Source organism: Marinobacter shengliensis (genome assembly GCF_030297115.1).
Lineage (GTDB): Bacteria > Pseudomonadota > Gammaproteobacteria > Pseudomonadales > Oleiphilaceae > Marinobacter > Marinobacter shengliensis.
This window is the reverse complement of the sequence record NZ_AP028062.1, coordinates 4,129,806-4,242,349: the sequence shown is the minus strand read 5'-3', so window position 1 is coordinate 4,242,349 and position 112,544 is coordinate 4,129,806. Positions and strand designations below refer to the sequence as shown.

The 112,544-nt window shown below is 57.9% G+C and carries 114 protein-coding genes (2 of these 114 cut by a window edge); 58 read left to right on the top strand and 56 right to left on the bottom strand.

Annotated features, from left to right (window positions below):
* The 12 genes from QUE75_RS19420 to QUE75_RS20625 form a co-directional block, all read left to right on the top strand.
* A protein-coding gene (locus tag QUE75_RS19420; protein WP_286252682.1) for a 2-hydroxyacid dehydrogenase crosses the window boundary here: on the top strand, positions 1-672 show its 3' portion. It extends 333 nt beyond the left edge of the window; 672 of the gene's 1,005 nt are visible here — the last part of the coding sequence; its start codon lies off the left edge, out of view; its stop codon occupies positions 670-672.
* Between the two features lie 44 nt (positions 673-716).
* On the top strand, positions 717-1,490 hold the full coding sequence (locus tag QUE75_RS19415; RefSeq protein ID WP_286252680.1) for a CLCA_X family protein: 774 nt from the start codon (positions 717-719) through the stop codon (positions 1,488-1,490).
* A 337-nt stretch (positions 1,491-1,827) separates the two neighbouring features.
* Entirely contained in the window at positions 1,828-2,142 is a 315-nt protein-coding gene (locus QUE75_RS19410; protein WP_286252678.1) for a transcriptional regulator, read from the top strand.
* Positions 2,135-2,434 (top strand): helix-turn-helix domain-containing protein, encoded by a 300-nt coding sequence (locus tag QUE75_RS19405; RefSeq protein ID WP_286252675.1) that lies wholly within the window; start codon positions 2,135-2,137, stop codon positions 2,432-2,434. The genes QUE75_RS19410 and QUE75_RS19405 overlap by 8 nt, the downstream gene beginning before the upstream one ends.
* 91 nt (positions 2,435-2,525) lie before the next feature.
* Positions 2,526-2,831: a hypothetical protein gene (locus tag QUE75_RS19400; protein WP_286252673.1), complete on the top strand. Its 306-nt coding sequence runs from the start codon at positions 2,526-2,528 to the stop codon at positions 2,829-2,831.
* A 119-nt stretch (positions 2,832-2,950) separates the two neighbouring features.
* A complete protein-coding gene (locus tag QUE75_RS19395; protein WP_091640469.1) occupies positions 2,951-3,181 on the top strand; it encodes a DUF6429 family protein in 231 nt (76 codons plus the stop codon).
* A gap of 480 nt (positions 3,182-3,661) precedes the next feature.
* The gene (locus QUE75_RS19390) at positions 3,662-4,255 is read left to right on the top strand and encodes a hypothetical protein (protein ID WP_286252665.1); all 594 of its coding nucleotides are present in this window, start codon (positions 3,662-3,664) and stop codon (positions 4,253-4,255) included.
* A gap of 114 nt (positions 4,256-4,369) precedes the next feature.
* Entirely contained in the window at positions 4,370-5,245 is an 876-nt protein-coding gene (locus tag QUE75_RS19385) for a toll/interleukin-1 receptor domain-containing protein (protein ID WP_286252663.1), read from the top strand.
* An 88-nt stretch (positions 5,246-5,333) separates the two neighbouring features.
* The gene (locus QUE75_RS19380) at positions 5,334-5,999 is read left to right on the top strand and encodes a hypothetical protein (RefSeq protein WP_286252660.1); all 666 of its coding nucleotides are present in this window, start codon (positions 5,334-5,336) and stop codon (positions 5,997-5,999) included.
* Positions 6,000-6,082: 83 nt separating this feature from the next.
* Positions 6,083-6,625 carry a tropomyosin gene (locus QUE75_RS19375; protein ID WP_286252658.1) on the top strand — a complete coding sequence of 181 codons (543 nt, stop codon included), beginning with the start codon at positions 6,083-6,085 and terminating at the stop codon, positions 6,623-6,625.
* A 111-nt stretch (positions 6,626-6,736) separates the two neighbouring features.
* Entirely contained in the window at positions 6,737-7,003 is a 267-nt protein-coding gene (locus tag QUE75_RS19370; protein WP_286252655.1) for a hypothetical protein, read from the top strand.
* A gap of 112 nt (positions 7,004-7,115) precedes the next feature.
* Positions 7,116-7,535, top strand: a complete 420-nt coding sequence (locus QUE75_RS20625; protein ID WP_396631675.1) for a GFA family protein — start codon at positions 7,116-7,118, stop codon at positions 7,533-7,535.
* Between the two features lie 335 nt (positions 7,536-7,870).
* Here the strand turns inward: QUE75_RS20625 and QUE75_RS19365 are convergent, their stop codons facing one another.
* Complete coding sequence (locus QUE75_RS19365; RefSeq protein WP_286252653.1) at positions 7,871-8,896, bottom strand: IS110 family RNA-guided transposase; 1,026 nt, start codon at positions 8,894-8,896, stop codon at positions 7,871-7,873.
* 107 nt (positions 8,897-9,003) lie between these two features.
* Here QUE75_RS19365 and QUE75_RS19360 point away from each other — a divergent pair, with 107 nt between their 5' ends.
* The 6 genes from QUE75_RS19360 (at position 9,004) to QUE75_RS19335 (ending at position 13,346) form a co-directional block, all read left to right on the top strand.
* A complete protein-coding gene (locus tag QUE75_RS19360; RefSeq protein WP_286252651.1) occupies positions 9,004-9,309 on the top strand; it encodes a hypothetical protein in 306 nt (101 codons plus the stop codon).
* A 162-nt stretch (positions 9,310-9,471) separates the two neighbouring features.
* Complete coding sequence (locus QUE75_RS19355) at positions 9,472-11,043, top strand: transposase (RefSeq protein WP_286250329.1); 1,572 nt, start codon at positions 9,472-9,474, stop codon at positions 11,041-11,043.
* Between the two features lie 221 nt (positions 11,044-11,264).
* Positions 11,265-12,170 carry a toll/interleukin-1 receptor domain-containing protein gene (locus QUE75_RS19350; protein WP_286252650.1) on the top strand — a complete coding sequence of 302 codons (906 nt, stop codon included), beginning with the start codon at positions 11,265-11,267 and terminating at the stop codon, positions 12,168-12,170.
* A gap of 218 nt (positions 12,171-12,388) precedes the next feature.
* Positions 12,389-12,625 (top strand): hypothetical protein, encoded by a 237-nt coding sequence (locus QUE75_RS19345; RefSeq protein ID WP_286252648.1) that lies wholly within the window; start codon positions 12,389-12,391, stop codon positions 12,623-12,625.
* 129 nt (positions 12,626-12,754) lie between these two features.
* Positions 12,755-13,066, top strand: a complete 312-nt coding sequence (locus QUE75_RS19340; RefSeq protein WP_286252646.1) for a type II toxin-antitoxin system RelE/ParE family toxin — start codon at positions 12,755-12,757, stop codon at positions 13,064-13,066.
* Entirely contained in the window at positions 13,059-13,346 is a 288-nt protein-coding gene (locus QUE75_RS19335) for a helix-turn-helix domain-containing protein (protein WP_286252644.1), read from the top strand. The genes QUE75_RS19340 and QUE75_RS19335 overlap by 8 nt, the downstream gene beginning before the upstream one ends.
* An 81-nt stretch (positions 13,347-13,427) precedes the next feature.
* On the opposite strand, the gene QUE75_RS19330 is transcribed toward QUE75_RS19335, so the two are convergent.
* From QUE75_RS19330 to QUE75_RS19310, 5 genes are all read right to left on the bottom strand, one after another.
* The gene (locus QUE75_RS19330; RefSeq protein WP_203301045.1) at positions 13,428-13,745 is read right to left on the bottom strand and encodes a CcdB family protein; all 318 of its coding nucleotides are present in this window, start codon (positions 13,743-13,745) and stop codon (positions 13,428-13,430) included.
* Positions 13,745-13,990, bottom strand: a complete 246-nt coding sequence (locus QUE75_RS19325; protein ID WP_286252640.1) for a type II toxin-antitoxin system CcdA family antitoxin — start codon at positions 13,988-13,990, stop codon at positions 13,745-13,747. Before QUE75_RS19325 ends, QUE75_RS19330 begins: the two co-directional genes overlap by 1 nt.
* 137 nt (positions 13,991-14,127) lie before the next feature.
* Positions 14,128-14,382, bottom strand: a complete 255-nt coding sequence (locus QUE75_RS19320) for a Txe/YoeB family addiction module toxin (protein ID WP_286252638.1) — start codon at positions 14,380-14,382, stop codon at positions 14,128-14,130.
* Positions 14,379-14,630 (bottom strand): type II toxin-antitoxin system Phd/YefM family antitoxin, encoded by a 252-nt coding sequence (locus QUE75_RS19315; protein ID WP_106693233.1) that lies wholly within the window; start codon positions 14,628-14,630, stop codon positions 14,379-14,381. Before QUE75_RS19315 ends, QUE75_RS19320 begins: the two co-directional genes overlap by 4 nt.
* Before the next feature lie 353 nt (positions 14,631-14,983).
* Positions 14,984-15,484 carry a lactoylglutathione lyase family protein gene (locus tag QUE75_RS19310; protein ID WP_106693235.1) on the bottom strand — a complete coding sequence of 167 codons (501 nt, stop codon included), beginning with the start codon at positions 15,482-15,484 and terminating at the stop codon, positions 14,984-14,986.
* Positions 15,485-15,578: 94 nt separating this feature from the next.
* Between QUE75_RS19310 and QUE75_RS19305 the strand changes: the two genes are divergently transcribed.
* From QUE75_RS19305 to QUE75_RS19290, 4 genes are all read left to right on the top strand, one after another.
* Positions 15,579-16,448: a LysR family transcriptional regulator gene (locus QUE75_RS19305; protein ID WP_286252635.1), complete on the top strand. Its 870-nt coding sequence runs from the start codon at positions 15,579-15,581 to the stop codon at positions 16,446-16,448.
* Between the two features lie 42 nt (positions 16,449-16,490).
* Complete coding sequence (locus QUE75_RS19300) at positions 16,491-17,267, top strand: substrate-binding periplasmic protein (protein WP_286252632.1); 777 nt, start codon at positions 16,491-16,493, stop codon at positions 17,265-17,267.
* 187 nt (positions 17,268-17,454) lie between these two features.
* Positions 17,455-19,224, top strand: coding sequence for a DUF4394 domain-containing protein (locus tag QUE75_RS19295; RefSeq protein WP_286252630.1), 1,770 nt, complete (start codon positions 17,455-17,457; stop codon positions 19,222-19,224).
* A 215-nt stretch (positions 19,225-19,439) separates the two neighbouring features.
* Positions 19,440-22,016, top strand: coding sequence for an EAL domain-containing protein (locus QUE75_RS19290; protein WP_286252629.1), 2,577 nt, complete (start codon positions 19,440-19,442; stop codon positions 22,014-22,016).
* Here QUE75_RS19290 and corA read toward each other — a convergent pair.
* The gene (corA, locus tag QUE75_RS19285) at positions 21,994-23,064 is read right to left on the bottom strand and encodes a magnesium/cobalt transporter CorA (RefSeq protein ID WP_061332060.1); all 1,071 of its coding nucleotides are present in this window, start codon (positions 23,062-23,064) and stop codon (positions 21,994-21,996) included. The genes QUE75_RS19290 and corA overlap by 23 nt on opposite strands.
* Positions 23,065-23,249: 185 nt before the next feature.
* On the opposite strand from corA, the gene QUE75_RS19280 reads away from it, so the two are divergent.
* Together QUE75_RS19280 and QUE75_RS19275 are read left to right on the top strand one after the other, a co-directional pair.
* Positions 23,250-23,756 carry a hypothetical protein gene (locus tag QUE75_RS19280; RefSeq protein WP_061332058.1) on the top strand — a complete coding sequence of 169 codons (507 nt, stop codon included), beginning with the start codon at positions 23,250-23,252 and terminating at the stop codon, positions 23,754-23,756.
* Between the two features lie 65 nt (positions 23,757-23,821).
* On the top strand, positions 23,822-24,778 hold the full coding sequence (locus QUE75_RS19275; protein ID WP_286252628.1) for a hypothetical protein: 957 nt from the start codon (positions 23,822-23,824) through the stop codon (positions 24,776-24,778).
* On the opposite strand, the gene QUE75_RS19270 is transcribed toward QUE75_RS19275, so the two are convergent.
* Positions 24,775-26,115, bottom strand: coding sequence for a S8 family serine peptidase (locus QUE75_RS19270; protein ID WP_286252626.1), 1,341 nt, complete (start codon positions 26,113-26,115; stop codon positions 24,775-24,777). The genes QUE75_RS19275 and QUE75_RS19270 overlap by 4 nt on opposite strands.
* A 136-nt stretch (positions 26,116-26,251) precedes the next feature.
* Between QUE75_RS19270 and QUE75_RS19265 the strand changes: the two genes are divergently transcribed.
* The 10 genes from QUE75_RS19265 (at position 26,252) to QUE75_RS19220 (ending at position 36,579) form a co-directional block, all read left to right on the top strand.
* Positions 26,252-26,746: an RNA polymerase sigma factor gene (locus QUE75_RS19265; protein ID WP_286252624.1), complete on the top strand. Its 495-nt coding sequence runs from the start codon at positions 26,252-26,254 to the stop codon at positions 26,744-26,746.
* Entirely contained in the window at positions 26,743-27,459 is a 717-nt protein-coding gene (locus QUE75_RS19260) for an anti-sigma factor (RefSeq protein ID WP_286252622.1), read from the top strand. Before QUE75_RS19265 ends, QUE75_RS19260 begins: the two co-directional genes overlap by 4 nt.
* Before the next feature lie 45 nt (positions 27,460-27,504).
* Positions 27,505-27,717, top strand: coding sequence for an acetyltransferase (locus QUE75_RS19255; RefSeq protein WP_106693243.1), 213 nt, complete (start codon positions 27,505-27,507; stop codon positions 27,715-27,717).
* Between the two features lie 99 nt (positions 27,718-27,816).
* Positions 27,817-28,410: a transcriptional regulator BetI gene (betI, locus tag QUE75_RS19250; RefSeq protein ID WP_061332048.1), complete on the top strand. Its 594-nt coding sequence runs from the start codon at positions 27,817-27,819 to the stop codon at positions 28,408-28,410.
* A gap of 62 nt (positions 28,411-28,472) precedes the next feature.
* Positions 28,473-29,942 (top strand): betaine-aldehyde dehydrogenase, encoded by a 1,470-nt coding sequence (gene betB, locus QUE75_RS19245; RefSeq protein ID WP_286252618.1) that lies wholly within the window; start codon positions 28,473-28,475, stop codon positions 29,940-29,942.
* Positions 29,943-29,969: 27 nt separating this feature from the next.
* On the top strand, positions 29,970-31,664 hold the full coding sequence (betA, locus tag QUE75_RS19240; RefSeq protein WP_286252616.1) for a choline dehydrogenase: 1,695 nt from the start codon (positions 29,970-29,972) through the stop codon (positions 31,662-31,664).
* A gap of 241 nt (positions 31,665-31,905) precedes the next feature.
* Entirely contained in the window at positions 31,906-33,123 is a 1,218-nt protein-coding gene (locus tag QUE75_RS19235) for a BCCT family transporter (protein ID WP_106693247.1), read from the top strand.
* Positions 33,124-33,251: 128 nt separating this feature from the next.
* Positions 33,252-33,815: an alkyl hydroperoxide reductase subunit C gene (gene ahpC, locus QUE75_RS19230; RefSeq protein WP_082780548.1), complete on the top strand. Its 564-nt coding sequence runs from the start codon at positions 33,252-33,254 to the stop codon at positions 33,813-33,815.
* Between the two features lie 222 nt (positions 33,816-34,037).
* The gene (ahpF, locus tag QUE75_RS19225; protein WP_286252611.1) at positions 34,038-35,603 is read left to right on the top strand and encodes an alkyl hydroperoxide reductase subunit F; all 1,566 of its coding nucleotides are present in this window, start codon (positions 34,038-34,040) and stop codon (positions 35,601-35,603) included.
* Positions 35,604-35,769: 166 nt separating this feature from the next.
* Positions 35,770-36,579: an alpha/beta fold hydrolase gene (locus QUE75_RS19220; RefSeq protein ID WP_286252609.1), complete on the top strand. Its 810-nt coding sequence runs from the start codon at positions 35,770-35,772 to the stop codon at positions 36,577-36,579.
* On the opposite strand, the gene QUE75_RS19215 is transcribed toward QUE75_RS19220, so the two are convergent.
* Positions 36,576-37,244: a transglutaminase-like domain-containing protein gene (locus QUE75_RS19215; protein ID WP_286252607.1), complete on the bottom strand. Its 669-nt coding sequence runs from the start codon at positions 37,242-37,244 to the stop codon at positions 36,576-36,578. The genes QUE75_RS19220 and QUE75_RS19215 overlap by 4 nt on opposite strands.
* Positions 37,245-37,433: 189 nt before the next feature.
* Between QUE75_RS19215 and QUE75_RS19210 the strand changes: the two genes are divergently transcribed.
* Both QUE75_RS19210 and QUE75_RS19205 read left to right on the top strand, forming a co-directional pair.
* Positions 37,434-38,588, top strand: a complete 1,155-nt coding sequence (locus tag QUE75_RS19210; RefSeq protein ID WP_286252606.1) for an ABC transporter substrate-binding protein — start codon at positions 37,434-37,436, stop codon at positions 38,586-38,588.
* A 37-nt stretch (positions 38,589-38,625) separates the two neighbouring features.
* Complete coding sequence (locus QUE75_RS19205) at positions 38,626-39,174, top strand: YgjV family protein (protein ID WP_072675926.1); 549 nt, start codon at positions 38,626-38,628, stop codon at positions 39,172-39,174.
* Positions 39,175-39,186: 12 nt separating this feature from the next.
* Here the strand turns inward: QUE75_RS19205 and QUE75_RS19200 are convergent, their stop codons facing one another.
* Entirely contained in the window at positions 39,187-40,056 is an 870-nt protein-coding gene (locus QUE75_RS19200; protein ID WP_286252602.1) for a carbohydrate kinase family protein, read from the bottom strand.
* Positions 40,057-40,290: 234 nt separating this feature from the next.
* Between QUE75_RS19200 and QUE75_RS19195 the strand changes: the two genes are divergently transcribed.
* Positions 40,291-41,817 (top strand): flavin-containing monooxygenase, encoded by a 1,527-nt coding sequence (locus QUE75_RS19195; protein WP_286252600.1) that lies wholly within the window; start codon positions 40,291-40,293, stop codon positions 41,815-41,817.
* Between the two features lie 113 nt (positions 41,818-41,930).
* Positions 41,931-43,232, top strand: a complete 1,302-nt coding sequence (locus QUE75_RS19190) for a hypothetical protein (RefSeq protein WP_286252598.1) — start codon at positions 41,931-41,933, stop codon at positions 43,230-43,232.
* 22 nt (positions 43,233-43,254) lie between these two features.
* On the opposite strand, the gene QUE75_RS19185 is transcribed toward QUE75_RS19190, so the two are convergent.
* Positions 43,255-44,106, bottom strand: a complete 852-nt coding sequence (locus QUE75_RS19185) for a TlpA disulfide reductase family protein (protein ID WP_286252596.1) — start codon at positions 44,104-44,106, stop codon at positions 43,255-43,257.
* Positions 44,107-44,456: 350 nt separating this feature from the next.
* Here QUE75_RS19185 and QUE75_RS19180 point away from each other — a divergent pair, with 350 nt between their 5' ends.
* Positions 44,457-45,788, top strand: coding sequence for a DEAD/DEAH box helicase (locus tag QUE75_RS19180; protein ID WP_061332020.1), 1,332 nt, complete (start codon positions 44,457-44,459; stop codon positions 45,786-45,788).
* 108 nt (positions 45,789-45,896) lie between these two features.
* Here the strand turns inward: QUE75_RS19180 and QUE75_RS19175 are convergent, their stop codons facing one another.
* Positions 45,897-46,625 (bottom strand): OmpW/AlkL family protein, encoded by a 729-nt coding sequence (locus tag QUE75_RS19175; RefSeq protein ID WP_106693256.1) that lies wholly within the window; start codon positions 46,623-46,625, stop codon positions 45,897-45,899.
* 168 nt (positions 46,626-46,793) lie between these two features.
* Positions 46,794-47,258 carry a winged helix-turn-helix transcriptional regulator gene (locus QUE75_RS19170; protein WP_061332016.1) on the bottom strand — a complete coding sequence of 155 codons (465 nt, stop codon included), beginning with the start codon at positions 47,256-47,258 and terminating at the stop codon, positions 46,794-46,796.
* A gap of 89 nt (positions 47,259-47,347) precedes the next feature.
* Here QUE75_RS19170 and QUE75_RS19165 point away from each other — a divergent pair, with 89 nt between their 5' ends.
* Positions 47,348-48,460 (top strand): NADH:flavin oxidoreductase, encoded by a 1,113-nt coding sequence (locus QUE75_RS19165; RefSeq protein WP_286252590.1) that lies wholly within the window; start codon positions 47,348-47,350, stop codon positions 48,458-48,460.
* A 153-nt stretch (positions 48,461-48,613) separates the two neighbouring features.
* On the top strand, positions 48,614-48,925 hold the full coding sequence (gene bamE / locus QUE75_RS19160; RefSeq protein WP_052009733.1) for an outer membrane protein assembly factor BamE domain-containing protein: 312 nt from the start codon (positions 48,614-48,616) through the stop codon (positions 48,923-48,925).
* Positions 48,926-48,949: 24 nt separating this feature from the next.
* Here bamE and QUE75_RS19155 read toward each other — a convergent pair whose 3' ends face one another.
* Complete coding sequence (locus tag QUE75_RS19155; RefSeq protein ID WP_286252585.1) at positions 48,950-49,588, bottom strand: TetR family transcriptional regulator; 639 nt, start codon at positions 49,586-49,588, stop codon at positions 48,950-48,952.
* A gap of 547 nt (positions 49,589-50,135) precedes the next feature.
* On the opposite strand from QUE75_RS19155, the gene QUE75_RS19150 reads away from it, so the two are divergent.
* The 8 genes from QUE75_RS19150 to QUE75_RS19115 all read left to right on the top strand — a co-directional run bounded on the left by QUE75_RS19150 (position 50,136) and on the right by QUE75_RS19115 (position 58,140).
* A complete protein-coding gene (locus QUE75_RS19150) occupies positions 50,136-51,719 on the top strand; it encodes a flavin-containing monooxygenase (protein ID WP_286252583.1) in 1,584 nt (527 codons plus the stop codon).
* A gap of 310 nt (positions 51,720-52,029) precedes the next feature.
* Positions 52,030-53,490, top strand: coding sequence for an S-type pyocin domain-containing protein (locus QUE75_RS19145; RefSeq protein ID WP_286252581.1), 1,461 nt, complete (start codon positions 52,030-52,032; stop codon positions 53,488-53,490).
* On the top strand, positions 53,487-53,894 hold the full coding sequence (locus tag QUE75_RS19140) for a hypothetical protein (RefSeq protein ID WP_286252579.1): 408 nt from the start codon (positions 53,487-53,489) through the stop codon (positions 53,892-53,894). Before QUE75_RS19145 ends, QUE75_RS19140 begins: the two co-directional genes overlap by 4 nt.
* A gap of 124 nt (positions 53,895-54,018) precedes the next feature.
* Positions 54,019-55,161, top strand: coding sequence for a sterol desaturase family protein (locus tag QUE75_RS19135; protein WP_286252577.1), 1,143 nt, complete (start codon positions 54,019-54,021; stop codon positions 55,159-55,161).
* A 92-nt stretch (positions 55,162-55,253) separates the two neighbouring features.
* The gene (gene rluF, locus QUE75_RS19130; protein WP_286252575.1) at positions 55,254-56,243 is read left to right on the top strand and encodes a 23S rRNA pseudouridine(2604) synthase RluF; all 990 of its coding nucleotides are present in this window, start codon (positions 55,254-55,256) and stop codon (positions 56,241-56,243) included.
* A 95-nt stretch (positions 56,244-56,338) separates the two neighbouring features.
* Positions 56,339-56,971 (top strand): MarC family protein, encoded by a 633-nt coding sequence (locus QUE75_RS19125; RefSeq protein ID WP_061332004.1) that lies wholly within the window; start codon positions 56,339-56,341, stop codon positions 56,969-56,971.
* Positions 56,972-57,006: 35 nt separating this feature from the next.
* Entirely contained in the window at positions 57,007-57,591 is a 585-nt protein-coding gene (locus QUE75_RS19120) for a gamma-glutamylcyclotransferase (protein ID WP_058090829.1), read from the top strand.
* Positions 57,592-57,726: 135 nt separating this feature from the next.
* Positions 57,727-58,140, top strand: coding sequence for a hypothetical protein (locus tag QUE75_RS19115; RefSeq protein ID WP_146136838.1), 414 nt, complete (start codon positions 57,727-57,729; stop codon positions 58,138-58,140).
* Here QUE75_RS19115 and QUE75_RS19110 read toward each other — a convergent pair.
* The gene (locus QUE75_RS19110; protein ID WP_286252571.1) at positions 58,118-59,047 is read right to left on the bottom strand and encodes a DMT family transporter; all 930 of its coding nucleotides are present in this window, start codon (positions 59,045-59,047) and stop codon (positions 58,118-58,120) included. The two genes, QUE75_RS19115 and QUE75_RS19110, sit on opposite strands and share 23 nt — an antisense overlap.
* 243 nt (positions 59,048-59,290) lie before the next feature.
* On the opposite strand from QUE75_RS19110, the gene QUE75_RS19105 reads away from it, so the two are divergent.
* On the top strand, positions 59,291-60,238 hold the full coding sequence (locus QUE75_RS19105) for a LysR family transcriptional regulator (protein WP_286252569.1): 948 nt from the start codon (positions 59,291-59,293) through the stop codon (positions 60,236-60,238).
* Between the two features lie 178 nt (positions 60,239-60,416).
* Here QUE75_RS19105 and QUE75_RS19100 read toward each other — a convergent pair whose 3' ends face one another.
* Complete coding sequence (locus QUE75_RS19100; protein ID WP_286252567.1) at positions 60,417-62,921, bottom strand: acyl-CoA dehydrogenase; 2,505 nt, start codon at positions 62,919-62,921, stop codon at positions 60,417-60,419.
* 207 nt (positions 62,922-63,128) lie between these two features.
* Between QUE75_RS19100 and QUE75_RS19095 the strand changes: the two genes are divergently transcribed.
* Positions 63,129-64,772, top strand: coding sequence for a methyl-accepting chemotaxis protein (locus tag QUE75_RS19095; RefSeq protein WP_286252565.1), 1,644 nt, complete (start codon positions 63,129-63,131; stop codon positions 64,770-64,772).
* On the opposite strand, the gene QUE75_RS19090 is transcribed toward QUE75_RS19095, so the two are convergent.
* Together QUE75_RS19090 and QUE75_RS19085 are read right to left on the bottom strand one after the other, a co-directional pair.
* Complete coding sequence (locus QUE75_RS19090) at positions 64,762-65,652, bottom strand: prenyltransferase (protein WP_286252564.1); 891 nt, start codon at positions 65,650-65,652, stop codon at positions 64,762-64,764. The genes QUE75_RS19095 and QUE75_RS19090 overlap by 11 nt on opposite strands.
* Positions 65,653-65,683: 31 nt before the next feature.
* A complete protein-coding gene (locus QUE75_RS19085; RefSeq protein WP_061331998.1) occupies positions 65,684-66,571 on the bottom strand; it encodes an AEC family transporter in 888 nt (295 codons plus the stop codon).
* Positions 66,572-66,768: 197 nt separating this feature from the next.
* Between QUE75_RS19085 and QUE75_RS19080 the strand changes: the two genes are divergently transcribed.
* Positions 66,769-67,950 carry a MalY/PatB family protein gene (locus QUE75_RS19080; RefSeq protein ID WP_286252559.1) on the top strand — a complete coding sequence of 394 codons (1,182 nt, stop codon included), beginning with the start codon at positions 66,769-66,771 and terminating at the stop codon, positions 67,948-67,950.
* On the opposite strand, the gene QUE75_RS19075 is transcribed toward QUE75_RS19080, so the two are convergent.
* From QUE75_RS19075 to QUE75_RS19065, 3 genes are read right to left on the bottom strand one after another with little or no spacing between them, the layout of a single operon-like run.
* Positions 67,945-68,472: a carbohydrate-binding protein gene (locus tag QUE75_RS19075; RefSeq protein ID WP_138436072.1), complete on the bottom strand. Its 528-nt coding sequence runs from the start codon at positions 68,470-68,472 to the stop codon at positions 67,945-67,947. The genes QUE75_RS19080 and QUE75_RS19075 overlap by 6 nt on opposite strands.
* A complete protein-coding gene (locus tag QUE75_RS19070; protein ID WP_286252557.1) occupies positions 68,469-69,437 on the bottom strand; it encodes a DMT family transporter in 969 nt (322 codons plus the stop codon). The genes QUE75_RS19075 and QUE75_RS19070 overlap by 4 nt, the downstream gene beginning before the upstream one ends.
* A gap of 46 nt (positions 69,438-69,483) precedes the next feature.
* Positions 69,484-70,902 (bottom strand): succinylglutamate desuccinylase/aspartoacylase family protein, encoded by a 1,419-nt coding sequence (locus QUE75_RS19065; RefSeq protein ID WP_286252556.1) that lies wholly within the window; start codon positions 70,900-70,902, stop codon positions 69,484-69,486.
* Between the two features lie 191 nt (positions 70,903-71,093).
* On the opposite strand from QUE75_RS19065, the gene QUE75_RS19060 reads away from it, so the two are divergent.
* Positions 71,094-71,252 (top strand): YqaE/Pmp3 family membrane protein, encoded by a 159-nt coding sequence (locus tag QUE75_RS19060; RefSeq protein ID WP_068351496.1) that lies wholly within the window; start codon positions 71,094-71,096, stop codon positions 71,250-71,252.
* Between the two features lie 13 nt (positions 71,253-71,265).
* On the opposite strand, the gene QUE75_RS19055 is transcribed toward QUE75_RS19060, so the two are convergent.
* Positions 71,266-72,894: an MBL fold metallo-hydrolase gene (locus QUE75_RS19055; protein WP_286252550.1), complete on the bottom strand. Its 1,629-nt coding sequence runs from the start codon at positions 72,892-72,894 to the stop codon at positions 71,266-71,268.
* A 288-nt stretch (positions 72,895-73,182) separates the two neighbouring features.
* On the opposite strand from QUE75_RS19055, the gene QUE75_RS19050 reads away from it, so the two are divergent.
* Entirely contained in the window at positions 73,183-73,611 is a 429-nt protein-coding gene (locus tag QUE75_RS19050; protein ID WP_058090816.1) for a thioesterase family protein, read from the top strand.
* Here QUE75_RS19050 and QUE75_RS19045 read toward each other — a convergent pair.
* The 10 genes from QUE75_RS19045 to QUE75_RS19000 form a co-directional block, all read right to left on the bottom strand.
* On the bottom strand, positions 73,608-73,937 hold the full coding sequence (locus tag QUE75_RS19045; RefSeq protein ID WP_058090949.1) for a Na+/H+ antiporter subunit G: 330 nt from the start codon (positions 73,935-73,937) through the stop codon (positions 73,608-73,610). The genes QUE75_RS19050 and QUE75_RS19045 overlap by 4 nt on opposite strands.
* 11 nt (positions 73,938-73,948) lie before the next feature.
* Positions 73,949-74,218, bottom strand: a complete 270-nt coding sequence (locus tag QUE75_RS19040; protein WP_058090815.1) for a K+/H+ antiporter subunit F — start codon at positions 74,216-74,218, stop codon at positions 73,949-73,951.
* Positions 74,211-74,705 (bottom strand): Na+/H+ antiporter subunit E, encoded by a 495-nt coding sequence (locus tag QUE75_RS19035; protein ID WP_286252544.1) that lies wholly within the window; start codon positions 74,703-74,705, stop codon positions 74,211-74,213. The genes QUE75_RS19040 and QUE75_RS19035 overlap by 8 nt, the downstream gene beginning before the upstream one ends.
* On the bottom strand, positions 74,702-76,231 hold the full coding sequence (locus QUE75_RS19030) for a monovalent cation/H+ antiporter subunit D (protein ID WP_058090813.1): 1,530 nt from the start codon (positions 76,229-76,231) through the stop codon (positions 74,702-74,704). Before QUE75_RS19030 ends, QUE75_RS19035 begins: the two co-directional genes overlap by 4 nt.
* Positions 76,228-76,566 carry a Na+/H+ antiporter subunit C gene (locus QUE75_RS19025; protein WP_058090812.1) on the bottom strand — a complete coding sequence of 113 codons (339 nt, stop codon included), beginning with the start codon at positions 76,564-76,566 and terminating at the stop codon, positions 76,228-76,230. Before QUE75_RS19025 ends, QUE75_RS19030 begins: the two co-directional genes overlap by 4 nt.
* Positions 76,566-79,373 carry a monovalent cation/H+ antiporter subunit A gene (locus tag QUE75_RS19020; RefSeq protein WP_286252539.1) on the bottom strand — a complete coding sequence of 936 codons (2,808 nt, stop codon included), beginning with the start codon at positions 79,371-79,373 and terminating at the stop codon, positions 76,566-76,568. Before QUE75_RS19020 ends, QUE75_RS19025 begins: the two co-directional genes overlap by 1 nt.
* Positions 79,374-79,496: 123 nt before the next feature.
* Positions 79,497-80,780 carry an MATE family efflux transporter gene (locus QUE75_RS19015; protein WP_396631718.1) on the bottom strand — a complete coding sequence of 428 codons (1,284 nt, stop codon included), beginning with the start codon at positions 80,778-80,780 and terminating at the stop codon, positions 79,497-79,499.
* A gap of 319 nt (positions 80,781-81,099) precedes the next feature.
* On the bottom strand, positions 81,100-81,597 hold the full coding sequence (gene tpx / locus QUE75_RS19010) for a thiol peroxidase (protein WP_138436066.1): 498 nt from the start codon (positions 81,595-81,597) through the stop codon (positions 81,100-81,102).
* 289 nt (positions 81,598-81,886) lie between these two features.
* Positions 81,887-83,107: a multidrug effflux MFS transporter gene (locus QUE75_RS19005; RefSeq protein ID WP_286252532.1), complete on the bottom strand. Its 1,221-nt coding sequence runs from the start codon at positions 83,105-83,107 to the stop codon at positions 81,887-81,889.
* Positions 83,108-83,335: 228 nt separating this feature from the next.
* Entirely contained in the window at positions 83,336-84,247 is a 912-nt protein-coding gene (locus QUE75_RS19000; RefSeq protein WP_286252530.1) for a LysR family transcriptional regulator, read from the bottom strand.
* A 139-nt stretch (positions 84,248-84,386) separates the two neighbouring features.
* Between QUE75_RS19000 and QUE75_RS18995 the strand changes: the two genes are divergently transcribed.
* Positions 84,387-85,064, top strand: coding sequence for a haloacid dehalogenase type II (locus QUE75_RS18995; RefSeq protein WP_286252529.1), 678 nt, complete (start codon positions 84,387-84,389; stop codon positions 85,062-85,064).
* Between the two features lie 136 nt (positions 85,065-85,200).
* Here QUE75_RS18995 and QUE75_RS18990 read toward each other — a convergent pair whose 3' ends face one another.
* Entirely contained in the window at positions 85,201-86,352 is a 1,152-nt protein-coding gene (locus QUE75_RS18990; protein WP_286252528.1) for an alpha/beta fold hydrolase, read from the bottom strand.
* Positions 86,353-86,532: 180 nt separating this feature from the next.
* Between QUE75_RS18990 and QUE75_RS18985 the strand changes: the two genes are divergently transcribed.
* The gene (locus QUE75_RS18985) at positions 86,533-87,432 is read left to right on the top strand and encodes an acyltransferase (protein WP_286252526.1); all 900 of its coding nucleotides are present in this window, start codon (positions 86,533-86,535) and stop codon (positions 87,430-87,432) included.
* A 10-nt stretch (positions 87,433-87,442) separates the two neighbouring features.
* Here QUE75_RS18985 and QUE75_RS18980 read toward each other — a convergent pair whose 3' ends face one another.
* The 16 genes from QUE75_RS18980 to folE all read right to left on the bottom strand — a co-directional run bounded on the left by QUE75_RS18980 (position 87,443) and on the right by folE (position 104,769).
* A complete protein-coding gene (locus tag QUE75_RS18980) occupies positions 87,443-87,646 on the bottom strand; it encodes a hypothetical protein (RefSeq protein WP_286252524.1) in 204 nt (67 codons plus the stop codon).
* Positions 87,647-87,704: 58 nt separating this feature from the next.
* Positions 87,705-88,514 carry a hypothetical protein gene (locus tag QUE75_RS18975; protein WP_286252522.1) on the bottom strand — a complete coding sequence of 270 codons (810 nt, stop codon included), beginning with the start codon at positions 88,512-88,514 and terminating at the stop codon, positions 87,705-87,707.
* The gene (locus tag QUE75_RS18970; protein WP_286252521.1) at positions 88,514-88,960 is read right to left on the bottom strand and encodes a YcfL family protein; all 447 of its coding nucleotides are present in this window, start codon (positions 88,958-88,960) and stop codon (positions 88,514-88,516) included. The genes QUE75_RS18975 and QUE75_RS18970 overlap by 1 nt, the downstream gene beginning before the upstream one ends.
* A 25-nt stretch (positions 88,961-88,985) precedes the next feature.
* Positions 88,986-90,212, bottom strand: coding sequence for a hypothetical protein (locus QUE75_RS18965; protein ID WP_286252519.1), 1,227 nt, complete (start codon positions 90,210-90,212; stop codon positions 88,986-88,988).
* Complete coding sequence (locus QUE75_RS18960; RefSeq protein ID WP_106696089.1) at positions 90,196-90,837, bottom strand: CsgG/HfaB family protein; 642 nt, start codon at positions 90,835-90,837, stop codon at positions 90,196-90,198. Before QUE75_RS18960 ends, QUE75_RS18965 begins: the two co-directional genes overlap by 17 nt.
* A 13-nt stretch (positions 90,838-90,850) precedes the next feature.
* Entirely contained in the window at positions 90,851-92,419 is a 1,569-nt protein-coding gene (locus tag QUE75_RS18955; RefSeq protein WP_286252517.1) for a carboxyl-terminal protease-like protein, read from the bottom strand.
* A 346-nt stretch (positions 92,420-92,765) separates the two neighbouring features.
* On the bottom strand, positions 92,766-94,751 hold the full coding sequence (locus tag QUE75_RS18950; RefSeq protein ID WP_286252515.1) for a ribonuclease R family protein: 1,986 nt from the start codon (positions 94,749-94,751) through the stop codon (positions 92,766-92,768).
* Between the two features lie 72 nt (positions 94,752-94,823).
* Entirely contained in the window at positions 94,824-96,542 is a 1,719-nt protein-coding gene (locus QUE75_RS18945; RefSeq protein ID WP_286252513.1) for a sensor domain-containing diguanylate cyclase, read from the bottom strand.
* 157 nt (positions 96,543-96,699) lie between these two features.
* The gene (locus QUE75_RS18940) at positions 96,700-97,149 is read right to left on the bottom strand and encodes a DUF411 domain-containing protein (protein WP_286252511.1); all 450 of its coding nucleotides are present in this window, start codon (positions 97,147-97,149) and stop codon (positions 96,700-96,702) included.
* A 132-nt stretch (positions 97,150-97,281) separates the two neighbouring features.
* Positions 97,282-99,870, bottom strand: coding sequence for a heavy metal translocating P-type ATPase (locus QUE75_RS18935; protein ID WP_286252509.1), 2,589 nt, complete (start codon positions 99,868-99,870; stop codon positions 97,282-97,284).
* Positions 99,863-100,306 (bottom strand): MerR family transcriptional regulator, encoded by a 444-nt coding sequence (locus QUE75_RS18930; protein WP_286252507.1) that lies wholly within the window; start codon positions 100,304-100,306, stop codon positions 99,863-99,865. Before QUE75_RS18930 ends, QUE75_RS18935 begins: the two co-directional genes overlap by 8 nt.
* 243 nt (positions 100,307-100,549) lie before the next feature.
* Positions 100,550-100,870, bottom strand: a complete 321-nt coding sequence (locus tag QUE75_RS18925; protein ID WP_106696083.1) for a hypothetical protein — start codon at positions 100,868-100,870, stop codon at positions 100,550-100,552.
* A 53-nt stretch (positions 100,871-100,923) separates the two neighbouring features.
* Positions 100,924-103,146 carry a bifunctional diguanylate cyclase/phosphodiesterase gene (locus tag QUE75_RS18920; RefSeq protein WP_106696119.1) on the bottom strand — a complete coding sequence of 741 codons (2,223 nt, stop codon included), beginning with the start codon at positions 103,144-103,146 and terminating at the stop codon, positions 100,924-100,926.
* A gap of 196 nt (positions 103,147-103,342) precedes the next feature.
* Positions 103,343-103,780: a CoA-binding protein gene (locus tag QUE75_RS18915; RefSeq protein WP_058090793.1), complete on the bottom strand. Its 438-nt coding sequence runs from the start codon at positions 103,778-103,780 to the stop codon at positions 103,343-103,345.
* A 19-nt stretch (positions 103,781-103,799) separates the two neighbouring features.
* Positions 103,800-104,174, bottom strand: a complete 375-nt coding sequence (gene folX / locus QUE75_RS18910) for a dihydroneopterin triphosphate 2'-epimerase (RefSeq protein WP_072675972.1) — start codon at positions 104,172-104,174, stop codon at positions 103,800-103,802.
* Between the two features lie 25 nt (positions 104,175-104,199).
* Positions 104,200-104,769, bottom strand: coding sequence for a GTP cyclohydrolase I FolE (gene folE, locus QUE75_RS18905; protein WP_286252503.1), 570 nt, complete (start codon positions 104,767-104,769; stop codon positions 104,200-104,202).
* Between the two features lie 178 nt (positions 104,770-104,947).
* On the opposite strand from folE, the gene QUE75_RS18900 reads away from it, so the two are divergent.
* Entirely contained in the window at positions 104,948-105,868 is a 921-nt protein-coding gene (locus QUE75_RS18900) for an alpha/beta fold hydrolase (RefSeq protein WP_106696081.1), read from the top strand.
* A 6-nt stretch (positions 105,869-105,874) separates the two neighbouring features.
* Here the strand turns inward: QUE75_RS18900 and QUE75_RS18895 are convergent, their stop codons facing one another.
* Positions 105,875-106,954 (bottom strand): GGDEF domain-containing protein, encoded by a 1,080-nt coding sequence (locus QUE75_RS18895; RefSeq protein WP_227513146.1) that lies wholly within the window; start codon positions 106,952-106,954, stop codon positions 105,875-105,877.
* Between the two features lie 139 nt (positions 106,955-107,093).
* Here QUE75_RS18895 and QUE75_RS18890 point away from each other — a divergent pair, with 139 nt between their 5' ends.
* Positions 107,094-108,176, top strand: a complete 1,083-nt coding sequence (locus QUE75_RS18890) for a patatin-like phospholipase family protein (RefSeq protein ID WP_286252497.1) — start codon at positions 107,094-107,096, stop codon at positions 108,174-108,176.
* Here the strand turns inward: QUE75_RS18890 and QUE75_RS18885 are convergent.
* From QUE75_RS18885 to QUE75_RS18860, 6 genes are all read right to left on the bottom strand, one after another.
* Complete coding sequence (locus QUE75_RS18885; RefSeq protein WP_286252495.1) at positions 108,164-109,180, bottom strand: PAS domain-containing protein; 1,017 nt, start codon at positions 109,178-109,180, stop codon at positions 108,164-108,166. The two genes, QUE75_RS18890 and QUE75_RS18885, sit on opposite strands and share 13 nt — an antisense overlap.
* Positions 109,181-109,262: 82 nt before the next feature.
* Positions 109,263-110,075: a zinc ABC transporter permease subunit ZnuB gene (gene znuB, locus QUE75_RS18880; protein WP_286252494.1), complete on the bottom strand. Its 813-nt coding sequence runs from the start codon at positions 110,073-110,075 to the stop codon at positions 109,263-109,265.
* A complete protein-coding gene (znuC, locus tag QUE75_RS18875) occupies positions 110,062-110,835 on the bottom strand; it encodes a zinc ABC transporter ATP-binding protein ZnuC (protein WP_058090788.1) in 774 nt (257 codons plus the stop codon). Before znuC ends, znuB begins: the two co-directional genes overlap by 14 nt.
* Positions 110,828-111,319: a Fur family transcriptional regulator gene (locus tag QUE75_RS18870; protein ID WP_058090787.1), complete on the bottom strand. Its 492-nt coding sequence runs from the start codon at positions 111,317-111,319 to the stop codon at positions 110,828-110,830. Before QUE75_RS18870 ends, znuC begins: the two co-directional genes overlap by 8 nt.
* 74 nt (positions 111,320-111,393) lie before the next feature.
* On the bottom strand, positions 111,394-111,855 hold the full coding sequence (locus QUE75_RS18865; protein ID WP_058090786.1) for a chemotaxis protein CheW: 462 nt from the start codon (positions 111,853-111,855) through the stop codon (positions 111,394-111,396).
* 11 nt (positions 111,856-111,866) lie between these two features.
* On the bottom strand, positions 111,867-112,544 hold the 3' portion of the coding sequence (locus QUE75_RS18860) for a chemotaxis protein CheB (protein ID WP_058090785.1). Its footprint extends 375 nt past the window's final position; only the last 678 of its 1,053 coding nucleotides appear in the window; its start codon lies beyond the right edge, outside the window; the stop codon is at positions 111,867-111,869.

Sequence of the window (112,544 nt, the reverse complement as noted above, 5' to 3'; positions counted from 1 at the left end):
GCCCTGATTCTGACCCTTAACCGGCAGATTCACCGGGCGTACCACCGCATCCGCGATGGTAATTTTGCACTGGATGGTTTGCTGGGCTTCGACCTGCGAGGGCGAACCGTGGGCGTGGTGGGTACCGGCCAGATAGGCCTGGAGGTAGTGCGCATCATGCGCGGCTTTGGCTGCCGGGTGCTCTGCCATGACCTTCATACCAACCCGGAAGCTCAACAACTGGGTGGTGAATATGTGGCGCTGGACGACCTGTTCAGCCAGGCCGATATTGTCAGCCTGCATTGCCCGTTAACCCCCGACACCCACCACCTGATCAACGCGGATGCGGTGGCCAAGATGAAACAGGGCGTGATGCTGATCAACACCAGCCGGGGCGCCATGGTCGATACCGCCGCGATCATCGAGGGCCTTAAATCCGGACAGATTGGCTACCTGGGCCTCGATGTGTACGAGGAAGAAGGTGACCTGTTTTTCGAAGACCTGTCCAACATCGTTCTGAAAGACGATGTGTTTGCGCGCTTGCTGACCTTCCCCAACGTAGTGATCACCGGCCACCAGGCCTTTTTCACCCGCAACGCCCTGGAGAGCATTGCGCGCACCACCCTGGGAAATCTGACCGAGCTGGAATCGACCGGGCAATGCGCAAACCGGGTAACCGCCCCCACCGGTTAACGGCGCACTGAGACAAGCGGTCCGCGTACTCGTACAATCCGACCATGTCCAGACAGTTTTATCGAACGGGCCCCGACCATCGTGCCGGGGCGCCTGTTACCTTCCTTGATGTACGCCGCCGCTTCCAGTTCCGAACCGTGGAGATTGGCCGCTGGGTAACCGAACCGGAAAAGCAGCGCAGCGCCGCACTGTTTTACGACGCCCTGTGCGACTTGATGACCATCCTCGGCGGCACCGAAAGCCTGATCTCCCTGCGCGGCAGCCTGGCCCTGCAATACGGCATCGGCGGCCGGCCCGGCGTGTCCGCCCATTACACCCCCGCCACCCGCAGCTTCGCCCTGGCCAAGAATGCCGGGCCCGGCAGTATTGCCCATGAATGGTTTCATGCTTTCGACCACTACATAGCGGACAAATTGTTCCCAAACACTTCCAACGCGGAGTTTGGCTCCACACTCTGGCTAACCCGTGAAGATGCCATCGCACACCCCCTGAACGACCGACTGCAAACCTGCTACCGCACCATCCTGCTGGACAGCGCAGGCGAGCAGCCCAGCGACCTGTTCCGGCAATCAGCCAAGGCCGACAAAGCCGCCGGCGTGCATTACTACAGCCGGCCCGAAGAACTTTGCGCCCGAGCTTTCGAAGCCTTCGTTCAGGACGCCCCCGTTAAAAATGCCTTCCTGGTGAAAGGCACCAAAGAAAGCGAAGAGGCCCAGTTGGGGCTCTATCCACAGGGGCCACAGCGCGAAAGCATCAATCGGGCGTTTCTTGCTTACTTTCAATCCTTGGGCAGGGCCTTGCAGCGAACAGAAGCATGACAGCCGGAGTTATACGAACGCGTTCGCAAAACTCCGGAAAATTGCATGGGAAATATATGTAACCTTCTGATATGGTTGAAAAGTAGGATTTTGAGGGGCGGAGTTATACGCCCCGGGATAGGAGCAGGGGGTGGCTCGAAAGAGGGCGTATAACTCCGGCGGTAGCCGTGGTCACTTCTGTTAACCTTCTGTTCTTGTTAGAAAAAGAATGAAATTTTGGGCGCGTTTTGGGTGGAGTTATACGAACGCGGGATATACGAACGTGTTCGTATAATTCACTGTTAACCCTTCCACCCGCCACCTTGCAAAACTCCGTCAATGACGTATATTGATCATCATGTTTACCATCATCGAAACCCCTACATTCGAATCAGATGCCAGAAAGATCTGGACTGAGGAGGAACGGAATGCGTTCTTTGCCTGGCTGGCAGCCAATCCGGAAATTGGCGATCCCATTCCAGGTAGCGGTGGATGTAGAAAGGTTCGTTGGTCGGTGGCGGGTTCAGGGAAGCGTGGTGGAGTGCGAGTCATCTACTTCACCAGATTGGCAAATGGTGAGATCTGGTTGTTGATGATCTACAAGAAGGCCGTCAAGGAGAGCATACCCGCGCATATCCTGAAGTCGATTCGTGAGGTATTGGAAAATGAGTAATGGGACTCTGAGTGCTGAGGAGCTTGGTAACAAGCTGCTCCAATCTGTTAAAGAAATGAAAGCAGGCAAAGCCGCACGAGTCAGTCGTGTGGAGCCAAATGAGGTCGCAGAGGCGCGCGGCAAGACTGGCCTTACACAACGAGAGTTTGCCGAGGTGCTCCACATTTCCCCGCGCACGCTACAGGAATGGGAGCAGGGGCGACGTAAACCTTCCGGGCCGGCAAAAGCGCTCATCGAGATTGCGTTTCGCCATCCGGAGGTGATTCGGGAAGACCTCGAGCTCAGGGGTTAACAAGGCCAATCACGGCGACGCCTACTGCATTGCGGCTTCGCCTTCATTTCGTAGCCGCGCATGTTGGCGGGCGTTATGCAATGGCCATAGTATGAAGCACTACATCCCGTTAGAGATGAGATACCTGATTTTTTCAATTGGCGCAGGCTGGTTGATGCTCAATTTTCTGTCGCGGAAGGAAGTTCGATATTTGGCTGATTATCAGGAGCTTTTGACCAACAAGATGGCGGCGGTTGTGGCTGTGCTCTTATGTGTATTTGCATTTATGGCATCCGATGCAGCCTGGAAGAGAAGAAGCCGTAACGAAGGTGCAGGCGGTTACGATGGGGCCGACTATGATAAAACTAAACATTCCGTTGACCTGGGATCTACAGGTGATTCTGGTGGCGGCGACTGAATAATGCATAACCATACGGTCAACCGGACGCCAAAAGCGTGCCGCTTTTGGTTCCCTCCGCTGGCGCTCCGGCGCCGGTTACCTTCGCGTTAAAAGGGCACATCACCAGAGGATGAGCCATGGAGATTGATGAAGAGAAAATCGATGAGGCCGTATTGGCTTTGCTGTACCTGACTTTGCATGACGGTGGTCGGGCGTGGAAATCTTTTGATTGGGATGCCATGAATAGGCTTCATGAAAAGGGTCTCATTGAGAACCCGGTTGGTAAGGCCAAGTCTGTCCTGTTCACTGAGGACGGTCTAAAAGAGTCAGAGCGCCTGTTCCAGAAACTTTTCGCCAAGGACTCGTGAACTTGGATGCCAGGTCTTTTAACCAAGCGGTCAACCGGACGCCAAAAGCGTACCGCTTTTGGTTCCCTACGCTGCGCTCCGGCGCCGGTTACCATCAGCGTTAAAGGCCTTGCTTCGGTGTTCTTTGGTTGCGTGTTTGGCCGCACTTTTGGCCGTTGCCTGCAGGCAGAAAACAGCCCTCAGTTTGGCAACGGTTGTGGCCGGTAATTTGGTGTTCAGGTCGCGGGGCAATCCGGCGCCTTCATCGGGCAGTTTCTGCCCATTCGGTGTTCTGGTTCCTGGCGCAATGGGTCACGCTGGTACAAGCTATCGTGGAGTCGGCATTCTGAATTGGGTGCCAAAATAGAACACCGGGTAAGCGGCATTTAACCAGTCGCTGTAGTACGCGGCCGTTGGCCGCCGGACGCCCTTTTCATTGCGGCTTCGCCTCCATTACAAGGGCGCCGCTAAGCTCAGCGTTAAGAATATTAGGGAACGTATATGAAGCGGTTTTACCGATGGTTTATGGATGCTTGGCCCATTTGGGCAGCGGCATTGATCATTGGAGTGCACCGGTTGTCATTGCAGGCATTCCCACAAAAAATAGAAGAAACTAACTCGGTTTTTTCATTGGGGCTCCAAATTATCGGCGGACTGATGGTTCTCTACTCGATTGACAGCAACCTCGCTGCATTACGTGGCCAAAATATTTGGTTGCTAATTGGACAGTGGTTTCGAAACTGCCCTCTTTGGAGTAAGCCGAAAACCGTCCAAGTTTCCTTGAAAGCCGAGATTGGTATTTCTGCTTCAGCTAGCGGTCGAGTAAAGCGTAGAGCGATTACCTTGGAGGAGAGGGTCGAGGAGCTTGAGCGTCAAGTTGACGAAGCCTACAAGGAAATGCACCAGAGGGAAGAGGCTGTCAAAAGCCTAGTATCTGATGTGAAAAATGAGCTTTTATCTAAAGTAGCTGAAAATCAGGCTGGCATTCGAGGTGTCGAGGGTAAACTGGATAACACCACCCTTGGCGGATTAAAGCAGCAGGTGTTTGGCGTATTGATCGTCATTTACGGAGCGCTACTAGGGCATATTTCTTAACCAGTTGTTGTAGTTTGTTCCGGGCCTGCGGCCCTCCACCGGACGTCTACTACGCTACGCTTCGTAGTCGCCGCTAAACAAAAGCGTTATGTGTAGGGAGTTATGAGCTTAAAAATGAGAAACCAAGTTTTTGTCAGTTACAGTCATCGTGATAGTGACTATCTGGCGCGACTCAAAGTCCACCTGCGGCCGTTCGAGCGACAAGGTTTGGTCGAGCTTTGGTCCGATTCGAAAATAGGCCCAGGGGACAGATGGAAACGAGAGATCGCTGAAGCGATAGACAGAGCTGCCGCGGCGGTTCTTCTAATATCAGCAGATTTTCTTGCGTCTGATTTTGTCGCGGAGAATGAACTGCCGCCCCTGCTTTCTCGCGCCGAAGAGGAAGGCGTAAAAATACTTCCTGTGGTTCTAAAACCATGTGCGTTTACAGATATAGAAGAGATTAGTCAGTTTCAGAGCGTTAATGACCCCAAAAGAACGGTTGCAGAGCTGAGCGAGGCGGACAGCGAAAGTCTTTGGTACGGCGTAGCTGCAGCAGTCCGTGATGCGATTCAAAAAGTTGAGGCAGAACAACCTTCTGAGCAACCTGTGAAATCTCCTTACGATGAGCCATTCATCGAAAAGTTCGGGGGTAGTTATGTTGGCCTATTTACCGAAGAGTTGAGCAACCCTGAAGTTATTAATGATTTTGCAGTTTATGAATATTCGCATGTTGATGAGCTCTCATACATGCCGCGGGCTGACGACATGATTGGGCATGTTGAGGGGTTTGATGAAGCGCTGAAGAAAGTAAAAGAAAAATTCAGACGTGCTGGTTGGGAAGGCGACGGGGCTATCAGGTTGATGTGGCTTCCTCCATTCGTTGGTGCCGGAATAGAGGACACATGGGGCTTGGGAATTTGGTTCGTCAAGCAAAGTAACAATGGAACCGCATTCATGGCCTCGCCTGTTCCCCTGCCGTTCTCGAGACTTTTGGAACAAAACACATAACCAAACCATGCACCGGATGCCAAAACCTACGCTTTGCTCCGGTTTTGCCACCGGTGATGGTAAGCGTTAGAGCGCTCAAGAGAGTCTTATGAAAGTCGATGATCTGGTAAATCGAGTTGACGAACTTCTGAGTATGGGGCAAGAGGTTCTTGCTAGTCGCCGCAGATCGGACTGGGGTGAGTACGTTGATTCGGGATTAATGAGTGGCTTCCGCAGTGCGTCACTATCTTTCATAGAGCGGGTCTACGGATCAGTTCATCCCCATTTTTCAGAGATAAAGGAAGGGGCTGACGGATCTAGACCAAGTGACGCCGACAAGTGCATCGCAGTACTGCGGGCAGTAAGATCTGAAATAGGAGGTGGCTGGCTTTTTTCCATCAAAGGCCTGATCACCGCTGAAGTATTTGCAGACTTTATAGAAATGGCGGAACACCTGCTTGATGCGGGTTACAAGGATCCTGCGGCGGTAATGTGTGGAGGTGTGCTCGAAGAGCACCTTCGCCAACTCTGCTTGAAGAATGGAATGGAGGCGGTGATTTTCCGAGACGGGAAAGAGATTCCAAAAAAGGCCGACACTCTCAACGCGGACCTTGCCCGTGCTGAAATATATTCAAAACTAGATCAAAAGATGATCACAGGCTGGCTCGATTTACGTAATAAGGCTGCGCATGGGCATTACGATGAATACACGGCAGATCAAGTAAAGAACTTACTGTCTTCGGTGACTGAGTTTATGGCGCGGGTGAGCGTCTAACCAGTGTAGGCAAGGGACGCTCCTGACGTCGCGCCCCTGCTACAAACGTTGGGCTTTGATTATCTTTACCTGAGAGGTGCGGCTTGGAACATCAAATAACAAGCTTGAAGAATCGAACGCGATCCCTCGAAGAGCGGCTTGACCAGCATTGCGAAGATTTACGAGATGCAAAGTTTACAGGTGCAACAGCGGATCAGATCGCAGCGTTGGCAACCAGGGTAGAGGACGATAAAGCCGAGCTTCAAAGCATTGCTCAGGAAACTGATCAACTTGTTGGTACTGTCGATGAAGTAAAACGCGACAATCAAAGCTTGGAAGCGGTTATTCTGAGCACTGCCACCGCAGTCCTCGGGTTGACTGTAACCTTCAGTGGGAATCTTATTCCTGAGCAGCCAAATTCGATTATATGCCTGATTCTCGCCTGGATATTCCTTACAGCGACCATAATTTCGTTCCCAATCGGCTCGTTGATCAATATCTTTGCTCGTGTTGGCGTGCTTCATCCGAGACTCAACGGCTATAAAATCAGTGGGGCAATGTCAGGACTTGGGTTCTGTTGCTTCATCACGGGCATCATTTGGTTCCTGGCGTTTGCGATACTCAACATTCCTATACCTGCTGAGTAGCCCAACAAGGCCAGGTACGGCGACGCCTACTACATTGCGGCTTTGCCTCCATTCCGTAGCCGCGCATGCTGGCTGGCGTTATAGCCACAAACCAAAGGGACAGTTGGTAGCTTGAAATCGAAACTCCTCACAAGCCTTATTGTCGGTCTGGCCTTGCCCTGGACCTATTTTCTGTTTGTCACTGTCGGTCCGGTAATGGAGTACAGCGATTCCGGAGAGGTAATCGGAGAATCTGGAGTCGCTGGCTTCATCCAGTTTCACGGTTTTGCCGATGCGTTGATGATCTACGCCCAAGCGATCGCTGTGTGTGGTGTGTTAGCTTTCGGTATATGTTGGTTAAAAGAGGCTGTGGATCATGCCCTCAAGACCAAGCTATAACAAGGCGCATCAATACGCGGCCGGTGGCCGCCGGACGCCCTTTACATTGCGGCTGCGCCTCCATTCCAAGGGCGCCGTTGTGCGCTGGCGTTAAGTGTCAAAGGATTGATCGATGCAAGGTGAATGTCTTTGCGGAAGCGTGAAATTTGAAATTGATGGGGAGATACGGAATCTCTATCAGTGTCACTGCTCGCTGTGCCGCAAGGCCACAGGGGCTGCCGCTAACGCTGCCACGTTTGTGCAGGGTTCCAGTTTTCGTTGGGTCTCAGGTCAAAGCGAGATCCGGTCGTACCAAAAACCAAGTGGTTTCCGGAGCGATTTTTGTTCGAAATGTGGGAGTCCGGTTCCAAATAGCTTGCGGGGCACCGAGATGGTTTGGGTTCCAGCCGGTTTGCTCGATGAACTCGCTGTATCGAGAGTTTCTGTTCACCTCCACACAGAATCAGCTGCGCCATGGGAGCAAGAATCCGCTGAGTGCGTTCGACTGGAGGGCGGCCCTGAGAGCTTGGAATCACTTAACAAATTGTTGTAGTACGTTCCGGGCCTCCGGCCCTACACCGGACGCCCATTTCGCTGCGCTACATGTGCGCCGCTAAACCAAGGCTACATGGACTCCCCCTGCGGTCAAGCAACGCCATTTGATTTCGAAGCGGTTTGAGACTGCAGCTCTACATTCGGCCTCTTTGTGGGCACTGTTGCCCGGGCCAGGATGATGATGCGTGTGAGTGATGACCTCATTCGTTAGTCGGCTTATATCAGCCGCAAAGCTTAACAGGTTCAATCACTCTCGGTCTGACCGTTCCGTCATTGCTTGCCGTTGCTAGACTCGGCTGGCAGGCGTGTTCTGCCTGTCGTTGGTGCCCTTTATCAGCCTGCTACAGGCTGTGTTTTAAATTCGGTTTGGTTCATCAGTAACGCCCAGATAATCCGGGCATTCTTGGCGGCCAATGCTACGGCAGCTCGTTTGTAGCCGCGACGTTCCACCAACCCTTTGGCCCACTGGCTGAGTTGATCGTTTTTGTCGGCGAGTTTGGCAATCACCGCTCGGGTGCCATGGATCAGCAACATTCGCAGGTACTTGTCCCCGCGCTTGGTGATTCTACCCAGCCGGGGCTTGCCTCCGGTCGAGTACTGCCTGGGTACGAGCCCGAGCCAGGCGGCGAAGTGTCGTCCGCTTTTGAACTGTCTGGGATCGGGCGCACTGGCCAATATCGCAGTGGCTGTTTGTGGGCCGATGCCGGGAATGGCCATCAACCGTTTGGCCTGCTCGTCGCGCCGGGCCATGGCTTCGATTTCCCGGTCATAGGCCAGGATCTCTTCATCGAGCTGGAGAATGCGCTGGTTGATGTTGTTGAGTAAACGCCGGGCCAGCATGGGTAAACCGTTCTCAGCATCTTCCAGGATTTCGGGAATCCGGTGTCGGGCATGATAGCGCCCCTGGGGGATAATTAGTCCGAACTCGGCTAACAGCCCGCGAATCTGATTGATCTGGGCTGTGCGCTCTTTGGTTAACTCACGGCGAATACGGTGAAGGCACAGTACCGCTTGTTGGTCCTCAGTCTTGACTGGAACAAAGCGCATATTGGGCCGGCTGACGGCTTCGCAGATGGCCTCGGCATCGTTGTCGTCGTTCTTGCTGCTCTTGCGATACGGAGCGACAAAGCGGGGCGCAATGATCCGGGCATCGTGGCCGAGTTTGGTTAACTCCCGAGCCCAGTAATGGGCACCGGAACAGGCTTCCATGCCAATCAGGCACGGTGGCAGTTGTGCGAAGAACGCCAGCAGCTTAGGGCGATTGAGCCGTTTGCGAACCACGACCTTGCCGTATTGATTGGTGCCATGAATACTAAACACAGATTTCGCCAGATCGATACCGATGGTTGTAACATTCATGATGACTCCTCCTGCTTTCGCTTGAAGACTTCGACACCTTCAATGTGGCACATTGATGCCGAGGGAGCAGGGGGAGTCCATATCATTCGTTATGCAATGGCCATAATATGAAGCACTACATCCCGCTAGAGATGAGATACCTGATTTTTTCAATTGGCGCAGGCTGGTTGATGCTCAATTTTCTGTCACGGCAGGAAGTTCGATATTTGGCTGATTATCAGGTGCTTTTGACCAACAAGATGGCCGCGGTTGTGGCTGTGCTCTTATGTGTATTTGCATTTATGGCATCCGATGCTGCCTGGAAGAGAAGAAGCCGTAACGATGGTGCAGGCGGTTACGATGGGGCCGATTATGATAAAACTAAACATTCCGTTGACCTGGACGCCACAGGTGATTCTGGCGGCGGCGACTGAATAGTGCATAACCATACGGTCAACCGGGCGCCAAAAGCGTACCGCTTTTGGTTCCCTCCGCTGGCGCTCCGGCGCCGGTTACCTTCGCGTTGAGGCTGTAGAAAAACCCCGAAATCACCCTGTGTTTTGATAGGATCAGGCAAACGGACAAGGAGTGGTCAGATGCCCCGCTTCAAGCACTACAACTACGACCAGGACACCATGGTCGCCATCAACTACCAGGAACAGCTCCAGCCCGGCACCTTTGAACACGCGGTGCACTACCTGATCGAGCACAAACTGAACCTGGCGGTGTTTCATCCCAAGTACCGCAACGAAGACACTGGCCGGCTGGCCTACGATCCGGCCATCCTGCTGAAGATCATCCTGTTTGCCTACTCCAAGGGCATCACCTCCAGTCGCGAAATGCAGTGGTGTTGCGAGACCAACATCATCTTCAAAGCTCTCTCCTGCGATACCGTTCCGCATTTCACGACCCTGGCCAAGTTTGTCAGCAGCCACGCCGATGAGATCGAAGAGCTGTTCGAACAAGTTCTGCTGGTGTGCCACGAAGAAGGTCTGTTGGGTAACGAGCTGTTTGCCATCGACGGCTGCAAAATGTCCTCCAACGCGGCCAAGGAATGGTCCGGCACCTTTAAAGAGCTGGGCGAGAAGCGGGAGAAACTGCGACGACTGATCCGTCATCACCTCAGGGCGCATTACGAGCGGGACGAGGCAGACACCGAGGCCGAACTGGACCGCGACATCCGCCGAGCGAAGACCATTCTGTCGTTGGATGAGGCCGCTAAAAAGATTGATCGTTTCCTAAAGACGAGCCGCCCACGGATGGGCCGGGGGAAACGGAGCAAGGAAGTGAAGAGCAACGTCACCGATAACGAAAGCGCCAAGATGACCACCAGCAAAGGCACGATCCAGGGCTACAATGGGGTCGCCACGGTGGATAAGAAACACCAAATCATCATCGACGCCCAGGCCTTTGGCGAAGGCCAGGAACATCACACCCTGCAACCGGTACTGGAAACCGTCGAAGCCCGTTTCAAGAAACTGGGTATCGCTGACAACATCTACCAGTCTGGCGCTATTGTCACTGCCGACACCGGCTTCGCCAACGAGGCCAACATGCAGTACCTGCATGACCGTCAGATCAACGGCTATGTGCCAGACAACCAGTTCCGCAGCCGGGACCCGAAGTTCACAAACCAGAAAGACAAGTACGGCAAGCGGCATCAAAACCTGCCGGACAAGGGTTGGAAAGACATCATTCCGGCCAGTGAATTCCAGTTCGATCCCGTGAACCTGATCTGCGTCTGCCCGACTGGCGAAGAGCTTACCTATCGGGGTCAAAGGGAAGCCGAGAATGGCAAGGTCCGAGTTCACTTCGAAGGTCGATTGCTGCAATGTCGCCACTGTCCCAAGAAGCACCAATGCATGCAGAACCCTGCATCCGCTAACCACCGAAATGGGTCTGGCCGACAGGTGTCGTTCACCATTGAGAACAAGCGTCTGCCGAACTACACGGACTGGATGAAGCACCGGGTCGACAGCCAACAGGGCAAAGAGATATACAGCCACCGAATGTCGGTGGTGGAGCCGGTGTTCGGCAACATCGGCACGAACAAACGGCTGAATCGCTTCAGCTTGCGAGGCAAGAAGAAGGTGCAAGGCCAATGGCAGCTATACTGCCTGGTGCACAATATTGAGAAGTTGGCGAATTACGGGCGGTTAGCAGCGTGATGTCGGGATCAGGCGGTTACAAATGTGTCTGCTGGATGTCAGCTATACCGGCACTGACACCGTCAAAAGGGCTGAAACTCATGGCTGAACATCGGAACGATGATAATCGGCTAACTGATGGCCGCTAAGAAAATTTTAGGAACCAGGTGCTGGGGAAGGCTCGGAATCGGGTTTTTCTACAGCCTCGTTAAGCCTTTCCAGCAGATAAAAATGGAGCTTAAATGTCAATTGCAACAATAAGTAGTGCTATCTCAAGGGTCCAAAAGGAAATAGCGGACCTTCACCATAAAATCAGCTTGGAAACAAAAAAAGAGAGTGATTTAGGTAATCGAATTGGTCAAATAAACCGAAGCATTACCAAGAACACACCTGCGTCTACTTTGAAAAGCAAAGCAGCTGAAATTGATCGAAAGAATAATGAGATAGCGAAGAGTCAGGCTAAAAAATCTGATTTTCATAAAAAACTATCAGATAAGGAAGGTAAGTTGTTGAAGTTAAAGCAAGACCTTTTAAAAGAAGAAGAGAAGGAAAGAAAGAAGCAGGCCGCCATAGATGAGCGTGAAAGGAAAAAAATAGCAGATCTAGAGAAAAGGCAACAAAGAGAAAAGCTCGCCCATCAAAGGCAACTGCAAGCTGAGATTCGAAGAACTACTGAAATGGTTTCTGAGGCTCAGAGTAGTGTTAGTGATTTTAATGATTTACCCGATACAGAGTATGACCTATTTATATCCCATGCTTCGGAAGATAAAGAAGAATTTGTTCGACCTCTAGCTGAAACTCTCGAAAATATGGGAGTGAAAGTTTGGTATGACGAATTCACATTGAAAGTGGGTGATAGTCTAAGGAAAAGTATTGATCACGGTTTAGTTAAGTCTAAGTTTGGAACAGTGATCCTTTCCGCTGCTTTTTGTTCAAAAAACTGGACGCAGTATGAATTGGATTCAATGGTAGTTAGAGAGATGAATGGGCATAAGATGATATTACCCATATGGCATAAGATTTCCAAGGACGAAGTTATTCAATTCAGCCCAGCACTTGCTGACAAAGTCGCATTAAATACATCTATTAGTAGTATTCAAGAAATTGCAGGGGAGCTTTCTGAGGTTATCCTTGGAGTTGAGGTTTAACAAAGCATTCCAGCGGACAAGCCGCTGAATGCGGCGTTAAATTTAGGGTTGCTATGGATACAACAGATATAATTGCCGCCATATCTGCAATAGTCGCATGTATAGCAACGCTGATTTCATATCGGATCTATCGTAGCTCTTTAACCATCAGGAGAACTGACCGTGTATTGGGGCTTCGAGTAAGGACGCTAGAGTTGCGCTCTAGATTATCTGCCTTCATGAGCAAAAACGCGGAAGTGGTAAGGTTAGACCCGGACCCTCAGCAAGACTCGGTAATTAGCAACAAAGCTGAGTTGATCTTGGAGCGGCTTGAAAGACTCTCAGCGTTGATAAAATCCCGATCCACCAATCTGTCAGAAGATGAGCTGGACGAAATCGAATTGTCGCTGCGCGAATGCGAAGGTGAAATGATTCCACTCGAACAGAAAGTAGATCGGATATTGGGGAAAATTTAACCAGTCAATTAAGTTCGTTCCGGCCTGCGGCCTCCACCGGACGCCCCTGCCGGGCCGCCGCTTATTATCGGCGTTACACCTCACTGATCTTGCCTTGACGATCGTACGGCAATGCCGTATGTTTTGGCAATGCTATTCATCGAAACCTCAACGTTCACCAAGCTATTGCCGAACTACCTCACGGACGGGGAATACCGTGGGCTTCAAACCTACCTTTTGCAGAAGCCGGATGCCGGGGATCTAATCAAAGGCTCGGGTGGTGTTCGTATAGTTCGATGGGCACCAGCGGGTTCGGGAAAGAGCGGTGGTATCAGAGCTATCTACTACTGGAAGAAGTCTGACCACGAGATATGGATGCTCACGCTGTACAGTAAATCAGAGCGGGCCAGCATTCCTGGCCATGCGCTCAAGCAGATAGCGGAGGCAATCAAAAATGGGTGACAGGAACCTTGGGGCAGAGATTCTTGATGGCATCAATGAAATAAAGCAGTTCAAGAAGGGCAAATTGGCTCTACGAACCCATGAGCTATCAGAGCCCTCACCGCCTAAAGTGATCAGGCTGAAGTTGAACATGTCGCAATCTGCATTTGCCGGTCTTATGGGCGTGAGTGTACGAACGCTTCAGGATTGGGAGCAGGGTCGTCGTGAGCCGCAGGGGCCTGCAGTTGCGCTTCTGCGCATTGCTGAGCAACACCCGGAAGTTTTCAATCAGCTTTACTGACTAAATTGAGGTGTAACCAAGCCATGCACCGGATGCCATAACCTTCACTTCGCTATGGTTTTGCCACCGGTGCGCTCTGCGTTAAATGCCTGTGATAGCCAGGTCCAAAGCTCCAACAATCTGGTCTCTGAAATGTGAGAGGGAGCCAATCGGGCTCTTGAGATGTTTTTCAGGCACGGAGGAAATTTGTGGAGTTAACAGCAACAGCTCCTGATCGGCGAAGCTGATTTCCGGAGTGAGCCCTTGCATGGCTTCGCCACCGAAGGCAGAACGTTTGCCCAAAGGGATAACAATGCGAGTTGCCAAATCGCTCAGAAGGCTGCTTTGAATATCCACCAGGTAAGGGTAGTGAGCCTTGCTGATTTTGCTTGGGTTGGGGTACACATCGAACTGTGCCATCAGAACTCCCTGAATTCGTCGCCGAAGCATCCATGTTGTTCGACGAAATCGTTGTAGCTTTTTATCGCAGCGCGATTCTCTTCAACCCATTGAGCGGCTTTGCGTTTCGAGAGCTCTTCTTTCAGAGCTCGTTCCAGGGTGGCAGACAAGTTAATGTTCAGTTCCCGGGCTTTACGCAGAAGATCGCTATTGATTGAGAGGTTCGCTGCTTTTTTGGGGGCGGCTGAGTTATAGAGTTCGGCCATGGGGGCCTCCCAGAGGATATAGAATACAAAATCTGATCTTATGCGCATCGCTATGCGCATGCAAGCATTTAACCAATGGCTGTTATCGGACGTGCCTGCGCTGGCGCTCCGTCATGCCGCAAAGGCAAGGCGTTAAATCAGTAGTGATACCGGAGTTGGGCTATAAGCAAAGCGTCATCCGTGACTTTGTAAACTATTCGGTGTTCTTCGTTGGTTCGGCGAGACCAGTACCCGGCGAGGCTGTGTTTGAGGGGCTCTGGTTTGCCAACACCTTCGAACGGTTCTCGCTTGGTCTCTTTGATCAGCTTGTTGATTCGGTTAAGAATCCTTTTGTCGGTTTTCTGCCAGTACAGATAGTCTTCCCGGGCGTTCTCAGAGAAGATGAATTTCATTCAAGAAGTTCCTTTTCTTGACCACCGCTTTGCTCCAGCTCGGCAACGGATTCCAGCAAACGCCGTGCGTTTTTGGGTGCGCGCAGAAGGTATGCAGTTTCTTGCAGCGCCTCGTAGTCCTCCAGAGAGATCATAACCACTGACTGGGACTTGCTCCGGGTAATGATCACAGGGGAATGGTCTTCACAGACCTGCTCCATGGTTTTTGCTAGATTGGTTCTAGCGGCTGTGTAGCTGATGGCATCCATAAGGTTGCTCCTGTACAAGATGTTGAACATGGTCAGGATGCCGTACGTCAGAGGGTTTAACAATCGGCTGCACAGCATCGATTTTCCGCCGTTTCGCGGTTCCAAACCGGCGCATGAGCCAAGGCGTTAAGCGTTCGAAGCGGTCATGGAGTTTTAGACATTGGGAACAGCCTTGCTTGATGACGCTAAAAATAGGCGAGAAAGCTTGCAGTTCGAAATCGACGGGGAGATACCGAACCTCGATCAATGTCATTGTTCGCGGTGCCGAAAAGCCACCGGGGCGGCCGCACCACGGCATTGAACTCCGGGGGCTTTCCTTGGCAGAAAGCCCCCAAGAATGGGTTCGGCCAGTATTAGTAGGCACCCTCGCTGTATATCAACTCGTAGCTGTGGCTGTATATTTCCAGGATGTTCCCAAAAGGGTCTTCCATATAGATCATCCGGTACGGCTTTTCGCCGGGGTAATAGTAGCGTGGTTTCTCCATTCGTTTTTTCCCTCCAGCAGCCACGATACGTTCAGCCAGTGCCTCTACGTCCGGGTCTTGAACGCAGAAATGAAAGACCCCGGTTTTCCAATACTCGAAATTGTCTTGCGGGTTGGTCTGGTTTTTAAACTGGAAAAGCTCCACACCAATCCGATCGCCTGTCGATAAGTGAGCGATACGGAAGCTGCCCCAGCCCGCGCCAAATACATCTGTGCACATCTCTCCGATGGCGCTGTCGTCCTCCTCGATCTCGGTTGGTTCCATAATCAGATACCAACCCATAACCTCTGTGTAGAACTTAACGGCTTGCTCAAGGTCCGGCACGGATATGCCGATGTGTGAAAAATTTCTTGGGTACACGTTGCTCATTGGCTGTCCTCCTCTGTTAAGACTGAGAGCAGGTTACATGTGGCCGATAATTAGTTAAAATTATCATTTGTTCTCTAAAAGATTACGTAATGTGATGATAAATACGACCTGGTTACGCACCTTTTGCACACTGGTGGAAGTCGGTCATTTCACCCGTACAGCTGATCGCCTCCACATGACACAGTCGGGCGTTAGTCAGCATGTACGTAAGCTTGAAGAGCAGCTCGGTACCGAATTGCTTGTGAGGCAGGGTAAGCAGTTTTCTTTATCGGGCGCCGGCGAAAGGCTTTATACCGAGGCCCAGGGCATCCTCTTTGCGTTGTCGAATCTGGAGCAGACAGTCGGTGAGGATCCGCCCTTTGAAGGCAGTGTGCGCATCATGTCGCCGGGAAGTGTCGGGCTGAAGCTTTATCCGCATCTGTTGGAGCTACAAAGCAAGCACCCGAAGCTAGTTGTTGATTATCGGTTTGCGCCAAATCCCGATGTGGAAAACGCAATCGCGAAGTCGACTGTTGATCTCGGATTTATGACGTCGAAATCTACCCTGGCTGACGTAAGTTGTACGCCCGTTGCGCAAGAAGCGCTGCTGTTGGTAACACCTGCTACTGTCGAGGAACCGGACTGGGATACTCTGATGGCTCTCGGGTTTATCGATCACCCCGATGGGAATCATCACGCCAGCTTGCTTCTTGGTGCCAATTACCCTGAGTTTCAGCACAGCAACCTGTTTCCTAAAAAGGGTTTCTCAAACCAGATAGGTTTGATTCTGGAGCCGGTGAGCATGGGTTTGGGTTTTACTGTCTTACCTGCACACGCAGTTGAAGCCTTTGAGAAGTCTGAGCACATCAAGGTCCATCGTCTTGCAAACCCGGTCAGCGAAACGCTATATCTCTGTACCCTTCGGAATCGGTCAATTCAGGCGAGAATGAAGACTATAATAGTTGAAGCCAAGAGGTGGCTTTAGACTAACCTGAAATTTAACAAGCCGCATCAAAGAGGTTTCTCTATGGCTGGCATCCTGAAATGCCAGAAAGCGCATGCAATCAGAATAGGCCTGCTGATCATTGCCTTATTCTGGGCCCTTCCAGCTTCGACCCAGACACTCCAGGTTATGGGGTCAGACGAGGGTTTTCTGCCGTTTTACTACGGTGACAATCTGGACAAGGGCATTTTGGTCGAGGTGATCAATAATTTTGGCTTGGAGGCCGGTATCGCCGTCGCGTTCCACCCGATGCCGCGTAACCGCCAGGTCTGGGCGCTGGAAGAAGGGCGAGCCAATGCGGTTTTCGCCAACCCGCTGTGGATGCCAATGCCGGACCGGATGCACGCCGTTGGGCCGGTATTAACCTGGCGTGACCGTGTGTTCGCGAAACCTGGCCGACAGCCGGGCTCCTTCGATGACCTTCAGGGCAGCATCTGCCTGCGCAGATGGTTTGTTTACAGCGATCAACTCGAGCGGCGGGTCGGTACCAACCTGAGCCGCCATGACGCCTACAATGCCCATCAGATGATGGACATGTTTCTGCACAAACGGTGCGATTACATCGTCATGAACGAGTTGGAGTTCCGGTTTATGGCGCGGCAGCTGGACATCGATCCGCACCGGTACAGCACCGAACTGATCGACGCCGAATGGCCCGTCTATCTCGGTATCCTCAAAACCGAGACGGCTCTGATTGAAGCGGCGGAAGCGTTCTTTTCTACCTACACAGTTGATGTAGACACCATGCTACCGAACCTGCCGCCGCCGGACCGGCATATCTCGATTGAGCAGGACAAATAGGGCACCTACTTGCGTACATGCTTGTATTAGCCAACCCGTCGCGTTACTCGGATACCTGAACTGAAACTTTCCATATCCCGCCCCCGTAGCTTGATGAGCAGGCGTCGGGAGCGCGGTCATCGTTGTGTTTGATGGCTCTTCGATCCCTTGCGGTTAAGAAACTACGATCAACTTAGGGATTAGAGCGATGAATAACAAACTCATGACCGTATCGGTTTTATCCGCCGCTGTGGCGCTGGCGGGTTGTAACAGCAGCTCCGGTGGCGGCGCTGCAAACACGCCATTCCAGTGCAACGCTGAAGCGGATTTATCTGCGCTGACAGCCAACGATGTGCTGGCGGTGACGGCAGACAACGCCTGCCTGGTGCGTTTCTCACTGTCTGATCCATCCACGGTTGTGGCCGTGGGCTCCCTGGATGTAGCGGGCTCGGTTGTGGGGCTGGATTTCCGGCCGGCCTCCGGTGAACTCTATGCGCTGACCGATATGGGGCAGTTGGTGCTGGTTGACCCCATGACGGCAGAAACCACCCTGGTGACGGCCAGCATCGGCGAACTGGCGGGTGCCCGCTACGACATCGATTTCAATCCCGCCGCCAATGCCCTGCGCCTGATCAGTGATGCCCGGCAGAATTTCCGCATGGGGTCTCCGGCCCTGGTTGAGAACGCCCAGCAGCAAGCCCTGGTAGACGGTACTTTCGGCTACCTCCAGGGTGTGGTGGCTACGGCCTACACCAATGTGAATCCCGGGCAGGAAGGCACGCAGATGTTTGTGATCAGCGCAGACTCCCGCACCTTCTTTCAGCAGAACCCGAATGTTGGCCTGCTGACGCGCATTGGCGCCCTGTTCCCGAACGCCGAATCGGTGGATGTCAAAGGCTATAACGTGTTTACCACCGAAGGCGGTATGAACGAGCACTACGCCGTGTTCGAGGTGGACGGCAGTGTTGGCCTGTACAGCATTAATCCGGAGACCGCAGCCACCGCCCTGATCAAGCCTTTGCCGGCCCCTGAGGCTGGTGGTAACTACATGGATCTGGTGGTGAGTGATGTTACCGATGAACCTGCCTTGCGTGAGTTCATTGTGTTCGAACAGTCCGCAGACGATGAATTTGTGCTACGGATAGTCGAGCTGAATCCGGCTGACTCGATGCCGGGCATGGCGCTGGCGGAATATGATGAAACCTTGCCAGTCACCGGTTTGGTTGAGGGCGACGTGATTGTTGGCTTCGATCTTCGCACCACCAGTCCTGAGGGCGCAGAGGATGGTCTGTATGCTGTTGCTCAAAGTGGCCGAATCTACCTCCTGGAAGAAAGCGATCCGCTCATTGTGCCGCCAGAGGCACAGGCAACGGAGATCGCGACGCTTGCCACTGCTCTGTCCGGTACCCGCTTCGACATAGACTTCAACCCCCGTGCAGATTTGCTGCGAATCATCGGCGATGCCGGCCAGAACCTCCGGGTGAACCTGGATGAAGGCCGTGTGCTGGCGGATGAAGCGCGCGCCGCCGGTTTTGCCTTTGCCGATGGCACCGTTCGCCTGGGTGACACCATGGTGCCGGTACCCGTGGCGGTGGCTTACCGTGCAGCGCCCCTGCAGCTTGAGGGTGCAACCCCCAGCCTGGATTTCCAGTACGTGATTGATGCCAGAAACAGTGGCCTGGCGCGGGTTGCGGTGCCTAACGATGGCGCCCTGGTGGCGGTGGGCGACGGCTTACTGGAAGGTTTGGCATTGCCGATGGATGGCGCCATTCAGCAAACCATGGACATTGCCCAGAGCGGCACCGCCTACGCGGCCCTTAGAACGGAAACCGGCGCAGGCTCCACGCTGTATACCCTCAACCTTCTGGCTGGAACCGCTGAGCAGGTTGGTCCGATTGGTGGAACCGCCAACCCCGTGGCGGTTAACGCCATGTCGGTTGTGATTCCCGAGCCAGAAGTTATGGAGGCCGGGCGCTAACAGGAAACCTGTGGACATAGACCCCGGCCTGGTGCCGGGGTTATTTTTTTGGGGAGACGGCCATCAACTAGCTGCGCCTGGGTTGGCTATGTGAAGCGACACAAATTACTACACAAAATACCGCCAGATATCTTCCGTTCCTGCGCTGTCTTGCTAGACTTGAATGCAAATAACAACTAAAAGGGCGTGTCGTCCATTTGGGGAGTTTGCTGTCGGTGATCCCTTGCAAGGCATTGCGGATACTGGGGTTGGTGCTTTTTCTGATCAGTTGGCCGATCGGTACAGCTGCCATGGAGCCGGTAACCATCATGCCCGGCGCCGCCATCGGCCATCAGTTTCAATACTGGGAAGACACCAGCACACGCGCCACGCTGGATGAAATCCGGGCGCTGCCAGATGCCGCATGGCAGGTTCAGGCCAACGGCCGGGCAACCCTCGGCATTACCGAGTCTGCCTACTGGTTGCGGGTTCCGGTTGTTAACCATACCCCAGAAAGCCTCAGCCTCATTGCCGAACTCGCATACTCCCAACTTGATGACGTAACCTTCCATGTAATCGCCGAAGGTGAGTTGGTTCGAACATTCCAGACCGGGGATCGCCGGCCGTTTTACCCCCGTGACGTCGACCACCCCAACAGCCTGCTGCGTTTCCAGCTTGCCCCGCAAGAGGCAAAGACCCTCTACATTCGGGTTACCACCGAAGGCACCATGGTGTTGCCGTTCAGTCTCTGGCGTGAGAATCAGTTCTACGAATCCGCCGGGGTCGAGCAAAAGCTGCAGTTTTTCTATTTTGGCAGCCTCACCGTGATCATTCTGATCAACCTCGCGGTGTTTCTTACTCTGAGGGAAAAGCTCTACCTGTATTACTGCCTCGCGATCTTCGGTTACCTGGTGTTTTTTGCGTCGATCCGAGGTTTCAGCTTTCAGCATATCTACCCGGCGTTTCCGGCGGTCCATGCCCAGGTGCTGATGCTGTCCATCCCGTTCCTGGCGATGTTCTCAATCTTGTTCTGTATGGAATTTTTGCGGGTGCGTTCCCACAGCCCTCGGCTCCGGGCCGCATTGATAGGGATGCTGATTTTCGAGGTTCTGTACTTTCTGGCGGTACCGTTTCTGGACTACAAAACGGGGATACTGCTGGCGGCTGTCTCGGCGTTTGTGTTCTTTTCTCTGTTGATGATTGCCGGGCCCGTGAGCTGGGCCGCCGGGGTTCGGGCCGGGATCTTTTTTACCGTGGCGTGGTCTCCACTGACCGTGGGTGTCATGGCCACGGCAGGTCGGGCTTTGGGGGTGTTTCCCGAGAACTTCTTTACCAATTACGCCATGCAGATTGGTTCGGGGCTGGAGGCGTTTATTCTTACCCTGGCCCTGGCGGACCGCTTGTACCGGGAAAGGGAGCAGAAGATTCAGGCCCAGGCCGATATTCTGCGCCAGGAAAAGGCGCGCCGTGATGCCCAGGATCGCCTGACTTACGCCATGACCCATGACCCGGCCACCGGCCTGCCGAACCGAAATCGCTTTGAATGGATGGTAGATGAACAGCTGCAACTGAACCCGGGTGGTTCCTATATGGTGGGTGTGGCTCGGGTAACCGGCCTGGAGGAGATTAACCGGACCCTGGGCCTTGAGCGCAGTGAGCGGCTGCTTAAGCGGTTGGCAGAACAGATGACCATGCTGGCAGGGCAATTGCCGATGGTGCATGCCACTCAGGATAGCCTGGGCAGGACTGAGCGCGTGTATCAGATTTCCGGAGACAGCTTTGGCCTGCTTGTGGATGCCCGCAAGGCGGGTGATGATTTTGGGGCATTGGACAGTGCCCTCAAGCAACTGGCGCAACCGATAGCACTGGATCATCTGGCGATTGATCCGCACCTGAAATACGGCGCTGCCAGCTTCCCCGATCATGGTAAAAAGGCCAGTGTGCTGATTCGCAATGCCCACGTGGCGATGGAGATGACGCCCCGGGGCTCATTCGAGACGGGGTTCTATTCCGGCAAATACGACATCTATGATGAAAGCCGGCTGACCTTGATCTCGCACCTGCGAGAGGCGATACAGAACCGGCAAACCGAACTGTACTACCAGCCGAAGATCCGTCTTTCCACGGGTGAGGTGGTCGGCGTCGAGGCATTGATGCGCTGGTTTCACCCTGAGCGTGGCTGGGTGCCGCCGGATGAGTTTATACCGCTGGCGGAGAAAACCGGGGTCATCAAACACCTCACCCGGTGGGTTGTTGACCAGGCCTTGGCAGACCTCAAATCTCTTCAGAGCGTGTCTCCCGGGCTGACCATGTCGGTCAATATTTCGGCCCGGGATCTTCTGTCTCCTGGCCTGGATGAACTGTTTGCGACGGCCCTGGAGACCTATGGCTTGCAGGCCGGCGATGTCATTGTGGAGCTTACGGAAACGGCAGCGATGGACGACCCAGACAAAGGTTTGCAGGCGCTGGAGCGGCTCGCCAGCTCCGGCCTGAAGGTGTCCATTGATGATTTCGGGGCCGGCTATTCGTCGTTATCGTACCTCAAGCGTCTGCCTGCTGATGAAATCAAGCTGGACCGGTCGCTACTGCAGGACATCTGTTCCAGTGACAGCTCAAGAACCATCGCTGAAACCGCCATCACCATGGGCCGCAGCCTGGGCTTTCTGGTGGTGGCGGAAGGCGTGGAGGATGAGGCATCTGCCAGGCTGCTGGCAACCATGGGGGCCGATATGTTGCAGGGCTTCTGGTTATGCCGGCCAGCCCCACTGGAGTCGATAAAAGACTGGCTGCTTACATCCAGTTCCGTCGTTTGAAGAACCAGATCAGGCCGGCGGTAACGGCAATGATCAGCCCCCACACCATCGGGTAACCATAGTACCAGCCCAGCTCTGGCATGGCCCAGGGGCTGTCCGGGTGCTCAAAGTTCATGCCATACACGCCCACAATAAACGTCAGCGGGATGAAGATGGTGGCGATGATGGTCAGTACCCGCATGGTGTCGTTGGTTTTCTGGCTGATGCTGGAGAGGTAGATATCCAGCATGCTGGTGGCCATGTCCCGGAAGCTTTCCAGCAGTTCGATAATCTGGATGCTGTGATCCTGGCAATCCCGGAAGTAAATCAGGGTGTCCTGGTGTATCAATGAATTTTCCATGCGCATCAGGGTGGTGAGCGCTTCCCGTTGGGGCCAGAGAACCCGCCTGAGCATCAGCAGCTCCCGCTTCAGGTGGTGCAGGGCCGTGAGGGTTTGCTTGCGGGGGTGCTCCAGCAGTTCGATTTCCATTTCCTCCAGCTTATCGCCAAAGGTTTCCAGCACCGGGAACGCGGAGTCGGTAATCAGGTCCAGCATGGCGTAAAGCAGGTAGTCGATACCCCGAGAGGTAAACCGGCGGTTGTTGGGCTGGCGAATGCGCTTGCGGACTGGCTCGAACGGGTCCTCTTCCAGCGGGCACAGGCAGATCAGGTAATCGGCACCGGCGAACAGGCTGACCTGAACCACTTCCAGGCGCTCGCCATCGAACATGGGCATGGCGGCGATGAGAAACACCTGGTCGTCATACAGTTCCATTTTGGGGCGTTGGCCGCTGTTAAGCACGTCTTCCAGCGCCAGGTCGTGCAGGTCGAACATATCGCCCAGGGCGCGCAGGGTGTTGGCATCGACGGGGCCGTTGATCTGAATCCAGGTTTTGGAGTCTCGCTCCAGGTAGTCCTGGCACTCCTCCGCCGTGGCCAGCCGTTGTTCTTCGACATGGTCACCCGAGTAGTCGATCAGGTGAATGGACATCTTATGGTCGGAGTCAGAGGATACCAGGGTGCCAGGGGCGGTGCCGGGCGCATGGTAGTGCTTGCTGAAATAGGCCATTCAAACAGTGTCCTGCGGTAACGATTCAAATTCAAACGTAGCACAAAACCCGGAAAAACAACGTAAAAACCGTTGGTTACTCAATGTTAATGCATTAATGGTGAATTTTTTCGGAATACATTGGCTGCCCACCCGTCTTCCTGATGAAAGCAACCCGAAAGGGCAAAACACAGGAGGATGTTTCCATGAAAAAGCATGTACTGACACTCGCAATCTGTTCTTTGGTTTCCACCGGCGTGTTCGCCCAGCAAGGTGCCGCCAATGCGAACGTGGAGGCTGAGGCCAATATGAGCGCCCAGGCCAGTGCCCGCGATGGTGCGTCGGCTCAGGGCAGCGGCTCAGCCAATGCGCAGGCGCAGGTTGATGGCGATGCGGCCCGTGACGAAGCCGCCGACCACGGTGAGACGGTGAGCGCGGAGGCTCGTGAAAGTGCCAGCCAGGCGGCCACCATGGGCGTTGAAGTTGGTGAACGGGTCAGCGGCACGGCCCGGGCTCAGGGCGAAGCCGCCGTAGACAGCGCGGCCCAGCGCCGTGAGCAGGCCCGCGAACGGGTGAATGAGGCCCGAAATGCCGAGATTCGCGCTGAAACCAACAAGCAGATTGGAACGTCTGTGTCTGACACGGTCCGTGGCGAGGTACAGAGCACTGTGCGTGGTGCTGTGCAAGGCTCTGTCCGCAACGGTGGTCAGTAATCACTCAACCGACCATGGCCGGGCCCTGCGCCCGGCCTTTGTTTGTGAGCGAACAAGGAGCAGACATGCGTAACATTCAACGAATGTCGATCTGGTTTGTAACGCTGGGGCTTGCGGTGCCGGCAGTACAAGCGGATTCCGAAGTGAACGGCTACCTGGCCGGCGGCCTGGAACACGACAGCAACGTGACGGTAGATGAGCTTAACGCCTCGTCTGATCAGAGCGACGAAGCCTGGGTGTTTGATGCCGGGCTGGAAGGCATTCTGAAACCCACCGAAGCGCTGAACCTGACGCTGGGATATGACCTGTCCGGGCGCCGGTATCATAATCTGGACCGGTTTGATCAGGACATTCACCTGCTTTCTGCGGACCTGAGCTATGATTTTGATCCGGTCACGGTGGGCGCCAGCTATCACTATTCCTACGCCACCCTGGATTCTGACCGGTTCCTGGATTTCCGGCGCACCAGCCTGTATCTGGGCAGTCTGATTGGCGAGAACGTGTACCTGCTGGCCAGTGTTCAGGACAAATCGAAGGATTTTAACGAGGGCACGGCCCGGGATTCCGATATCCGGGGTGGCAGTTTTGATGCGTTCTTCTTTTTCAATCAGGCCCGCAGCAACCTGGTGTTCGGGGTTGACCTGGACGACGAAGACGCCCGCTCGGATGCCTACGATAACCAGTTGCTCCGGTTGCGGGTGGCGTTGGTGCACCGGTTTACCGTCGGTGGCCAGGACAGCCGCTTCCGGTTGGGCTGGCGTTATGAAGATCAGGAATACGATGAGGTGGTGATCACGGAAGAGGATAACCGCCCGCTGAACGATTTTCTCACCCGGGATCTGGCCGAGCGAACCAGCCAGCGGGTGGACAAGGCGCGGGTGGTGGAAGCCAGCTGGCGGCTGGGCCTGAACGAAGTGTTCAGTCTGGAACCGACGCTGTCTTACGGCCACTACACCTCCACCATCGATTCCGCGGATTACGACCGGTTTGTGGCAGGTGTGTCGCTGCGAGCGGGTTTCTAGTAATCCAGCAAACCATGGCCGAACCGGGTATCGCGGCCCGGTTCGCCGAGGTCTTTGGCATTGCTCGTCAATGCTTCTATGGCTCCGGGCAAATCAAACTGGCTGAGCTCGCAGGCCAGTGCAGAGGCCACCACCGGGGCCGCCAGAGAGGTGCCGCTGTCCAGAGCCATGCCACCCTCGGGTATGGCTACCGGCACCGCAACACCGGGGGCGGCGAATTGCACCTGCTCGCCCTGGTTGGCCCAGCGGTACAGTTCACCAGAGCCATTCACGGCCGTGACACCGATCACCGGCCCATAGGCGGCCGGGTAAAGTGGGGCGGCTGCTGGCCCCTCGTTGCCGACAGCGGCGATCAAACCGATTCCCCGTTCATCCAGCCGTTCGATGGCTGTTTTCAACAGCCGGTTGTCTGGCCCGGTCAGGCTGATATTGATCACTGCAACTTCCTGGGTTGCCAGCCAGCTCAGGCCATCCAGCAAGTGCCCCAGCGTCGCCCCGGACAGCGCCTGATCCCGCCCATAGAACACCGAGGCATTAAACAGCGTGGCCCCCGGTAAGCGGGCCGGCCACTGCGGCGCCTGGCGGCCGATCATCAGGCTGGCGACTGCCGTACCATGGGCAGTGGGAGCGGCAAGTTCGCCCTTTGCCTCTGCCAGTTCCAGAAAGCTTTCCTGAACAATCTGTGCGCCTTCAAACACCGGGTGATCCAGCGCAATGGCGGTGTCCACCATGCCTACCCGCACTGGCGCGGAGCACAGGCTTTGCCACTGGGGCCGGGCCACGTCGCTGCTTTCGGGGGCGTTGTCACTTTGTGGCGCATAAATGTGGTTCCGGTCCAGTTGATCTGCCAGACCCGGCAGTTCCGCTTGCAGGGCGTCCAGCGAATCCAGTGCCGGGGCTACCCGAAACCGTACCAGAATCATGCCCAGGCCGGTCAGTTCACGGCGCTCCAGAATGGTGATGCCAGGGCGGTCCAGTTCGGCGACTTCAGCGGCGGTGCCGGTGGCCAGCCACTGGCGCTCCACGGCCCGGAAGCCGCCATTAAGCATCACATCATTGAACGCTTTGCCGCCTTGCTGCGTGTGAATAGGGAGAGAGCGCGGTAACCGGGGCAACTGGCCCCTGGCCTGTTCAACGCGGGCTTCAATGCGTTGTTCCACAGTATCCAGCCGGCGGTCCACGGAGCGTTCGATGGCTCGCTCGGTTTTCTGCTCAACCTGGCGGGACACAGAATCCAGTTGCCGGTCCAGTGCCTGGCTGCCAATCGCAAGCGCCATGGTAGACACGGAACACAGGGTAAGCACGCTGATCAGGCCAAGGGTGGTATCGAGTTTCATAAACGCCTTCCGGTTGAGCCAAGGGTGTAGGGCTTTCTTGTTATTTAACGGCCGGGGGCGAAAAAAATTCCCTTTGGCCGGGAATAACGTTCGGCCTGAGCCGTTCTACTGATAACACTCACGAAAAGACAATGCCATGCAACAGGAATTGACTGAACTGTTACCCGGGCTGCGGAGATTTGCCTATTCGCTGACCGGCTCAATGCCGGATGCCGACGACCTGCTTCAGAGCACGGTGGAGCGGTTGCTGGCACGGGACCGGCCGGATGACGCAGACCTGACCAAATGGGCGTTCCGGGTGTGCCGTAATGTGTGGATAGACGAATGCCGGGCCAGAAAGGTTCGCCGGGAAGCGGCCGAAAAGCCGGAGTTGTCGGATGGCGAGGTCATCAACGGCGAGCACCACACCACCCAGCAGATCGAATGGAGCAGGGTGGATGCGGCCATGGCGGAGCTGCCCCAGGACCAGCGCCAGATTATCTCACTGGTGGCCATTCAGGGCCTGCCCTACAAAGTAGTGGCCGATATTCTGGAAGTCCCCAAGGGCACCGTAATGAGCCGCCTGGCTCGAGCAAGAGCCGCATTAAGTGAGGCATTGGCGCCGGCGGCGGGTATGAGGACCGAATCATGAACATCACAGACGAAGTACTGTCCGCGTTTCTCGATAACGAACTGAGCGAGCCGGAAATGAACGCGGTGCGCGATCAGATCGCCCTGGACCCGGCCCTGGCGGACCGGCTGGCGGAACTGGCCTCGGTGGATGCCGAGTTGCAGCGGCATTACGGGGCCATTGATAAACAGCCCATGCCGGATGGGGTAACGCAATTGCTGGCGCAGGCCGCCCCCGAGAACCGCCCGGACAACGTGGTGGCCTTTCCTTGGTGGCGCCGGCTGAAGGAACATTCCGGTAAAGCGGTGGCTGCCGCCGTGGTGGCCGGCTTCGCCATGACCCAGTGGCTGGGTTCACCGGCGGTGGACGATCCCGCTTGGCCGTCCATCGCCCAGGCCCTGGAACAGCAGCCCAGCGGCCAGGCCTATGAGGTTGGTTCCGATACCACCGTCATGCCGAGACTGACCTTCCGAAGCCAGGCTGGCGACTGGTGCCGTCAGTTCCGAGTTGATCAACCGGCGGCCTCTTCTGAAAACGTTGCTTGCCGGGATGCTAGCGGCACGTGGCAGGCCGTGGCCCACGCCGAGGTTGAACCGCACCAGCCCGGCCAAACCTACCAGACAGCCAGTGGTGGTCAGGCCATGGACGATACCCTGGATCAACTGATGGTTGGCCCCGCACTGAGCCCGCAAGATGAGCAACAGCTGCTGCAAGATGGGTGGGACAGCCCCTGAGCTCTGCCAATGGTCTAAGCTTTTGGTAGGACAAAGGAGGCCGTTATGTTTGTCGCAGAGAGATCCACCGGGCACTTGATTGAAGTGCTGGATACCCAGGCGTTGTTCAACCCTCATAAAAGCCGGATCAAGGGCAGTATGCACTATGGAGAGGAAGCCCAGGATCCGGAATTCTATGAGAAAAGTGACCTGGTATTCGCTTCGGGCGAGGCATTGCCCAAGTGCTGGACCGACCCGGATTACCGCCTGAAGCAGTAGCCGGGATTGGAATATTTGAATCCTTCCTCACATTTCTGTAACCTTTTTATTAATTGAACGTTCAATTAACGAAAAAATACGGAAAAGCGCTCGCCTGCCATGCCAAAAGTCGGAATCAAAGACACCCGTCGCCAACAGTTGATCGACGCCACCATGGAGTCCATCGCCGAGCTGGGGATGCAGAACACCACTATTGTCAGTATCAGCAAGCGGGCAGGCATGTCGTCCGGGATTATCAGCCATTACTTCGGGGGCAAGCAGGGGCTGATCGAAGCGGCCTTGCGGTATTTGCTGGACCAGCTCGGCAAGGAGCTGCGGGAGCGCATGGCGAAAACCGATCGCTCCCCGGCCCAGCGGCTGGATTGCATCATTGAGTCCAACTTTTCCGAGTTCCAGCGCTCGGCGCTGGCGGCGAAAACCTGGCTCAGCTTCTGGGCCCGTTCCATGCACGAGCCGGGGCTGAAGCGGCTGCAGCAGATCAACAACGCCCGGCTGTATAGCAACCTGCGCTACTCGTTTGCCCAGGTGTTGCCACCAGAGCAGGCCACGGAAGCGGCCCGACAAACCGCAGCGATGATTGACGGCTTCTGGTTGCGCAGCGCCCTGAGCCTGGACCCGGCCGAAAGCTTTGAAGCCGGTGAGCGGCTTTGCAAGCAGTTTGTTCACGAGACACTGGCCCGGGCAAGCGCCTGAGCCAACACGAATGCCATGGCCCACAAGGCCTGAAGACACTGAATCGAGGTTACCAACCGCTTATGTCTGCATCTGCTCCTGTTGTTCAGAACTTTGTCCACGGCCGTTTTCTGGCCAACCGTTCCGGTGAGACCTTCCCGGTGGTGAATCCGGCCACCGGCCAGGTGATCTACCAGGTGGAAGTGGCGGATGAAGCCATACAGCAGGCCGCCATTGAAAGTGCCCGCGCCGGGTTTGCCCAGTGGGCGGCCACTCCGGCCATTGAGCGCAGCCGGATTCTGCTCAAAGCGGTGGAGCTGCTCAGAGTACGTAATGACGAACTGGCGGCGGTGGAAGTACGTGACACCGGCAAACCCTGGCAGGAAGCCGAAGCCGTGGATGTGGTGACCGGTGCTGATGCCATCGAGTTTTTTGCCGGCCTGGCACCCTCCATCGAGGGCAACCAGCAGGATTTAGGCGGTGATTTCTACTACACCCGCCGGGAGCCGCTGGGTATCTGCGCTGGCATCGGCGCCTGGAATTATCCGATCCAGATCGCCTGCTGGAAGTCCGCCCCGGCGCTGGCCTGTGGCAACGCCATGATCTTCAAGCCGTCGGAAGAGACCCCCATGGGTGCGGTGAAGCTGGCGGAAATCTTCATCGAGGCCGGCGTGCCGGCGGGCGTGTTCAACGTGGTGCAGGGCGCTGCCGAGGTTGGCCAGTGGCTGACCCATCACCTGGAGATTGCCAAGGTGTCGTTCACCGGCGAAGTGGCCACCGGCAAGAAGGTGATGGCTGCGGCCGCGTCGTCTTTGAAAGACGTGACCATGGAGCTGGGTGGCAAATCCCCACTGATCATCTTTGACGATGCGGATCTGGAGAACGCCATCTCTGCGGCCATGGTGGGCAACTTCTACACCCAGGGCGAAATCTGCACGAACGGCACCCGGGTGTTTGTGCACGAAGACATCTACCCGCGCTTTATTGAAAGGCTGCTGGAACGCACCCGCAAGAACATCAAAGCCGGTGATCCGATGAACCCGGCCACCAACTTCGGCGCATTGATCTCCAAAAAGCACCAGGAGCTGGTCTTGGGCTACATCAGCAAGGGCATTGCCGAAGGTGCCACCCTGAGCCACGGCGGCCGGGCGTTCGAGCCGGAAGACTCGAAAGGGGGGTATTTTGTCGAGCCCACTATTTTCACCGACTGCACCGACGACATGACCATCGTGAAGGAAGAAATCTTCGGGCCGGTGATGTCGGTGCTCACCTTCCGCGATGAGGACGAGGTGATTGCCCGGGCCAACAGTACCGACACCGGCCTGGCCGCCGGGGTGTTCACCAATGACATCCGCCGGGCGCACCGGGTGATTCACCAGATCCAGGCCGGTATTTGCTGGATCAACAGCTACGGCGCCTCGCCGGCGGAAATGCCGGTGGGCGGTTACAAACTCTCCGGCATTGGCCGGGAAAACGGGCGCGAGACCATTGCCCACTACACCCAGATCAAATCGGTGTATGTGGGAATGAACGACCTCGACGCCCCGTTTTAAGCCCACAGGCCACAGAGGAGAGCGCGTATGACAGAAAACCGATACGACTACATCATTGTGGGCGCGGGCTCGGCCGGCTGTGTGCTGGCCAACCGCCTCACCGAAGACGCCCGCCACAAGGTGCTGCTGCTGGAGACCGGCGGCAGCGACAAGAGCATCTTTATCCAGATGCCCACCGCCCTGTCCATCCCCATGAACACCAAGAAGTACGCCTGGCAGTTCGAGACCGAGCCAGAACCGTACCTGGACAACCGCCGCATGCACTGTCCCCGGGGCAAGGTGCTGGGCGGCTCCTCGTCCATCAACGGCATGGTCTATGTTCGTGGCCACGCCCGGGATTTCGACGAATGGGATTCCGAGGGCGCCACGGGCTGGCATTACCAGAACGTACTGCCGTATTTCAAAAAGGCGGAGACCTGGGCCTTTGGCGGTGATGACTACCGGGGCGACACCGGCCCGCTGGGCGTCAACAACGGCAACAACATGCGTAACCCGCTGTACAAGGCGTTCATCAAGGCGGGTGTGGATGCCGGCTACCTGGAAACGGCCGATTACAACGGCGCCCAGCAGGAAGGCTTCGGTGCCATGCACATGACCGTGAAGAACGGTCGTCGCTGGTCCACGGCCAACGCCTACCTGCGCCCGGCCATGGCGCGACCGAACCTGACGGTGGTGACCCACGCCCTTGTGCACAAGGTGCTGCTTGGTGGCGCGGATGGCAAAACCGCCACCGGCGTGCGTTACGAGCAGGGCGGCAAGATGCACGAGGCCAATGCCGCCGAGGAAGTGATTCTGTCTGCCGGTTCCATTGGCTCACCCCATTTGCTGCAGCTGTCCGGCATCGGCCAACGAGAGGTGCTGGAACAGGCCGGTATTGAGGTCAAGCACGAGCTGCCCGGCGTGGGTGAGAACCTGCAGGACCACCTGGAATTCTACTTCCAGTTCCGCTGCAAACAGCCGGTGTCGCTCAACGGCAAGCTGGACTGGTGGAACAAGCTCAAGATCGGCGTGCGCTGGATTTTGCGCAAAGACGGGCTGGGCGCCACCAACCACTTCGAGTCCTGCGGTTTTATCCGCTCCAAGGCGGGTGTTGAGTGGCCAGACCTGCAATACCACTTCCTGCCGGCGGCCATGCGCTATGACGGCAAAGAAGCCTTTGACGGCGACGGCTTCCAGCTGCACATCGGCCACAACAAGCCGAAAAGCCGGGGCTATGTGCGGGTTCAATCCGCCGATCCAAGACAGGCACCGACCATTCGCTTTAATTATCTGGAGCACGAAGCCGACCGGGAAGGTTTCCGGGATTGCGTGCGCCTGACCCGCGAGATCATCAACCAGCCCGCCATGGACCAGTACCGCGGTGCGGAAATTCAGCCCGGCGTGGCTGTGCAGAGCGATGACGAAATCGATGCCTTTGTGCGCCAGGCGGTGGAGAGTGCCTACCATCCGTCCTGTTCCTGCAAGATGGGTACCGACGCAATGGCGGTAGTCGGGCCAGACACCCGGGTACACGGCATCAAGAACCTGCGGGTGGTGGATTCGTCCATCTTCCCGACCATACCCAACGGCAACCTGAACGCCCCCACCATCATGGTGGCCGAGCGGGCAGCCGACCTGATCCGGGGCAGGGAGCCCCTGCAACCTGAGGATGTGCCGGTCCAAATGGATGACCAGTGGCAGGCACACCAACGACCGGGGCAAGCAAAACGGGTGCTGATTTAGCGCCCGAAGCCCCGGCCCCGGGGGCGCAAGGCCTCCGGGGTTAGCAAACCATCAGGATTTCCCTATCAACGCGACGGCTGTGCTGGCCGTTTCCTGGGCGTCAGATAGGCAAGTCCTGGCCCGTAACGAGAAGAAAACGCGGGGGTTTGTGTCCGATTCGAATTAAGCAGCGCTTAAAAAGTAGAGGAGGAACACCCATGCTGTGCATTAAACTGAAAACAACCAACCGGAGGCTCTGCGCATGACACTCTGGTTATCCACAGGCCTGATCTTTACCTTCGCCGCCATTGCCCTGATTCTGTACAAATGGTGGGACGTACAGTGCATCGGTGTCACACCGGTTCGCACCCTGACGTTCATTGCCATTCTGTTCACCTCGGGCCTGGATGTGGGGCTGATCATGTTCCCGCTGACCGAGTTCGGCAGCTATGCCGATCTTTCTGCCAGCCCGGAATACGGGTTCGCCAACCCCCTGGCCATTGAATTTGGCTTCTGGGCCTTTCTGATCTGGGGGTTCTACTTCCTGACCTGTTTCTACTTTGCCATCATCGAGCCGAGGGTGAAGTTTTTTGAAATCCCGGTGGTGAAAATCATCAATAACGTGGTGATCATCGGTACCTGTGCCTTCACGGCGTACCTGTTGCTGGTGAACCTGCCCTGGTATCTGCCCCAGTTGGGCGACGGTGAAACCGTGATGCCGGCGTTCTATGTGATCGTGTTTGCGGCCATTGCCCTGGCGGTGTACTCCAGCTCCAAGATCAAATACGTGCGTATCCTGAGCATTGGCTCCAGCGTGTTGTTTATTGCCCTGATTGCCGGTATGTGGCTGCGGGCCTTTGCCCTGGGCAAGGGCTCACCGGCGGATTTCTTCGGTACCGCAGGCATGCTTGGGGAATACTTTACCAACATTCACCGATTTGCCCTGCCGATCAACGACTACCATGAGTTCTACCTGTTCTGGTGGTTCTCCTGGAGCATCATGATCGGCCAGTTCACCGCCCGTTTTGTCAGTGGCATCAAAACCTGGCAGTTGCTGATCGCCATGCTGGTGGTGCCGTCCATCGCCATCGGTGTGTGGTTCTCGGTGCTGTTCCACTACCACGCTGAGGGTCTGAAGATTGCGGCGATGACCAACCTGGCCATGATTTCGGTGGGGGTTCTGATGGTGGTGAACTCACTGGATTCGCTGATTCGTCTGTACACCGATAACCTGAACCTGACCGCCCGGCGCATGGGCCGAATGAACTACGTGATCGTGAATTTTGGCGTTATGGTGCTGCTGACCATGCTGTTCCAGCTGGATTTTCTGCGTATTCAATGGGTTGGAGCGTTGGTGATCGGCCTTTACTTCGCCTGTTTTGCCTACATTCTGGCGAAGAAGCGGGCCGAGGTGGCGGCCATCAAATCGTCACCAAAAGAAAATATTCTGGATTTCCGAAAGATTGAACTTGCGGGATAAGGCCCCATAGATAGGTTAAGCCTATCCCGGGTTTGGAAATAATCAATTTTCACCCCGTGGGCCAAAGCCGTATCTTATGCACCGTTTTCAAGCCTAAACCCAAATGAACCAACAGGAGTTATTCTGAGATGGGTATCATTAACAGCGAAATCAAACCGTTCAACGCCACCGCATTCAAGCAGGGCGAGTTTGTTGAAATCTCTGAAGCAGACGTGAAAGGCAAGTGGGCCATTTTTTTCTTCTACCCGGCCGACTTCACCTTCGTTTGCCCGACCGAACTGGGCGATGTCGCTGACAAGTACGAAGAGCTGCAGAAGCTGGGCGTTGAAGTGTTCTCTGTGTCTACCGACACCCACTTCACCCACAAAGCGTGGCACGACACTTCCGAGACCATCGGCAAGATCAACTACTACATGGTAGGCGATCAGACTGGCACCATCACCAACAACTTCGGTGTGATGCGTGAAGGCCAGGGCCTGGCAGACCGCGCTACTTTCCTGATCGATCCGGATGGCGTTATTCAAGCCATGGAAATCACTGCTGAAGGCATCGGCCGTGACGCAGACGATCTGCTGCGCAAGGTGAAGGCTGCTCAGTACGTTCGCAACCATCCTGGCGAAGTTTGCCCGGCCAAGTGGAAAGAAGGCGAAGAAACTCTGGCTCCGTCTCTGGACCTGGTTGGCAAGATCTAAGTTTCCCTGCACGGGTGAAACTTGCAAAAAGGCCCGCACAGCGGGCCTTTTTTGTATCTATCAATCGACTTTATGGAATCGTATAGGTCTGAGCTATCAGATGGGTTGGGTCAATCAATTTGAGAAGGCCCCGGCTTGCCCTTATCGTACCTGCAACTTCAGATAACGATTCATTTTTGAATTCAGACAGTTAGTTTCACGACATAAAGGGGAATACCAAACATGTTGGACGCCAATATCAAAGGACAGTTGAAGGCCTACATGGAAAAGCTGCAGCAGCCGATCGAGCTGGTAGCAGCCTATGACGACAGCAAGAAATCCCAGGAGCTGAAGCAGCTGCTGGAAGAAATCGAGCCGATGTCCGAGAAGATCAGCCTGCGGACCGAAGACTCCGCCGATGTGCGTCGTCCGTCGTTTGCCATCAACCGTGTGGGCACTGACATTGGCGTTCGTTTCGCCGGTATTCCCATGGGCCACGAGTTTACCTCCCTGGTACTGGCGCTGCTGCAGGTGGGCGGTCACCCGTCCAAAGCTTCCCAGGAAGTGATTCAGCAAATCCAGGAACTGGACGGTGAGTTCGAGTTTGAAACCTATTTCTCCCTGTCCTGCCAGAACTGCCCGGACGTGGTGCAGGCGTTTAACCTGATGAGCGTGCTGAATCCGAACATCAAGCACACCTCCATCGATGGCGCCCTGTTCCAGGACGAAGTCGAGCAGCGTGAAGTGATGGCGGTGCCGAGTGTGTACCTCAACGGCCAGCCCTGGGGCCAGGGCCGGATGACGCTGGAAGAGGTTGTGGCCAAGCTGGACACCAACTCCGCCGAGAAAGAAGCCAAGAAGATCAACCAGAAAGACGCCTTTGAGGTGCTGGTGATTGGCGGTGGCCCGGCGGGTTCCGCAGCGGCCATCTACGCCGCCCGTAAGGGGATTTCCACCGGGATTGCGGCCGAGCGCTTTGGTGGCCAGGTAGCTGACACCATGGGTATCGAGAACCTGATCTCCGTGCCGTACACCGAAGGCCCGAAGCTGGTGGCGGCCATGGAACAGCACGTTAACGAATACGACGTCGACATCATGAACATGCAGCGCGCGGAGAAGCTGATTCCCGCGGCGCAAACCGGTGGCCTGCATGAAGTGAAGCTGGCGAACGGCGGTTCCCTGAAAGCCCGCACGGTGATTCTGTCTACCGGTGCCCGCTGGCGCCAGATGGGTGTGCCGGGTGAGGAAGAGTACCGCAACAAGGGCGTGGCCTACTGCCCGCACTGCGACGGCCCGCTGTTCAAAGGCAAACGCGTGGCGGTGATCGGTGGTGGTAACTCCGGCGTGGAAGCGGCCATCGACCTGGCCGGTATTGTTGGCCACGTAACCCTGATTGAGTTCGGTGAGCAAATGCGTGCCGACGAAGTGCTGCAGAAGAAACTGCGCAGCCTGAATAACGTGAAGATCATCACCTCCGGGCAGACCACCGAAGTGGTCGGCAAAGACGGTAAGGTCAGTGGCCTGAACTACACCGACCGCACCACCGGTGAAGCGCACCACGTTGAGCTGGAAGGCGTATTCGTGCAGATCGGCCTGGTGCCGAACACCGAGTGGCTGAAAGGTGATATTGAGCTGAGCCAGCACGGTGAGATCATCGTAAATGATCGTAACGAGACCTCGATTCCGGGTGTGTTCGCCGCTGGCGATGCCACCACGGTGCCGTACAAGCAGATCGTGATTTCGATGGGCGAAGGTTCTAAAGCCGCCTTGAGTGCCTTCGATTTCCTGATTCGCAACTCCGCCGAGTAAGTTGTTCACGCAAGCCTGAATTCAGGCTGACCCCTGTAGCCGGCGCCCACGGGAAGTGGGTGGCCGGTTTTTTTGTGTCGCGTTGACCGGTAGATAAACATGGGCAGATCGGCCACACTAAAACACTCATGCGATATCTTTTTTACCAATTCCTGGAAGGGCCATCTTGAGTGCGTTGAGACGAAATAAGGTAACCATCCGCAGCCGAGGTGAACACACGCTCGTGTTTGCTCATGGCTTTGGCTGTGACCAGATGGTCTGGGACGACATCGTTCCCGCCTTCGAGAATGACTATCGCGTTGTCACGTTTGACCATGTGGGTTGCGGCAGATCAGACCGCAGGGCCTATCGGGCAGAACGCCATGGCACACTCCGGGGCTACGCCCTGGATCTTCTGGATGTGGTGGATTTGGTTTCCGATAAGCCGGTCACTTTGGTAGGCCATTCGGTCGGCGGCATGATCGGGTTTCTGGCGGCAATCATGCTACCAGACCGGTTCCGACACATCATTGCGATTGGCCCTTCACCCCGGTACACCAACGATGGTGAACACTACGTAGGCGGGCTGGATAAACAGGATGTGCTGGCCATGCTGGAACGTATTGAAACCGATCCCGAAGGCTGGGCCAGCGACCTGGCGCCGCTGGTCATGGAGAACAGCCACCGCCCGGAACTGACAGAGCGGCTGATTCGCAGCTTTCTGGCCACGGATCCAGTGTTGTTACGAAAGTTTGCCGATGCCACGTTCCTGTGTGACTACCGCCGTGAATTGGCCAAGGTACAGGTGCCGGTGGATATCCTTTACACGCTCTCGGACGCGGTAGTGCCCACATCGGTTGTCAGCTACATGGCGAAGCGGTTGCCGGATGTGCATTGCACATCCCTTCAGGCTCAGGGGCATTATCCTCAACTCAGTGCCCCCGCGGAACTGGTGGAGACCATTGCCCAGGTCATGCGCCGCCGGTTTGGCGCCTAGCGCCCGGAGACATCCTGTTCCAGGCTACCGGTCACTTCCGCCGGCTGGCCATCGGTTTCAAACAGGTGCCCGTAGGCGGCACGCACCCCGTCAACGATAAAGTCAAAGGGCACGTCATCGAACACGCCATGGTCGTTGATGTATTCCATATGGGCCTCGCCGTCTTCGGTGAACTCCTGGAACACCGAATCGTTCACGCCATCAAACTCCAGCGGCTCCACCTTCATTAGCGCGCAAAGCTGCTTGTTAAAGGCGGGTGTGGCCTTAACCCATTGGCCGTTCAGGTACAGCTCGATAAAGCCATGCATCCGGAAAATATCGGAGCGCAGCCACTCGATGAGCTTGGGGCTGGAGAGGTGATTGCGCACATCGGCCAGGCCCAGCCGGCTGGGAATGCCGATATAGCGTGCGGCGGCGCCGAGCAGCACCGCTTTGGGAATGCAGTAGCTCTCGCGGGATTCCAGCGCGTAGCTGGCAGACAGGGTGTTTGGGTCGGTCTGGAACACATAAGGGTTGTACTGGACGCTGTCACGGACCGCCAGGTACAACGCTTTGATCTGTTCCACCGGTTCATTGGGCACACCCTCAAGTTGCTGGTCAATCCAGGCTTTTACTTGGGGTTTGTCGTAATCGAAGAATGCGGTGGGCTTGAGATAGTTTTCCATGGTGATCTTCCGGCATTGGCGCATGATTGACCGATGATCTCTCGGTTAGCAAGCTATGGGCAATGACTTTATCCGCCAATTCGGCTGACCTTCCGTACCGGTTGTGACCGAGTTGGTGTTCTCTGGGGCTCGTATGTTGGAATGTTCGTTATACTGAACGACCAGAAACGCCAATGGTTAGGGAATTACATGGCATTACGCGCAGTCCTGCTGATCAGTCTCATTGTTTGCTCTTTTATGCGGGTTGCCGATGCCGGCACACGGCCAAGTGTGGCGTTCCTGTCACCAGACGATTCGCGTTTCTGGCAAATGGTGGCGGGGTTTATGGAGCAGGTGGCGATTGATCTGGATGTTGACCTTGAGGTTCAGTTTGATACTGACAGGCACCGGTTCAGCTATTTGCGCATGGCTCAGCAAATCATCACCGCTGAGGAGAAGCCGGATTACCTGATCATCATGTGCAAAGAACTGGTGACCACTCAGATACTGGAGCAGGCCCACGGGCAGGGTGTGAAAGTCTTCTCGTTCAATACCGATGTGCCCGAGGCAACAAGGGTTGCGGTGGGTATGCCCAGGGAGACGCTGGACAGCTGGATTGGCCATGTGGTGCCTGACAATGTAGAGGCCGGTCGAAACTTGGCCAAACTGTTGGAACGTCGAGCGGTGGAACGTGGTTTGGTTGAGGCCGGGGAGCCGGTGCCGATGGTGGCGTTGACCGGGACGCAGGATTCTTCGGCCGCCAGGGATCGTAATCAGGGGCTGCTGAACGCCACCAGTATCGGTAATGGCCAGCTCTTGCAGTTGGTGCTCGCTGAGTGGAGTGAGCAGCAGGCCAGCGAAAAAATGTCGGTGTTGTTCCGGCGCTACCCGCAAACCACCGCGATCTGGAATGCCAGTGATGGGATGGCGCTTGGCGCCATTGAAGCCGCCAGAAACGCTGGCCGGATGCCCGGTGAGGATGTGATTGTTGGCGGTGTGGACTGGGAGCCCGGGGCGTTAGAGGCCATTCGGCGGGGCGATCTGACGGTTAGTCTTGGTCGCCATTTTATGGGGGGAGGCCTCGCCCTGTTGCTGGTTCACGATTACCACCACGGTTACGACTTTGCCGAAGGCCGGCGATCTGCGGCTTTGCGCTACCAGTTTGAGGCGGCAACAGTCGACAATGTGCATCTGGTCGAGCGAATTCTTGCGCCGGAAAACTGGAAAGCCCTCGATTTCCGGCAATACAGTCGTGTGTTCAATACTCAACTCAGAAAACAGGACTTTAGCGCTGACCAATTAATGGATCAGTTTTCGTCTGGGCTTATCCAGCAGGGAAACAGTAACCAGCTGGTTAGCCAATAGGGCCCTCCCTCCTTTTTCTGGGCTAAACGGAATTCCTATGCCGGAATTTATGACCTCACTCAGCCTTACCGAGAGCCTTGGCCAGTTGTTTGGTCTGGTGGCGCTGGCCTTCTGCATTGCCGGCTTCGCCAACAAGAACGATGACCGGTTGATGGTGCTACTGATCTCTGCCAACGTCGCCTTCGCCCTGATGTTTGCCTTCTTCGAAAGCTGGACGGCAGCCGCATTGACGGTTTTGGTGATTGTGCGCATCGCCCTGGCCAGGAGGTATCAGGGCAGCTGGACGATCATGCTGGCGATGCTGGGGGTTAATCTCCTGGTAGCCTGGGCAACCTGGAAGTCGGCCACCGATGTGTTTCCGCTGGCGGCGGCCACTTTGGGTACTGTCGGTATGTTCATGCTTCGGGGCATTCCGCTGCGTATTGTTCTGGGGCTGGCGGCGTTCTGCTGGATGCTGAATAACATTGTGATTGGTTCGGTTGGAGGCATCTTGGCCGAGGGCATGGTGCTGGTCACCAACATCATTACTATCATCCGGCTGTACCAGTTGCAGAAGAAGTACCCGGATTTCAGGCCCGGAGATTGAGCGCAGCCTGGCTCAGGCCAGTGCTTCCGGGGTCAGTTTGTTGCTCACAAGGTCCTGGCTGGTTACGCACAAGGCTCCGGCCATGGCCCCGGCCCGAAGGCACGTTTTCAGGTTTCCGCCATGCAGATAACGGTGTAGAAAGCCGCTGAAAAAGGCATCGCCGGCACCGTTGGTATCAATCACTTCAGACACCCTGATAGCCGCCTGCTCCAGCCATTTTCCGTCGCTGCTCAGAAGGGTGGCTCCGGCGGAACCGTGGGTGCAAACCACAAACGATTTACCACCTTGAATCAGCTGCTCCATGGTGCGCCGGTAATCCGGGAGGTTGTCACTGGCCAGGAAGATGACGTCCGCGGCGTCAATGAACGGTTGATGGTATGAGTCCGAACCATCGTAGTCGTGAAGATCTGTCCAAACCGGCCGACCGTACTCGCGCAGCCAGTCCAGAGCGGGCTTGACGTAAGCAAGGATGTTGGCCACGACCAGGTCAGTTTCGGGCAACCGCTCCTGCACCGGCCGCCAGTCTACGGTTTCTGGCTCTGCTGGTGGCTGCACGAAAAGTGAGATGCGCTCGCCGGCGGCGGTCATCAGGTTGACGTGTTGTTCCGTTGGGGTGTCGGTGGTCTCCAACAGCAAGCGTATTCCGGGCTTTGCCAACTGCTGGCGGATCGTCTCTGCTTCTGCATCCCGGCCCAGCAACGTATGCAGGGTTACCCGATGCCCCAGGGCCGCCAGATTCAGGCTTTTGCCGGCGCCGGTGCTGCCCACACTTCGATATGCCCGTTGAGGCCAGATGGTCTGGGGTACCGGTGCGGGAAGTTGGTTCAGGTGGATGATGGTATCGAGCGACGTTCCGCCAAGGATCATTATGGATGATGGCATTTGGGGGCCCCGGTGGATGATTTCGACCCAGTTTAAGCGGCTGTTTCCCGGCCTACCTCATTCCGGCCCCTCAACCCTGAAGTTCAAGCTGGGGGAGGATGTCTGAACAACGACTGACTTAAACAACCATGATTCCGGACCTTGATGGCCAATTTCCGGGTGCACTGCGCTGGGCTATCGTGATCGCACTGAGGTGACCAACAACAAACGGATTCGAATCCGAGGGAGCAGGTTATGGGTAAGCAGCACTACGACGTCCTGATCATTGGCGCTGGGGTTTCCGGCATTGGCATGGCCTGCCACCTGAAACGGGAATGTCCCGGCAAACGCTTCGCCGTTCTGGAGCGCAGACAGTCTCTGGGCGGTACCTGGGACCTGTTCCGTTACCCCGGCATTCGCTCCGATTCCGATATGTTCACCTTTGGCTACAACTTCCGGCCCTGGACCGGTGGCAAGGTGCTGGCGGATGGTGCGTCTATCAAACAGTATGTGGCAGACACCGCCCGGGAAAACGATGTGGAACGAAACATCCGTTACGGCGTGGCGGTGAAAACCGCCGATTGGTCCAGTGAAGAAAAGTGCTGGAATCTGACGGCGGTGAACGAAAAAACCGGCGAAGCGGAGACCTACACGGCCAGCTTCCTGGTGGGCTGCACCGGTTACTACAACTACGATCAGGGCTACAAGCCTGATTTCCCCGGCGAGCAGGACTTCAAGGGCCAGGTGGTGCACCCACAGCACTGGCCGGAGAACCTGGATTACACCGGCAAGAAGGTGGTGGTGATTGGCAGTGGGGCGACCGCCATTACCCTGGTGCCCACCATGGCGGAAAAAGCGGCCCATGTAACCATGCTGCAGCGCTCGCCCACCTACCTGATGCCGCTGCCGTCGACCGACAAGGTCACCCTGGCGCTGCAGAAGGTGCTGCCAGAGAAAGCTGCTTACCGGCTGACTCGGGCCCGGAATATTTCCATTTCCCGCCTGTTGTACGAGCGTTCCCGCAAGAGCCCGAAGGCCATGCGCCGGTTGTTCCTGTCGGTGATCAAGCGCCAGTTGAAGGGTAAGGCGGATATGCGCCACTTTACCCCCAACTACAACCCCTGGGATCAGCGCCTGTGTGTGGTGAAAGACGGCGACCTGTTTGATGCCATCAAGGCGGGTACTGCCTCGATCAAAACCGACCATATTGAACGCTTCACCGACACCGGCATTCGCCTGAAATCCGGCGAGGAGCTGGAAGCGGATATCATCATTCCGGCCACCGGCCTGGATATCCAGATGCTGGGTGGCATCCAGCCCACGGTGGACGGCCAGGGTGTGGTCTTGAAGGAAAAGGTGATCTACAAGAACGTGATGGTGGAAGGCATGCCCAACGCCGCCATGATCTTCGGGTACACCAACATCTCCTGGACCCTCAAGGCCGATATTGCCAGCGAATACCTGTGCCGGCTGATCAACCATATGGATCGCAAGGGTTATCAGGTGGTGGTGCCGCGAGACACGGAAAACAGCCTGGGTAACGACACCATTCTGGGTTCGCTGGACGCCGGTTACATCAAGCGTGCCGAAGATCGCCTGCCGCGCCAGGGCACTCACGGGCCCTGGAAGGCGTCCCAGAATTATCTGAAGGATGTGAAAATCCTGCGCTTCGAACCCATCGAAGACGGCTATCTGGAGTTTGATGGCCGGCGCAGCCAGCAGGCCAGCCCGGAGAAGTCGGGCTTCCTGAAGCCGCTGCGCTCGGCGTTGTTCGGGGCCTGAGCGGACAGCCATTGGCGCAGGGTATCCCCATAATTGCGGATAGCGCTGTGTAGATAGGTTCCTTAACATGGCAGGTCACCATGCTACTCGACTGACCTGCCGGGAACCTTGCTGTGTCCACACTCCGATCCGCACTGGCCTATGTTGCCCTGATTGCTGCAGTACTGGCGACCCTGCCGGGCATGGCATTTCTGGGCGCGGTGGCCGTAAGCATGGCGGTCAGTCTTGGCTGGCAGGACATGCGCCGGGTGCCTCGTGCGGTATTTGCGGTGGCGGTGCTGGCGATGGCCTTTGCGTTTGGCCGTGACCCCGGATTGGTGGAAGGGGCGGCCGGGAACATGACCCGTTTGGCCGGGCTGATTCTGTCGGTCATGTTGTTGTCTTCGGTTTTGGCCGGTTCCCGGGATCTGCAGCGAATCTCCAGCAGTCTGTTCAGCGGCAAGCCGGGTACCCGGTATGCGAGCCTGGCGTTCGGCACGGCGTTGGTGTCGGTACCACTCAACTTCGGCTCCGTGGCGGTAGTTGGTAGCCTGATCTCCGAGCGAATCCGCCGTTCCGGCGATTCCGTAGCTACTCGCAACAGCACCCGGGCAGTGCTTCGAGGCTTTGGTGTCTCGCCCATCTGGTCGCCGTTGTCCATCTCTGTCGCGCTGACATTGACGCTTCTGCCAACTCTTGGCGGTGCTCAGCTCATTGGCCTCTCACTGCCGTTTGCCATGCTGGTGCTTCTGGCTGGTTTCCTCTGGCGTGAGCCAGAATCCCAGCTTGAAACGGGTTCGGCAGACACCGCCGGGGCTGCAGCCTGGTTGCGGTTTGGCGGGATTATCCTGGGCATCTGTATCGGGGTATTCCTGTTCAGCCATGTTTATGAATTCAGTTACGCTCGTTCGGTTACCCTGAGCTGCCTGGCGGCGGTCATCATCGGCTGGGGGCTGTCCTTCGCTGGCGGCCACACGCCCCGCCCACCCACGATGGCCAATGTCAGTAATGAACTCGCGATTGTGGGCGGTTCCGCTTTTATTGGTTCGGTGATCAGTGCGGTGGTGCTTGGGCAGGTGAACGGCGATATGGGCTTGCCGGGCTGGGCGTGGCCGGTACTGGCGGCACTGGTGCCCTGGAGTTTCTTTCTGGCTGGGCTGGCTGGTGCCAACCCGATCCTCACAGGTACCTTGATTGGCGGTATCCTGGGGCCAGCGTGGCCACCTGGCGCCGTGCTGGGGTTGGGCTTTGCCATGGTCACCGGCTGGGGTATCACGGCGTTCGGCACCCCGTTTGCGGCCAATGCCCTGATCATGGAGCGGCTGACAGGTTATCGCGCCCGGGATGCGTCCTTGAGGTGGAGCCTGGCGTTGTCGTTAATCGCGTTGTCCGCCGCCAGTGCTATTGCCGCTGGCCTGACGGTCTGGCTGGCCTGATCCGTTTTCGCAATCCGTGGCTTTATTCTGCGTATCCGACCGCTTCGTCATATGCCACCAGGAATTGCGGATCGAAACGCTCCAGCGATCGGGCCAGGCTGGCACGGGACAGTTCACCCATGTGGCTGTCCACCAGGTTGCCTTCAGCGTTATAGAACAGGGTGGTCGGCAGGCCGTGGCTGCCGGTCACCCGGCCGAACTGGCCCTGCCGGTCGCTCAGCACATGGTGTAAATCCAGGTTCTGTTCAGACAGGAATCGCTGGATGGTTTCCGGGTGCTCGCCCTGGTTGGCGAAAACGAAATTGATGCCGGGGTAGCGCTTCTGGGCTTCCTCCAGCACCGGCATTTCCCGGATACAGGGCGGGCACCAGGTGGCCCAGAGGTTCACGACCGTGGGCTGGCCATTGGCGATGGCGCTCAAATCGACCGGTTGCTCGTTGAGATCGGTCAGGGCCACTTCGGGCAGGCCTTTGAGTTGCTGATTGATCAGCTGAATGGCACCGCCAGTCAGGCCCCAGGTCAGCAGGCCGGCCGCCATGGCCGTGCCCAGCGCCCGGCGGCTGCTGGCCCGGCGCCACATCAGGAAGCCGGCAAACACGAGGGCGGCAACCAGGCCTGTGACCATATCAAAGCCACCGTCCCGGATATCAATCATGCCCAGCCAGTCGCCCTGGTAGTGCTCGTAATAGCGAATCACGAACCCGATGCGGGCACTGAGCATAGCGACCACGAAGATATCCGCCAATGTGCCGGCGATGGGTGTTCCATGTTTGCGGCCGGTGATGCCCCCGACGACCAGGGCAACTATGAAAGCCAGGACCAGAAGCAGATGCCCGACAGAAAAACTGACAGGGCCAACGCCAACACTGAGCATGGTATCTCCGGGTTATGAAAGGATGTTTGGAACAGGTACGGCGTCTAGTGACCGGCAGGGCGGGTCAGAGTTCCATTTATTCGACTGGAAATGAAAGCCTGCTAATCAAAACCACCTATAGCTATTTCTCCAGCCCTCTGTTACCGTGCCTGCATCCTGCCTCTAGGGATTCCGCAGTTTCTGGCCCAAAGCCGCTTTGCGAACCATCCATACGACCTGTCAGAGGACGTCACCCCGAATTCGGCGCGTGACCGTAGTCGTCTTTATATTCCATGAATGTTCATGGCATCTGCCCGCATTCGCCGCATCCGGTGTTCGTGGAGGCAGAATCAATCAAGAGTATATTTTATATGAGTTTTTCTTCCCTCGGTTTGTCCGAGCAGCTGGTCCGTGCCACTTCCGATCAGGGTTATGACACCCCTTCTCCCATTCAGCTTCAGGCGATTCCTGCGGTGTTGTCTGGTAGAGACGTGATGGCTGCGGCCCAGACGGGTACCGGCAAAACTGCCGGCTTTACCCTGCCTCTTTTGCAGCGCCTGGCTGATAACCCGCGCAATGGCAAAGGCCCCCGTGCGTTGATTCTGACGCCCACCCGGGAGCTGGCAGCACAGGTGCACGACAGTGTGAACCTTTACAGCAGATACGTTCCAACCAAGGCCGCTGTGGTGTTTGGTGGTGTGAAAATCAATCCGCAGATGATGAAGTTGCGCAAAGGCGTTGATGTACTGGTGGCGACACCGGGCCGCCTGATGGATCTTTATCAGCAGAACGCCGTGCGCTTCAACGAAGTGGAAATCCTGGTACTGGACGAAGCCGACCGCATGCTCGACATGGGCTTTATCCGCGACATCCGCAAGATCCTTGCCCTGTTGCCGGCCAAGCGCCAGAACCTGTTGTTCTCCGCCACCTTCTCCAACGAGATTCGTGGTCTGGCTGAGGGCTTACTGGATAACCCGGTGCAGGTAGAAGTGGCTGCCCGTAACACCTCGGCTGAAAGCATTGTTCAGTCGGTTTATCCGGTCGACCAGAGCCAGAAAACCGCCCTGCTGAGCAAGCTGGTGCGTGACAATGGCTGGGAGCAGGTACTGGTATTCACCCGTACCAAGCACGGCGCCAACCGCCTGACCCAGAAGCTGGAAAAAGACGGCATTACCGCCGCTGCCATCCACGGCAACAAGTCACAGGGTGCCCGCACCCGTGCGCTGGCGGACTTCAAGGCCGGCGAAGTGCGTGTGCTGGTTGCTACCGATATCGCCGCCCGTGGCCTGGATATCAAGCAGTTGCCCCAGGTGGTGAACTTCGAACTGCCGAATGTGCCGGAAGACTATGTGCACCGCATCGGCCGTACTGGCCGTGCCGGCGAAAGTGGCCATGCGTTGTCTCTGGTGAGCGCCGATGAAGGCAAGATGCTGGCAGGCATTGAGCGGTTGATCAAAAAGCAGCTGCCGCGCAAGGAAATCGAAGGCTTTGAACCGAAGAACAACCTGCCGCTGAAGCCCAAAGCAAAGGCCGACCCGAGCAAGGCTCGTAATCGTCGCCCTCAGGGTGGCGCTGGCAAGAGCTTTGGCCCGAAACCGGCCGGTCGCAGCGGCGGTCGTGGCCGTGGTGGTCAGGGCGAAGGCCAAGGCCGTGGCCAGGGGCAGGGCAGAACGGGTCGCCCGGCTCAGCGCCAGAGCGCCTGATTACCCCGGTTCTCCAGACATAAAAAAGCGGGGCTGCAAAACAGCCCCGCACAGGAGAACGCACCATTTGGCAACCCACAGACCAGGGGTTGCCAGGGGTACGTGGGATCAGAACTTGTAGGTGAAACCGACCATGTAGACCATGGGGTCGATTTCAACTTCGAACTTGTCGGTCTGTGCGGCGAAGTCACCGTTAGCATCGTAAACCTTCACACGGGCATCGGTATTGATGTCTGCCCACCAGATTGCCGCGTTAAGACCAAAATTCTCACTCAGCATGTAGTCCATACCCACTTCCACGGCCACGCCAACACTGTCGTCCAGGTCCAGTGATGTGCGGGCTCCGGGGATGCCGTATTCTGCAGCAACCACGCTATCCAGAGTTCCGGTGGTCTTCTCTTCAAAGAAAGTGGTGTAGTTGACGCCCACGCCCACGAACGGCTGGAAGGCTGAAGAGCTTGCCATCGGGAAGTACTGCAGTGTCAGAGTTGGCGGCAGGTGCTTGGTTTCGCCCAGCTTGATGTCACTCGGAATATCGCCGCCACCGTTGATGTTGTGCTTGAATGGGGTTGCACCCAGCAGGCCGACACCGAGGTTGTTGGTGAACATATAGGTGGCACGCAGGCCCAGCTGTGTATTGGAATCGACGGTGACTTTTGAATCCGCACCGGAAAGCAGCGGCGCGCCACCCACAGTGATAGAGTCACTGGAATCATCCGGCGCCACATGCACAACACCCGCACGCAGAATGAAATCACCTGCTTCGAAAGCCTGAACCGCCGGTGCAGTTGCCATCACAGCCGCTGCCAGAACACCCAATTTGAAACCACGAGACATAGCCATCTCCTTATCCATTAAAAGTCGATGGGCTCAATGTAATGGAGCGGGGCCGGGGAAACTTGATTTAGCGCAAGAAATGGCGGGCAGCGGATTTGGTTTGGTGTGGCTCTTGATTCAGCTCAAAAAAACCGAGGTGTTTCCGGAGAATGCGGTTTGCCCTTATGGTCAGGCCGTTTTGCTGTCGCTTTCAGCATTGTCGGGAACAAACACATCACGGATTGACAGTGGTTGGCCTTCGGCATTTCGCACGGTAACCGGTTGCACCGGCTTACCGGTATCGCGATCGCGCAGGTCCAGCGGCTGCCCGTCAGGCGCCGGGTTCCATTTGTCGCCCCACTGGCGCAGGGCCACCACCACCGGGAACAGATCCCGGCCTTTATCGGTCAGGCGGTACTCAAAGCGGGAGCCGTGCTCGCCCACGTCTACTTTGCGAAGCACTTCGTTATCAACCAGGCGTGCCAGGCGGTCGCACAGAATGTTCTTGGCAATGCCCAACTGCTGCTGAAAATCGACAAACCGACGGGTACCGTACATGGCGTGCAGCACAATCAGCAGGGACCACCAGTCCCCCACTTCATTCAGGGCGCGGGCGACGGAGCAATTGGAGTCATCAAAACGTTTTCTGGCCATGTAAGGGAGTGTACCGAATAGGGTTGCATTTTGAAACCGAATTTAATAGGGTTGCTTAACGAAACCAAATTAATGAGGTTGCACATCACATGAGTATGAATCTTGGTCCTATGTTTGAGCCGTTTGAACTTCACAACCTCAAGCTGCGTAACCGCGTAGCCATGGCTCCGATGACCCGTAACTTCTCGCCCAAGGGCGTGCCCGGCCAGAACGTGGTGGACTACTACCGCCGCCGCGCCGAAGCCGGCGTTGGCCTGATCATCACCGAGGGCACCATCGTGAACCACGCGGCCGCCAACGGTTACCCGAACGTACCAGCCTTTTATGGCGACGAAGCCCTGGCCGGTTGGAAGAAAGTGGTTGATGCCGTGCACGAAGCCGGCGGCGCCATTTTCCCGCAGCTTTGGCACGTGGGTGCCGTGCGTAAAGAAGGCACCGAGCCGGACCCGTCCGTCCCCGGTTACAGCCCGTCTGGCCTGTTCGCCCCAGGCAAGCCCAACGGCAAGGCCATGACCAAGGAAGACATCCAGGACGTGATCAAAGCCTTCGGCGACGCCGCCCAAGACGCCAAAGCATTGGGTTTTGATGGTGTGGAAATCCACGGCGCCCACGGCTACCTGCTGGACCAGTTCCTGTGGGAAGGCACCAACCAGCGTGATGACGAATACGGCGGCAGCCTGGAAAACCGTCTGCGCTTTGTGGTGGAAATCGTGGAAGAAGTGCGCCACCGCGTGGGCCCGGATTACCCGATCATGCTGCGTTTCTCACAGTGGAAGCAGCAGGCGTATGAAGCAAAACTGGTGAACAGCCCGGAAGAGCTCGAACGCTTCCTGAAGCCGCTGGTTGAGGCCGGCGTCGACATTTTCCACGCCTCCACCCGCCGCTTCTGGGAGCCGGAATTCGAGGGCTCGAACCTGAACCTGGCCGGCTGGACCCAGAAACTTTCCGGAAAGCCGACCATGTCTGTTGGCAGCGTGGGCCTGACCGAAGACTTCATCAGCGGCACCTTCGCCAGCAAGCAAGAAGCCGTGGAGCAGTCCGGTATTGATGAGCTGGTTGAGCGCATGACCAACGGCGAATTCGAGCTGATTGCGGTAGGTCGTGCTTTGCTGCAAGACCCGGAGTGGCTGGTGAAAGTGAAAGAAGGCCGGCTGAACGAAGTGGAAGCCTTCGCCAAGAAATCTCTGGCCAAGCTTTACTGATCGAAATATCCCTTCGATCCTGCTTGCCGCGGCGCCTGTTCAGGCCCCGCGGCTTTTTTGTGGGTGAAAGTTATCCGGTTGTTAATCGCACAGTTTTACAGAACCGCTATGCTGTGTTCAGTAATGACTCAACCATCGAAAAAGGAGTTGGATATGGCAGTGGCTCGACATCTGAAACTGGCTGGCATGGCCTTGCTGTTGGCGACCCTGGTGGGCTGCGCGACGGTGGGCCGAGATTTTGCGACCCATAACGTGGACCAGATCCGCATTGGTGAAACCACCCGGGCGGACATTCAGGACATGTTCGGGGAACCCTGGCGTACCGGGGTGGAAGATGGCAAGCGCACCTGGACTTACGGCAAGTATCGCTGGTCGGCCTTTGGGGATGCGGAAACGACCGACCTGGTGGTTCGCTTCAACAGCGATGGCACGGTGTCATCCTACGTGTTTAACACCACCGAGTAAGGCTGTTCAGTGCCGGGGCGGGCTTCAGGTTCGCCCCGGTGTCGTTTTCAGCGTCAGGACATCCACAACGTCCAGCTCTTCAATCAGTGCCCCCCGGAACTGCCGGTTGATAAACCGTTCGGTCTCCTGCTGAATTTTTTCCCGTTGCTCGGGCTTCTCGATGTAATCCATGGCCCGGAACAGGATGTAGCGGATGGTCATGTGGGAAATCTCATGCACCACAGCGGCCTCCACACCCGGCACCAACCCCCGCTCCAGAATATCCTCCGCCATCTCTCGGGCACTGGCATCCAACTGCGCCTCCAGCGCTCTGCGCAACACCGGCGAGGGCCCGTGCAGCTCGCGGACGGCGACGGTGGTGGCGGCCGGGTTAGCGAGGAAGTAGTGATACACAAAGGTGACCGTGTCGTGTGACGCCTGCTCGGATGAATCCGCCATCTGCCGCAGTTGTCGCACGCCGGTTTTCATGTCCTCTGCGATATACCCCAGAACCTGCAACCCGAACTCGTCCAGACTCTTGAAGTGCCGGTAAAACGTATTCGGATTCAACCCCGCCTCACGGGCCAGCTCCCGCAGCCCCAACGACGTCAGGCTCCGTGTTTCGGTAATCAACCGCAATGCGGCCTGCACCAGTTTCAGTTTTCCGCCGGCCAGTGTGTTCACTTTCTACCTCTTGTTTGGGAGTAAGGCTGGTTCGGTGCCCGCTTCCGTTTCTGGAGTTAGTCCACTCTGGTGGAGCTTTCGAAAACCGCTGTAAATACGTCCCTGTACGCTTGCTTTCCGCCATCCATGGCTCCAAGCATTTTCGAAAGCTCCACCAGAGCGGACTCTCGAACATTGGCGTATGGATTCCTTCCCAAAAGTTCAATTTGGGAGACGGCTATCACAATAGTTTAACGGTTGGTTTGGGGGTGGGCTTCCAAAACTGTGCGGAGCCATGGATGGCGGAGCCCAAGCGTCACACGGACGTGCCGAAGGAGCGTGTTTTGGAAGCCCACCCCCAAACCAACCAACCCCCGGAGCCAGAGGCTAGTTGGACGAGACTCCCAACCCCGAGGCCACACAGGCCAACAACCTGTCACCAAGGGCCAAACACCCGAACCAGAGTATACAAGTGTCTACCCCTGGCGGTATACATGTGTCTACCGGTCAATGATGACCACCCAGACAACAACAGGCAAGGCCAAACAGGCCACACAGGAGTGCAGCAATGACACAAACCGCACAGATCGCCATCATCGGCACCGGCTTCTCCGGCCTCGGCATGGCCATCAAACTTAAAGAAGCCGGCTTCAACAACTTCGTCATCCTCGAACAAAGCGACGACATAGGCGGCACCTGGCACGAAAACCACTACCCCGGTTGCGCCTGTGACGTGCAATCTGCGCTGTACTCCTTCTCATTCGAACAGAACCCCAACTGGACACGCATGTTCGCGCCCCAGCCGGAAATCAAAGCCTACCTGCGCCACTGCGCGGAAAAGTACGGCCTGCTCGAACACATCCAGCTCAATACCCACGTGGCCGGTGCCCGTTGGAATGAAAGAACCGGCGCCTGGGCCATCGAAACCTGCGACAGCCCCAAACTCTGGGCCTACATGGAAGCCAACAACCTGAAGCCTGGGGATGTTCTGGATCGCAGCGACAAAACCCTGCCCAGGTTCCGCAAATTGCACGCCGAGGTGCTGGTATCCGGCATGGGCGGCCTGAGCACGCCCGCCTACCCGGATATCAAGGGCATGGACACCTTCACCGGTACCAGCTTCCACTCCCAGAGCTGGGACCACGATTACGACTTCCGCGGTAAGCGAGTGGCGGTGATCGGCACCGGTGCCTCGGCCATCCAGTTTGTGCCGGAGATCGCCAAAGATGCGGCCCACCTGGACCTCTACCAGCGCACACCACCGTGGATCATGCCCAAGCCGGACCGTGAAATCCGCCCGCTGGAGCGAATGATGTTCAAAAAGGTGCCGCAAACCCTGAATGCGTTTCGCCAGAGTATCTACTGGATGCTGGAAGCCCGGGTGCTGGGCTTTGTCGGCAACCCGCGCATCCTGAAAATCGGTGAGCTGCAGGCGCGTCGTCATATTCGCAGTCAGATCAAGGACAAGGAACTGCGTAAAAAAGTGACGCCGGATTTCCACTTTGGCTGCAAGCGGGTGCTGATCTCCAACAACTACTATCCGGCGCTGGATCAGGATCACGTGGATGTGCTGACCGATGGCATCCGTGAGGTGAAGGGCAATACCATCGTGGATACCAACGGCACCGAGCGCCAGGTGGACTGCATCGTATACGGCACCGGCTTCAAGGCCCAGGAACCTATTCCCCGGGGCATGATCTACGGCCGCGGCGGCCAGGACCTGCTCGATGCCTGGCGCGAAGGCGCGGAAGCCTACAAGGGCACCACCGTGGCCGGCTTCCCCAACTTCTTCATGCTGATGGGCCCGAACACCGGCCTTGGGCACAGCTCTATGGTGTACATGATCGAATCCCAGGTGCAGTACGTGCTGGATGCCCTGAAGAAAATGCAGCACCGGGGCTGGAAGACGGTGGAAGTGAAGGAAGATGCCTTCAGCCAATACAACGCCTCGATTCACGCCAAACTCGGCGATTCCGTGTGGCAGACCGGCTGCAAGAGCTGGTACGTGAACGAGAACGGCAAGAACACCACCCTGTGGCCGGGCTTCACCTGGCAGTTCCGGCAGCAGACCAAGCGTTTTGATGCCGAGCAGTATGTGTGTGAAGCTACGGAGGTGATGGAGCAGGGTGGCGAGCCGGCGTTGGTTGGCTAGGGTCGGAGAAACGGCAGAGTCCGAGCCTGGGTGGGCCGGGCTCTGCGGCTTTTTCTGGTTTGATCTTGGATAGGCGCCAGCTTTCCGGTACATTTGTCCACACTACAGGCATGGATTGTGCCGATTAATACTTTGTGGAAACACGGACGTGACCAGAATAGCAGACCCGCACTCGCTTGCGCTTCACGAAGCGTTGATGATCGAGGGTGGCTGGGACCAATACTCCGATAGGGAATTGGCCAGCTACCTTTCGAGCTCCAGTTTCACCCCTGCCCGATTAAGAGACCAGTTTGCCAGTGGCGAGTTGGTGTTGCTCAAAGAGATCCCTGCGGCTCCCGTTTTCAGGCTGGTATCCGGGCGCATTGTTCCCACTGAAAGCACCTCTGCAGCCATTGCAGAGAATGCCGTCACGGCCTTCGAAAAACGCTTCGGTGACCGGCAAGCGTTTCCTTCCAGAGGCACCGCCTACGCTCATTCCGATAGCCTGGCACCACCACCGAAGCTCGACTACACGCCAGAAACCCCGGTAATTGAACCGCCACCTGAGCCGCTTCCACCGCCTGTGGTAATATCGGAAAACTTTGCCCTTCCGCCCCTGGGGCCAAAGGTATTCGCCAAGTCCTGCACCCGGCCCTCCGGGAATACCGACAGCAACGAAGGACAGGAAAAGGCCAGTAACTTTGGCACACTTGCGATGCTTGCCCCCGCCACCGTCACCAGCCCTGGTGCAAAAGGCTTGCGGCCGCTGGGCTTGATCTCCGGCTCGGCAATGAGACTGGCAAAAGGCTGGGCTATGGCGGCGCGTATTGGTGCCAGCGTAATGAGTACGGCTGCCAGCACAGTACTTTTGGCACTCTGGCCATCCAAGCTGGGCGACAGCACCCTGTACACTGAGGAAGAACTCCTTGAAATGGCTGAGGCGGCCATTCGGGTACGTTTTCATCTGCACGTGGATGCCACCGGAAACCTCCGGGTGGCCGGCTATCACGTTAATGACAGTACCGGATACAAAGACCGGGTTCCGGTTGCTCACGCAGAGCTCGTGGGCGAGAATTTTGAAGTGGTGGTTGACGACGACTTCACCCTCGTCTGGTATCCGGATGACAGCGGCCACCGCCCGGTTGTGAGCACCGAATACCCGGCGGATTCCGGGATTGATCCCTATAGCATTCTGGTGACGCCCATCCAGGAGGATGGCCAGGAACATTCGCCGCCGGGCTACCAGCGGCCCTTTGAGGATCAGGTTGAGCTGATCGTAAGTTTTCCGAAGGATAGTGGGATTGAGCCGTTGTATCTGGTTTTTCAGAAGCGGGCTGATAGTGCCGGAGATAGTGGCTTAGTCAAATATGTTCAGCAATCACCAATTGATTTTGAGCATGTACTGAAGGCTGACTACACGAGTAGAGGAAAACCGACCGGCGGCCATACGTTGCTTTATGGCGATGTCAGGATAGTTCCTGGCACCGAAACGATGCCTGATGTTGCGGGTGTATACATGGCTACTGTTGAAGTCCAAGATCCGGCGAATCCAGGGCAGTGGATAACCAAGACGAGTAACAACTCTAGCAACACGATGTTCCCTAAGGATTGGGACGAAACCCGTATTAAAAGTGAAGTTGATGCAGCTTGGAATGATCCAAATAAAATTGTTCAGGGTGACAAGTGGATTTCTGTAACTCCCTCCGGTGTTAGAGTTGAGGGTTGGATTTCACCAAGAACGACAGTTTATCCAGTGTACCAGGCCCCAAGAACACTTAGAGGTGAGAAATGAAATTAAAATTGTACTATTCCGATGGCGGAAAACATCCTGTTCTAGGGCAAATCTATCATCAGCGCCAAGAGTTTTCTGGTGAACTTGAAGTGGCCCGGTATCAGCGATATCTAGCCAATACCTTAACCAGCATTGCTCAGAATATTGAGGACTGTGACAGGATACTATCCAAAATAAAAATGTTTGAAGAAGGAAAAATAAAAACTCTAGAGGTGGAAGGTAACGACGTTGACGTTTTTATCTCAAATAATTTTGTTCAGATTAACATAAATGTTAATGAGGATTGGGTCGGTCAAGAAGAAGGTAGATTCTCACTTGAGGAATTCAAAGCAGTTCTAAGTGCATGGAGAAAGTTTCTCAATCTCCCCGAGACATTAAGTTCAGAGATCACTGCAGAGTTATAATTCATAGCAGTTGTCCGGTGAAAATTACTTCTATTGTAAGATAGGGTCAAAGCAAAGCCATCGCTTGGAACGATAAGAAAAATTTTCTCAAACGAGTGCGGAACAGAACATTTGCAGGGAACGCATGAACACGGAACACGATACCAATTACCAATACCGCGAGCGGGTGGTAGAGCCCCGTCCGGAAAAAGAGCTTCGCTTTCGGAACGGACGAATTCCCGGATATTTTTCGATATTTCTCGGCGGCTTGAGCCTGGCGGCGGTGCTTGCCTACCTGTTCCCTTCCTACCTGACTACCACCGATCTTCGTGCTGCGTATGATGCTGAGGCACTTCAGGATGTCTTAAAGTACGGCATGTGGTTCTCCCTCTTTTTCGGCATCACCACTTTTGTGCTTGATCGGCGCAAACGGCTTGGCGCTGCGGGCATTGCCATGACGCTGATCGCGTTTGCTCTGGGTGGTTACAATGTTCCTGTTGGGCCGGTGGAGCCGAAACCGCTGTCGCTCGGTGTGGACTGGCTGATTTTGGCCTTTCTGAGTTCCACTATTGTCTTCACCAGCCTGGAGAAGCTCTTTCCGAAGTATCGGGAGCAGGTCATCTTGCGGGATGAATGGGGTCTGGATTTCTTTTACTTCTGCCTGAATCACTTGCTGATCTCAGCAGTTCTTTTATTTGGCAATTTCCTGGTGACCCACTTCGAGTGGGTGGCCAGCGACAGCCTGCAGGTGGCGATCCAGAGCACGCAGTTATGGCTGCAGGTCGTACTGCTGATTCTGGTTGCCGATTTCGTACTGTATTGGGAACACCGGGTATTCCATGAAGTCCGTCGGCTGTGGCCGTTTCATGCGGTCCATCATTCGGTGGAAACCATGGACTGGCTGGCAGGCTCCCGTGCCCATGTGGTTCAGATTTTCATTGAACGTGGATTGGTTATGCTGGCTCTGTATCTGCTTGGTGCCAGCAAGGAAGCACTGGATATCTACGTGACGTTCGCCGCGCTGCAGGCCATCATTATCCACAGCAATCTTAACGTGCCCTGGGGGCCGATTAAGTACCTGTTGGTAACGCCGCAGTTTCATCATTGGCACCACAGTTCGGAGAAGCCGGCCATTGATACCAATTACTCGGCACACACGGTGCTCTTTGACCGGCTGTTTGGCACGTACCATTTCCCGAAGGCGCACTGGCCGGCGGAGTATGGTACCACCCAGAAACTGCCGGGTTCCTACCTGGGGCAGCTGTTCTATCCGTTCCGCAGGCGCTGACCGGCAGTTGCCGTCAGGGTGATGCAATGGGATGATGCGCGGGTTGTGTGCTGACCGCGCATTTACCCATCATTTGAAACCGGCAGGATGTCATGGCCAACCGAACCTCCACCCGACTGAACAAATACATCAGCGAGAGCGGCATGTGTTCGCGCCGGGATGCTGACCGGTACATCGAGCAGGGCAACGTGCACATCAACGGTCGGCGGGCCCAGGTGGGAGACCAGGTGTTGCCGGGCGATGTGGTGAAAGTGAACGGCCAGGTGGTTGAGCCCCGGGACGAGGAAGATCTGGTCTTTATCGCCCTGAACAAACCGGTGGGCATTGTCAGCACCACCGACAGCGCGGAGAAAGACAATATCCAGCGCTTTGTCGGCCACAGCGAGCGCATTTTCCCCATTGGCCGCCTCGATAAGGATTCCCAGGGGCTGATTTTCCTCACCAGCAATGGTGATCTGGTGAACAAGATCCTGCGGGCCGGCAATAACCACGAGAAAGAATACCTGGTGACCGTCGACAAGCCGGTGACCCGGGAGTTTGTGGAAGGCATGAGCAACGGCGTGCCGATTCTGGGGACGATGACCAAGCGCTGCAAGGTGGAGAAAGTCTCCCGGTTTGTCTTCCGGATCATATTGGTGCAGGGCCTGAACCGCCAAATCCGCCGGATGGCGGAATACTTTGGCTATGAGGTGACGAAGCTGGAGCGGGTGCGGATTATGAACGTCAGCCTGCAAGGTTTGCCGGTGGGCGCCTGGCGGGATCTGACGGAGAAGGAACTGGCGGTGCTGTTTGATGCCATTCGGGATTCGTCTTCGGAAGCAACGCAGTCGGCGGCCAGCAAGCCCCGCAAGAAACCCGCCGGGGCCAAAGGTGCCCGCCCGGGTGCCGGTGGTAAACCGGCCAGGGCCGGCGCAAAGCCTTCAGGTAAACCTTCCCCCGGCCGAGGTGGAAAGGGAGCCGGTAAAGGCACCGGCAAACCGCCTGCAGGCAAGCCTGGCCGTGGCCCGAAGGCCGGTGGGCGCACGACCGGCCCGAAAGGCAAACCCGGCAAGCCGCGCAAGCCCTCCATCAAGAAGCGTTGATCCGTTCCGCCGGCCAATAGGTTCTCTTCCTTACGGCAGAATCTGCCCACAGGCGCTATGCTTACCGGCTTTAACCCCTGGCCGGATTTGCTTGAATGTTTGAATCGTTTTTCGCCACTTATCTCAGCAGTACCATCCGTTTTCTGTTCCTGCTGGCACCGTTCTTTGTGGTCACCATGTTCCTGGCGCTGACCCGCGGCCTGCCGGCGGCGGAGAAGGCGTCGATCATTCGCCGGGCCTGTGTTTCGGCGTTTATTTTGGGTGTGGTGCTGTTCTTTGCCGGGCCGCTGTTGTTCAGCGCCATCGGTATTACCCTGAACTCTTTCCGCATTGGCGCCGGCAGCCTGCTGTTCCTCACGGCTATCAGTCTGGTGACCAGCGGCACTCGCAACCATGCCACGGGCCTGCCAGAGGAAGACCGCGACGATATCGCCGTGGTGCCCCTGGCCATTCCGGTGATGATCGGCCCGGCGACCATCGGTGCCATCATGGTCTACGGTGCCGAGCTGAAAGCTGTTCACGAAGTGGCTGGCGGTTTGCTGGGTCTGGTGTCCGGCTTGCTGATTCTGGCGGTGTTGTTGCGGTTGTCCGGCTACCTGGAAAAAGTGCTGGGTAAAACCGGCCTGAACATCATGTCGAAAATCAGTGGCCTGATTCTCTCTGCCATGGCGGCGGAAATCGTGCTGACCGGTATCGCCGGCTTTATTGCAAGCACTCAAGGCGCCTGACAGAATCAGGCCTTCGTATCGTCTGCAGGTTTGTTATGCCCGCCAACACCATTGATCACAATCGTACCCGCTACAACTTTGACGGCATCGACTCGGTCTGGTTGTTCGGTTACGGGTCTTTGATTTACAAGGTGGATTTCCCGTTCCTGGAACAGCGGCCGGCCTCCATTCGCGGTTGGGCTCGCCGGTTCTGGCAGGGTTCCCACGACCATCGTGGCACGCCTGAGGCTCCTGGCCGGGTGGTCACGCTGATCGAGCAACCCGGAGCGGTCTGCCGGGGCATGGCGTTCCGGGTATCGCCGAATGTCTTTGAGTATCTGGATGTGCGGGAGAAAAACGGTTACCTGCGCTTCAGCACCACCATGACCTTTGACGATGGCAGCCATGCCGAGGGCTTGGTGTATATCGCCACGGAAGACAACGAAGCGTTTCTGGGCGAGGCTCCGGAAGCCGATATTGCTGCCCAGATTGCCGCAGCGGTTGGCCCCAGTGGGCCCAATTCCGAATATCTGCTCAGGCTGGCGGAGTCCCTGCGGGCGTTGGGGGATGACTGCCGCCATACCTTTTCGATTGAATCTCACCTCACCCGTTCCGGGCCTGTCGAGGCTTCGGACAGTTAAACGTCAACCCATGTAAAGCTTGTGCAAAACCGGCCCTTGGGCGCTGACATCTCCCTTCTGATCATTAATCTGGTGGCAAGGCTTCACGGAATGTTTCCGTTTAGCATGGTTCCAGTCGATAGGGACGGGAGAGTCATGATGAAACGATTACTGATCAGCAGTACCCTGATTGTCGCCCTGGGCTTTGCCGGTATGGCCCAGGCAGACGGCTACCGTGGCCACGGCCATCCGCCGGGTATCCAGAAGCAGTTGGACCGGGGCAAGGCGCTGCCACCGGGCCATCAGAAGAAAATGCTGCGTGCCGAGCATCGCCGGTCTTACCATGATCGCCACCGCGACAACCGCTATCGGGATAATCGCCACAAGCATCGGTACGACCGCCGGGACTATGGTAAAAAGCATTCCCATTACCGATACAAACCGAAGTACCACAACCATCGCAGTGGTTACCGGTCATCCCTGGGGTACAACGACCGGATACCGCCGGAGTATCGGGCAGCCCGGATCATTCGTGATACCCAGATTCTTATTGACCAGACCCGCCGGTAGGTTCGGCAACCAGCCTTTCCGGGCGCTCTTCCCGGGCTGCGGGGTTAAACCCCCGCGCCGGGGTGCGGCGCCGGTGCCGCAAGCCAATCAGCACCAGCGGCACCACAATCATCAGACTGCCGGCCAGGAACCACAGGTCCGGCACTTCACCAAACCAGATCCAGCCAATGGCGACGGCCCAGATCAGCCCGGTGTATTCGGCGCTGGTGACCTGGTTGGCATCCACCTGCCGGTAGGCCAGCAACACGGTGATGTTGTAGCCGAGGATGAACAGGGCTGAGCCGGCGGCGCTGATCAGGATCTGCGGGTTCCAGGCCGCGCCTTCCCAGAGCGCCAGGGCAGCGGCAGCCGGCACAATCAACAGGTAGTTCAGGAACAGCTTGTGGACGGTGGTCTGCTCTTTGGGCAATTGGCGCACCATTACAGCGTTGATGGCGAGGGCGAAGGCAGAGCCCAGGGCCGCAATCACTGCCCAGTTGAATTCCACCGGGCGCAGGATGACGATGATGCCGGCAAAGCCACTGAAGACGGCGGTGACGCTCAGGGGTGTGAGTTGTTCCCGGAAGAAAAAGGCGGAGAGCACCATCACCAGTATCGGGGCAGCGTAGAACAGGGCGTTGGCGGTGGCCAGCGGCAAGTTGGTGAGGGCGATCACCATGCAGACGATGCCGACCAGGTGAATGTGGGCGCGGATGGCGTGGATTTTCAGGCCGCCGAAGAGGTTCTGGCGGTCGAGTTTGCGGGCCAGAGGGATCAGGAAGGCCAGGGTCAGGAGGCAGCGCAGGAAGGCGAACTGGAAGACGGGGGCGCCGGGTTCCAGCATTTTGATAAATACATCGGAGAGGATGGCCATGGCGTTGCCGATGACCAGCAGCAGAATGGCGCTGTTGACGGTTTTGCCTGACACTTTGGTTCTCTCCTCTTTATCCTGGCCTTCGTGGTTTGGTGGAAGGATCAGGTCGGGTTGCCCCTCCGAAAACCGCTGCAAGTACATCCCTGTACGCTTGCTTTCCGCCATCCATGGCTACAAGCATTTTCGGAGGGGCAACCCGACCTGATCCCCGAATCTCGTTGGAGAGTCTAATGAAGTGCTAATATCCGATAAAATGATGATTATTAGCCATCCATTAGAAAATTAGATACTAAAACGATGAAGCTACCTCCACTGAAAGCTCTTCCCGTATTCGAAGCCGCTGCACGGCTTAACAGCTTTTCGGCGGCTGCCGAGGAACTGTCGATCACGCAAAGTGCAGTCAGTCACCAGATCAAACAGCTGGAAACCTATTTGGGTGAGCGGCTGTTCTGGCGCTCGGGCCGGAAGGTGACGTTGACGGATGAGGGGCGGCAGTATCTGGATGCCGTTGGTTCGGCATTGTTGCAGATTGAACGGGCCAGTGAGCAATTGTTGGGGCATGAGGAGTCGCGGCTGAGGTTGTCGGTGTTCAGTTCGTTTGCGGTGCGCTGGCTGGCGCCGAGGTTGCCGGATTTGCAGCGTTTGCATCCGCAGATTGATCTGGCTTTGGAGATGAGTAGTGAGAATCCGGTGTTGTCGGATAGGGTGGCGGATTGTTTTATTACCATTCACCGGGATTCGCGGGCCTACAGTTACGATCTGCTTTATGAGGAGCGGTTGTTCCCGGTGTGTAGTCAGGACTATTGGCAGCGTATACGGCGGGAGTTAGGGCGGGATGCGGAGCCAGGGCGGCGGGATGAGCAGCCGATAGCGCCGGCAGTGATGGCCCGGTTTCCGTTGCTGTCGACTCACAGTATCTATGACAGGCAGGGCGGTGACTGGGAGGCCTGGTATCAGGAGGCCGATATGAAGCTGCCTGCGTCCAGTCGGCTGCTGCATTCCAGCCATATGCTGTTGTCGCTGGAGGCGGCGCGCTTTCATCAGGGCATTGCGTTGACCAATGACTACATGCTCAGTACCCGCAAGGATTCGGCGGATTTTGTTCGGTTGCCCGCCCATTCGGTGGTGACAGGTGACAAGTTCTACTTTGCCTGGAAGACCAGTCGCCGGCGGGAGCGTGGGATTCAGACGCTGCGCCGCTGGCTGGTGGATGAGGCTATTCGGGGTGGGCTTCGTGGGGAGTAACCTTCTAGCAGCCTGCGGGTTCTGGTGTTTTGAGCAGGGCGGGGGCAGTCCTTGGCAGGAGGCCTCCCAAAAATGTGCGGAGCCATGGATGGCGGAGCAGAAGCGCCACAAGGATGTGCCGAAGGAGCGGTTTTTGGGAGGCCTCCTGCCAAGGACTGACCTCCACCGAACTAAAAGGCTAGGAACCTGAGCCAGGCCGCTCTACAACCTTGCGTTTGCCCTTGGCACCCTTGGCCAGGGCTTTCAGGCCGTCGGCGTCGAAGGCATCCACCCGGATGACGTCATACAGGGCTGTCAGCGCTTCTTCCATTTTCGGGCACTCGTCCGCCTTGATGATGCCCTGGGCGCAGGCCCAGTCCACCAGCTCTTTACGTTGATGGCCCATCAGCAGGGCAATGCCGTCCAGTTCGTCTTCGTCGCGGCTGCGAATCGCTTCGTGCAGGCGCTGGCGCATCTCGGCGGTTTCGTTGGCCAGTTTGTAGGCGTTGAGTACCCGGCCCAGCGGGTCGTCTGGATCCATGTTGATAAAGGTGCCCCGGCTGATGCGTTGGCGCACCGGGGTATCGTTCACAATGGTCGCGGCCACTTTCGCTCCCAGTTTGTCGTCCGGGCCGTTCAGGCCGGTCGCGCCAAGTGGGAACACGATGAGTCGCAGCGGCCAGCGCAGGGCCGGGACCGGGAAGTTGATGATGGCATCGCGCATGGAATCCTGCAGGTCGTGCAGGCAGGTTTGCAGGCACCATTCCACCAGGTCTCGCTGGTCGTCCGGGTAGCCTTCTTCATGCCATTGCTTGATCACCGCGGTGGCGTAATACAGATGCACCAGGCAGTCGGCCATGCGGCCAGACAAGCGCTGGCGGGCTTTCAGGCCGCCGCCGACGGTCAGCAGGGTGACGTCGGTCATTAATGCGAAGGCAGCGGAGAATCGGCCCAGCTGGCGGTAGTATTTCTGGATGTCGCCCTGGCGTGGCGCGGTTTCCAACCAGCCCTTGCTCAGGCCCAGTACGAACGCCCGCAGGGCATTGCGGGTGGTGTGGGCCAGGTGGCGGTAGAAGATGCCATCGAATTGTTTTGCAGCCTTGTCCTGGTCTTCCATGCCGGCGGCTTCGATTTCTTCCACGATAAACGGATGGCAGCGAATGGCGCCCTGGCCGAAGATCATCAGGCTGCGGGTCAGGATGTTGGCGCCTTCCACGGTAATGCCGATGGGCACTGCCTGGTAGGCCCGGGCCAGGAAGTTACGGGGGCCGGTGATCACGCCCCGGCCGGCCACTACATCCATGGCGTGGTTAATGACTTCCCGCATCAGGTCGGTGTTGCGGTATTTCAGTACCGCCGAGGGCACGGATGGGCGAACGCCCCGGTCCAGCATGCCGGCGGTGAGCAGGCGGGCGGCATCCATCATGTAGGTGTAGCCGGCGATGGGCTCCAGGGCTTCCTGAACGCCTTCGAACTGGCTGATGGTGCGGCCGAACTGTTCCCGGGTGTAGGCGTAGGCGCCAGTGGCAAGGCTTGCAAACTTGCCGGCGCCGGTGCCGAGAGCCGGCAGGGAGATGGAGCGGCCGATGGACAGGCATTCCAGCAGCATTTTCCAGCCTTTGCCGAGCATGTCTTGCCCACCAATCACCTGTTCCATGGGGATGAACACTTCGGTACCCCAGGTGGGGCCATTCATGAAGACGGTGTTCATGGGCAGGTGGCGGGCTCCGGCGTTCACGCCGTCGGTCTCCCGGGGCACCATCACACAGGTCACGCCGATGTCGTCCTGATCGCCGATCAGGTGTTCAGGGTCATAGACCTTGATGGCCAGGCCAATCAGGGTCGCTACCGGGGCGAGTGTGATGTAACGCTTGTTCCAGGTGACCTTCAGGCCCAGCACTTCCTTGCCGTTCCATTCGCCCTTGCAGACGATGCCTTTGTCCGGAATGGCACCCGCGTCGGAGCCGGCCACCGGTGAGGTCAGGGCAAAACAGGGGATTTCCTTGCCCTTGGCCAGGCGCGGCAGGTAGTGGTGTTTCTGGTCGTCGGTGCCGTAGTGCATCAGCAGCTCACCCGGGCCCAGGGAATTGGGCACCATGACGGTCACCGCTGCCGATACGCTGCGGGTGGAGATTTTCATCACGATTTCGGAGTGGGCAGTGTTGGAGAAACCCAGGCCCCCGTCTTCCTTGGGAATCACCAGCCCGAAGAAGCCCTTGTCACGGATGAACTTCCATACCTTGTCGGGCAGGTCGTAGTGTTCGTGGGTGATCTGCCAGTCATCCAGCATCTTGCAAAGTTCTTCCACCGGGCCGTCGAGAAACGCTTGCTCCTCGCTGGTCAGATGCGCCGGAGCGGCGTCCAGCAGCTTGTTCCATTCCGGTTTGCCGGAAAACAGTTCGCCATCCCAGTCTACGGAACCGGAGTTCAGGGCTTCCTGCTCGGTTGGCGAGAGCTTGGGCAGGCGGCTGCGGACCCAGCCCAGTAAGGGCCGGCTGAATTTGTCCAAGCGCAGGTCGCCGGGCAGGGTGATCAGTAACGCCAGCGCTAACAGCAGGCCGCCGATGACAAAACTGAGAAGGTGCCAGCCGTCGTTGGCGACCCCGACGAGGGTGGCAACAGACATCACGATCGCAGCGGTTTTGCCGCCGATGCTGAAATAGACCAGCACCAGGGCACTGAGAACCAGAAGCAGAACACTCATGGAAAGACCTCCATATCATTACCAGATCAGGCAGATTTGCCTCTAACCATCGGCCAAAGTCCAGGCAGTTGCAAGGAAAACGGACGGCTCGATAGGGGACTGAGTGGCAGACGGTTAAAGAATTTACAAAATCTTGCAAAAGTAATAAATCCATTCCTTTTTTTTAATCGTAATTCTCTCCACTTAACCAATATGTGGAGTGCGTATATGACGGGCCAGCTCACAGTAGCAAAACGCCTGGCGTTGGGATTCGGGCTGATGGTAGCGCTGATGGTGCTGGTCAGCGTTGTGGGTAATCACCAGGTGGGATTCATTGACCGGACCCTGACCTCGGTTAATGAGGGCGCCTCACTCAAACAGCGCTTCGCCATTAATTTCCGGGGCAGCGTGCATGACCGGGCGATTGCCATTCGGGATGTGGTTCTGGTGAGCAGCGATACAGCCCTGCGTGGACATCTTCGCACCATTGATGACCTGGCGGCGATGTACCGGGAGAATGCGGAAGCCATGTCCCAGATGTTCCAGCGCCAGGGGGCCACGGATCAGGAGCGCCGTTTGCTGCGGGACATCGAAGCCACCGAACAGCGAACCCTCGCCCTGACCGATGAGGTGGTGACTCTGCGAACTGCAGGCAATACCGAACAGGCCCGACGCCTGTTGCTGGATCAGGTTTCACCGGCTTACAGCGAGTGGCTGGCGCGGGTCAACGCGTTTATTGATTATCAGGAAAACACCGTTGCCGCTGACTTGGAAGAAGTGCGCGACGCCGCCAGTGGCTTCAACATCATGATTCTCTCCATCACCGGCTTTGCCGTACTGGTCAGTGTGCTGGTGGCCACGGTCATCATCCGCAAACTCAAGCGAATCCTGGGTGCGGAGCCAGAGGAAGTGGCGGCCGCCATCCGGCAGCTGGCGGACGGCCAACTGGATCAGAATCTCGAAACCCGCTATCCCGGCAGCGTGATGGGCGCTCTGGCGGATACCATTGACCGGTTAACGGGCATCATCCGTGAAGTACGGTCTGCCGCCGAGGAGCTGTCCAATGCGTCTGGCGAGCTGGAAGATACCTCAGACAACAACAGCAAACAGATCCGTATGCAGGCCACCGAGGCTGAGCAGATGGCCACCGCGGTGAACCAGATGGCGGCCACGGTGAACGAGGTGGCGGGCTTTGCCGCCAATGCCGCGACGGCAACCCGCAAGGCTGACCAGGAAGTGGAAACCGGAAATCAGGTGGTCAAGGAGACCGCCACCTCGATCACCGAGTTGGCGAACAAGCTGGAGGACGCGGCGGCTTCTGTAAGCCGGGTGTCTGAAGACAGCGGTAATATCGAGAAGATCATCGAAGTAATCAACGCCATCGCCGAGCAAACCAACCTGCTGGCGCTGAATGCGGCGATAGAAGCCGCCCGCGCTGGCGAACATGGCCGGGGCTTTGCGGTGGTGGCTGATGAAGTGCGTTCCCTGGCATCCCGTACCCAGGATTCCACCCGGGAGATTCAGGACATGATTGGCCGGTTGCAGGCCGGTGCTGGTGAGGCCTCCAGTGAAATGGAACGAAGCCGGGATCTGGCTCGGGTGACGGTTGAGAAGACCGCCGAGGCAGAAACCGCGCTTGGGCGCATCCGGGAAGAGGTGGCTTCCATCAACGACATGAATGCCCAGATTGCCAGCGCTGCAGAAGAACAGAGTTCAGTGGCGGAGGAAGTGAACCGCAACATCGCACGGATTCACGATGCCACCATTGAAACCTCTGCCGGATCGGATCAGGTAGCCGGTGCCAGCCGGGATCTGGCCGTGCTGGCGGGTCAGTTGCGCTCGCGGGTCAGCGTGTTCCGGTTCAGAGGCTGAGCCCGACCATCAGCAATGCCAGGGTCGACAGCAGGGTGACCACATTGGCACCAAGCAACCGGTTAAGTTCGCCTGCTCTGTCCAGGACATGGGGCAGGCGCACGCTGATCCACAGCGCCAGTGGCAACGGCAGCAGGGCGATCAGTGCTGTGGTCGGCAGAATCCCGGTCAGAATGCCGGCTCCGATCAGCAGATAACTGCCGGCAAGCAGGCCAGCCACTATCCTGCTGGCGGTTTCCGGCCCAAGGGTGATCACCAGGTGCCGGCGGCCAACCTGCCGGTCGGCATCCGCGTCGGGTATCTGGTTGATCAACAGCAGCTCGCTGACCAGAAGCAGGGCGACGGCTGCGCAGATAAGGGCGGCGGCGTCCAGCCGGGCACCCAGGGCCACCAGGGTGCCCAACACCATCACCGGGCCAAAGCCAATGCCCGGTGCCAGCAGGCATAACAGCGGCGAACGGGTGATCCAGCGGGTATAGGTCAGCACCAGTACCACTCCACCGGCACCAAGAACGAACATGGGCACACCCCGAAGCCACAAAAAGTACACGCCGATGGCGACCACCAACCCCAGGGTGCCGAGCCCGGCCCACAATACCCTCCGCGCTGCGGAGGGTACTTCGGGTAGTGCGCCACTGCCGCCGGAGAAAGGGGTGCGCCGGGTGATCAGGTCCAGTCCGGACCGGAAATCCTCATATTCATTGAGCAGGTTAACCGCCGCATGGGCCAGCACGGCACCCACAAACACCAGCAGGGTGTCGATCAGCGCCGGAGGCTGGCCCTGTTGCCAGGCAACGGCCAGGCCCAGTCCCACACACAGTGGCGCAAGCAACAGGAAGTTCGGGCGGGCAGCGCGCACCACCGCAACCGTTTCAGACATCCGTTAATCATCCATGTGAATTGAGGGCTGTTCAGGCGTAGCCCGCGGCGAACACCAGGCCCAGGACAATGGGCATGACTACCAGACTGCCCAGGTTGCTCAATAACACCAGCGATGCCACCGCGTGGGGTTCCTGCTGATACTGCTCCGCCACCATGTAGTTCAGCACGGCGGGTGGCAGGGCCGCGAAGACCCACAGGCAGGCTACCTGAAGGCCCGGCAGGTCGAGCAGGGCAATCATTGGCCAGGCCAGCAGCAAGCCGCTGACCGGGCAGGCAATGGCGCCAATCAGCCCCAGTTTCCAGTCCCGGAAATCCACATCCAGCATCCGCACTCCCAGGGCAAACAGCATCAAGGGGATACACACGCCACCCAGCATGTTCAGGGTTTCCAGCAGCCAGCCAGGCAGGGCAACACCGCTGAAGTTAACCGTTAGCCCGGCGATGCTGGCGAACACGATCGGTAGCCGCAATCGCCGGATGATGGAGGTGTGCGGGTCCAGCATGTACAGGCCAACGGAAAAGTGTAGCAGCATCTCGACGATGAACAGTACGATCGCCGCCGGCAGTGCCGCCTCACCGAACGCCAGTACCAGCAACGGAATGCCCATGTTGCCGGAATTATTGAACATCATCGGCGGCAGGAAGGTTTTCAGGTTCAGGTTCAGAACGCGGGCCACCGGGTACAGAATGATGCCAGAACCTAGCACCACCACTGTTGCCGCCAGGGCCAGCCAGCCATAGTCCTGCAGGGGCGCCTGCTGGTCGGCCAGTACGGCAAACACCAGCATGGGCACGAACAGTTCCATGTTGAGAACGTTCAGGCCTTGAATGTCTGGTGTGCGGTAGCGGCCATACAGGGCGCCGCAACCGGCAATCAGGAATACCGGCAGCATGGTAGCTAGGATCTGGCCGATCATGGGGAGAACTCCGACAAACGTTCGGGACGACAACCATCAACAAACGGTTAGGTTCGCAAGTATCGGCCCGTTTCGGCAAGCAAAACTTGCCCATGTTCGACCAAAGCGGGAGGCGCCTGCCACGGTTGGTTGCGGTCGTTGGCCGGGGCTACCACAATAGCCCTCGGCAGCCTTTCAACCAGTTGGGGAGTTCGTTTGTGGCCAGTGCGTTTGATCAGCCTGTTCGACGAGAAAATACCTGCTCGGTCAAATTTGATGCCCGCCAGGCGGTGTTTGGCCGGGAGGATGTCATTCCCGTGTGGGTGGCGGATATGGACTTTGCCGCGCCCGAGGCGGTCACCCGCGCCCTGACTGAACGGGCTCGGCACCCGGTATACGGCTATACCCTGTTTCCTGACAGCCTGTACCAGGCAATGATCGACTGGTTTGCACAGCGCCATGGCTGGCACATTCGCCGGGAGTGGATACTGATGGCACCCGGAGTGGTGCCATCTCTGAATGCCGCCTGTATGGCCTACGCCGAACCCGGCGAGGGCGTGATTATACAGCCGCCGGTGTATCCGCCTTTTTTCAGCTCGGTGCGCCAGAGCGGTCGTGAAGTGATCGAAAACCCCCTGGTTCAGGATCCGCAGACCGGGCAGTACCGGATGGATCTGGAGCATCTCGAGCAATGCGCTGCCCGGCCCGATGCCAGGGTGCTGTTGTTGTGCTCCCCCCACAATCCGGTCGGCCGGGTCTGGACGGAAGCGGAGCTCAAAGAGCTGCTGGCCATTGCCCGGCGCCACAATCTGGTGGTGCTCTCGGACGAAATACATTGCGATCTGACCTATCCGGACGCGGCACCGCATACCGTCCTGGGTAGACTCGCCGGAGAAGAGGATGCTCTGGTGACGGCGGTGGCTCCGAGCAAGAGTTTCAACATGCCCGGTCTTGGTCTGTCGGCCCTGGTGATCACGGACCCGGATCGGCGCAAAGCCATGAAAGCGGTGTTTGAGTCCATGCACTTGCCCCAGTGCAACCCGTTCAGCATTGCCGGCTTTGAAGCGGGTTATCGCCACGGCGCCACTTGGCTGGATGAACTGCTCGGCTATCTGCAGGCCAATCGGGATTTTGTGGCCAGCGCGGTGTCCCGGCGATTGCCAGGCATTGACGTCGCTGTGCCGGAAGGCACGTATCTGATGTGGCTCGACTGTCGGAGCCTGGAGCTGGATGACGCCGGCCTCAAACGATTTTTCGTGGAGGAGGCCGGCGTGGGCATGAACCCGGGTTTGTCCTTCGGGCAACCTGGCAGTGGCTTCATGCGCCTGAACATCGGCTGCCCGCGATCCGTGCTGGAGGAGGTGATAGCGCGGATCGAGGCAGCGTTGGCTGGCCTATAGTGCTGGTTGCGACTGAATGGCGCAGTGGTCTTCCACCAGCTTCCAGTGTGGTGGCTCCTGGATACCCGGCATGTCGCCCTTGGTATCCCGGATAGCTTCCCAGATCTTGCCGCCATGGCTGACCTGGCTGCCGACGGAGTAACTTTCCGCAAACAGCCATTGTTCCGGGCGTTCGCAAAACTCTGTGTTACTGTCCGTCTGGGTAACGCCTTCCTCCACATCAGCCGGGTCTATGGGGTCGGGCGGCCTGTTTTCACCACCACAATCTGGCACCGAATGTAAGCGTTTCCAATCGAACGTGATACCCGGCTCCATACCCTCGTGAATTTCACGGGACTCGTACCAGTTGTCGTTGTGAAACACCACGGACCCCGCCGGGTAATAGCGGCTGGGCACCCACTCATGGTCTTCCGGATCACAGGCCTCGGCAGACGCCAATGCAGGCATGCCCAGTGCCAGGATGATCAACAACAGACCATAAAGAGTGCGGGCTCGCCTGATGCTGGTGGTGGCTTTCATCATGTGTCTCTCCCGTTTTGTTCCTGACTCCGAAGTGAATACGCAGCTTGTCGGCGACCGGTTCGCGTGGCCAGTACCAGGCCTGCGAGTATCAGCAGGCCGCCAATCATGTGAAACACGCCAAGCGACTCGCCCAGAAAAATGCCGGCCAGTATAGATGCGAATACTGGGGTCAGGTACATGAATATCGCGGCCCTGGCGGGGCCGATCGCATGCACGCCGTGATTCCAGAATGCGTAGGCAAGGATACCGGGGAATATGGCGAAATACAGTAGCGACATGGCCGTATTTCGGGTCAGCTCGAAGCCTCCGGCGAAGAAAAACAGGTCGACCAGGTAAAACGGCAGGATCACCAGCGTGCCCAGCAGAATCTGGGTGGTCAGGAAAGTAAGGGCCGGTAACGGCACCGCCTGCCGTCTGAGCAAGACTGAGAACAACCCCCAACTGAAGACGGCCGCCACCATGATCAGGTCACCGGGTTGTGCCTGAAGGCCGGTCAGAACCGAGAGCTCGCCCCGGGCTACCACGGTCAGGATGCCTCCGATGGCCAGGGCGATGCCTAATGCCTGAATTGGCCGGGTGCGGTCGCCCAGAAGCATCCACGCCAGCAGGGCCACGAAAATAGGAATGGTGGCATTGATCAGGGCAATATTGGTGGCGGTGGTGGTGATGGCGGCGTAGTACAGCAGTGAATTGAACGCCGCCACACTGAAGGTGGCCAGCGCCAGCATCGAACCCAGACGGGCATGGATGACCCGGCGATGATGCCACATGCCGGGGAACCCGAAGGGCAGCAATATGGCGAGGGCAATCACCCAACGCCAGAAAGACATCGACAGGGGCGGGACATGCTCAACCGTGCCTCGCGCGACCACGGCATTGCCGGCCCAGAACAGCGGCGTAAGCACCAGGCCCACATAGGCCAGGCCGGGAATTCGGGATAATATGCCAGAGTTTGCCGAAGACACATGAACTCCTGTGGATCATAGGCTGTCGGGTAAAACCCCTAGCATACTACTCGCCTGGAACTTCTGCCTCCGTACCAATGTGGTAGGCGGCAAAGCCGGCCATCACCACCTGATCCACTGCCATGCCGATGATCCGGCCGTTGGAGGTGGAGCGTATCGGGTGTTGCTCATTGGTAATCGGATCAGCCACATAGCCCAGGACCTCGCCTTCGGAGACATTGGCACCCAGGTTAATCTCGCTGAACAGAATGCCGCCGTGTTCGGCGCGCACCCAGGTGGAATCGTAATAGACCGGTTCCGGATCGCCCCACACAAACATCCTGGAAATCATGCCGTGCTTTTCCAGCAGGCTGTTGAGGCTATTTACCCCCGCTTCAATCTGATGCTCCTGAATTCGCAACGACTCCCCTGCTTCCATGGTCACGGCGCGGATGCCTGCCTGGACGGCTGCCGTGCGCAGCATGCCAGGGGAACCGGAGCTGTGCACCACCGCCATGCGGTCAAACCCACGGGTGAATTCCGCCACGTCCGGATTGTTCATGTCGGCCCGCAGCTGGGGCAGGTTGGTGCGCTTGAGGGAACCGGTGTGAATGTCCACCAGCATGTCGCAGTGCCGAATGACATTCTCGAACAACGAATAGGCCACCCGGTCGGCAAGGTTGCCGTCCTTGCGGCCCGGGAAAAAGCGGTTCAGATCCCGACGGTCCGGCAGGTACCGACTGCCCTGCTGGAAGCCGGTTAGATTGACAATAGGCACGCCGATCACCCGGCCACTGAGTTTCTCCGGATTGAGGTCATACATGGTGCGGCGAATAATCTCGATGCCGTTAAGCTCATCGCCATGTACGGCGCCAGTCAGGCACAGGGTTGGCCCGGCATTCACGCCGTTGACCACCAGAACAGGGGTAATTTGTGACAGGCCGGCAATCTGGATCTGTGGTGACCAGGCCAGCCGCGTGGAGGTGCCGGGCAGCACTTCCTTGCCAAGCAGGGTGAAACTTTCGGCTGGCAGGGGTTCTGCCGGCGCGTCAGCTTCGTCCTCGGCGGCGGGCGTTTCCCCTTGTGCGGTATCTTGCAAGGCCTGAACCTCCTCTGCAGACAGTTCCGCACCCGGCAGGGTTTCCGGTTCCGGCTCAGGTTCCGGCAGGGGTGCTACCTCTTTCAGGTCGATGTTGGGGGCAATCTTGCGGGTAACGGGTGCCACCAGGGGTTTGACCGTTTGTGTTTGCTGGTCGGTAACTGGTGCCGATGGTTCCTGCTCGTCGTCGCTGGCGTCGTCATCTTCGCCCGGACTGCGGCGGGGTTCGGAGCGCACCACATCCTCAACGTTTTCATCCTCTGCGAGTTGGGCCACCAGCACAGACGAATCGTTGGTGTCGGCCAAAGTGACCGTCGGCAGGGCGGCAACGAGAAGCCAGATCGGAAAGTGTCGGATTGTGGAGTGTCTGGGCCTTTGAAACAGCATAAGTCCTCGAGTACCTGTCCAGTGGCCCCAAGGATAGGGCCCTGTATGGTTCATGAATACCGCTGTGACAGAGGTTTAATGCCACTTTCATGATCACGGGCCCATCTGTAATGGCCCGATGTGGTTGAATGTAATAACACTGCTATCTTTCAGAGATATGACTGTTATACGTGCCACGAGGAGAGAACTAAATGGACCTTTTGCGAATTCTGGTTGCGATTCTGTTACCGCCGTTAGGTGTTTTTTTACAGGTGGGCCTGGGCAAGCATTTCTGGATCAACATACTGCTGACCATCCTGGGCTACATTCCCGGCATCGTGCACGCAGTGTGGATCATCGCCAAGAAGTAGCCCGGTACCCTGGCTAGTGGGCATGCCAGAGGTTGTCTGACTGGTATGCCCGGTGTTCCGCCTCAAGTTTGAGGAGGTGTGCCAGGGCTGATCGTGCTGCCAGGCCATGAATGGCTGCGGGTACATCGTCGTAGGCTTTCGCCGTCAGGTCTTTCAGGGACACCGGCGCCAGTGCTTCCAGTGCCCGGAAGATCTTGTGCTCCCGCGATAACCGGTGGGTGATCAGGTAATCAATCACTGCCTCCGGTTGCCCCATCAGAAAGCCGTGTGCGGGCGCGATAAAGCGCACAGGCTCCTCCAATAGCTCGTAGAGGGATTCCACATAGGCCTTAATATCGCCGTCCGGTGGATTGATCACCACCGTCGAGCCCTGCATGATGTGGTCACCGGAGAACAGCAACTCCTGGTCCGTCAGCAGGAAACACAGGTGGTTGGAGGCATGCCCGGGGGTATGGATCACCTTCAGAATGCCCGCCTCGCTGACAATCAGGTCGCCATGCTCCGGCTCGTCGTCCGCCTTGAAGGACTGGTCCTGGCCTGCGCCCTCCGGGGCTGGCCAGCCAAACACCCGGCAACCGGTTCGTTCTTTCAGAACCGACACGGCCGGTGAATGATCCAGATGGGTATGGGTTACCAGCACCTGGTCCACCACCCCGCCGGTCACTTCCAGAATCTTTTCGATGTGGGCCTCGTTCGCGGGCCCGGGATCAATCACCGTAAACCGCTCAAAACCCAGAATATAGGTATTGGTGCCCGGCCCGGTCATCATGCCCGGGTTCGGTGCCGTCAATCGTACTACACCGGCCGCCACCTCCACCGCTTGCCCTGGCACAATCTCCGCCCGGGTGGTGCCTTCCCCCTCCGGGTCCAGCTTGACCGCCTCATCGTAAGCCGGCGCGTTTGGCTCCAGCATCACCGGCTTGCCCTTGCGAAGCGCCGGCCAGGGATCGGTCGGAAACGCCTCGGGTGGATTGGCATGGGCATAGCGCATCAGCTCGGCGGTGGTATTGAAATCACACAACACCCGCAGGGTACGGATCGTCGGCAACCCCAACAAACGCTGGCCTGCCCGATGCTCCTCTAACGCCTGCGCAGGCGACATCCACACATGATCAATCGTCTCCTGACCATCATGCCCGGCCCGTTGCCCTTCCGGCGCCACCGCCACAAAAAACCGCGTATCAAACCGCCGCGGCGGCCCCGGCGGTGTCACCCAATGGCTTAAATACGCCAACCGGTCCAGCGGCACCACCAGCCCATGCTTCTCACACAACTGCGCCAGCGACACCTCATCCCGGAACAATGCGTCACGCTCACCAAGCACCGGATGCTCCGCACCGATTAGCTGACCGCTGCCGTCCTGAGCCAGCAGAATCCCCGCCTCCTCAAAACACTCCCGAACCGCCGCCAACATAAAATCCGCGCCACCTTCATCCAGACTCATGGTCTGACTGATATCCGCGTCTTCAACACCCACAACATGCGGCTGCGCCTCCGACTCCTGCTCATTCACCGCTCCGCCGGGGAACACATAGTAACCAGGCAGGAAAATGGCCTCCCAGGTGCGTTGCAGCAGAAGCACTTCAATGCCGTTTTCGGTATCGCGGGTAAGAACCAGGGTGGCGGCAGGGCGAATATCCATAAGTAACTCTTATTATGACGTTTTGTTGGGCGCTTGCAGGAAGTCTGGGCGGGGCTTGGGGCTGGGCTTTCCAGAACTGTGCGGAGCCATGGATGGCGGAGCCCAAGCGTCACATGGATGTGCCGAAGGAGCGTGTTCTGGAAAGCCCAGCCCCAAGCGCCGCTTACTCCGAAACAAAAAGCGCAGGAACAAGAAGCAAGATACCCGATAGCACCATAAGATGAGAAGTCACAACCGGAAGCGTATGATTCAGCCCAATCCAATGTTGAACCCGATCAGGACACCCCCGTGGCAAGAATCAAACTCGAATTCCCGGACAACGCCTTCAGCTTCGAAACCCGAATGCCCGTTCGAATCACCGACATCAACGGCGCCAACCATCTGGGCAACGACGCCCTCATCTCCATGCTCTCCGAAGCCCGCGCCCAGTTCCTGGTCGAACACGGCATCGAAGAAGCCGACCAGAACGGCACCGGCATTATCGTCACCGACCTGGCCACCATGTACCAGGGCGAATCCTTCTACCCGGACATGCTGCGCTTCGAAGTGGGCCTGATGGATTTCAACAAATACGGCGGGGATTTCGTGTTCCGGGTCACCAAAGCCGACACCGGCCAATCGGTGGCCATGGCCAAATACGGTTTTGTGTTCTTCAACTACAAAACCCGGGAAGTCACCCCCATGCCCGAGAGCTTCCGGGCCAGGTTTGCCGGCTAACGGTCCGGGTAATTCCGGCTCGGGCCGCCCTTATCCACACCCCGGAACAGGGCGGCCTTGGCCATCATATGGGCGCTGACTGGCGCCGTCACAAACAGGAAAACGGTCACAATCGCCTCATGCACGGACAGCGCGCCGCGCTGGAAACTGAAAAACAGCAACGAGCCGATCAGCAAACAGCCCAGGCCCAGGGTGCTGGCCTTGGTGGGCCCATGCAGACGCATGAAAAAATCCCGCAACCGTGCAAGGCCAATAGAGCCAATCAGCGCAAACAAGGCACCGGCCACCAGGAACAGCGAAATCACCAACTCAAGAACGAACGGCATGGATGACGCAGTCATTCGATCACATCCCCCCGCAACAGATACTTGGTCATCGCCACCGTTCCGACAAACCCCATCAGGGCAATCAGCATGGCAGCTTCAAACAGGATGCCCAGCGACAGCCGGATATCAAACAGCACAATCAACGCAATACTGTTGATCATCAGGGTGTCCAGCGCCAGGATCCGGTCAACGATGTCGGGCCCGATGGCCAGCCGGTAAAGGTTCAGCAGGATGGCAATCGCAAACACAGTGATCGCCAGGTTAACCGCCCATTCAATCATCGAAAATCTCCTGTAACGGTTTCTCGTAGTGCTCACGGATGTCCTGAATCAGCGCAGCCTCATCCTCGAGATGCAGACAGTGGATCAACAGGCACCGGCCCTCGCGATCGTAGTGGGCGCTCACCGTGCCCGGGGTCAGCGAAATGGTGCTGGCCAGAATGGTCACGGCAAAATCGTCGGTCAGGGTCAGAGGGTAAGTGAAGAACCCTGGTTCCAGCTGCCGGGAATAGAACACGATGCGCCGGGCGACAATCAGGTTGGATTTCAGAATATCCATCAATAACCGGCCAAGGTAGCGCAGCAACTTACCCGGATGCTTGACCTTTGAACGCTCCGGCCAGAACGGCTGGGTGACCCGGGAAATCACCACCGCCAGCACCGCACCCAGCAACAGGTGAGCAAAGCTGAACTCATTCATCAACAGCCATAACAGCAGCAGAAAGCCGGCGAACAGGGGGTGTGGCACCCAGCGCTGTAACCAGTTCATGGGGTGAGTCCTCCCGTTATCGTGGCGGGCTCACCGAGCACCGCCTCAACATAGGCGGACGGATGATAGAGCTGGCCTGCGGTTGCCGTCATATACTCCATCACCGGCGCGGCAAACAGGGCCAGGGCGCCACTGATACCAATAAGCACTGACACCGTGGCCACGCGCGCCGGGTCCAGCTTGCGGCGCTGGCGGCCGCTGAACGGCTCCGGTTTCCAGAACCAGCCGGAGCCGGCTCGGCTGAGTGCGGCAATCATGAATAACCCGGCAATCAGGGTAATGCCCCAGAGCCACAGGTAGTGCGGGTGCGTGATGGCGTTCTGCAGCAGCCAGGCTTTACTAACAAACCCTGAGAACGGCGGCAGCCCCGCCATACTGACTGCCGCTACCAGGAACAGCGTGCCCAGGGTCCAGCGATGGGTCAGAGGCGCGGTTACCGAGAGCAAGTCGTAGCCGTCGGCCCGCTGCCGGCCGATGAGGTCAGCCAGCAGGAAAAATACCGCGGCCAGGCAGGTGCTGTGCAGCAGATAGAACAGGCTGGCGGCCAGCACGGTGGCTTCGGCCATGGCAAAACTGGCCATCAGCAAGCCGCTGGACATAATCACCAGGTACGCCGCCATGGTACGCAGGCTGGCGGCCCCCAACACGCCAATGGCACCAAGGCCCAGGGTGGCCAGCGCCAGTGGCCAGAGCCACAGGAACACCCCGGCATTGAGGGGCTGCGTCGGGTCGAGCCCGAACACAACCAGAAGCACCCGCACCATGGCGTAAAAGCCCACCTTGGTCATGATGGCAAACAGCGCCGCCACCGGAGCGCTGGAGGCCGAATAGGCCCTGGGTAGCCAGAACAGCAGTGGCAGGATTGCGGCCTTGATACCGAACACCACCATCAGCAGCAGGGCGGCACCTTTGAGCAGGGTCTGGTCATCGGGGCTGGCGGCGGCAATCCGCACCGCCAGGTCGGCCATGTTCAGGGTGCCGGTCAGGCCGTAAAGAATGCCAAGGGCCAGCAGGAACAGGGCAGAGCCGAGCAGGTTGATGATCACATAGTGCAAGCCCGCCCGGCTTCTGGCCCGGCCGCCGCCGTGAAGCAACAGGGCGTAGGAAGCCAGCAGCAGGATCTCGAAGAACACGAACAGGTTGAACAAATCACCGGTCAGGAAGGCGCCGTTAATGCCCATCAGCTGGAACTGGAACAGGGCATGAAAGTGGGAACCCTCCCGGTCGCTGCCCCGGCTGGCATAGAGCACGCAGAACAGGGCCAGTAAGGCGGCCAGTAGCAGCATCATTGCACTCAGCCGGTCCAGCACCAGCACAATGCCGAACGGCGGCTGCCAGTTGCCCAGCCAGTAGGTGTGGTAATCGGTTTGCGCCGCAATAACCGCCCACACGCCCAGCGCCACCAGCAAACTGGTGGACAGAATACTCCACACCCGTTGCCGGCCGATACTGGCCCGGTGGTTTACCAGCAACCAGGCGGCGGCCAGCATGGGGATGACGACCGGCAGAATCATCAGGTGGGTCATGGCCGGTCCTCGTTCGGGTTTTCACCGTCTACGTGATCGTTTCGCAACTCCACTGCGGCTTTCAGCGACAGCACTACCACAAAGGCGGTCATGGCGAAGCTGATCACAATGGCGGTCAACACCAGCGCCTGGGGCAGCGGGTCTGCGCTGGTTTCAGTGAGCCCGACGATGGCCGGGGCGCCGGTTGTCAGCCGGCCCATGCTGAACAGGAACAAGTTGACTGCGTGCGACAACAAGGTCAGGCCCAGCACCACGGAAAACGTGCGCGCACGCAGAATAAGAAACACCCCACAAGTGGTAAGCACGCCCAGAGCCACTGCGATCAGCAATTCCATCAGCCTACCTCCTTGCCGGGGCCGGCTATGGTCATCAGTTTGCCCAGGTTTGCCAGAATCAACAGGGTTGCCCCGACCACAGTGGTGTAAACGCCCAGATCAAACAGCAGCGCACTGGCCAATTCGAACTCGCCGATCAATGGCCAGTGCAGATGAGCAAAGGTGGTGGTCAGGAACGGATACCCGAACACCCAACTGGCAACCCCGGTGAACATGGCGATCAGCAGCCCCGCACCAATGAGCGAGCGGAAGTGCGTACGCATGCGCGCCTGGGCCCAGACCAGGCCACCGGCCATGTATTGCAGGGTCAGCGCGACGGCCGTGACCAATCCCGCAATGAAACCGCCCCCAGGCATGTTGTGGCCGCGCAGGAAAATATACGCCGACACCAGCAGGGCAATGGGCAAAGCCATGTGCGCCACCATCTGCAGGATGACCGGATGGGGCTCTGCTACCCAATGGGAGTGGCCGGATTCCGCCACCCGTTTTTTCAGATTCAGGTTGCGGGTAAAGGCGAACACCGCCACGGCGGCAATGCCCAGTACCGTGATCTCACCGAGGGTATCGAAGCCCCGGAAATCCACCAGGATCACATTCACCACGTTGGTGCCGCCGCCTCCGGGCACACTGTTGGCCAGGAAAAAGTCGGAAATGGAGTTTACCGGTCGGGTCAGCACGGCAAAGGTGAATGCAGCCACACCGCCGCCGGCGGCCAGGGCCACGAACAGATCACGGGCAATTCTGGGAAAGCGGGATTCCTTGGGTGAGCTCTGGGGTAAGAACGACAGGGCCAGCATCATGATCACCACCGCCATCACTTCAACTGACAGTTGCGTCAGGGCGAGGTCCGGCGCGGAGAACCAGGCAAAGGTGAGAGTGACAAACAGGCCGGTGACCGACAACAGCAACAGGGCCGGCAAGCGGTGGCGGTGGAACAGTGTCACGCCAATGGCCGACAGACACAGGATGCTGATGCCAAACACCACTAGCGGATCGAGACTGCTCAATGGCACCGGCCCGCGCCACCGCTCCAGCCCGAGCAGGCTCCAGGCCACAAGGGCGACGGTGGTTAACAGGATCAGTGCCAGGTATCGTTGGAGCGAGCCGTTCTCCAGGCGATAAACCAGCGTTTGGGAGAAGCGGATGGTGCGCTGCATGGCAGTTTCAAAAATGTCCTTGGCGTCCACTTCCGGCAGTCGTGCATGGATGGCAAAAAGAGGCTTGCGGGCGCTGTAAACCGCCAGCCCGCCCAGCATGGCGGCCAGACTCATCATGGCTGGGGCGTGGGCGTCCGACAGGGCACTGAAATCATACGCTGGTAGATGAGACACGGTGGTCTGCAGCACCGCCAGATGCACCAGGTGGTCGTAGATCCACTGGGGAGCCAAGCCAACCAGCAACGATAACGTCGCCAGAATGGCCAGCGGCAACAATGCGGCGGCCGGCTTACGCTTTGGCGGCCACACCGGCAGATCCCGTGGCTGGCCATTGAAGAAAACGTTGTGGAAGATGCGCACCGAATAGGCCACCGAGAACAGACCGGCCACGGTGACCCAGGCCGGGATCACCACATCCGCCCAATGGGGTGCAGTCACCAGCAGGCTTTCGGAGAACAGCATCTTCTTGCTCAGGTAGCCGCTCATCAGCGGCAGCCCCGCCATGGCGGCCGCCGGCACCAGGGTGACGATCATCAGAGCAGGCATCCAGCGCCACAGGCCATTGATCAGCTGCATATCCCGGCTGCCCGTGGCCTGATCCACATAGCCTGCCATCATGAACAGCGGGGCCTTGAACAGGGCATGGCAGACCAGATGGAACAGGGCCGCCGCCATGGCCATTTCACTGCCCATGCCAATCAGCAGGGTGATCAGGCCCAGATGAGAAATGGTGGAATAGGCCAGCAGGCCCTTGATGTCGTGCATGAACATGGCCACAAAGGCGCCCACCATCAGGGTCACCATGCCGGTGACGGTGATCAGGGCAAACCAGAGCTCGGTATCGCCCAGGGCCGGGTGCAAACGCGCCATCAGGAACAGCCCGGCCTTGACCATAGTGGCTGAATGCAGATACGCGGAGACCGGCGTGGGGGCGGCCATGGCGTGGGGCAACCACAGGTGGAAAGGCGCCTGGGCGGATTTGGTGAATGCGCCCAGTAGCACCAGGCTCAGCATCAGCGGGTACAGGCTGTGATGCTTGAGGGCCTCGCCCTGAGAGAGGATGTCGGACAACTGGAAGCTGCCGGCCATGTTGCCCAGCAACAGAATGCCGGCCAGCAGGGCCAGGCCGCCACCCCCGGTAATCACCAGTGACATCCGGGCACCCCGGCGGGCGCCCCGGCTGGACCAGTTAAAGCCGATCAGCAGGAACGACACCAGGCTGGTCAGTTCCCAGAACACCAGCATGAACAGCAGGTTTTCAGACAGCACAATGCCGAGCATGGCGGTCATGAACAGCTGGATCAGGATAAAGAAGCGCGGCGCGTTGGCTTTGCCGTCAAAGTAATAGCGGGCGTACAGAATGATCAGGCAGCCAATGCCGGTGATCAGAGTGGCAAACAGCCAGCTCAGGCCGTCCAGCCGGAACGACAGGTCCAACCCCAGTTGAGGAATCCACTGTACAGTGGTGATCAGCGCGTTCTGGTCTGAAGCCTGCGGCCAATGGCTTGCCAGCAAAAGGACGCCGGTAAAAGGTGCAACGGCAGCCAGAAGTGCATGAGCACGGATGCTGGTGCCGTCAGAGCGGCGGCTCAGTAACCAGGAAGCAAACGCTCCCAGCACCGGCAGCAAAATGATGAGTCCTGGTACCATAGCGAGGCCGGTAGCCCGGAAGGAATATTTGGGTTAATTGTTCATCCGCCCGCAGCGATCAGGCTCGGGCGTGATAGCTAAAACAGATTACCGAAGACTAGCACATTAATTCATTGTTAACCGTCAAGTGGCCGGGTACTTTTGTCGCAAACGGGTCATTCCTTGGCGGTACAGACTGTATGCCAACAGTCCGGCTGCCAGGTTGCCGATCAGGGCCCCGGTCATCAATCCGGTGAGCCCGGACACCTGAGCGCCCAGCCAAAGCATTGGCAGGTAACAGGCGAATAGCCGCAGGGTTGAGATCAGCAGTGCCCGCATGGGTAATCCCAGGGCATTGTTGATCGAGACCATCAGCATACAGACCCCCAGGCCGCTATAACTCAGGGGCACCCGCAGCAGGTAGCTCAGCAGGATGTCCTGGACATCACCATCACGGCTGAACAGGGTGGCGACCAGCCCGGAGGCCACCAGCCACACCAGCCCCAGCAACAGTTGCCAGACCACCACAAAGCGCACGGCAATGCGCACCAGTTTGCGGATGTTGTCCAGCTCGCCGGCTCCCAGCATGCGCCCGATCATTGGCGGCATGGACATGGTCAGTGCCAATACGACCACGATGGAGAAAAACTCGAGCCGGGTACCCAGCCCCCAGGCGGCGACGGCGGCGGAGCCAAAACCGGCCACCAGCGAGGTGGCCAGCATGGCGGAAAGGGGCGGCATCAGCTGGCTGACCATGGCCGGTGCCATGATGCCGCCGAGTTGTCGGATTGCTTTCGCCAGTTGCAGTTGCAGCAGGTCAAAGCGCAGCCATTGGCGCTTTACCAATGCCGGGAAAACCACCAGGGCACCGATCCCGAAGGCGGTGATGGTGGCCCAGGCGGCCCCGGGCAGGCCCCAGCCGAAGACAAAGATATACAGTGGGTCCAGGGCGATGTTGAGCAGGCTGGTGGCGATCATCATGTAGCCGGGTAACTTGGTGTCGCCGTTGGCACGGCAGACGGCGTAGCCGAAGTAGAGCAAGGCGCCAAGCCAGGCAGACATAAGCCACGGCACCCAGTATTCCCGAATGGCGGGCCGGAGTTGGTCTTCGGCGCCGAGGAAGTTGAGTATCCCGGTTTGTAATAGCCAGACTGAAAGGCACAGAATGAGCGCGAGGCTGGCGCCGATGGTGACAACGAGGCCGCCAAGGCGTTGGGCGCGGAGGTTGTCGCCCTGGCCCAGGGTTCTGGAGATGATGGCGGTGGTGGCGATGCCGAGGCCCACGTACATGCCGCTGACCAGTTGTTGCATGGGTACGGTGAAGCCCAGGGCGGCGAGGGGGTCGCGGCCAAGCTGGCCGACGAAGGCGCTGTCGGTGAGCTGGAAGGTCATCAGGGAGAGCACGCCGAACAGCATGGGCCAGGTCATGTGGTAGAGCTGGCGGGCCAGGCTTGGGCTTTTCGGTTGGTTCTGCACTTGGGGGTCGGTGCCTTGGGTTCTGAGGGCTTGGCGTGGATTCTAACAGGTCTCGCTCAGGAGTAGGCAGACAGGCGGGATTGAGTTTCTGAAACACGCTGTGAATACGTCCATGTACGCTCTGCTCCGCCATCCATGGCTCCGCAAGGTTTCAGAAACTCAATCCCGCCCATCTGCCCATACACCGGTGCTGTGCCGGAGCAGCCCAAACTCTGAAGCGGTAGTCGAGAGTCTGGGCGTAAGTTATGCAGTGGGCCCCTGATGGAGAGGCTTACAGTACCTTCAAGGCCGCTTCGTAATCCGGCTCGTTTTTGATTTCGTTGACCAGTTCGCTGTGCAGCACTTTGTTGTTCTCGTCGAGGACCACAACCGCACGGGCGCACAGGCCGGCCAGGGGGCCGTCCTGGATGGCGACGCCGTAGTCTTGTTGGAAGCTGTAGTTGCGGAAGGTGGAGAGGGTTTCAACGTTGTTCAGGCCTTCGGCTCCGCAGAAGCGGGCGGCGGCGAAGGGGAGGTCGGCGGAGACGACGAGGACGACGGTGTTGTCGAGGCTGCCGGCTTTTTCGTTGAATTTGCGGGTGCTGGCGGCGCATACGCCGGTGTCGATGCTGGGGATGATGTTGAGGATTTTGCGTTTGCCGGGCCAGCTGTCGAGTTTTACTTCTTCGAGGCCGCTGTTGGTCAGGGTGAATGGGGCAGCGTTTTCGCCGGGCTGGGGGAATTTGCCGCTGACGTCGATGGGGTTGCCGTCCAGGGTGACGTTGCTCATGGTGTGCTCCTTGTCTTGTGGTTTTGGATCTCTGCAATCTACTCTGTGTAGCTTACTTTGGATGAGTTTTCATCCCTTTTCCCCTAATCCGTGCATAGCTTTACCCTTGGTGCAGGTCCGGGTAGGGGGCTTGTTTCCAAAACACGCTGTGAATACATCCGTGTACGCTCTGCTCCGCCATCCATGGCTCCGCAAGGTTTTGGAAACAAGCCCCCTACCCGAACCTTCTGGCCTTCTGCTGGATTTCAATAGGTTGAAACTGCGGGATTAATTTGTCCAGAACGCTTTTTCAGTTCGAACCAGCACCTTGGGCCTCAAAGCCCGGTGCCGGGTATCGCTGCACTAGAAACAGGTAACCGATCAGTCCCAGTCCCGCACAAACGGCAATAATCGTGGCCATGACCAGTGGGGTGCCGTCGTGGAGGATGCCTACCAGGGCTCCGGCGGCGGCCGCTGCGGCCATTTGGACGAAGCCGAGGAGAGCGGAGGCGGAGCCGGCCATGGTGGGGTGGTTGGCTAACGCGCCGGCCATGGTTTGGGGCAGGACCATGCCGGTGCCGGCCATGAACAGGGCTTGCGGTAGCACCACGGCCCAGGGGCTGTAGATGTTGTGGTAGGCAAGCAATGCCATGGTGGCGCCGGCGGTGAGGGTGGTGGCCAGGCCGTAGAGCAGGATCTGGTCTGGGAGGTAGCGCCCGGCGAGGCGGATGGAGGCCATGTTGCCGAGCAGGTAGCCGCCGGCGGTGATGGCAGTGTACAGGCCGAAGTGCTCGGGGGCGACGCCCAGGACGTCGATCAGTACGAAGGCGGAGCCAGACAGGAAGGCGAACAGGCCGCCGTAGATGGCGGCGCTGGTAAAGGTGTAGCCGATGAAGGTCATGTCGGTGCTGATTCGGCGGTAGTTGCTCATGAGCTGGCAGAATCTGAACGGTTGCCGGTGTTCCGGGCGCAGGGGTTCGGGGATGCCGAAGGCGATGACGGCAACCATGATCAAGGCGTAGCCCGCCATGACGATGAAGATCCAGTGCCAGTCCATGGTGGCTACGATGAAACCACCGAGTGTCGGCGCCACCGCCGGTGCCAAAGCCATCATGCCGGCAAGCAGGGCGAGAATTTTTGCCGCTTCCCGGGGCGTATAAACGTCCCGCACCACGGCCCTGCCGAGGACTGGTCCTGCGGAGCCTCCCAGAGCCTGGAGGAAGCGAAATAGTTGTAAGGTTTCGATATTGCTGGCCAGGGCGCAACCAATACTGGCGAGTGCAAACAGCAGCATGCCCCCGATCATGACAGGCTTTCGGCCAAAACGATCGGCCAACGGCCCACAAACTAGCTGGGCAAGGGCAAAACCAATCAGATAGATGCTTAGAGTGAACTGAACCTGATCGGTACCGGCGTTAAAGTCGGCCCCAATCTGCGGCAGCGCAGGCAGGTACATATCAATGGCCATCGGCCCGAGGGCGACCGCGGCGGCGAGTAAAATGGTGGTCCAGATGCTGGTGAGTGCGAGCACGGTTATTCCTGACCCCGGAGTTGGGTGAGAGTGGGGTAGTGCCTCCCAAAACACGCTCCTTGCGGCACATCCATGTGACGCTTGGGCTCCGCCATCCCTGGCTCCGCACAGTTTTGGGAGGCACTACCCCACTCTCACCAGCGAACATATGGAGGGGGAGTCTAGGACGGCCGGCCCAGAAAAATAACGGCTTAACCTTTCATGCAATACATGAACAATATTGATTGATTAATCGTGCAAGCCGTTCATGGTGGCCGCCACCGAGTTCACCTGATTGCGAACCCAGCGGTGGGCGGGGTCTGTCTGGTGGCGTCGGTGCCAGAGCATGAGCAGAGTGAAGGGGTTGTATTCAAAGGGTAAAGGCACGTAGGCGAAGTCCCGCATCAGTTGATTGCTCATTCGTTCGGGTGCGGAGGCCAAAAGGTCAGTGCCGCGCAGAAACTCCGGCAGGCCGGAGAAGTTGGAGACCGTCACCATGCTGCGCCGTTTCAGACCTCTTGCTTCCATAGTGCTATCCAGCCCGGGCTTTTCGCCGGTGGCGAACAGCACGGTGATATGGTCGGCGTTCATGTAATCCTTCAGGTCAGCCGGCGCGTCACGTTGGTTCTGGTCGTAAAACACCACCATCCGGTCCGCCATCAAGCCCCGCTGCATGATGTCCGTCGTCTCCGGCGCAAACGGGCTGATCACCAGATCGCAGGCCTCTTTGCGCAGAAGATCGGCATTGGGAATGCCGGAGGGAATCACCTGCAGGTGAATACCCGGCGCCTGGTCCCGGAGCGTCTTCACCAACCCTGGTAACAACAAATCCCGCTGATAGTCGTTGGCCGCAATGGTAAAAGTAAACTCCGCCGTGGCGGGCTCAAACGGTGGTCCGGAGGGCAGTGTGCGTAAGTCGTCCAGTAGCTGACGGATGTGCGGCCCGGTGCGCAAGGCGTAGTCCGTGGGCACAATGCCCCGCCCGGATTTCACAAACAGGGGATCGCCGAAGGCCTGGCGCAAACGCTCCAGAGTATGGCTTACCGCCGATTGGGTCACCCCCAACCGAACGGCCGCACGCGACACCCCGCCCTCGTCCAATACGGCAACGAAGGTGGCAAGGGATCTCAGGTCCAGGTTCAACATATCAACGGGCTTCATGGTTGGCAGTTTAGGCGAGCGCAAGGGCCAAGTCATCAGGAAGCCGGGCCTGGTTGATCGGTTTTGCCACTAAAGTCCGGTTGGTCTAAATTGAGTAATCGTTCAATATTGAGGCACACTCCCCGGAACAGGAGCAAACATGAAAACCACTCTGGCGTTTGATGTTTACGGAACCTTAGTAGACCCGATGGGCATGTCCCGGCTGCTTGAGCAGGATGCGGGCGAGCAGGCATCAGCGGTTGCCGGGCTCTGGCGAGAGAAACAGCTGGAGTTTTCGTTCCGGAAGGGCCTGATGCGAGTCTACGAAGATTTTGGCGTATGCACCCGCCAGGCCCTGCGCTATGCCATGGCAGTTCATCAGCTGGAGCTGACCAGGGCGCGGGAAGACCAACTCATGGCTGCCTACCTGTCCCTCCCGGCGTTTGAGGATTCCTTACCTGCTCTGCAGGCACTGAAAGGCCAATACCCCCTGTTCGCGTTCTCCAACGGCAGCTACCCGGCCCTGGAAAAGGTGCTCGGCCACAACAACCTGCTGGAGCAGTTCGATGGCCTGGTGTCGGTGGACGACATCAAAAGCTTCAAGCCAGACCCCGCCGTCTACACCTACGCCCGCCGCGCGACCGGCGCCTGGGACAGCCCCCTGTGCCTGGTGTCCAGCAACGCCTGGGACGTGATCGGTGCCAGAGCGGCCGGGTTGTCAGCGATTTGGGTAAAGCGGGATGAAAACCGGGTTTTCGAAGACTGGGACATAGAGCCAACGGCGGTAATACAAAGTCTTTCTCAACTTCCCGAGAGTCTCAAGGCTCTCAGTACCTGAAAGCAGCTTTCAATAGGCATATCAAACAGTCAGCGAAGGCAGGGGTTGGGGAGGGGGTGCCAAAACCATCAGGAAAACCACGTTTTCCGTTTTGGCACCCCCTCCCCAATGCCTGCCGACATACTCCGATAAAAAGTCAGTCAGACCGAGCCGCCAGCCACTCCGCCAGCTCCAGCCAAGAGGCCTTGGGCGCCTTGCTCCCCGCAAGAATCCCCATATGCCCGCCCGGCGCCACCCGAAAGGTTTTGTCAGTAGAGCTGACATGATCCATCACCCGCTTCGCCGCCCCCGGCGTGGCCAGAGTGTCTTCCTGGCCGGCAATCGCCAGTAAGTTGGCATTCACATTCTCCAGCCGCGCAAAATCCTCGCCGATCTGGATTTGCCCCTTGGCCAGCTGATTATCAATCCACACCCGCACCACCGTGTCCTGAATCACCCCACCCGGGTAAGCCACCATCCGGTCCAGAAACGCCGACGTGGTGGCGTGATTGGTGACAAACTCCCGGTCACCCAGGCGAACAATCAGCTCCCAGTAGCCCATCACACTGCCAATCGGATTGGTCAGCTTGAAACCGATGGTATTGGCCCAGCCCGGGGTGTGAAACCAGTGTGGCTTCATACTGTGCAACTGAAACCCGGTGCGTTTGCGCACCACCCCGGCAACATCCGCAATGCGCTGGTACATCCAGCCGATGGCACCGGAGGCATGGCTGTCGATCGGCAGGCCCAGCACGATGGCGTTGCGAATGTGCTGGTCCTTGCTCAGGGCAGAGTAAAACAGCGTGAACATGCCGCCCATACTCCAGCCATGCAGCGACAACTCCTGTTCGCCGCTGTGCTCCCGCACCCGGTTGAGATAGGCCGGCAGCAACTCCGCCACATAGGTGTGCATGTTGTAGTGGGTGTGCTCCCGCTTGGGAGTGCCCCAGTCGATCAAATAAACTTCAAACCCCTTCGCCCGAAGGAATCGCACCAGGCTGCGCTGAGGGAACAGATCGTAGATCAGCATGTTCACCGCCAGGGGCGGGATGATCACAATGGGTGTGCGATGGGTGGTGCGCTCCACCGGAATCACCAGATCGTCCAGCTCGATGAAATCCTCTTTCAGTGGCGGGTAATAGCGCAGGCTGACCAAGCCGTCAGAAAACAGGGTTTCAAATGGGGTCTGGCCCGCCTGCACCAGGCTGGCGGCGCGAAACACCCGGTCAAAGGCGTTGCCGGCATAAAGGGTGCCTTGGCGAGCCAGGTCAGAGGTCAGGTTGAGGGCAGTTTTTACGGGGTTAAGCATGTGTGTTTCCGTTGGTACATCAATCACTGGTCCGGACAGGATAGGCGGGCGGTTGCTCGGGTACCATGGCAAAACCGTCACATCTGGCCGGCACAATGGTCACTTCAGGCCACTGCCCAATCCTGTATCTCATTGTTATGATATCGGCCCTTTGGTCAAACAATGAAAACAGGTTTCTCAATGCTCAGTTTCTTGCCCGCCCCCGTTGTCGGAATACTCAACTCCATCTTGCTGGGCCTCAACACCCTGTTCTGGTGCCTGCTGCTCTATATTCCGGCGGTGCTGAAACTGATCATCCCCCACAAGGGGTTCCGGGTGCTGTGCACCAAAGCCATCATCTGGATCTCGGAGTCCTGGGTGGCTTGCAATACGGGCTGGATGAAACTGACCCACAGCACCCGCTGGCAGGTGACCGGTGCAGACAACCTGAAACGGGAAAGCTGGTACCTGGTGCTTAGCAACCACCAGAGCTGGGTGGATATCTTTGCCATGCAGCGGGTATTCAACCGTCGGGCGCCGTTTCTCAAATTTTTCCTGAAACAGCAGCTGATCTGGGTGCCAGTGATTGGTCTGGCCTGGTGGGGACTGGATTTCCCGTTTATGAAACGCTACACCCGGGAATACCTGATCAAGCACCCGGAAAAACGCGGTGAAGACCTGAAAGCCACCCGCAAGGCCTGCGAAAAATTCCGCTACACCCCGGTGAGTGTGATGAACTTTGTCGAAGGCACCCGCTTTACCAAAGCCAAACACGACAAGCAGAAATCCCCCTACCAGAACCTGTTGCTGCCGAAAGCCGGTGGCGTGGCGTTTGTACTGGATGCCATGGGCGATTCCATCGACACCCTGGTGGACGTGACCATTGCCTACCCCAACGGTGCACCCACTTTCTGGGATTTCATGTGTGGCCGTGTGCCGGAGGTCCAGCTGGATATCAGCACCCAGCTGATTCCGGAGCACTTGAAAGGTCGAGACTATTCCAGCGATGCCGAACATCGTCGGAATGTGAAGGAATGGTTGGGAGAGTTGTGGCAAGGCAAGGATCAGCGCCTGAGTCAGGCGCTGGCGCAGAGCAAGTGAACGAAACGGGTCAGGACTCGTCTTCGTCTTCCACCTCATCCGGATGTTCGCGCTTGTAGCGCTCCCATTCTTCCCAATCATGGGGTGTCCCGGCATGGGGGCGCCTTAGGTGTTTGGCGTGATCCAGCGCGTTTTCACGTAAACTGTGATCGCGCTCTTCGACTTCTTTGTCGAAGCCGTATTTTTTCAGAAATTCCTGGGGGCTGATGGTCATGGTGCACCTCCCTTATTCGATCCTCCCTGATATATACGTGGTGCCAACGCCCCCGGTTTTAAAGTTCTGCCAGGGTTTGCAGCGCCAGTTCCTGGCCCACATCCCTTAGGGAAACCTGTCGCTCACGTTTCTCAAAACCCCGATCGGTGGCAATCCACCGGCGATCGGCGTCGGTAGCTGGCGGCACGCCATTAGAGCTGACCATGGCCTGGATAGCGCCGTTGGTGACGTTGAGAACGCGAATCGTGAATTCATTGCCGGCAACCTGGCTGAGCTCCATCAGGTAGTCGGCATGTTGGCTGAGGGCCCGCATTTCCAGCCGCGCCTGGTCAGGGGACAGGCGTGAGAAATCGCCGTTCTCCAGGGCATTGTCGGTGATCCGCATGATGGCATCACGGTCAACAATGGTGGCGCCGGCGCGGGTCAGCTGGGAGACCAGTCCAGCTTGCAGATCAAAGGCTGGAGCCATCGGGGCAGAGCGCCGTGGGGCCCGGGTTTCCACCTGGGCTGCTCCCCGGGCTTTGCCGTCCAGGCTGACGTTGCCGTCCGGAATGCTGCCGTGCAGACTGCCTTGCTCTGAGACCACCACCCGGCGCTGGCTGGCCCAGTCGCTGACCTGATCGTTGAAGGCCCGGTTCCAGAAAACAGCGATCCTGGGGTTGGCGTTACCCAGACCTGCCCGGAAGCGCTCGATAATCGCCTCGGCCGATTCGGAGCGTTGCGAAGCGTTGGCCTCGGCCCGCAGATCCTGCTCGGTAAGGGGCTTCTGATGGGGTGCTTTCATGGGCGCAGCCGGATGATCGTTGGCGGCCAGCACCACCATCGGCATCGCCCCAAGCAACAAGCCGGCGACCAGTGAACGGTTCATCAGTTGATCTCCCGGACTTCAATGCGATATTTCAGTGGCTGGGTCGTGGTGGACAAAGTCTTGTAGGCGCTGACGCTGTTGGCCGGAATGGTCGAGCGCTGCCAGGTTGGGCGGGCATCTACCGGTACGCCGTAGTCGTCAAAAAACTGGGTGCGAACCTCGATCTGGTAGTCGAAATCGGTGTGGTTACGCAACACGGCGAACACCTCGGTAGTCCCTGTTTCGGTAGGGCGTTGGCCGTGGTTTTCAACCGACAAACGGTAAACGCGCCCGGCGTCCCGGATACCGTCGTCCCAGGTGCGGCTGAGGTTGTAATCGGTGAACACCACGGTGTTGTATTCCAGCGGTGCCGTACGTTCCGCGATATCGGTTGAATCCGCGGGTAAGGTATTGCAGCCTGAGACGATCAAGCCGGCGGCGGCCACAGCAATCAAGTTTCGAAACATGGTCTCTCTCCTTTTGGCGGCCGGGTTATGGCCGTTGGGACGTCGCAAGGGCCAGTCCTCGCCCCCGTCCGTCGAATCTGAATTCGGTGGTATCGGTCATGCCTGGAATGGCGTTGCCATTGGCGTCCAGGAAACGCACGGTCACTTTCTGGCCGGGCTCGGCCGATACCGGGATGATGTGCAGGGTGTCGGGCAGCGACTGCCAGTAACGGATATCGGCCCGCACGTTGGCGGAAGCCGACATACCCTGTGCGGCTACGCTGACCAGGCTGATGGCCGCAAATCCTGCGCCCAGTACGCCCCCGGCGGAGGCACTGGCGCCGGCCAACAGGCTGTTCTGGCTGATATCGCTCAGGTTGGTGCCGATGTCGCGGGTGGTTTCCTTGTACTGCACCTGGCCTTCCACAATACGGTCAATGGCGCGGCCGCCCCGGGTGGATGCCTGGAAGTAAATGTCTTCCATCGGGTACACCGTTTCCCACTGATCGCCGTGCTGCCACTGCGCGCCTACATCACTGAAGTTCCGACCGCGGCGGTACACCAGTTGATAGTGGCCAACGCCATCACCCAGCTTGCGGGGTGAGGTGCCGGTTTCGACAATCAGCAGCGCATTGTGCTCACCATTGGGGACAGGCGCATCCGGGCGGAAGGCCTGCAGTTCGGTGAAGTGTTGCTGCGCCAGTTGTTGGCTGTCCATCTGCAGGGCTGCCCAGCCGGCCAGGTAAATCAGCGCTGCAAAATCAGAGCTGAACTGCTCTTCCTCGGCAAAGGCATCCTGCAGCAGGCCACCGATGAAACTGGCCCGGGCGTTGCCGTAATCCCCTTGTTCCAGGAAGATCAGCCCCAGGTACAGATACACCATGGCCCGCTCGTAAGGTTCGCCCTTGAAGTCTTTTTCCGCCTCTTCGTACCAGATACTGCGGGCTTTACGGGCGGATTCATCGTCGGCGTACACGCTCTCGATGATCACGCGGGCACGGTCCAGGCTCCGCCGGGCTTCGTCCAGATCACCGGCCCGGTATGCCTTCAGGCCGATCTCCATCAGGTTGAGCACCTCGTTACGGCGCCCTTCCTCATACAGATTCTGGTAATCCTGTCGGATGACCGTCGGCTTGCTGGCCACGATAGCGGCCTGCTCGCTGGTCAGGCCGGCGCGGTCGAAGGTTTTTGGCCCGGTGGCGCAGCCGGCCAGGCTGACCGACAGCACCGCCGTGGCCAGTGTTGCCGGTTTCATCTTAGCGATAAACCACATCGTCCCGGCCCGCCTTGCGCATTTCATACAGGCCACTCCAGACGATGGTGCCCAGCTCCATATCCACCATCTCGAAACTGATCTGGCTGTAGCGGGATTGGGTGCCGTCGCTGCGATCGGAGGCGTCCAGTGAAGTGATGCGGCCTGCCAGGCGATAATCCGCACCGGCCTGGGCGGCGGTAGAGCGAATGGTGCCGCCATCAACGGCGCCGTCGCGCTTCAGGTCACGTTCCTGCTGCACCATGCCGGCGTATTCCCGGCCAACGAAGATCATCCGGCCATTGGAGGCGCGGTTCAGCTCAATGCGCAGCCGATCGGTCAGCATGTTGGTGTTGACCACCGAAGAGCTCTCGTTACGCATGTATTCATTGTCGATGATGATGCGGGGCGGAATGTCGCGCCCGGCGAGCATGCGGTTGGCCAGCATGTCACGCATCATCTGATCGGTAATGGCGACAATGTCCTGGCTTTCAATGCCCACGCCACCCACTCGACCGGTGGTTGAGGCATCTTCATAAACCGTGGCTTTACCGCGGGTGTTATCAATCTGGCCCGCGCAGCCAACCAGCAACAGAGATGCCGCTGCCATGCCGGTGATCAGTGCCTTGGTGGTTCCCTTCATCATAAAACGTCTCCGATTAATTGGTGGAAGCCAGTACGGAACTGAACTCCGGGTAAATCTGCGTGGCGGCGCGCATCGCATCCGTAAAGTTTGCGGTGGTGCCGTATTTCTGTCTCAGGTAACGGGCCATATTGGGTAGGGAATCGAAGCTCTGGTCTGAGGCTGACTTGATGGCTTCCCAGCCGCCGGATGCGGAGATGGCGCTCTCCCGCCCAACTTCCTTGCCCACCTCGGCCCCCACCGCTCCTCCAACGAATCCGCCAAGCCCGAAAGGAACAAAGTCCAGTGCCTTGTTGGCTGCGTAGGCACCAGCCACGGCGCCAACAGCGGAGCCCGCGGTTGCGCCCATGTTGGCGTTGTTAGCCAGGTTGACCCATTCGGCCAGCACTCCGTCGCTGGTGTAGGGGCTCATAAAACGTCCGTTGTTGTCGTTGCGCACCAGACGTTCCAGTAGCTGTTCTTCGGTTAGCATGCGGCCCTGGGCATCCTGCAGTGGGCCGGTTTTTGCTGCGGCGACGAGTTCGGAGGATCGTTCTGCGTTGGTCATGTAGACCACAATACTGTCTGGAACGCCGCTTTCGATCAGTATTTGATGATGTTCGTCGGTCATATTGGCGTAATAGGGCCACTGGGCTCTTTGCCGTGACTGCGCTTCCAGCAGGTTCGAGATCAGTGCTGGGTTGGTGTGGCTGAACCATTCACGGTATCGGGCTTCGGTTTGACGGGCGGTGCGATTCCATTCGGCCAGCTCTTCCGGGTAACTGCTGACCACTTTGCGTAACATCTCAGATTCGTCCTCACCGTTGTCTAAAGCGGCTTTAATCTGCCAGCCTTTCAGGCCGTCCGGACCGATCAGCCAGGCCTGCCACTCCAGGGGAAGCAGATTGATGTACCCTGACAGGTTTGCGTATTGCTGGTGATACTCCATGGGGTTGTTTGCCGGAGCCAGGGCAGCAATTCGAGCGGTTGCACGAGGGTGGAATAACGGAGCGCTTCCAGACTTCACGAAGTTGGCCAGGGCCTCTGGATCGTTCTGGGGTACTCGATCGTACAACGGCTGCTGACGAGCAACGGCATCGGCTATATTGCGTGCATGTATGACACCAATGGTGTTCTGTGTGTCTTCCAGATCAAGGCCGCCCATGTCATACAGTGACCCCATAAACAGCATGGGGGTCGGGAAGTACAAACTCATATATTCCTTGACCGCATAGTTCGCTGAACTATTGGCCAGTGTCTCGCCTTCCCACGCGACGGTTAGTGTATCGGTGTAGTCATAGGATCCAACGGCGGGGATCAATGTGAGCGTCAAAATGCTCGCAACGAAATTCAGCCCGGACATATCGTTGTACTGGGTTGTCTGGGATTGCACGACCTCTACGGTTGGCAGATCGTCCGATGCCGGTGTGAGCCAAGGGGTAAGAATCGGTGATTCGGTCTGGAAAGGCGCAGGCTGCTGGTAGGCGCGGACGTCCCTATCAAGCGAGCTTTGGTCAATCTGATACACCATGCAGCCAGGTAACGCGAACGTTGCCAGTATTAACGTTGCTGTAGTTAGCCGCCCCCGGTCTAGGAATTTCTTCATTGTTTAGGTCCCTGACTGTAATGGCCCGCCTCCTTCGGTGGCGCGCCTGATCTATCGACTGTCGCCGGATGTGACGTAATCGATATTTGTGGTTACAAATACTTCATGATGCGAACTATTGGAATAGGGCTTTTCAGGCCAACAGGGAGATGGCGGGTAAAACGGAGGGCTGTGGTGGATTATTGCTTTGAATTAATGACGAAAATCAAGAACGGGTATCTTTGTAAAATATCGTAAATTTTTGAATCGAGCGCTGATTTTCCCTACTGTTCAGCGCTTTTCCAGAACGAAATCGCCGTGCGTCGGCATAATCTGCAACGCACGGCGCGGTCGCTGATGGGGTGGATCAGTCGCCTGTGCTTGCCTGGGGGGCGGCGATTTCTTCGGCCTTGATCAGCTTGAAGTTGATTTGCCGGCGCTCGTCGTCCACGCCGGCAAAGCTGACGGTAACCCGCTGCTCCAGCTGGAATATGCGGCCGTTTTTGTTGTGCACCAGGCGCAGGGTGACCGGATCAAAGCCGTACTTGCCTTCCAGATCCTTGCAGCTGACAAAGCCTTCCAGCCCGTTGCTGTCCAGGCGCACGAAGAAACCGGAGGGCATGGTGCGGCTGATGGTGCCTTCCATGGGGTCTTCCGGCAGGGTCTTGGCGTAGTCGGCCTTGAGCCAGGTTTCCAGGGTGTTGGCAGCCTGGCGGGCGCGGAACTGCGTGGCTTGCAGGGCTTCCAGTTGCTGGCTGTTCAGGGGCTTGATCGGAGTGTTCCAGAGCGCCGCTTTGATCAGCCGGTGCACGTAAAAGTCTGAGAACTTGCGCAGCGGCGAGGTAAAGGTGGTGTAGGCGTCCAACCCCATGCCCTGGTGGGGCGCGGCGTCAAAGCCCAGCTCCGCCCGGGCCAGCTGGCGGGACAGGATGGCTTTCACCGGTACCTCGGCCTGTGGCTGATCGCTGTGTTTCATCAGCGCCTTGAAGCCTTCGGCGGTGTTGGCGTCGTGCTCGGCCAGGTGCGGCGCATGGCTTTCGAGCAATTTCCGGATGTTGTCGGCGCGGTCGTCCCGCAGGCCCGGGTGCTGGATAAACAGGCCTTTGCCCTGCTGGGTCAGGAAGTCCGCGGCACAGCGGTTTGCGGCCACCATGCATTCTTCCACCAGCCGGTGGGCTTCGTTCTGCACCGAGGGTTCAATCACCCGGATACGCTTATTCTCGTCCAGGCGCAGGCGGAATTCCGGCCGGTCCTGGCTCAGCAGTGCGTGTTCGGCGCGCCATTTACGCAGGGCGGTGGCGGCCTGATGCAGCTGGTCCAGGCTGTTGGCGACCTCGTCTGGCAAAGCCTTGATCTCGTCGTCTTCCCGGCCTTCGATCAGGTGGGAGACCAGTTCGTAGCTCAGCTTGCCCTTGGAGCGGATTGTCGCCTGCCGGAAGCTGTAATCGCCCAGGCTGCCGTCGTTATTCACCTGCAGGTCACACACCAGAGCCAGCCGGGGTACATCCGGCATCAGCGAGCAAAGTCGTGTACTGATGCTGTCAGGCAGCATGGGCAGCGGCTCGCCCGGGAAATAGATGGCGGTGGCCCGGTTGAAGGCTTCTTCCTCGGCCGGACTGCCCGGTTCGATCATCGCCGTTGGGTCGGCAATGGCAATGGACAGCGTCCAGCCAGTGGCGTTGGGCGTGGCCATCAGGGCATCGTCCATGTCCTGGGTGCCCGGGCTGTCGATGGTCACATAGGGTTGCTCGGTACGGTCTTCCCGGCCCTCGGTATGGGTCGCGACGGATTCTTCACTCAGGGCATCGGCTTGTTTCTGAACCTCGTCCGGCCAGGCGTCTGCCAGGTCGAAATTGGCCAGGGTGAACGCCCGTTCAATGCCTGGTTGGCCGGCCTTACCGATGACTCGCAGGACTTTTGCCTGGCCTTTACCGTCCTTGATCGGGTGGCGATGGATCTGGCAGTAAATAAAGTCGTCGGGCTCGGCACCCATGCGCTCTTTGGGTGGAATGAAGATCCAGCGGTTGATGCCCGGAGTTTCCGGCGCTACAAAATGCCCCTTGCCCTTGATCAGGTAGCGGCCTACGAAGGTGGTCAGGTGCGATTCCAGCAGCTCGTCCACCACGCCCTGGGTTTTGCCTTTTTCCACTTCCTGCTCGGTGACGTTCACCCGATCTCCGGGCAGAACCTTCTGCATTTCTTCCGGTGGCAGGAACACATCCCGCCCTTCATCCAGAGCCACAAAGCCAAAGCGCCCGTTGGTGGGCTTGACCGTGCCCGGGAAGACCACCTTGTTCTGCTTGATATCGGTTTTCAGCTGGCGCAACTGATTGAGAGCGTCGGCATTGAGCATGTAGAAAAGACCTGGCTATAAAATGGGTGATGCAGCGGAGTATAACGGTTATGCAGGTGGGAGTCAGATCTGTCAGGCCGGGTGTGTCTCTTCGCCGGTGGCAGCGTGGATACAAACCCGGTTACGCCCCCCGCGTTTGGCCTGATACAGGGCATGATCGGCGTTACGGAGCAGGGTATCCATGTCATCGCCAGGCTGGCTGAAATAGCCACCTACGCTGATGGTGACCGATGTACCTGTACGCTGGCTTTCCTGCTCCACGCTGGTTCGCACCCGGTTGGCGATCTGTTCCAGGGTGTCTTTGTCGCATGGGGACAGCAGTACCACAAACTCGTCGCCACCCCAGCGGCCCGGGTGGTCGTAGGGGCGAACGGCAGCTTTCAGCCAGAGCGCCACCCGGCACAGAATGTCGTCGCCGGCCTGATGGCCACGGGTGTCGTTGATGGTTTTGAAATGGTCGATGTCCAGCCAGATCAGCCCGAATCCCTTGCCTTCACGTTCGGCCCGCTGGATTTCCTGTTCGATGACTTCATCCAGTCCGCGGCGGTTCTTCAGGCCCGTGAGGGCATCCACCCGGGCCAGCCGGTGCAGTTCTTCCGTGCGTTTCGCGACTTTGTGCTCCAACTCGGCGGTGGTATCCCGCATCTTGCTGGTCATCTTTTCAAAGTGGTCCACCAGCCGGCCGATTTCGTTGTCCGGTTTGGGCAGGTAGGGCAGGTCGAACCGACCCTCCCGCAGCCGCATCACCGCAGACTCCAGGCTCAATACCGGTTTGAGAATGCGTGACTGAATGATCAGGTGGAAAGCCGTCAGCGAGACCAGCAGCGCCACCAGGAAGACGGCCACCAGAGGCCACAGGTAGCTGGTTGGCACCAGGGCGTTCAGATCCAGCAAGGTGATTTCGAACCAGCCTATGGCCGGCAGGAAGGCCACCCCGGCCAGGTGTTTGCGGCCATCAATGGTGACAAACCCGCTTTCCACCGCGCCGTCCTCACCGTTGCGTTGTTTGAGCATCTGCAACATGCCCAGGATTTGCTGTTTGTCCTGGCGATCCTCGAACAGCAGGTCCACGGTATTCTTCTGACCCTCGGGCTTGATAATACTGGCGAAGTCGATGTAATTGCGGTCGCGGTACAGTTGAATGGCGCCGTTGTAGTCCACGAACAACGTGGTGATGCCTTCCTGGCCAATGTCGACAATGTCCTGCAGGAAGGTGTCGAGATTGAGACCAGTGCCGACCATGCCGAGAATCTCGTTGCTCTCATCACGCATCAGCACATCAATCCACAGTTTGGTAACCCCGAGTTCCTGGTCCGGGTTCACGTTCAGGTGAAAATCCCGGCCTTCTTCGATCAGCTGGAAGAACCAGGCATCATCCGGTTTTTCCGGGTCCAATACGTAACGGAACTGGTCACCGGCATACTGATTGTCAGCATTGTTGTAGTAATAGTGACCATTCTCCCGCAGGGCCACAAAGTAACTGTTGTCCCGAAAGTTATTGCGGAAGGTTTCCATCTGGCGGATGGCAGCGGAGGTTAGCTCGGGATTGTCCGGGCTGGCGGCCCATTGCAGCAGGGTAGAGGATTGCGCCATTTGCCGGGCCAGGCCGATTTCCCGTTCCAGGGACTGCAACAGTCGGGCGCTGTCGTAGCGCACCTGAATTTCAGTAACCTGCTTGCCCCAGCGTTCGATGATGTCTTCTGATAACTCCCGGTAGGCCAGCCAGGAGGCAGACGCCGCGAGAATGATCAGTAACGATGCGAGGCCGAGAAGGCGGGTTTTAAGGCTCAAGCTGAATCCCTGCGAGTATTTGTTTTGTTTCCAACACTGACTTCCATAATAGAACAGCCCGGAACGACAGTGTAGAAAAAACAGACAGACCCGCAAGCCTCACGGGTGCACAGCCGGGCTGGCTGTGCACGGATATCCTGGCCTGAGCGCAAAACGGTCAGTTGTGCTCGGCAAACACCCGGGTCTGGCCTTCCTTGTTGAACAGGATGACCTTGTAGTGATCCTTGCGGTCGCCCATCTCCATGCCGGGCGAACCCATGGGCATACCAGGCACACTGATACCGGTAGCTTTAGGGGCTTCACTTAGCAAGCGTTTGATGTCATCCGCCGGCACATGGCCTTCCACCACATAATCACCCACAAAAGCCGTGTGGCAGCTGCCCAGGCCCGGAATCAAACCGGCCTCAGCCTTGATCTTGCCCATGTCATTGGTGTTAGTGGCGGTGACGTCGAACCCGTTTTCTTCCAGGTGGTCGATCCAGTCGCCACAGCAGCCGCAGGTGGGCGATTTATACACGTGAATGCTGTGGGCGGCTCCGCCGGCGACGGCTGTGGTGCTGAATCCCAGGGCGGCCACCAGGCCAAGGGCTAAGGTGTGTTTTTTCATGGCGGTTACCTCGGTAATGCATGTGTAAACAGGATTATTGGTTCTGCCCGGAGTTGTTGTCGGATAACCAGAACCACCAGACCACGGCAGCCATCAGGGCCAGCCCTGCTGCGTTGACCAGAATCGTCTCCATCAGTTCCGCTCCTTTTGCTGTGCCGGGCTATGGCTGCTTTTGAACAGGCGCAGCCGATTGGCGTTAGACACCACTGTCACCGACGACAACGACATGGCGGCACCGGCCAGAATCGGACTCATCAGGATGCCCCATACAGGGTAGAGCAGCCCGGCGGCCACGGGAATACCCATGGTGTTGTATACAAACGCCCCAAACAGGTTCTGTTTGATGTTGGTGACGGTTGCCCGGGAAATCTCGATGGCATCCGGCACGCCGTGCAGGGAGCCGCGCATCAGGGTTATGGCTGCGCTTTCAATGGCGACATCGGTGCCGGTGCCAATGGCAAAACCGACATCTGCGGCCGCCAGTGCCGGGGCGTCGTTGATGCCATCGCCTACCATGGCCACGGTGTAGCCTTTGCCGCGCATCTCGCTGACCACTTCGGCCTTGTTCTCGGGCAGTACTTCGGCCCGGTAGTCATCAATACCGGTTTTGGCGGCGATGGCCTTGGCGGTGGCATCAACGTCCCCGGTCACCATCATCACCTTAATGCCTGCGTCATGCAGGCGGCGGATGGCGGCTTCGGAATCCGGCTTGATGGCATCGGCCACCCCGATAACGCCCAGCACCTTGGCGCCCAGTGCCAGAAACAACGGCGTGCCGGCTTCCTCGGTAATGGTGTTGGCGGCCGAATCCAGATTTGTCACGTCGATGCCTTCGGCCTCCAGCCAGCGCCGGTTGCCGAGGCGCACCGTCTGGCCATCGAACTGGCCTTGCACGCCCTTGCCATTGAGCGCTTCAAAGTCCGTCACTGTTTCAGGCTCTACGCCATCTTCGTTGGCCCGGCTCAATATGGCCTCTGCCAGGGGGTGCTCGGAGTGGCGCTCCAGCCCGGCTGCCAGTGCCAACAAGGTGGTCTCGTTATTATCAACGGCGGTCATCCGCGTGACGGCCGGGTGGCCTTCGGTGATGGTGCCGGTCTTGTCCAGAATCACCAGATCGATCTTGCCGGCGGTCTGCAACGCATCCCCTTGGCGAATCAGCGCGCCATACTCGGCAGCCTTGCCGACGCCCACCATCACCGACATCGGCGTGGCCAGGCCCAAAGCACAGGGGCAGGCAATGATCAGCACGGTGGTGGCCGCTATCATCATGTGAACCACCGCCGGCTCTGGCCCCACGTTGTACCAGACCAGTGCCGCGCCGATGGCAACCAGCATGACCGTGGGCACGAACACCGAGGAAATCTTGTCGGCCAACCGGCCAATGGCCGGTTTCGAGCCCTGGGCTTTTTTCACCAGCTTGATGATCTGCGCCAGCGCCGTCTCGCTGCCGACACGGGTGGCTTCGTAAATGATCGAACCGTGGGTGTTCAGAGTGCCGGCCGACACCTCATCATCCTTCGCCTTGCTCACCGGCATGGGTTCGCCAGTCAGCATGCTTTCGTCGATGCGGGTGCTGCCTTCCACGATCACCCCGTCTACCGGCAACTTCTCTCCGGGCCGAACCCGTATGTGGTCGCCCTTGCGAACCTGCTCAACGGGAAGGTCCTGTTCTTCGCCGTTGCGAATCACCCGGGCGGTCTTGGCCCGCAGGTCCAGCAACCGCCGCACCGCCTCAGAGGTTTTGCCCTTGGCCCGCAGCTCCAATGCCTGGCCCAGGTTGATCAGGCCGATGATCATGGCGGAAGCTTCAAAATACACATGCCGCGCCATCTCCGGCAGCAGCTCCGGCACGCTCGACACCACCATGGAATACAGCCAGGCGGTACCGGTACCCAGGGCAATCAAGGTGTCCATGTTGGCGTTATGGTGTTTGAAGGCCTTCCAGGCCCCGGTGAAGAAATGCCCACCGGTAGCGATCATCACACCCAGGGTCAGAACGCCGAAATTGATCCAGGTAAGCTGATTGGCCTCGGTCACCATCATGGTGTCGAAACCCATACCCCAGACCATCAACACCAAACCCAGGCCCAGACTGATGGCCATTTTCACCAGCAGCACCTTGTACTGCTTTTTATCCTCCGCCTGCCGGCGATCATCAGCCCCGTCGGCATCCTCAATTACGCTGGCACCATAGCCGGCACTTTCCACCGCTTTAATCAGCGCATCCGGTTCCGCCTTGCCGCTGGCCGTGGCTGTGTTATCCGCCAGATTCATATGAGCATGGGTCACCCCCGGCACCGACAGCAACGCCTTCTCGATACTGGCAACACAGGACGCACAAGTAGCCCCGGAAACCGACAGCACAACCTGGTCATCGTCTGCTGCTTCGTATGCTTGTGCGTGTTCTTTGGCCGACTTGGCTGGTGCACCGGTATTGTCGGATTGGCTATTGCAGGACGAAGCCTTCTTCGAAGCACAACACGATGCCGGCTCTGACGTCGCCACAGGCTCCGCCGGATACCCTGCCTCGGTTACCACCCGCGCCGCCTCGGCCAGATCCACCCCGTCAGGCAAAGCCACCGTTTGCGCCTCGATATCCACCCCAACCAGCTCGGTACTGCCGGTCAACGGCTCCAGAGCATTGCGAATCTTCTTCGCACAGCCCTGACACGAGGCTCCGGAAATCGACAGCGCCGGTTTAAGCTCAGGTGCATCACTCATGCTTTGGCTCCTCGCAACAAGACTCGGCCGAGGGATCGTCCCAGTGCTCAATCAACCGACAAATCGTATGCCCATCCGGCGTCCCGTCCGGCATCTCCTGCCAGGCAGCCAGCGCCGAAATCATCCGCTTGCGCAACTGCTGCAACTCCGCAATTTCCCGTTCAACCACCACCAACCGCTGCTGAAACACGTCCCGAACCATCGGGCACGGCGAATGCTGATCATCCGCCCGGGCCAGAATCTGCCGAATCTCCGGCAACGAAAACCCCAGTTGCCGTGCCTTACGGGCAAACCGCAGCCGGCGCAGATCCTCGGCATCGTATTGCTGGTAGTTGTTGTCCGGGTTGCGGGTGGGTTGTAACAGACCTTCCCGGGTGTAGAACCGGACGGTATCGGGGTTAACCCCCGCGGCGGTGGCCAGCTCTTTAACTTTCATGACGGCGTACTCACCAATGTTCACGGATGTACAAAGAATCCACGACTAAAGTTGGCGGAGTGACGGGGCTGGGGTAGCTTCCGAAAATGCTTGTAGCCACGGATGGCGGAAAGCAAGCGTACACGGACGTACTTGCAGCGGTTTTCGGAAGCTACCCCAGCCACGGCACGTCCATCTCCAAAAAACAGAGATCAGAGTAAAACCTGTGACCAACTCACAGGTCAAAGGTTTTCAGGCAGGATATCAGGAAGAAGAATTCTTAGAGCGAAGAAACACACCACAAGACTTGCACTGATCAGGCGCCATCAGCTTAGCCTGCCAGCCAATCTTCACCCCACAGGCGGGACACTGCAGCCGCAACTGCAACACAATAATCGGCACCACCAGCAAAGCCAGCAGCACCCCCAGAGACCCCCACTCATCACCACTGGAAATCCCCAACTGACTACTGAACACCAACACCACCGTCAGCGCCACAAACGCAAACATGAAATAATTCCGGTTCCAGCGCTCCCAGCGGCGCAGCCTGGCATCCTGCTCCGGAGTCAGATATCTGGCAGACATAAACATCACTCAAAGAAAAAGTTACAGAGAAGTTTGGGGATCAGAAACCGCCATTACAAACCCGAATTGATCGATTGACCGGTAAACAGGATGCCTTCCGCCAACGCTGTCTCCAGGTCTTCCGCTGGAATCGGCCGGCTGATCAGATAACCCTGGGCCAGATTGCAACGGTGCGCTTTCAGGAAATTCAGTTGCTCCTCGGTTTCCACGCCCTCGGCCACCACCTGAATGCCGAGGTTGTGGGCAAGATTGATCACGGCCCGAGTGATGACCGCGTCGTCATGGCGCTCGGTCACATCGGTGATAAACGACCGGTCAATTTTCAGCAGATCTACCGGGAAATCCCGCAAATAGCCGAGAGACGAATAGCCCACGCCGAAATCATCAATGGCCAGGTGAACCCCCAGCTGATGCAGACGCGACAACTGATTCAGGTTGTGTTCAATGTTCTGGATGAAGATCTCTTCCGTCAGCTCCACTTCCAGCATGCTCGGGTCCACTTCTTCCGATAGCAGGGCATCCCGTACATGTTCCACCAATGATTCGTCATCCAGCTCCCGGCCCGAAAGATTCACCGCGATCCTGAGTTGCTCGCAAGCCGTGCCGCGCCAATTGGCGAGCTGGCGACAGGCGGCAAGCACCACCCATCGGCCGATCTCGGTAATCCGACCGCTCTCTTCCGCCAGGGGGATGAACTCGATGGGTGCCAAAAGCCCCCGGCGGGGGTGCTGCCAGCGGATCAGGGCTTCCACACTGTTGATCTCACCGGTTTGCAGGTTCAGCTGGGGTTGATAAAACAGCACAAACTCGTCGTTGGCCAGGGCCTGGCTCAGATCCTTGTCCAGCTCCAGGCGCATCACCTCACGGTCCTGCATGCCTTCGGTGTAGAACTGGTAAGTATTGCGGCCCTGCTCCTTGGCACGGTAAAGGGCAATATCGGCATTCCGGAGCAGGGTGTCGGCGTCCAGTCCGCTCTGGGGATACACGGCGACACCCATGGTGGCGGTAACGCTGTGGGCATCGCCCTGAACCTCGAACGGTTCGGCAAAGCACTGCTTGATCTGGCCAAGCAGGTGAATCACATCATCAATGTCGTCGACGTGTTGCTGGCAGATCATGAACTCGTCGCCGCCTGAGTAGGCCACAAGAATCCGCTCATTACTCAGGCTGTTCAGCCGCTCAGAGACCTTGATCAACAATTCGTCGCCAAACTGATGGCCGAGGGAATCGTTGAGCATCTGGAACCGGTCCAGGTCAATCATGACCAGCCCCACCTGGCGCATTTGCCGGTCGGCGATGTTCAGGGTGTGAGCGAGGTCTTCCATGAAGAACCGGCGATTGGCCAGGCCAGTGAGGGTATCGGTGGATTCCAGTCGCTCCAGGTCCACCTGCATGGCGATACGCTGATCAATCTCCCGCTCCAGCTCCCGGCGGGTTTTCAAAAGCGCCTGGTTACGCTTGAGGATCAACTGGACAAGCAAAGTGGTCAGGCTGGTAAGCAGGCCCATAAAGACCAGGCTTGCGAAAGTAAGCATCGGCCAGGAACTGCGTTGGCTGTCGACCCAAGATTGATTGGGGCGTAACGTCAGGGTCCAATCCAGAGTGGGGAACTGCACGGGCACAGTGAAGCTGAAGTTCCTGGCAATCTCGGTGTCTGAGTTGAGAACGTAGGCAGGCTCTCCTGAGTCCCGGATTTCAATCTGAAAGTGTTCCAGTACCCGGCTGGTCAGTAACTGCTCGGCCAGAACTTCCATCCTGAACACACCGGCCATGTAGCCGTTATTGGTGTCTCCGGCGCCCACGGGGTAATAAATCACCATGCCCTTGCCGCCCTGGCGAAGATCGATGATACCGGACAGATCATAATCACCGGTGGCTGCTGCTTTATCCAGTGCTTCGCGGCGCTGGTCGTTGAACGCCACGTTATAACCCACCACGTCCTGATTGCCAGCCAGCGGTTCCAGCCATCGGATGATGTAGTTGGAATCAATCCACTCGATGGCCTGGTAAACACCAAAATCTTCCAGGTAGTTGCGTGCGTCCACACGCCATTGCGATTCCGGGGTGTCGGGCTGGGTATACAGTCGATAGGCCATGCGCCCGATGGCCTGAACGTGCACCAGGAATTCCCGCTCCAGGTTATCCGTCAGCGCCCTGGCTTCATTACGGAGGTTGGCTTCGATCTGACGGTTATCCTGCTGGATAAGCCCTTCCCGGAGGCCTGCGGCAATGGCAAGAAAAACCAGAAAAATGACCAGTACAAACACCGGGCTCATAAGCCATCGGACAACAAGGCTGGTACCGGTTTCGGGTTTTGCCACAGTGTACTCCAGATCGTTAAAAGACAGGCTGAACAGGTTTAACGGCCAATCGCGCTTGATTATGAGCCATAGTTATCCTGTTTGGCCATGCCCCATTGGGTCTGGTACTCCGGAAGCGGGTTGGAGCAGTGATGGTTGCAGGTACACGGAGTCAGGCCTGTTCAACGATGGGCCCAATACCGAGCTTCGGGATCTCCTGTTTCGGGCAGTGGTCCATGACCACCTTCAGCCCGGCGGCTTCGGCGCGGGCGGCACCGGGCTCGTTAATCACGCCGATCTGCAGCCAGAGTACCGGAATCTTCTCTTCAATAGCCTGGTCGATCACAGCATCGGTCCGTTCCGGGGCCAGGAACAGCTCAGCCATGTCTACGGGTTCCGGGAGTGATGCCAGGTCAGCATACACTGTCTCACCGAGCACTTGCTGGCCGGCCAGGCGCGGATTTACCGGGATCACACGGTAGCCCTGGCGCTGCAGGTATTCCATCACTTCGTGGGAGGGGCGGTTGGTTTTCTCGCTGGCACCAACCAACGCAATGGTACGCACAGATTCGAGAATATCCCGGATCTGGTCAGGGGCATTGCTAGGCATCGGGGCAGACCTCGAAGAATTAACGGTGGGCCTCAAGACAGACAGAGACCGATTCCGCATAGCGTAACGCGTGCGGCTTGTCGATTTCTACCTGTGCCCACTGCACGGCCTGATGTTCCATCACAATTTCGAGAACTTCGTGGGTCAGCCGTTCCAGTAGAGCAAAACTGTTGCCGTCCACATGCCCGATGATTTGCTTGGTGATGGTGCGGTAATTCAGGGCAGCGGAGATTTCGTTCTGGTCAATGGCGGCGGAGGCATCGTAGCGAAGGGTGACGTTGATCACCACATCCTGCTGGTTGTTGATCTCTTCTTCCTTGATGCCAATGTAGGCACGCAGCAGAAGGTTCTTGATCCTGACACGGGCCAGGTGATCACCAGTCATGGTTGTCATGATGCCTCCGTTTTCGGCGTCTGGTTCAGCGATTGTTGCCAATCAGGGTAAGAAATTCGGTACGTGTGGCCTGTGATTTCCGGAACTGTCCCAGCATCATCGAGGTTTTCATCCGGGAGTTCTGTTTCTCCACGCCCCGCATCATCATGCACATGTGCTGGGCCTCGATAACCACGGCGACACCTTTGGCATTGGTAACGCTTTCCACCGCTTCCGCGATCTGGCGGGTCAGGTTCTCCTGAATCTGCAGGCGGCGAGCATACATGTCCACAATGCGAGCAAACTTGGACAGGCCCAGTACCCTGCCCTGGGGCAGATAGGCGATGTGGCATTTTCCGATGAAGGGCAGCATGTGATGTTCACACATGCTGTACAGCTCGATGTCCTGGACCACCACCATTTCATCCATGGCGGATTCAAACACAGCATTATTGATCAGGTCGGCAAGATCCTGCTGGTAACCCCGGGTCAGGAACTGCATGGCCTTGGCGGCCCGCATCGGAGTGTCCTGAAGACCTTCGCGGTCGGCATTTTCGCCGAGGCCTTCAATGATGGCGCGGTAGTGACCAGCAAGGTCGTCCAGAGGTAAGGTCATAATCGTTTCCGGTTTGTGTCTGATAAAGGGCGCAAGCTTAAGGGAATTTTCAGGCCATCTCCACGGTTTACGCCGGTTTGCCCATTATGGACCAGTTCACGGGCAGCGTTTAGTGATATGGCAGCCTGTACGGCTTTGGACTAAAGTGGAGGTTCCGCAGGTATGTCGGGACGAACAAATGGAGCAGGTAATACCCGGTTCACAAATCAGGGCAGACAGCCGCCAGGATACCTATACCCTCGAGGCCTGGCAGCAGGCCGGTAAATGGTTCAGCTACGATGGCCACGCCATCTTCAGTCGCATGGCCGGCAAAGGCTCGCCGCTGGTGCTTCTGCACGGTTTTCCGACCGCCAGCTGGGACTGGAGCCGGTTATGGCCGATGCTGGCGTCCGGCCACCAACTGCTGGCTGTCGATATGCTCGGCTTCGGGTTTTCTGACAAGCCCCGCAACTATGTTTACAGCATTGAGGACCAGGCGGATCTGATCCAGGGCTGGATCGAAGGTCTGGGGTTGGATTCGGTGCACTTGTTCGCCCACGACTACGGCTCTTCGGTTGCCCAGGAGCTGTTGGCCAGGGACCAGGAAGGGTCTTTGTCTTTCGACATCACCAGTGTGTGTTTGCTGAACGGTGGCCTGTTTCCCGAGGTGCACAGCCCGCTGTTTATCCAGAAAGTTCTGAAGAGTCCCCTTGGTGGACTGATCAGCCGGGGGCTTACCCGGGGTAGTTTCGAACGGAATTTCCGCCGGTTGTTTGGTGACCGGAATCCTCCTGCCCAGCAGGATCTGGAGGACTTCTGGCATCTTCTCACTTACAACAATGGCCGTGGGATCCTGCATGAACTGATCCAGTTTATGGAGGAACGCCGTTGCCATCGTAATCGCTGGGTGGGGGCCTTGCAGAATGCCCAACAGCCGATGCGCCTGATCTCCGGCGCTGCGGATCCGGTCTCGGGCGCGGCCACGGCACGGCGCTACCGGGAATTGATCCGGAACCCGGACGTCATCAGCCTCCGGAACATCGGCCACTACCCGCACTTCGAATCGCCCTGGGATGTATTCAGTGCTTACCGGGATTTCCGCGCCGGGCTTGAGTCCTGATCTTGTTCAAATCGCCGCGCTGGTATCACTGGCCGGAGTTGATGGCCCCGCGGTGTGCGCTGGTTCATTGGATGGCCGAGCCGCATTGACCACCTGATTGCGGCCCTTTGCCTTGGCGTCGTACAGCGCCTGATCTGCACGGTTCAGCCAAACTGACCAGGTCTCGCCGCGGCACACTTCCGCCACGCTGGCACTGGCGGTCAGCTTTATGTCATCCAGGAACGGCCTGGCACTGATGCTGGTCAGTAACTGATGGGCGAGGGTGTCGGCATCTTTCTGGCGGGTTTCCGGCAACACCACCATGAACTCTTCGCCGCCAATACGGAACAGCTGATCACTTTCCCGCAGTCGCTTCCGCAGCCGGATGGTCATTTCCTTAAGCACCCGGTCGCCGGCCAGGTGCCCCCAGCGGTCATTGATGGTCTTGAAATAATCCAGATCAATCAGCACCAGGCTGGACACCCTCTCATAGCGCTCCCGCAGCTGAATCTGGCTGTTCAGAATGTCGGCCAGCTGAGACCGGTTCAGGCAGCCGGTGAGCGGGTCAGTCGTGGCCAGCCGGGTCAGCTCCTGTTGGAGCCGGCCCACCAGCCAGGCGAAGATCATGGCAAACAGGCAACTCAGCCCCAGGGAGAAGGTGATCCGCCAGAAATCGGCTTCGGGAAACTGAAGGAATGACACCACGGCCATGACGCTGACAAAAATGATGTTGCAGACAATGGCTTCTTTCAGCGGTAACAGGAAAAACAGTGCGATAGCCGCTGGATAGGCCCAGTAAAGACCGGCGTGACCGTTAATGGATGTCGAGTAGGCCGCGCAGACCACGGCCAGAATCGGAAACAGGCGCCCTTTCAGGAAATAGACACTGCGCAACCGCAGGAACAGGATTACCAGGGCTGCGTTGACACAGAACAGAATCAAAAGGGCAGACAGCAGAAAGTTACCGTGTTGCCATTGCACCATCACCAGAGGTGCCACGGCGATAAAGGCCCAGATATGCAGGTGGTACACCAGCTGACGTTTGAAACCCAATACTGCAAGGGTTGGATTGGTCGCCATGGTATCCGGCGAGGCAAAAAGGTTCACAGCCTACTCCTGCAGCTCATGGCTGGCATACTTCCCTGAAACACTGATGGCTCAAGTCTAGCACGGAGTTATTGGCTGGCCACTGCAGGTTTCGATAAACTCCCGGGACTTTGACCAGAACCGTAAGCAGGAACACGTGATGACCGCAATCCAGATCCGAACACCGGCGCTGACCATCCGGGCTGGGCGACGGGCCCTTCAGCGCCTGAGGGACAAGCCGTTAACACCGGCGGACGTCCACGTGATACCCGGCGCCGCCGGTGGCCCGAAAGCCCTGGGAATCAGCGGCCTGGACAAGGCCATCTTCGGTGACTGGTTGCCCCGGGCACCGCAAGAGCGGGTGCTGATCGGCTCGTCCATCGGCAGCTGGCGGTTCGCGGCGATTGCCTCATCCAACGATCCGAAAGGCCAACTGGCCAGGCTGGCTGAACTCTATACCAGCCAGCGTTTTGCCAAGGGGGTAAGTGCCGCCGAGGTGTCCCGCAAGAGTGTTCTGTTTCTGGAAGAACTTTTGGGTGGGCGGGAGGAGTATATCCTCAATCACCCCTGGTACCGTTTGAATGTGGTGGTTGTGCGCAGCCTGGGCTTGCTGGAACACGACGCCAGGGGCCGCCTGGGTCTGGGCCTGATGAGTGCAATCAGCGCCAATATGGTCAGTCGTCGCCACCTTGGCCGATTCATGGAGCGGGGTATCGTGCACGATGCCCGCATCAGGACGCCGGTGTCCAAACTGGTGGATTTTCCCAGCCATGAAGTGGCGCTGTCTGCGGACAATCTGCTGCCTGCGCTACTGGCCTCCGCTTCGATTCCGCTGGTTATGTCCGGTGTTCGGAATATTCCCGGAGCCCCGGATGGCGTCTACCGGGATGGCGGGCTGCTGGACTACCACCTGGATCTGCCCTACGAGCAACCGGGCATCATCCTGTACCCGCACTTTACCGATAAGGTAGTGCCGGGTTGGTTTGACAAGACCTTGCCGTGGCGCCGGGGCGATGCCACCCGATTACAGGATGTGCTGCTGGTCTCCCCGTCCCGGGCGTATCTGGACAGCCTGCCGGACCGCAAACTGCCAGACCGGAAAGACTTCGAGAAGTACCTTGGCGACGACTCAGGCCGTGAACGATCCTGGCGCGCATCCATTGCCGAGAGTGACCGGCTGGGGGACGAGTTCCTCGAACTTGTGGAGAGCGGGCGCCTGCTGGATCAGGTTCAGCCATTGTAGCCATTGGCAATCTTGAGTGCGCTCAGTCTGAAGCCTGTGACTCCGTGGATCGGGTCCTTCAATACCATCACCCGCACCACCGCCGGGACCGTCCGCTCGGCGCTGCGGTGCAACAGATTCACATCTACCCTGGCCAGGGTGGCCTCTTGCCGGGCTGCGGCCAGGCACTGGTCGAAGCGTTCACGGTCGGGCTCGGCGACCAGTTCGCTGAACGGCCGGTTGACAAGGTCTGACGGCGCCAGTCCCAGCACATCCGCTACCTGTGCCGATACGAATCCTATCTGCCCCTGTTCATCCAGTTCGCTGACAATGGCTCCCGACAGCGCGACCAGGTCCCGACTGCGGGATTCGCTGTCATTCAGTGCCTGGCGCAGCACGTTCTTCTCGACCTGCAAGTTGGTGATCCGTTGGTCAGCGATCCTGTTCAGCCTGGCCAACCGATGGCCGTTGTCGTCTTTCCGGGCAGCCTGCCGGCAGAGGGCGAGGGCGAGCAGCGTTGCCACGGCGCTAATCAGCCCGCCACTGGCGCCAACGAGCCACCCCACACGCCGGGCCGGCGACGCCAGCAACCGGGTATCCGGCAAGGTGGTCACCATCCAGTGCCGGCCGTTGGTCTGCAATTCGGTTCTCAGGGCGTCATTACCCGACGGATGTCGGGCGCTGCCCAGCTGTATCAGTGGTTTTTTGGTGTGGCGCTCCAGAGTATCGATTCTGAGACTGATGCCGTCATGAAGTCCGATTGCCAGGGTATCCCGGAGCTCTTGAAGCTGTTCGTCTTCCTGCGATAGCCGGGCAAGATGGATGACAACCTGGCTGACCAGGGATTGGTGCAGAGCCTGATAATGCTGGTGGGCGAGCTGATGAGCCATGTCTGAGGCAAGGCGGGCCGTCAGGAGGCTCAGAAGAACGCCGCAGACCAGAATAACGGCCGGGCCCCAGAGCCCGGGCCAGAGGCCTGGCCGGCGTGGGCCTGGATCAGGGATGTCAGAGAGGTCGCTGTCCATGCTGAAGGCCTCTGGAGCTGTTACCGAAAGTGTGTCCAGATTACTCTAGACCAGCTCCGGTGCTTTCGAAAGACAGAAGCGTTTATCGGCTGGCGCTCCGGGCGGTACCGTACACCAGCAAAAAAGCCAGGAAGGCTGTCACCACCACCGACGGCCCGGCTGGAGAATCGAGGTGCCAGGACAGCGTCAGGCCGCCGGTCACGGCGATAAAGCCGAACACCACCGCCAGTGCCATCATGTGTTCCGGATTTCTGGCCAAGCGTCTGGCGGTGGCCGCAGGAATGATTAACAGGGCGGTAATCAGCAGGACCCCGACAATCTTCATCGCCACGGCAATCACAAGGGAGAACATCAGCATCAGCGCCAACCGCAAACGCTCCACGGGTATTCCCTCCACCCGGGCCAACTCTTCATGAATGGTGCTCATCAGCAATCCGCGCCAGAGTATTGCCAGCAGGGTCAACACGAAAGCCGCGCCGCCGTAAATCCACAACAGGTCCTGGCGGCTCATGGCCAGCAGGTCACCGAACAGAAGGCCAGTCAGGTCAACCCGCACATCCGGCATGAAACTCAGGGTAACCAGACCGATGGCCAGTGCACTGTGGGCGAGAATGCCCAGCAAGGTGTCGGTGGCCAAGGCCCGGGTGCGCGAGAGCAAGACCAGAGCGACAGCAATGGTGACGCAGGTAATGATCACGCCCAGGTTCAGTGGAACACTGATCAGGAAACTCAGGGCGATGCCGAGTAACGCGGAATGGGCAAGGGTGTCGCCAAAATACGCCATTCGCCGCCAGACCACGAAGCAGCCCAGGGGGCCAGCCACCAGTGCAACACCCAGTCCACCCAGCAGTGCCCGCCAGAAAAAATCCCCGAGCACAGAATCAATGATGCTCATGGTCACAGGCTCCCTGAACGTCTGTGCTGGTCACAATGTCACCGTGCAGGTTATGACGGTGGTTGTGATTGTGATGATAGACTGCGAGAGATTCTGCCACCTGGTGGCCAAAGGTCTCGATGAACGCGGGGTCGTGAGAAATGTCGGCCGGGTAACCGCTGCAACACACGTGCTGGTTCAGGCATATGACCTTGTCGGTGGCGGCCATGACCAGGTGCAAGTCGTGGGAAATCATGATCACACCGCAATTCAGCTCATCACGGAGTTGGCGGATCAGGTCATACAGGGCCGCCTGGCCGTTGATATCCACACCCTGGGCGGGTTCGTCCAGCACCAGAAGGTCCGGTCGCCGTGCCAGTGCCCGAGCCAGCAACAAACGCTGTTTTTCGCCGCCTGACAGGTGATGCACCGAGGCATCCAGCAGGTGCCGGACACCGGTGCGCTCCAGCGCGGCTTCGCATTCTGCGCCGGAGCGGCCGCTCAACAGCATGAACCGGCGTACGCTCAGGGGCAGGGTCGCTTCCAGTGACAGGTGCTGGGGCACATAGCCAATGACCAGGCTGTTGGCCAGCGAGACCTTGCCAGAGCTGGGCTTCTGGATACCCAGAACAGCTTTGATCAGGGTGGTCTTCCCGGCACCATTGGGACCGATAATGGTGATGATGTCGCCCCTGCGAACCGCCATCTCAACACGGTCCACCACCGGGCGGTCGTCGAACTGTACGGTCAGCTGATGCAGGCGCACCAGGGCATCAGGCATGGCCGGGTTCTCCCTGGCACCGGGGGCAACGACCGGCTACTTCCATGGTGATTTCTTCGGGCCGGAAGGCTACGTCAGCCGCTGCGGCTTCTACCGCGCGAGTGACGTCCGGTGCGTCCAGCTCAAGTACGTTTCCGCATTCTCGGCAGATCAGGAAAGTGCCCCGGTGGTGTTCACCGGCATGGGTGCAGCCGGTAAATGCGTTCAGGGAGGCAATCCGGTGCACCAGACCGTATTGCAACAGGAAATCCAGGGCCCGGTAGACGGTGGGTGGGGCGGCGTTATGGCCCTCGGTGCCCAGCATGGCGAGAATGTCGTAGGCCCCGAGGGGCTTGTGAGATTGCCAGATCAATTCCAGAACCCGTTCACGGATGGGGGTGAGGCGGGCATTCTGTTGTCGGCAAATGGCCCGGGCATCCGCCAGGGCCTGGCTGACACAGGCCTCGTGGTTGTGCGGGCGATAAGGAAGCGCGCGTTCGGGCATAGTCTGGATCCTGCAAAGTTTGCAACATTATAACATTTGCAGGCTGTACTGCTACGGCTGTGACCAGGTGGTCATCAGTGTCTGGCGGTTAGCGCCAGTGACTCCAGGTACTCGAGGTTGGGAATCCAGGCGGCTTCGCCGTCGACTTCCACCTGCATGAGGTCGGCCGGTCCGGCTTCGCCGTCCAGTTTCCGGATCTGCTCTTCCACCAGTCGGGCCTGGCTGGGAATGCCCTGGGTGACCAACGCCATGAACGGGGCCTGCTGATGGCCATCACCGATGGTGTTGAGCACAATGATTCTGCCCCGGTTGTCTCCGGGTACGGTCAGGATCCCGCCGTTGGCCGCGTCATAGGATATGACCGGCAGGGTAAGGCCACGCCAGTCCAGAAAGCCTACCAGCCATTCCGGGGTACTGGCGCCGGCGTCGGTGCTGTTAAAATCCACCACTTCCGCGATCGACACGTTGGGTAGCAATAGTTGCCGGTCACTGACCGGAATCATGACACAGGAGAGGGATTGGCTGTTCTCTTTCATGACGTGTTACCTCAGGCGGAATCCCGTTTCTGCCGGCTTTTGAGCAGACAGTTGTTCTCAATGGTTTTCACCAGTTCCTTCGCCAGTTGCTCCGGTGTGCCGCAGAAGCTGCTGCAGCCGGTAGCGGCGACCGAATCCGGCATCGAACTGTTGCCGCAACTCTTGCTTTCCTGCACCCAGATGCGGCTGCCGTAGGCTTTGAGCATGGGCGCTGCGATGGCGCCATCATTGCCCATGCCGGAAAACAGGATGGCATGGCAACGCTTGCCGTAGTAATCGGCAACGTTAAGCAAGACCTGGTCGATGGACGGGCCATAGGGGCCAGGCCAGGGAGTGTTGCGTTCTGTCAGTTGGCCCTGGGTGTCGAACGTCCATTCCCGCTCAACCGGCATCAGCACCACATCACCGTTTCGTACCCGGTAGCCTTCTTCCGCTCGTTTGAGCTGGTAGTGGGCATGTCGGCCAAGAACCCGGGTCAGTACCTCGGTGAAGTTGCCATCAATATGCTGCGCGTACACAAAGCCCACCGGCAATCCCGGTGGCAGATTGTCCAGAAACGTTTTGACGGCAGCGGGTCCGCCCAGGGAAGCGCCCAGCACCCAGACGTCCTCTGCCAATGAGCCTGGCGCTGCCGGGGCAATCCAGCGAGGCAGTTCCGGTGCCGAATGAAGCGCCGGTGTGGTCTCCAC

What these genes read in the sequence shown, in the direction of transcription:
- QUE75_RS19415 (WP_286252680.1), top strand. Translation starts at nt 717, where the DNA reads ATGTCCAGACAGTTTTATCGAACGGGCCCCGACCATCGTGCCGGGGCG.
- QUE75_RS19410 (WP_286252678.1), top strand. Translation starts at nt 1,828, where the DNA reads ATGTTTACCATCATCGAAACCCCTACATTCGAATCAGATGCCAGAAAG.
- QUE75_RS19405 (WP_286252675.1), top strand. Translation starts at nt 2,135, where the DNA reads ATGAGTAATGGGACTCTGAGTGCTGAGGAGCTTGGTAACAAGCTGCTC.
- QUE75_RS19400 (WP_286252673.1), top strand. Translation starts at nt 2,526, where the DNA reads ATGAAGCACTACATCCCGTTAGAGATGAGATACCTGATTTTTTCAATT.
- QUE75_RS19395 (WP_091640469.1), top strand. Translation starts at nt 2,951, where the DNA reads ATGGAGATTGATGAAGAGAAAATCGATGAGGCCGTATTGGCTTTGCTG.
- QUE75_RS19390 (WP_286252665.1), top strand. Translation starts at nt 3,662, where the DNA reads ATGAAGCGGTTTTACCGATGGTTTATGGATGCTTGGCCCATTTGGGCA.
- QUE75_RS19385 (WP_286252663.1), top strand. Translation starts at nt 4,370, where the DNA reads ATGAGAAACCAAGTTTTTGTCAGTTACAGTCATCGTGATAGTGACTAT.
- QUE75_RS19380 (WP_286252660.1), top strand. Translation starts at nt 5,334, where the DNA reads ATGAAAGTCGATGATCTGGTAAATCGAGTTGACGAACTTCTGAGTATG.
- QUE75_RS20625 (WP_396631675.1), top strand. Translation starts at nt 7,116, where the DNA reads ATGCAAGGTGAATGTCTTTGCGGAAGCGTGAAATTTGAAATTGATGGG.
- QUE75_RS19365 (WP_286252653.1), bottom strand. Translation starts at nt 8,896, where the DNA reads ATGAATGTTACAACCATCGGTATCGATCTGGCGAAATCTGTGTTTAGT.
- QUE75_RS19360 (WP_286252651.1), top strand. Translation starts at nt 9,004, where the DNA reads ATGAAGCACTACATCCCGCTAGAGATGAGATACCTGATTTTTTCAATT.
- QUE75_RS19355 (WP_286250329.1), top strand. Translation starts at nt 9,472, where the DNA reads ATGCCCCGCTTCAAGCACTACAACTACGACCAGGACACCATGGTCGCC.
- QUE75_RS19350 (WP_286252650.1), top strand. Translation starts at nt 11,265, where the DNA reads ATGTCAATTGCAACAATAAGTAGTGCTATCTCAAGGGTCCAAAAGGAA.
- QUE75_RS19345 (WP_286252648.1), top strand. Translation starts at nt 12,389, where the DNA reads ATGAGCAAAAACGCGGAAGTGGTAAGGTTAGACCCGGACCCTCAGCAA.
- QUE75_RS19340 (WP_286252646.1), top strand. Translation starts at nt 12,755, where the DNA reads ATGCTATTCATCGAAACCTCAACGTTCACCAAGCTATTGCCGAACTAC.
- QUE75_RS19335 (WP_286252644.1), top strand. Translation starts at nt 13,059, where the DNA reads ATGGGTGACAGGAACCTTGGGGCAGAGATTCTTGATGGCATCAATGAA.
- QUE75_RS19330 (WP_203301045.1), bottom strand. Translation starts at nt 13,745, where the DNA reads ATGGCACAGTTCGATGTGTACCCCAACCCAAGCAAAATCAGCAAGGCT.
- QUE75_RS19325 (WP_286252640.1), bottom strand. Translation starts at nt 13,990, where the DNA reads ATGGCCGAACTCTATAACTCAGCCGCCCCCAAAAAAGCAGCGAACCTC.
- QUE75_RS19320 (WP_286252638.1), bottom strand. Translation starts at nt 14,382, where the DNA reads ATGAAATTCATCTTCTCTGAGAACGCCCGGGAAGACTATCTGTACTGG.
- QUE75_RS19315 (WP_106693233.1), bottom strand. Translation starts at nt 14,630, where the DNA reads ATGGATGCCATCAGCTACACAGCCGCTAGAACCAATCTAGCAAAAACC.
- QUE75_RS19310 (WP_106693235.1), bottom strand. Translation starts at nt 15,484, where the DNA reads ATGAGCAACGTGTACCCAAGAAATTTTTCACACATCGGCATATCCGTG.
- QUE75_RS19305 (WP_286252635.1), top strand. Translation starts at nt 15,579, where the DNA reads ATGATAAATACGACCTGGTTACGCACCTTTTGCACACTGGTGGAAGTC.
- QUE75_RS19300 (WP_286252632.1), top strand. Translation starts at nt 16,491, where the DNA reads ATGGCTGGCATCCTGAAATGCCAGAAAGCGCATGCAATCAGAATAGGC.
- QUE75_RS19295 (WP_286252630.1), top strand. Translation starts at nt 17,455, where the DNA reads ATGAATAACAAACTCATGACCGTATCGGTTTTATCCGCCGCTGTGGCG.
- corA (WP_061332060.1), bottom strand. Translation starts at nt 23,064, where the DNA reads ATGGCCTATTTCAGCAAGCACTACCATGCGCCCGGCACCGCCCCTGGC.
- QUE75_RS19280 (WP_061332058.1), top strand. Translation starts at nt 23,250, where the DNA reads ATGAAAAAGCATGTACTGACACTCGCAATCTGTTCTTTGGTTTCCACC.
- QUE75_RS19275 (WP_286252628.1), top strand. Translation starts at nt 23,822, where the DNA reads ATGCGTAACATTCAACGAATGTCGATCTGGTTTGTAACGCTGGGGCTT.
- QUE75_RS19270 (WP_286252626.1), bottom strand. Translation starts at nt 26,115, where the DNA reads ATGAAACTCGATACCACCCTTGGCCTGATCAGCGTGCTTACCCTGTGT.
- QUE75_RS19265 (WP_286252624.1), top strand. Translation starts at nt 26,252, where the DNA reads ATGCAACAGGAATTGACTGAACTGTTACCCGGGCTGCGGAGATTTGCC.
- QUE75_RS19260 (WP_286252622.1), top strand. Translation starts at nt 26,743, where the DNA reads ATGAACATCACAGACGAAGTACTGTCCGCGTTTCTCGATAACGAACTG.
- QUE75_RS19255 (WP_106693243.1), top strand. Translation starts at nt 27,505, where the DNA reads ATGTTTGTCGCAGAGAGATCCACCGGGCACTTGATTGAAGTGCTGGAT.
- betI (WP_061332048.1), top strand. Translation starts at nt 27,817, where the DNA reads ATGCCAAAAGTCGGAATCAAAGACACCCGTCGCCAACAGTTGATCGAC.
- betB (WP_286252618.1), top strand. Translation starts at nt 28,473, where the DNA reads ATGTCTGCATCTGCTCCTGTTGTTCAGAACTTTGTCCACGGCCGTTTT.
- betA (WP_286252616.1), top strand. Translation starts at nt 29,970, where the DNA reads ATGACAGAAAACCGATACGACTACATCATTGTGGGCGCGGGCTCGGCC.
- QUE75_RS19235 (WP_106693247.1), top strand. Translation starts at nt 31,906, where the DNA reads ATGACACTCTGGTTATCCACAGGCCTGATCTTTACCTTCGCCGCCATT.
- ahpC (WP_082780548.1), top strand. Translation starts at nt 33,252, where the DNA reads ATGGGTATCATTAACAGCGAAATCAAACCGTTCAACGCCACCGCATTC.
- ahpF (WP_286252611.1), top strand. Translation starts at nt 34,038, where the DNA reads ATGTTGGACGCCAATATCAAAGGACAGTTGAAGGCCTACATGGAAAAG.
- QUE75_RS19215 (WP_286252607.1), bottom strand. Translation starts at nt 37,244, where the DNA reads ATGGAAAACTATCTCAAGCCCACCGCATTCTTCGATTACGACAAACCC.
- QUE75_RS19210 (WP_286252606.1), top strand. Translation starts at nt 37,434, where the DNA reads ATGGCATTACGCGCAGTCCTGCTGATCAGTCTCATTGTTTGCTCTTTT.
- QUE75_RS19205 (WP_072675926.1), top strand. Translation starts at nt 38,626, where the DNA reads ATGCCGGAATTTATGACCTCACTCAGCCTTACCGAGAGCCTTGGCCAG.
- QUE75_RS19200 (WP_286252602.1), bottom strand. Translation starts at nt 40,056, where the DNA reads ATGCCATCATCCATAATGATCCTTGGCGGAACGTCGCTCGATACCATC.
- QUE75_RS19195 (WP_286252600.1), top strand. Translation starts at nt 40,291, where the DNA reads ATGGGTAAGCAGCACTACGACGTCCTGATCATTGGCGCTGGGGTTTCC.
- QUE75_RS19185 (WP_286252596.1), bottom strand. Translation starts at nt 44,106, where the DNA reads ATGCTCAGTGTTGGCGTTGGCCCTGTCAGTTTTTCTGTCGGGCATCTG.
- QUE75_RS19180 (WP_061332020.1), top strand. Translation starts at nt 44,457, where the DNA reads ATGAGTTTTTCTTCCCTCGGTTTGTCCGAGCAGCTGGTCCGTGCCACT.
- QUE75_RS19175 (WP_106693256.1), bottom strand. Translation starts at nt 46,625, where the DNA reads ATGTCTCGTGGTTTCAAATTGGGTGTTCTGGCAGCGGCTGTGATGGCA.
- QUE75_RS19170 (WP_061332016.1), bottom strand. Translation starts at nt 47,258, where the DNA reads ATGGCCAGAAAACGTTTTGATGACTCCAATTGCTCCGTCGCCCGCGCC.
- QUE75_RS19165 (WP_286252590.1), top strand. Translation starts at nt 47,348, where the DNA reads ATGAGTATGAATCTTGGTCCTATGTTTGAGCCGTTTGAACTTCACAAC.
- bamE (WP_052009733.1), top strand. Translation starts at nt 48,614, where the DNA reads ATGGCAGTGGCTCGACATCTGAAACTGGCTGGCATGGCCTTGCTGTTG.
- QUE75_RS19150 (WP_286252583.1), top strand. Translation starts at nt 50,136, where the DNA reads ATGACACAAACCGCACAGATCGCCATCATCGGCACCGGCTTCTCCGGC.
- QUE75_RS19140 (WP_286252579.1), top strand. Translation starts at nt 53,487, where the DNA reads ATGAAATTAAAATTGTACTATTCCGATGGCGGAAAACATCCTGTTCTA.
- QUE75_RS19135 (WP_286252577.1), top strand. Translation starts at nt 54,019, where the DNA reads ATGAACACGGAACACGATACCAATTACCAATACCGCGAGCGGGTGGTA.
- rluF (WP_286252575.1), top strand. Translation starts at nt 55,254, where the DNA reads ATGGCCAACCGAACCTCCACCCGACTGAACAAATACATCAGCGAGAGC.
- QUE75_RS19125 (WP_061332004.1), top strand. Translation starts at nt 56,339, where the DNA reads ATGTTTGAATCGTTTTTCGCCACTTATCTCAGCAGTACCATCCGTTTT.
- QUE75_RS19120 (WP_058090829.1), top strand. Translation starts at nt 57,007, where the DNA reads ATGCCCGCCAACACCATTGATCACAATCGTACCCGCTACAACTTTGAC.
- QUE75_RS19115 (WP_146136838.1), top strand. Translation starts at nt 57,727, where the DNA reads ATGATGAAACGATTACTGATCAGCAGTACCCTGATTGTCGCCCTGGGC.
- QUE75_RS19105 (WP_286252569.1), top strand. Translation starts at nt 59,291, where the DNA reads ATGAAGCTACCTCCACTGAAAGCTCTTCCCGTATTCGAAGCCGCTGCA.
- QUE75_RS19100 (WP_286252567.1), bottom strand. Translation starts at nt 62,921, where the DNA reads ATGAGTGTTCTGCTTCTGGTTCTCAGTGCCCTGGTGCTGGTCTATTTC.
- QUE75_RS19095 (WP_286252565.1), top strand. Translation starts at nt 63,129, where the DNA reads ATGACGGGCCAGCTCACAGTAGCAAAACGCCTGGCGTTGGGATTCGGG.
- QUE75_RS19090 (WP_286252564.1), bottom strand. Translation starts at nt 65,652, where the DNA reads ATGTCTGAAACGGTTGCGGTGGTGCGCGCTGCCCGCCCGAACTTCCTG.
- QUE75_RS19085 (WP_061331998.1), bottom strand. Translation starts at nt 66,571, where the DNA reads ATGATCGGCCAGATCCTAGCTACCATGCTGCCGGTATTCCTGATTGCC.
- QUE75_RS19075 (WP_138436072.1), bottom strand. Translation starts at nt 68,472, where the DNA reads ATGATGAAAGCCACCACCAGCATCAGGCGAGCCCGCACTCTTTATGGT.
- QUE75_RS19065 (WP_286252556.1), bottom strand. Translation starts at nt 70,902, where the DNA reads ATGCTGTTTCAAAGGCCCAGACACTCCACAATCCGACACTTTCCGATC.
- QUE75_RS19060 (WP_068351496.1), top strand. Translation starts at nt 71,094, where the DNA reads ATGGACCTTTTGCGAATTCTGGTTGCGATTCTGTTACCGCCGTTAGGT.
- QUE75_RS19055 (WP_286252550.1), bottom strand. Translation starts at nt 72,894, where the DNA reads ATGGATATTCGCCCTGCCGCCACCCTGGTTCTTACCCGCGATACCGAA.
- QUE75_RS19045 (WP_058090949.1), bottom strand. Translation starts at nt 73,937, where the DNA reads ATGCCGTTCGTTCTTGAGTTGGTGATTTCGCTGTTCCTGGTGGCCGGT.
- QUE75_RS19040 (WP_058090815.1), bottom strand. Translation starts at nt 74,218, where the DNA reads ATGATTGAATGGGCGGTTAACCTGGCGATCACTGTGTTTGCGATTGCC.
- QUE75_RS19035 (WP_286252544.1), bottom strand. Translation starts at nt 74,705, where the DNA reads ATGAACTGGTTACAGCGCTGGGTGCCACACCCCCTGTTCGCCGGCTTT.
- QUE75_RS19030 (WP_058090813.1), bottom strand. Translation starts at nt 76,231, where the DNA reads ATGACCCACCTGATGATTCTGCCGGTCGTCATCCCCATGCTGGCCGCC.
- QUE75_RS19025 (WP_058090812.1), bottom strand. Translation starts at nt 76,566, where the DNA reads ATGGAATTGCTGATCGCAGTGGCTCTGGGCGTGCTTACCACTTGTGGG.
- QUE75_RS19020 (WP_286252539.1), bottom strand. Translation starts at nt 79,373, where the DNA reads ATGGTACCAGGACTCATCATTTTGCTGCCGGTGCTGGGAGCGTTTGCT.
- QUE75_RS19015 (WP_396631718.1), bottom strand. Translation starts at nt 80,780, where the DNA reads ATGACCTGGCCCATGCTGTTCGGCGTGCTCTCCCTGATGACCTTCCAG.
- tpx (WP_138436066.1), bottom strand. Translation starts at nt 81,597, where the DNA reads ATGAGCAACGTCACCCTGGACGGCAACCCCATCGACGTCAGCGGCAAA.
- QUE75_RS19000 (WP_286252530.1), bottom strand. Translation starts at nt 84,247, where the DNA reads ATGAAGCCCGTTGATATGTTGAACCTGGACCTGAGATCCCTTGCCACC.
- QUE75_RS18995 (WP_286252529.1), top strand. Translation starts at nt 84,387, where the DNA reads ATGAAAACCACTCTGGCGTTTGATGTTTACGGAACCTTAGTAGACCCG.
- QUE75_RS18990 (WP_286252528.1), bottom strand. Translation starts at nt 86,352, where the DNA reads ATGCTTAACCCCGTAAAAACTGCCCTCAACCTGACCTCTGACCTGGCT.
- QUE75_RS18985 (WP_286252526.1), top strand. Translation starts at nt 86,533, where the DNA reads ATGCTCAGTTTCTTGCCCGCCCCCGTTGTCGGAATACTCAACTCCATC.
- QUE75_RS18980 (WP_286252524.1), bottom strand. Translation starts at nt 87,646, where the DNA reads ATGACCATCAGCCCCCAGGAATTTCTGAAAAAATACGGCTTCGACAAA.
- QUE75_RS18975 (WP_286252522.1), bottom strand. Translation starts at nt 88,514, where the DNA reads ATGAACCGTTCACTGGTCGCCGGCTTGTTGCTTGGGGCGATGCCGATG.
- QUE75_RS18970 (WP_286252521.1), bottom strand. Translation starts at nt 88,960, where the DNA reads ATGTTTCGAAACTTGATTGCTGTGGCCGCCGCCGGCTTGATCGTCTCA.
- QUE75_RS18965 (WP_286252519.1), bottom strand. Translation starts at nt 90,212, where the DNA reads ATGTGGTTTATCGCTAAGATGAAACCGGCAACACTGGCCACGGCGGTG.
- QUE75_RS18960 (WP_106696089.1), bottom strand. Translation starts at nt 90,837, where the DNA reads ATGATGAAGGGAACCACCAAGGCACTGATCACCGGCATGGCAGCGGCA.
- QUE75_RS18955 (WP_286252517.1), bottom strand. Translation starts at nt 92,419, where the DNA reads ATGAAGAAATTCCTAGACCGGGGGCGGCTAACTACAGCAACGTTAATA.
- QUE75_RS18950 (WP_286252515.1), bottom strand. Translation starts at nt 94,751, where the DNA reads ATGCTCAATGCCGACGCTCTCAATCAGTTGCGCCAGCTGAAAACCGAT.
- QUE75_RS18940 (WP_286252511.1), bottom strand. Translation starts at nt 97,149, where the DNA reads ATGAAAAAACACACCTTAGCCCTTGGCCTGGTGGCCGCCCTGGGATTC.
- QUE75_RS18935 (WP_286252509.1), bottom strand. Translation starts at nt 99,870, where the DNA reads ATGAGTGATGCACCTGAGCTTAAACCGGCGCTGTCGATTTCCGGAGCC.
- QUE75_RS18930 (WP_286252507.1), bottom strand. Translation starts at nt 100,306, where the DNA reads ATGAAAGTTAAAGAGCTGGCCACCGCCGCGGGGGTTAACCCCGATACC.
- QUE75_RS18925 (WP_106696083.1), bottom strand. Translation starts at nt 100,870, where the DNA reads ATGTCTGCCAGATATCTGACTCCGGAGCAGGATGCCAGGCTGCGCCGC.
- QUE75_RS18920 (WP_106696119.1), bottom strand. Translation starts at nt 103,146, where the DNA reads ATGAGCCCGGTGTTTGTACTGGTCATTTTTCTGGTTTTTCTTGCCATT.
- QUE75_RS18915 (WP_058090793.1), bottom strand. Translation starts at nt 103,780, where the DNA reads ATGCCTAGCAATGCCCCTGACCAGATCCGGGATATTCTCGAATCTGTG.
- folX (WP_072675972.1), bottom strand. Translation starts at nt 104,174, where the DNA reads ATGACAACCATGACTGGTGATCACCTGGCCCGTGTCAGGATCAAGAAC.
- folE (WP_286252503.1), bottom strand. Translation starts at nt 104,769, where the DNA reads ATGACCTTACCTCTGGACGACCTTGCTGGTCACTACCGCGCCATCATT.
- QUE75_RS18900 (WP_106696081.1), top strand. Translation starts at nt 104,948, where the DNA reads ATGGAGCAGGTAATACCCGGTTCACAAATCAGGGCAGACAGCCGCCAG.
- QUE75_RS18890 (WP_286252497.1), top strand. Translation starts at nt 107,094, where the DNA reads ATGACCGCAATCCAGATCCGAACACCGGCGCTGACCATCCGGGCTGGG.
- QUE75_RS18885 (WP_286252495.1), bottom strand. Translation starts at nt 109,180, where the DNA reads ATGGACAGCGACCTCTCTGACATCCCTGATCCAGGCCCACGCCGGCCA.
- znuB (WP_286252494.1), bottom strand. Translation starts at nt 110,075, where the DNA reads ATGAGCATCATTGATTCTGTGCTCGGGGATTTTTTCTGGCGGGCACTG.
- znuC (WP_058090788.1), bottom strand. Translation starts at nt 110,835, where the DNA reads ATGCCTGATGCCCTGGTGCGCCTGCATCAGCTGACCGTACAGTTCGAC.
- QUE75_RS18870 (WP_058090787.1), bottom strand. Translation starts at nt 111,319, where the DNA reads ATGCCCGAACGCGCGCTTCCTTATCGCCCGCACAACCACGAGGCCTGT.
- QUE75_RS18865 (WP_058090786.1), bottom strand. Translation starts at nt 111,855, where the DNA reads ATGAAAGAGAACAGCCAATCCCTCTCCTGTGTCATGATTCCGGTCAGT.